Genomic DNA, 115,343 nt, shown 5'->3' with positions numbered 1-115,343 from the left:
CGTTGCTGCTGGCCGCCCGACAATGCCGCTGGGTAGTGATCGCCTTTATCGCCCAAGCCGATATCATCAAGGATCTGCTGGGCACGTTGGTTGGCCTCTTCTTTTTTCCAGCCTTTTACTGTAACTAGGCCCTCTGCGATATTTTGTTTCGCCGTCAGATGTGCAAATAGGGCATAGTTCTGAAACACAAAGCCGGTTTTGCGCCGTAAAGCCAGGATATCGCTTTTGGCTGCTTGTTCGCTGTCGACGGTGACATCGCCAATGGTGATTTTGCCTTGATTAGCGGTCTCCAGAAAGTTGATACAACGCAGCAGGGTAGATTTGCCGGTGCCGGAGGGGCCGATCACCACGACAATCTCGCCTTTTTCAATCGACAAGTCGAGGTGGGAAAAAATGGCCGCCTCCCCGAAGCGCTTGGTGAGGTTTTCTATTTTGATCATCGCGTGTATGCCTTATTCAGTTTCATTTCCGCCCAGTTCTGGATCCGGGTCAGAATAAGCACCATCACCCAGTAGACCAGGGCTACGGCGAGAAAAGCTTCAAAGAACTTGAAGCTGGATGAGGCTTCCATCTGTGCTTTGGCCATGATTTCGGCCACCCCGAGGGTAAAGGCCAATGAGGTGGATTTGATCATGTCGATGAAATAGTTCATCAGCGACGGCAGGGCCACCCGGGTTGCCTGTGGCAGGATGATCCGGCGCATGGCCTGGAGTTCAGTCATCCCGATCGACAGGCTGGCTTCGCGCTGGCTGCGGTCGATACCGATAATCGCTGCACGGATACTTTCTGCTTTGTAGGCGGCAAAGTGCAGGCTCAGGCCAATCACGGCAGCGCTGAAGGCATCCAGCCCGACGAAAACCGGAAACAGCTGCGGCAGGCCGTAGTAGAGCAAAAACAGCTGTACCAGCAGCGGAGTGCCGCGGAAGAAGCTGATATAGAGCTGGCTGAGCTGATCCAGCAGCGGTAGTTTATATACCCGGATCAGGGCCAGGCTGACTGCGATAACCAGGGCAAATAGCAGGCCCCAGAAAGCCATACCCAGGGTTGTGCCCAGGTATTTTAGCAAAATGGGCAGCAGCGATAGCATGTAGTCAAAATCAAAACCCATAGCGGCTCGGTATTCCATTGTCAGGGGGAGAGTAAGCGATAAAGACCCACCGTGCGGTGAGCCTTTATGGTTATGAACAGTTTAGAAGAGCGGTGCCGAGTGGCAGGTTACTTCGTGATGTCGGCGTCAAACCATTTCACAGAGATTTCCGCCAGGGTGCCGTCACGGCGCATGGCATTCAGGGCCTTGTTCACGTCATCACGCAGCTTCTGGCCTTTTTCACTCTTGGTAAACGGCCAGGCGTTTTCAATCTTCTCAAACGGCTGTCCTGCCAGTTGCAGCGGTAGGTTGGCTTTTTTGATCAGCTCAACCGATGACAGGCGATCCATGACAAAGGCATCGGTACGGCCCAGTGCGACGTCATGTTCGATACCGGTATCATAGGTTTTGATGTTGATCTTTCCGTCTTTGTCCAGCTCACGCAGTAGCTGCTCATAGTTGGAACCTAAGTTAACGCCGACGGTTTTGCCTTGCAGATCGTCGGTTCCTTTGATGCTGTCATTGCCTTTACGCACCACCAACTGGGCACCGTCAATAACATACGGCTGCGAGAACAGGTATTTGGCTTTGCGCTCATCGGTAATGGTGATTTGATTGGAAATCGTATCAATACGGCCGGTTTCCAGTAGGCCGAACAGGCCGGAGAAGTTTGCTGTCACGAACTCGACCTTGTAATCGTTACGCTTGGCGATTTCATTCCACAAATCGACCTCAAAGCCCTGAAGCTGATCCTGTTTTACGAAGGTAAACGGGAAATAACGTCCCGACATCCCGACTTTGACGTCTGTGGCTGCCATTGCCGTCTGGCTGGCGGTCAGGGCCAGAGCTGCGGCCGTCAATGTTGTTTTTAACCAGCTTTTCATCCTGTCTACTCCTCAGGTCGCTGTGATGCAATACGATGTGCCACATCCTATACGGTTATAAGCCTCTTTCTTAAATAACGATGAGTTATTAAAAATAACCAATCGTTCGCTTCTTGATCCTGGCTGTTGTTAATAGAATTGTGGGTAAGGGCTGGTCAATTTGTGCTGATCTTGCTGTTTGATGTGCGATCCATGTGAATAAGTCTGATCTTATTCACTGGATCTGCGATCTCTTTGCTGGCGATCCTGAGCCAGCAGGTATAAAATTGCATCCCTTTTTGTGTTTTGTTATTCAGTGTGGAGTCGAGCTTGTCATCTTCGCTTTGGTTGCAGTGCCTTCAACGCCTTCAGGAAGAACTCCCTGCAACAGAATTCAGTATGTGGGTTCGACCGCTTCAGGCCGAATTAAACGATAATACGCTGACTTTGTTTGCGCCGAACCGTTTCGTGCTTGATTGGGTACGTGATAAGTACCTTAATAATATTAACCGTTTGCTGAATGAATTTTGTGGTAACGACGTGCCAATCCTGCGTTTTGAAGTGGGAAGCCGTCCTGTGACTGCGCCACCCCCGCAACCGGTGGCGGCAGCACCTGTTCTCGGTTCTCCTTCTCCGGCGCCGGTGCGTGATGAAATACCGCCGCCGTCCCGTAACTGGGAGCCGGCACCGTCGCCGGTCCAGCCTGAATCTCAGGGTGGGTACCGTTCGAACGTCAATCCGAAACACAACTTCAATAACTTCGTCGAAGGTAAGTCGAACCAGTTGGGTTTGGCTGCCTGCCGTCAGGTGGCAGATAACCCGGGCGCAGCCTACAACCCGCTGTTTTTGTACGGGGGCACGGGTCTGGGTAAAACTCACCTGTTGCATGCCGTAGGTAACGCGATTGCTGATCGCAAGCCGAACGCCAAAGTGGTTTACATGCATTCCGAGCGTTTTGTCCAAGACATGGTCAAGGCGCTGCAGAACAATGCCATCGAAGAATTCAAACGCTATTACCGCAGTGTTGATGCGCTGCTGATCGATGACATCCAGTTCTTTGCCAATAAAGAGCGTTCGCAGGAAGAGTTTTTTCATACCTTTAATGCGCTGCTTGAAGGCAACCAGCAGATCATCCTGACCTCTGACCGCTACCCGCGAGAGATTAATGGGGTAGAGGATCGCCTTAAGTCACGTTTTGGCTGGGGGCTGACGGTGGCTATCGAGCCGCCGGAGCTGGAAACACGAGTCGCGATCCTGATGAAGAAAGCCGAGGATCACAATATCCGTCTGGCTGATGAAGTTGCGTTCTTTATTGCCAAGCGTCTGCGCTCCAATGTTCGTGAGCTGGAAGGGGCATTGAACCGTGTTATCGCCAACGCCAACTTTACCGGCCGGGCGATCACCATTGATTTTGTCCGTGAAGCCCTACGAGATTTGCTGGCGCTTCAAGAAAAGCTGGTAACTATTGATAATATTCAGAAGACGGTAGCGGAATACTATAAAATAAAGATGGCTGATATGCTGTCTAAGCGCCGTTCGCGCTCTGTGGCTCGTCCGCGCCAGATGGCGATGGCCCTGGCGAAAGAGCTGACTAACCACAGTCTGCCTGAAATCGGCGATGCCTTCGGTGGCCGCGACCATACTACGGTGCTGCACGCCTGCCGTAAGATTGAGCAGTTGCGTGAAGAAAGCCACGATATTAAAGAAGATTATTCAAACCTGATTAGAACACTGTCGTCCTGATATGAAATTTACCGTCGAACGCGAACAATTACTCAAACCGCTGCAGCAGGTCTCCGGTGCCCTGGGCGGTCGTCCTTCTTTGCCAATTCTTGGCAATATTCTGTTGCAGGTCGAAGATGGCTGTCTGTCGATGACAGGTACCGATCTGGAAGTGGAGCTGGTTGCCAAAGTGGCACTGGCCGCGGATTTCGAGCCGGGTGCAATCACTGTCCCGTCGCGTAAATTTCTCGATATCTGCCGTGGTCTGCCGGACAGCGCCAATATTGTTGTGAGCCTGGAAGGTGATCGCGTGATCATCCGCTCTGGCCGCAGCCGTTATTCCCTGTCGACACTGCCGGCGGCGGATTTCCCGAATATAGAGGACTGGCAGAGCGAAGTCGAAATGACGTTGCCTCAGGGCCAACTGCGTCACCTGATCGACAGCACTCAGTTTTCGATGGCGCATCAGGATGTGCGTTACTACCTTAATGGCATGTTGTTTGAAACCGAAGGTAAGCTACTGCGTTCGGTTTCCACAGACGGTCACCGTATGGCGGTGTGTGCCACGGATTTAGATGCTGAACTACCGGGCAAGCAGATCATCGTACCGCGTAAAGGGGTACTGGAGTTGATGCGTTTGCTGGATACGCCGGATGCGATGGTCGATATTCGCTTCGGCAATTCGAACCTGCGCGCGGTGGTGAATAACTTCGTGTTTACGACCAAGCTGGTTGACGGCCGTTTCCCTGATTACCGTCGGGTGATGCCGCAAAACAGCACTAAGTTTGTTGAAGCCAGCTGTGATGAGCTGCGCAAGGCATTTTCTCGTGCGGCGATTTTGTCTAACGAGAAGTTCCGTGGCGTTCGCCTTAACCTGTCTAACGGTGAGATGCGCATTACTGCCAACAACCCGGAGCAGGAAGAAGCGGAAGAGTTTCTGGATGTGAACTACGAAGGTGAAGATCTGGAGATTGGCTTTAACGTAAATTACGTGCTAGATGTGCTCAATACCCTGAAGTGTGAGCAGGTACGCTGGTCGTTGTCCGATGCGAATGCCAGTGCGTTGCTGGAAGACAGCGCCAGTGGTGATGCCCTGTATGTGGTTATGCCAATCAGACTCTAGGGCATGGCACTTACTCGTCTAATCGTCAAAGATTTCCGAAATATTGAAGCTTGCGACTTGTCTTTGTCGGCAAGCTTCAATTTTCTTGTCGGTGCTAACGGCAGCGGCAAGACCAGTGTCTTAGAGGCGATCTACTACCTTGGCCATGGCCGTTCCTTCCGCAGTCACCTGACCGGGAGGGTGATACGCCATGAACAGCCGGAGCTGTTTGTTCACGGCCGGCTGCAGACAAGCTCTAATATGGAGCTGCCGCTGGGGATCAATAAAAAGCGTGACGGTACAACCGAGGTGAAGGTTGCCGGCGAAGGCGGGCAGAAATTGGCGCATCTGGCGCAGGTACTGCCATTGCAGCTGATCACCCCGGAAGGTTTCGATTTGCTGATTGGCGGCCCGAAATACCGTCGCTCGTTTATCGACTGGGGCGTTTTTTACGTTGAGCCCAAGTTTTACCATGCCTGGAGCCGGGTAAAGCGGTTGACCAAACAGCGTAATGCTTTGCTCAAAACCGCCCGTAGTTATCGAGAGCTGAGCTACTGGGATCAGGAACTGGCGGTACTGGCAGAGGAAATCAGCCAGTGGCGTGATCAGTACCTGGAAGCGGTAAAGCAGAAAGCGGCGGAGATCTGCCAGGGCTTTCTGCCTGAATATGATATCCAGCTGGGGTATTACCGTGGCTGGGAAAAAGAAACACCCTATGCCGAGCTGCTTAAACGTAATTTTGAACGTGACTGCCAGCTCGGTTATACCGCAAGTGGGCCACATAAAGCCGACTTGCGGATCAAGGTTGCCGGAACACCGGTTGAGGACGTTTTGTCCCGTGGTCAGCTGAAGCTGATGGTCTGTGCTTTGCGATTAGCACAGGGACTTCACCTGACTGAAGCTACCGGCAAGCCATGTGTATATTTAATTGATGATTTTGCTTCCGAGCTGGATAGCCATAGGCGTGCGCTGTTGGCGCAACGGTTAAAGGAAACCAACGCCCAGGTTTTTGTCAGTGCGATCAGCAGTGAACAAATTGCTGAGATGCATGATGAAAATGGCAAGATGTTTCATGTGGAACACGGTAAAATAACCGCAGGATAATTAAAGCGAGAGTAACTCAATGTCCAACAACTACGATTCATCAAGCATTAAGGTGCTTAAAGGCCTCGATGCGGTACGTAAGCGCCCAGGGATGTACATTGGCGATACCGATGACGGTACTGGCTTGCACCATATGGTCTTTGAGGTCGTCGATAACTCTATCGATGAAGCTCTTGCTGGCCACTGTGAAGATATCATTGTTACCATCCATGAAGATGGTTCTGTGTCTGTCAGCGATGACGGCCGTGGTATCCCAACTGAACTCCACCCAGAAGAAGGGGTATCGGCTGCTGAAGTTATCATGACGGTACTGCACGCCGGTGGTAAGTTTGATGACAATTCCTACAAAGTATCCGGTGGTCTGCACGGGGTAGGTGTTTCGGTTGTTAACGCCCTGTCTGAAAAAGTAGAACTGACCATCCAACGTGCTGGTTCGATTCACCAACAGATTTACCGCCACGGTACACCGGAAGCACCACTTGCTGTTATCGGTGATACAGAAAAAACCGGTACCCGCATCCGTTTCTGGCCAAGTGAAGAAACCTTCACCAACATCGAATTCCAGTACGAAATCCTGGCTAAGCGCCTGCGCGAGCTGTCGTTCCTGAACTCCGGTGTTTCCATCAAACTGATTGATGAACGTGAAGAAGGAAAGAATGACCACTTCATGTATGAAGGTGGTATCCAGGCTTTCGTTGAACACCTGAACCGTAACAAGACGCCAATCCACCCGAAAGTATTCCACTTCAACTTTGAGCGTGAAGACGGTATCTCAGTAGAAGTGGCTATGCAGTGGAACGACGGTTTCCAGGAAAACATCTACTGCTTTACCAACAATATCCCGCAGCGTGATGGTGGTACTCACCTGGCTGGCTTCCGTGGTGCATTGACCCGTACCCTGAACAACTTCATGGATAAGGAAGGCTACTCGAAGAAAGCCAAAACAGCGACTTCCGGTGATGATGCCCGTGAAGGCCTGACAGCGGTTGTTTCGGTAAAAGTGCCAGATCCTAAGTTCTCAAGCCAGACAAAAGACAAGCTGGTATCGAGTGAAGTGAAGCCGGCGGTTGAATCGTCAATGGGTGAGAAGCTGAGTGAATTCCTGCTGGAAAACCCGAACGATGCCAAGACTGTTTGTACCAAGATTATTGATGCTTCCCGTGCCCGTGAAGCTGCACGTAAAGCACGTGAAATGACTCGCCGTAAAGGTGCGCTTGATCTGGCTGGCCTGCCGGGCAAGCTTGCAGACTGTCAGGAAAAAGATCCTGCGCTGTCTGAACTTTACATTGTGGAGGGTGACTCTGCGGGTGGTTCTGCCAAGCAGGGCCGTAACCGCAAGAATCAGGCGATTCTGCCGCTGAAAGGTAAGATCCTGAACGTTGAGAAGGCACGCTTTGACAAGATGCTGTCTTCACAGGAAGTGGCTACGCTGATCACAGCGATGGGTTGTGGTATCGGCCGCGATGAATACAATCCGGACAAACTGCGTTACCACAGCATCATCATCATGACCGATGCCGATGTCGACGGCTCGCACATCCGTACGCTGCTGTTGACTTTCTTCTACCGTCAGATGCCAGAGCTGATCGAACGTGGTCACATCTTTATTGCCCAGCCACCACTGTATAAAGTGAAGAAGGGTAAACAAGAGCAGTACATCAAAGATGATGAAGACATGAACCAGTACCAGGTTGCATTGGCGCTGGACAACGCTGCACTGTTTACAGCAGAGGGTGCACCGGCAATGTCTGGTATGGCTCTTGAGGATCTGGTTAAGCAGTATAATGGCGCGATGAAGCTGATTGAGCGTATGAGCCGTCGCTATCCGTCTCTGATGCTGAACGAGTTTGTATACCAGCCTCGCCTGACAACCGAAATGCTGGCAGATCAGGCTGCGGTTGCAGCTTGGGTTCAGCCTCTGATTGCTGCACTGAACGCTAAACAGTCTGGTGAAAGTCAGTACAACTTTGAGACTGTTCGTGATGAAGAAAACAATGTTTGGCTGCCGAAGATTGTCGTTCGTACTCACGGTGTTGATCACGTACACCAGCTAAGCTTCGATCTGTTCAATTCTAAAGAGTACGGCAAGCTGGCTGAGCTGTCTGAAGCACTGGATAACCTGCTGGATGAAACAGCTTATGTTCAGCGTGGCGAGCGTAAGCAGCCGGTTAGCAGCTTCAAAGAAGCGCTGGAGTGGTTGATCAAAGAGTCTCGTCGTGGCCTGAGCCTGCAGCGATACAAAGGTCTGGGTGAGATGAACCCGGAACAGCTGTGGGAAACTACGATGGATCCTGAATCTCGTCGTATGATGCAGGTAACCATTAACGATGCGGTTGCGGCAGATGAACTGTTTACCACTCTGATGGGTGATCAGGTTGAGCCTCGTCGTCACTTCATTGAAGAAAACGCACTGAACGCGAATCTGGACGTATAATCCTCTTCGTATTGCTCTGAACAAAACGCTGAAACGCCACTCTCAGGAGTGGCGTTTTTTTATGCCTGTTTTGTTCAAAAGTTTAGTGTCTCTCTTTCTTTCTGCTCTTTTGTTGTGTCTTTTATTACGCTAACTGGTTGTTGTTTTTTGAAGACGGAGAGGGGAGTCTGAGCGTGTTTTTCACCTGTTGGGAGAGAAGATAAAAATTTTGCGGTCAGGGGTTGGAAAAGTTTTGGCTCATCCCTATATCTAATTATGAAGAGGTCGGTGCCAAAAGTTGGGCCGACAAACGGTTTGTCCCTCGGCGGAAAACCACTTCAGACAATTCATTATCGTTATATGTTTATTGCTTCAAGAGAAGGATATTATTATGCGTAACCTTGATTTCACTCCTTTATACCGTTCTGCTATTGGCTTTGATCGTCTGTTCAACCAGATGGAGAAAAGTGTAACTAACGCAAATGCGGGTTACCCTCCATACAACATCGAACAGCAGGATGAGCATCATTACCGCATCACCATGGCGGTGGCCGGCTTTGCTGAAGAGCAACTGGATATCACCCAGCAGCAAAACAAACTGATTGTTCGCGGTACTCGTGAGAATACTAAAGAAGAAGCTCAGTACCTGTACCAGGGTATTGCTGAGCGCGACTTCGAGCGCAAGTTCCAGTTGGCAGATTACGTTAAAGTTGTTGGTGCCGAGATGGAAAATGGTCTGCTGCATATCGATCTTGAACGAGAGATCCCGGAAGAGCAGAAGCCACGTAAGATTGCGATTAACGGTCAGCGTTTAATTGAAACCGAATAACGCAGAGTTCGGATAAGGTGTGAAAGGTCAGCTTCGGCTGGCCTTTTTTATGTCTGAATTTTGATGAGCTAACGTTATGGTCTTTTGTCCATGAGTTGATTCACTTGCCTGTTTGTTTACCCGCTATGCTTATGTTTGATCCCAGCGCGCCTTATTATTGATTTAGCAAGAGGCGGCTGTTTCACGTGAAACAGCGTTGCTTGTCCGAATTTGGAGAGGGGAGCTATGTCGACCATTACCCGTTATGTCAGTATCGATCTAGATTTGTATTCCCGGCAGGATATATCCCCACTGGCCGCCACCCTTCAGGACCAGGTGCGGATTCTCCATTGCGGTTGGCTGGATGAGCATCTGTTTCAGCTTTCTGTTGAGCCTGCCAGTGATGAGTTTGCCTCAATAGAAGAAGAACTCGAGTCTTTGCTGGTGGCCGCAGAGGAGTTGCCTGATGATCTCAAACTACTGTGGTTCTCGTCATTTGATATTGTGTTTAACCTGACCTTTGAGGCTGGAGGCCACCATCGCCACCAAGTAAAAGTTCATGCTGATTACCTGAAGCGAATGGGAGAGCTAAATGGTGCGTTAAACGTCATGACTTATCTTGCCGCAGCCGAGTAAGTAATGGATGTTATTAGCTGACATGCAGGCCAGATTTAAATTGTGGGTATGGGTGATAACTGTGATTTGGTTTATTGGTCTTGTTTGTAGCGGTAACTAGGAGAGGGCGTTCTTAATTATTTATGGGTAGGGCAATTAGGAATGAAGAGCGGGGGCGATCATCTTGCTTAAAACAAAGCTGCCGAGTTGGCAGCTTTGTTGGTTGTAGGGGTTAAACCTGTTGGTAGGCTTTTTCAACTTCTTCAGCAATGATGGCAATACCGCGCTTCATGTCATCATCGTTCTGGACGTAGTTCATCCGCAAACATTCGTGGGCATGGCTCCAGTCGCCATCAAGACCGATAAAGAAGTATTCACCAGGAACGATAAGCACCCCACGGGCCTTGAGCCGTTGATACAGTTCCATGGTAGTGATTGGCAGGTCTTTAAACCATAACCAAAGGAACATTGCGCCTTCCGGTTTGTGGATCCTGAACCGTTCATCCTTAATGGCATCTTGTAGTAACTCGACGGCATATTGGGATTTGCGAAGATAAAATGGCTTGATGGTCTGTTCGCTGAGTTTTAGCAGATCCTGATTCTCAATCATTTTGTTTGCTATTGCCGGACCGACACTGCCAGGGGCAAGGCTGAGTACGCCGTTCATGTTAGCTATCGCAGTGGCAATTTCTTCACTGGCGATTACGATGCCGCAACGCACACCAGGCAAGCCAAGTTTGGACAGGCTCATGCAAAGAATGGTGTTGTCATTCCAGAACGGGGTGACATCTTCAAAGATGATGTCGGGGAATGGCATGCCATAGGCATTATCAATGATTAATGGGATATCGTGTTCACGAGCCAGTTCGTCAAGGTGTTTGATTTCCTCATCGGTGAGGACATTGCCGGTCGGATTAGTCGGGCGTGAAGCACAGATTGCGCCGATCCTGTCATCGACTACAAGTTGACTGAAGTCGACATGGTATTTAAACAGGCCATCATCAAGCAGGGTGATCTCAGGGCGGAAGGATACAAACATATCCGGCTCCAGGCCCGAGTCACTGTAACCGATATATTCCGGTGCCAGCGGTAGCAGAATTTTCTTTTTGCTGCCATCCGGGTAAGTGCCGGCTAGCAGGTTGAACAGGTTGAAGAAGGCACTCTGGCTACCGTTAGTCAGGACGATGTTTTTGGCGGTGATATCCCAGCCATAGGTGGTACGGAGCAGTTGGGCGAGGGCATTAAGAAATACATTCTTACCTTGCGGGCCGTCATAATTTGTCAGGGCGGCGGTCAGCTCGCCGCTGGCTGTCATTTGCTCGCAGAGCTGGTTGAAGTATTCAACCATTGCCGGGATTTGTGCCGGATTGCCGCCGCCGAGCATGATGGCATCCGGGTTGCGTAAGCCATCGTTTAAATCGTCCATTAGTTGGGTGATCCCCGAATAACGGGCGAACTTATCTCCGAATCTAGAAAACTCCATTTTTACTTCCGACCTCAGTCTATCGCTCTTATCTATTATGATACTTCTACTGTATACGTCATGTTCATCAGTCAACATACCTCATCGAGCCTGAGAGGGAAAGGATCAGAAATAAGCCGGTGTTCGTTTGATTTCAGAGGCTGATGTCTCAGGCGGGAAAGGCCCGTCAGGATAGAGGAAAGGGATGACCTGGAGCCGTCTATTTTTCGGGCTTAATTGTTTTCGCCTTATTCCCTTCATAGCTGTTTCACGTGAAACCTAGGAAGACGAATTTTTCCTTGGGGGAAAAATGAGTGAGCAATGAAACAAGCTGTTTTGCTTATATCTCTGCCTCATGTTGAAACTCATTTGTGCCGGATGAGTTGAGTCAGTTAAAGGTTGGGGGATTGAGGTTTGCGGGAAGCGAAGTGGAGTTGTGAAGACAGATATAAAAAACCCCATGCCTGTGACATGGGGTTGGATACTGAAGTTCGGTGATTATTTCTGTAGTAGAGAAATATCAGCCACTTTCAGGAACTGGTTACGTAGTAGGTTCAGCATTGCCAGACGGTTCACTTTCAGCTTCTCGTCTTCAGCCATTACCATTACGTTGTCGAAGAACGCATCGACAGTTTCACGCAGGGTAGCCAGTTCAGACAGGGCTTGCTGGTAGTTACCTTCAGCAAAAACAGGGGCCAGAGCAGCCACCATAGCTTCTACTTTTTCTGCCAGAGCTTTCTCTGCATCTTCAGCCAGCAGGTTGCTGTCGATAGACGCAGGAAGTTCACCGTCGAATTTCGCCAGGATATTACCTACACGCTTGTTCGCTGCTGCCAGTGACTCAGCTGCTTCCAGACCACGGAAGTGAGTTACTGCTTTCACTCGCTTGTCGAAGTCAGAAGGTTGAGTCGGACGACGTGCCAGTACCGCTTGGATCGCGTCAACGCTGTGGCCTTCGTCCTGGTACCATGCACGGAAACGACCCAGCATGAAATCAATCACGTCTGCATCTACGTTTTGGTTAGTCAGCTTGGCACCGAACAGTTCTTTCGCTTTGTTGATCAGAGCAACTAGATCCAGGTTGTAGCCTTTCTCTACGATGATACGCAGGGCACCCAGTGCTGCACGGCGAAGGGCAAACGGGTCGTTAGCACCTTTCGGATGCTGGCCGATTCCGAAGATACCAACCAGGGTATCAATCTTGTCAGCCAGGGCAACAGTCGCAGCAACGTCAGATGATGGCAGCTCGTCACCGGCGAAACGAGGCATGTACTGCTCGTTCAGGGCAACAGCAACATCTTCGTGTTCACCGTCCAGACGTGCGTAGTGCATGCCCATCACACCCTGGGTGTCAGTGAATTCGAATACCATTGAGGTCATCAGGTCACACTTAGAAAGCAGGCCTGCACGCTCAGCGTGCTCAACGTTGGCACCGATCAGCTCGGCAATGTAACCGGACATCGCAGTGATGCGATCTGTCTTGTCACGCAGCGTACCCAGTTGCTTCTGGAACAGAACAGTTTCTAGCTCAGGTAGGCGCTCAACCAACGGACGCTTGCGGTCGGTGTTGAAGAAGAACTCAGCATCAGCCAGACGAGGGCGAACCACTTTCTCGTTACCTTCGATGATCTGACGTGGGTCTTTAGACACGATGTTAGAAACGAAGATGAACTTAGGAACCAGGTTGCCATCAGCATCATAAACAGGGAAGTACTTCTGGTCGCCTTTCATGGTGTAAACCAGAGCTTCAGAAGGTACGTTCAGGAACTCTTCTTCGAATGATGCGGTCAGTACTACCGGCCATTCAACCAGAGACGTGACTTCTTCAACCAGCTCGTCTTCAAGATCAGCGATACCGCCAACTTCTTGAGCTGCTTTTTGAGCGTCAGCAAGAATGATTGCTTTACGAGCTTCGTAGTCAGCCATTACTTTGCCACGCTCTTCAAGAAGCGCAGGGTACTGGTCGGCATTGTCGATAGTGAACTCAGGTTCGCCCATGAAACGGTGGCCGCGGATAGTGCGTGCAGATTCCACACCCAGGATGCTACCCGGGATCAGTTCGTCACCCAGCAGCATAGTTACGGTTTTAACCGGACGGATAAACTGAGTTTCTTTGTCGCCCCAGCGCATTGGCTTAGGAATTGGCAGCTTAGCAAGTGCAGCAGCAACCAGATCACAAAGCAGTGCCTGTGCTGGCTGACCTTTCACTTCTTGCTTGTACAGCAGCCATTCACCTTTGTCAGTTTTCAGGCGGTCAGCCTGATCAACTGTGATGCCGTTACCACGAGCCCAGCCTTGAGCGGCTTTGGTCGGGTTACCGTCAGCATCAAATGCAACAGCTACAGCCGGACCACGCTTCTCAACCACTTTATCGGCCTGGCCTTCAGCCAGTGCGGATACTTTCAGGGCTAGACGGCGAGGTGCCGCAAACCACTTAACACCCTGGTGTGCCAGATCAGCGGTTTTCAGTTCAGCTTCGAAGTTTGCTGCAAAAGCTTCAGCAAGGGTACGAAGTGCTTTTGGTGGCAGCTCTTCCGTACCCAGCTCAATAAGAAAATTCTTCTCGGTCATGCGATGCCCTTACTTGTCTTTTTTGCACATAGGGAAGCCCAGGGCTTCACGAGATGCGTAGTAAGCTTCTGCAACCTGCTTAGTCAGGTTACGAATACGCAGGATGTAACGCTGACGCTCGGTAACCGAGATCGCTTTACGTGCATCAAGCAGGTTGAAGGCATGGCCGGCTTTCAGAATACGCTCGTAGGCTGGCAGTGGCAGTGGATTTTCCAGAGCCAGCAGCTCCTGGCTTTCCTTCTCGCACTGGTCGAAGAAGGTGAACAGGAAGTCTACGTCTGCGTGTTCGAAGTTGTAAGTTGACTGTTCCACTTCGTTCTGGTGGAAGATATCGCCGTAGGTTACTTTGCCTAGCGGGCCGTCAGTCCAAACCAGATCATAAACAGAGTCAACGCCCTGGATGTACATCGCCAGACGTTCAATACCGTAAGTGATTTCGCCGGTAACTGGTTTACATTCAAGACCACCAACCTGCTGGAAGTAAGTAAACTGAGTTACTTCCATGCCGTTCAGCCATACTTCCCAGCCAAGACCCCAGGCACCCAGAGTCGGGTTTTCCCAGTTGTCCTCAACAAAACGAATGTCGTGCACTTGAGTGTCGATACCCAGTGCTTCCAGTGAACCCAGGTATAGTTCCTGGATGTTGTCCGGTGAAGGCTTGATGATCACCTGGAACTGGTAGTAGTGCTGAAGACGGTTAGGGTTTTCACCGTAACGGCCATCAGTCGGGCGGCGAGATGGTTGTACATACGCTGCTGCAATTGGTTCTGGACCCAGAGCACGCAGACAGGTCATTGGGTGAGAGGTACCTGCACCAACTTCCATGTCCAATGGTTGTACAATGGTACAACCCTGCTGGCCCCAGTAATCCTGCAGCGCGAGGATCATGCCCTGAAAGGTTTTAATATCGTATTTCTGCATTGTCAGCTTCGCGAGATTAGTGGATTAAAAGAATTTTTTAGTAACAATCCAGTATACCTTGCATGGCAAGGCCCGAGTAGGGCTGTTGCATGTTTTTTGGCCATCTTTGGGCAAATTGGTTAAATTAGTTGGTCAATGGCAGGATTCACAACGGTAATGATAATTTTACACTGTTCTGATATACCTTCCTGAAGGCCCGATACAATGGCCGGGCTTTCGTTTTATAGCTCGTCAAATGCTGGCGGGGAATACAATCACATCGATAATAAATCGAGAACTAATGGACAAGACGATGGACTTCAATTCTTCATTGGTCGCTACCAAATGGGTGCGTAATGTAATTTTTGCTACGGCAACAGCTGTTGCAGCAGCAGGCTGTAGTACTGTGAATCCTTATTCCGGTGAATCTCAGACTGCCAAGGCAACCAGTGGTGCGCTGCTTGGTGCAGTGGCGGGGGCTGCAATTGGTGTGGCTTCTTCAAGTAAGAGTGACCGTGGTAAAGGCGCGCTGATTGGTGCGGCGTCCGGTGCTGCACTGGGTGGCGGAATCGGCTATTACATGGATGTACAGGAAGCTGAACTGCGTCAGCAACTGCAATCAACCGGTATCAGTGTTACCCGTGACGGTGACAACATCGTGCTGAATATGCCCAATGCGATCACTTTTGAGTTTGATAAAACCGAACTTAACCCTCGTGCAATGCAGGCGCTTCACAATGTGGCGCTGGTAGCGAAAGAGTACGATAAGACTGTTCTGAATGTGTATGGCTTTACGGATAGCTCTGGCTCAGAGTCTTACAACCTGCGCCTGTCTCAGGTTCGTGCCAGCGAGGTGAGCAATTACCTGATCCGTGAAGGTGTAACGGCGAATCGTGTTGTGGCGAAGGGGATGGGCGAATCACATCCGATTGCGACGAACAGCACTAAACAGGGCCGTGCGGAAAACCGCCGTGTTGAGATTGTTCTGTCTCCGCTGTCATAACTTTCCCGGGCTGCCGCCGGCAAGTCGGCAGCCCGTCATCATTTCTGTTTCTTCTCTCTGCTTGATCCTGTCATCGATGCTGGTTATTATCCTGTTTCCTTTGGGGAGTAGCCTCTCGATCTATCGAGACCATCGTCAACATAATTGAAGCAAAATCTTCATGGCGATTGTGACTCACACTTTCCCTACGAGTGAGTTTGGCGAGACCATAGGCAAACCAGCATGAACCGGGGTGGGGCATGTGCGTTTGTCCGTGGTTGTTAATACCAATCCTCGCCCCAAAGAGCATGTCGTGAGTATTCTAGCCGTATCTATTACTACCGTAGCCCTTGCTGAAATCGGGGATAAAACCCAACTTTTGTCTTTGTTGCTGGCCAGTCGTTATCGCAAACCTGTTCCTATCATTTTGGCTATTTTTCTGGCAACGATAGCCAACCACGCCCTCGCTGCCTGGCTGGGTGTGGTGGTGGCCGATTTCCTTTCACCTGAAGTATTGAAGTGGGTGCTGATAGTCAGTTTTGTCCTGATGGCCGGGTGGATCCTGATCCCGGACAAGATGGATGATGATGAGCAGATTTCCAATCGCGGGCCGTTTATCGCCAGCTTTATTGCTTTCTTTATTGCTGAAATCGGCGATAAGACGCAGGTTGCCACAACGGTACTGGGTGCCAAATTCCATGACGGCTTGTTGTTGGTGGTGATGGGTACAACGATCGGAATGCTGTTGGCGAATGTTCCTGTAGTACTGATCGGGAAATTATCAGCCGACAAAATGCCGCTTGGACTTATCCGTAAAGTGACTGCTGCATTGTTTGTTGCACTGGCTGTGGCGGCGGCATTTGGTCTTTAAGCCTGCGACTAACTCCCGGTTTTTATTCCCTTAATATGTCGGGATGTTTCACATGAAACATCCCGTTATTGTTTGTTCATGACAGTCCGGTAACAAGAGATTGAACTGTGATATTGGCAGCAGTGTGCAATTAAATGCCATGGTATGGTGAAGTTAAGGTGAACGGTAGTAGGAGGGAGTATGGACCGTTTTCTCGCTATTTCGCCGCGAAGCCAGTTCTGGTTGTTTAACCTTGCTCTGGCCCTCAATATTTTGGGAATGGTGTTAACCGATATGTGGGTCCCTATGGTGGTAGGGGCGATTGTGACAACCTACTTATCCGTTGATGCGCTGGTCAGGTTGCGCTATGTGCTGCCGATGAAAAAGGAAATCCGCGAATTGCGCCATGAGTTGGAAAAGGCTAACAAGGCATTGCGTGACAGTTATGAATCTCAGCAATAGGGATTGATTGCAGTTAGTTAAAAAGATAAATGATACCGAATATGTAAAAGGCAGCTCTCTGAGCTGCCTTTTTTAATTTGCGCCTTTTTGGATTAAGTACCGATATGGAAGGTTATCGGTTTCTGCGGCAAGCAGGGTGTGATCCATGAATCGGCAAAAACTCGGAATATCCCGGGTTGTTGACGGGTCATCTGCTGTGATCAAAAGCGTGTCGCCTTCGGCCATTTTTCTTACTGTTTTACGGACCATCATAACCGGCTCCGGGCAGCGCAGGCCTTCGGCTTCGAGAATATGAGTCGCGTTTTCAAATGTAGCAGTCATAGCATATACGTGTTGTTGCGAAGCTTCCGATCATACTTATGGATAAGAATTAATCAATAAGGCTTGGCAAATCACAATTAATTGTGTAACGTATTTAACAAGTCATTAACGTTGTCTTCTAAAGGATTAGGAGGGTGCATGATGTTGACTCAGATGGATCGCTTAGCTGTTTATAGTGTGTTGTGCTTTATTACCTTTTGCTCTTTGGTGATTCGAAGTCCGGATCAAACCAGTATTTTTGCTTTGGCTGCCTTGGTTGCTTCTGCACTAGGACTCTGGTTTGAACTCACCAACTCACCTGAGCTTGAAGAAGAAGAACACTAATGTGCGCATCATATCTCACTCCCGGTTTTCTTGGGCTTCCCCGCTGATAGAGCGGGATTTTTTTTATTGGTCGTTCCATAATACTCTTCCTTATTTATTGGGTTACCGAAGCAAGGTCAGAGCGAAATGGAACTAGAAGAAGTTTACCGCCGTGATTTAAACCTGCTGGTGGCACTGAAAGTGTTACTGGAAGAAGGCAGCGTCAGCCGGGCGGCTGTCAGGCTAAACCTGAGCCAGTCGGCGATGAGCCGGGTATTGGGGCGTTTGCGTGATTTGCTTGGTGATCCTTTATTTACCCGCCAGGGCCAGCGGTTGTTACCGACACAAAGAGCACTGGAGCTTAATGAAGCACTGAACGTGCCGTTGGAAGCGATGCGTATTTTACTCACGCCCGCTGATTTCGATCCGGCTCGGTGTGAACAACACTTTGTTATTGCCACTACCGACTACGCGATGCAAACCATCCTGCCGTTTGCCTTGCCGCGTATCTATGAAGAAGCGCCGAATATTTCGCTGGAGTTCCCGCCGCTTCAACATGATCACTTACTGAATCAGCTTACAACTGACGGTTGCGATATGGCGATCTGTCGGCCGACCGGGCCGATTGAGCCGTTGCGTCGTGACAAGCTCGGGCTGGTGAGTGTGTTTTGCATGTTGTCGAAGCAGCATCCGCTGGCTGATAAAGAACTTTCGTTAGAGGATTACCTGACATTTCCCCATGCGATGATAGCGATCAGTGATGGGGTGAAGTCGTTAATTGATGAAGCCTTGCGTGGGTACTCCCAGCGCAAAATGGTATTGCGGGCCTATCACCTGGAAGCGGCATTGGCAATTGTTGATAAGATGCCGCTTATTATTACCGTTCCGGCTGACTTAGCGTACCTGGTTGCGGACAAGCATGATTTGGTGGTGAAGCCGTTGCCGTTCGAGTTCAAGCCGTTTGATTATTCGTTGATCTGGCACCCGCGCTGTGAGCATTCGGCCTCGCAAATCTGGCTGCGGAATTTGATTCAGGAAGAGTGCGGTAAGCTGATCGATAAACGTATTCACGATATGGGCTTGGTGTAACTTCAAAGATGCTGATTAGTGAAGTTTGTGGTTGTCACTATGGGAGAGCGGGTAAAGTCTGTTAGAAAAAAGGCCAGCGGGGAGCTGGCCAAGGTAGTCAATATCTAACTCTGTTGTTTAGTTTTTAAACTGGTCTTTATAGCTTAATCACGACACGACCGGTGATCTGGCCGTTAGTGATAGCTTCTGCACACTCAGCAACTTCTTCCAACTGAACTTCACGGCATGCCTGCTCATAGAAGCTGGCTGGTAGTAGTTCGTTCAGACGTTTCCATGCTTGCTGACGTTTTTCAAACGGGCACATAACTGAGTCGACACCCAGCAGGCTTACGTTACGCAGGATAAATGGCATTACAGTGGTAGGCAGATCAAAACCACCGGCCAGGCCACAAGCAGCAACTGCGCCGTTGTAATCTACCTGAGCCAGTACTTTCGCCAGTACCTTGCTGCCGACTGTATCTACGGCACCCGCCCAGATTTGTTTTTCCAGCGGACGCGAAGGTTCTTCAAACTCACTGCGCTCGATAATGCGGGCCGCACCCAGTTGTTTCAGTAATTCGCCATTGGCTTCAGCACGGCCGGTAACGGCAGCTACCTGATAACCAAGCTGGGAAAGCAGGGTAACGGCAACAGAGCCAACACCACCGCTGGCACCGGTAACCAGTACTTCGCCGTGTTCTGGTTTGATACCGGCATCGACCAGCGCCTGAACACACAGCATCGCTGTCAGGCCGGCAGTACCGATCATCATTGCTTGTTTTCCGCTCAGGCCTTCCGGCTGAGGTACCAGCCAGTCTGCTTTCAGGCGTGCTTTTTCAGCCATGCCGCCCCAGTGGCCTTCACCGACACCCCAGCCGGTCAGAACCACTTTGTCACCGGCTTTGTAGCGGTCATCACTTGATTCAGTTACGGTACCGCTCAGATCGATACCTGGCACCATAGGGAACTGGCGGACAATCTTGCCCTTACCTGTGATGGCCAAACCATCCTTGAAGTTCAGCGACGAGTAGTCGACATCAATAAGCACATCACCTTCAGGAAGTTGTGATTCTTCAACTTGCTGGATAGCTGCGATGGTTTTTTTCTCTTCTTGGTTAAGAACAAGTGCCTTAAACATAAGAATGCTCCGGATTTGAATAAAAGGGGGCGTTGATGGCTATTGAGTGTAGTCCTGATATGAGTATGAATAAAATGAAACTTTATCATTTTATATATGCATCACAAGCATGGGTTAAACAGAAGCGCTGTACTGCGATCATTGGGCAGGAAAAAGAAAAGCCCGCGTGAAGCGGGCTTGTTGTTTGGCTTATCTGGTGGTTATTCGACACGCTCAAAAATGGTCGCAATACCCTGACCGAGACCGATACACATGGTTGCCAGACCAAACTGGACATCATTGTGTTCCATCAGGTTGATCAGGGTGGTGGAGATCCGTGCACCGGAACAACCCAGCGGGTGGCCAAGGGCAATGGCGCCGCCGTTCAGGTTGACCTTATCGTCAACATTGTCGAGCAGGCCTAAATCTTTGGCACATGGCAGCGACTGAGCGGCAAAGGCTTCGTTGAGTTCGACCATGCCGATATCACCCATGGATAGTCCGGCGCGCTTCAGGGCTTTCTGGGTGGCCGGTACCGGTCCATAACCCATAATTGACGGATCACAACCGGCAATGGCCATTGATTTCACCCGGGCGCGGATTGTCAGCCCCAGCTCTTTAGCTTTGGTTTCACTCATGACCAGCATGGCAGCGGCACCATCCGACAGAGCGGATGAACTGCCGGCTGTGACGGTGCCGTTGGCCGGATCAAAGACCGGACGCAATCCCGATAGTGCCTCGACCGTGGTTTCCGGGCGGATCACCTCATCGTAGTCGAACAGCTTAAGGCGACCGTCTTCGTCATGGCCCTCGGTTGGCAGGATTTCATGAGTAAAGCGACCTTCCACCGTGGCGGCATGGGCGCGCTGGTGGGAGCGGGCAGCAAACTCATCCTGCATTTCGCGGCTGATACCGTGCAGTCGGCCCAGCATCTCGGCGGTCAGCCCCATCATACCTGCGGCTTTGGCGACAGACTTCGATAAACCGGGATGGAAGTCGACACCATGGTTCATCGGCACATGCCCCATATGTTCGACACCCCCGATAAGGCAGGTGTCGGCATCGCCGACCATAATGGCGCGGGCTGCATCATGCAGCGCCTGCATGGAGGAGCCGCACAGGCGGTTAACTGTGGTTGCCCCGACGGTATGGGGAATGCCGGCAAGTAGGGCGGCATTACGGCCAACGTTAAAACCTTGCTCTAACGTTTGCTGTACACAGCCCCAGTAGATATCTTCAATGGTTGCCGGATCAACCTGCGGGTTTCGTGCCAGTAGGCCTTTCATCAGATGAGCTGACAGATCTTCTGATCGGACATGACGGTACGCACCACCTTTGGATCGACCCATCGGGGTACGGATACAATCAACAATCACAACGTTATTCATTTTTTGTTCCTCATCCTTAAGTGGTGGTTAAGCCTTGTCCGGAGTGTTTTGTGCAGGAAGCGGATAGTAAGTTTCCCCTTTTTCTGCCATTTCCCTTAGGCCGGCCGGAACTTCATAGACAGCGCTCAGTTGGGCATACTGATCTGCCATGGCTACATAGTTAGCCAGCCCCAAGGTATCTAGGTAACGGAACACGCCGCCGCGGAATGGAGGGAAGCCCAGGCCGTAAACCAGCGCCATGTCTGCTTCTGCCGGGCTGGCGATAATACCTTCTTCCAGGCAGCGAACGACTTCGTTGATCATCGGCACCATCATGCGGGCAATGATGTCATCACTGCTGTAGTCGACGGTCTCACCGGATACCGGCGCAAGCAGGTCGGTAACATCCGGATCGGCGTTCTTTTTCGGCTTACCTTTGCGGTCGACTGAATAGTTGTAGAAGCCTTTACCATTTTTCTGCCCGAAACGTTGGCTTTCGAACATCACATCGACAGCATCTTTATAGTCTTTGCTCATGCGCTCCGGGAAACCTTCGGCCATAACAGCTTGGGCGTGGTGTGCGGTATCAATGCCGACCACATCCAGCAGGTAGGCCGGGCCCATCGGCCAGCCGAACTGTTTCTCCATCACCTTGTCAATTTTGTTGAAGTCGGCACCGTCGCGCATCAGCATGCTGAAACCGGCAAAGTAAGGGAACAGTACGCGGTTAACAAAGAAGCCGGGACAGTCGTTGACCACGATAGGGGATTTACCCATTTTGGCGGCATAGGCGACAACGCGGTTGATGGTGTCGTCTGAGGTCTGTTCGCCTCGGATGATCTCAACGAGTGGCATGCGGTGTACCGGGTTGAAGAAGTGCATGCCGCAGAAGTTTTCCGGGCGCTTGAGCGATTTGGCTAACAGGTTGATAGGGATGGTCGAGGTATTGGAGGTGAGCACTGTGTCCTCACTGACCAGACCTTCTACTTCTGACAATACCGCCGCTTTGACTTTCGGATTTTCGACCACTGCCTCAACAATGACATCAGTCTGCTCGATACCGGCGTAATGCAGGCTGGGTTGAATAGCCGACAGTACCTTGGCCATCTTCAGGCCATCGATGCGCCCGCGCTCCAGTTGTTTGTTCAGCAGCTTGGCCGCTTCCCCCATACCGAGCTCCAATGATGGCTCGGCGATATCTTTCATCAGAACCGGCACCCCTTTCAGGGCTGACTGGTAGGCAATGCCTCCGCCCATGATACCGGCTCCCAGTACAGCCCCTTTGCTGGTGGCTTTGCCTGCTTTGGCCGCTTTTTTCGCTTTGCCTTTGATGTACTGATCGTTAAGGAAAATACTGACCAGCGCCTGGGCGACATCCGTTTTGGCTAGTTTAGTAAAGTGCTTGTTTTCTACCGCCAGTGCTTCATCACGGGAAAGGGTTGCAGCTTCTTCAATAGTGATGATCGAGGTGATCGGGGCCGGGTAGTGAGGGCCGGCGATCTGGCTGACCATGCCTTTGGCGGTGGTAAAGCTCATGGTCGCTTCGATTTTATTCAGTGGTAAAGGTGTTTTTTTTTGCTCTCGGCGGTGGTGCCAGTCCAGCTTGCCATCGATGGCATCTTTTAGCATCGCAATGGCGGCGTCTTTGAGCTTGTCTGGTGCAACAACGCCATCGACCAGGCCTAACTTGAGCGCATCTGCTGCTTTTTTATCTTTACCTGCCGTGATGATTTCCATCGCCGAATCGGCACCGATCAGTCGCGGCAGGCGAACGGTTCCGCCGAATCCGGGCATGATACCGAGTTTGGTTTCCGGCAGTCCGACGCGGGCTGTGTTATCGGCAAGGCGGAAGTCGGTAGCGAGTACACACTCACATCCGCCGCCAAGGGCATGGCCGTTGATGGCAGAAAGGGTTGGAACAGGGAGATCTTCTAATTTGTTGAAGATGTCGTTGGCATGGCTCAGCCAGTAAGACAGTTCTTCGGCAGGTTTGGCAAACAGGCCAAGAAACTCAGTGATATCAGCACCGACAACAAATGCGTCTTTATCTGATGTCAGCAACAGGCCTTTGAGGTCGGTTTGCTGGTAAAGCGCATTCAGGGCTTCGTTAAAGCTTTCCAGAGTCGCAAGGTCAAACTTGTTGACGGCGCCCGGGGCGTTGAGGTTGAGCTCCGCAATGCCATCTTCCAGATAGCAGACGGATAAGGTTTCTCCTTGATAAATCATGTTCTATCTCCGTGAATACCGGTTCTTTGCCGAATTTGATTTAACTGGTTAGACCTGTTGAGCAGGTTAAAGATTAGTCTGAACCTGTTATGCAACGATTACAACACTTATTTTAAACAAATGTTTAACTCTTTGTTGTGAGTTAAGGGGGCTGTACAGATGAGTAAGTCGCGTCGGTGAATTAAGGTCGCTTTTAAATTTATTGTTTATCAGTGGTTTAGGTTTTGGTTGGTGGTTTTTGTCTGTATGTTGCGAAAATGTAGTAATGCTGGTGGCGAAGAGCTGGCCATGCGTTTGCTGGTGGGGTTGCTTCGCTTTTTTACGGTGAGATTGAAGCCTCATCTGTGCGCTGTGTTATCCTGAGCTATTGTCTTTGGTTTTCTTAATAGAATCATCATTATGGAATCTGAACCGTATTTCATTCCGGCCGAGATGGCGACGTTTGAAGAAGAAATAAAGAAGAGTCGGTTTATTACTTATCTGGCTCATACACCGTCGGTCGAGGCGGCTAAGGCGTTTGTACAGCACATAAAAACCAAACACAGTGATGCCCGCCATAACTGCTGGGCATTTGTTGCCGGACGACCAACAGATTCTATGAAATGGGGATTCAGTGATGATGGCGAACCGTCGGGAACCGCGGGAAAACCGATTCTGGCCCAGCTGACTGGTTCCGGTATCGGTGAAATCACGGCTGTGGTAACCCGTTACTCCGGTGGGATCAAGTTGGGAACCGGTGGCTTGGTGAAAGCCTATGGTGGCGGTGTTCAGCAAGCATTAACTGTGTTGCAAACCAAAGAAAAAGTAATAACTTCGGAACTTACTCTGAGCTGTGCATATAATCAGGTGTCACTCGTTGAGTCGTTGCTTGCCGAGTATGCAGGGGTTCAGCTGGGTGCTGATTACGGAAACCAGGTCGAGATGACCGTGGAGATTGATAGTCGGGTCGCAGAGGAATTTATTGCTAAGCTGACCAATCGTAGTGGTGGCCGTATTGTTCCGGTATTTAACTCCCAGTAATTCTTCAAATAATCATAACAACAGGATGAGAGCCGGCTAAGGCTATGCAATTTCGTTCCATTATCAGAATTGTCGGGTTATTGCTCGCACTGTTCAGTGTCACTATGCTGGCACCGGCACTGGTGGCATTAATTTACCGCGACGGTGCGGGTTACCCGTTTGTGGTGACCTTCCTTATTCTTTTTACCGGTGGTGCTTTGCTGTGGGTGCCAAACCGGCGTTATCGCCGTGAACTCAAAGCCAGAGATGGCTTCTTGATCGTAGTCCTGTTCTGGACCGTTATCGGCAGTGCCGGGGCCGTGCCGTTTATCTTGTCTGAAACCCCGGTGATGTCGGTGACGGATTCATTTTTCGAATCGTTTTCTGCCTTGACGACAACCGGGGCGACGGTGATTGTCGGGCTGGATGATTTGCCTAAGGCGATCTTGTTCTATCGTCAGCTCCTGCAGTGGTTTGGCGGGATGGGTATCATCGTGTTGGCGGTCGCCATCCTGCCCGTATTGGGTATCGGTGGTATGCAGCTGTACCGGGCGGAAATTCCCGGACCGGTTAAAGATAGCAAGATGACACCGCGAATTGCCGAAACGGCAAAAACCTTGTGGTACATCTATCTGGCACTGACGGTAAGTTGTGCGGTGGCATTCTGGATGGCAGGAATGACAGTGTTTGATGCTATCGCCCATAGCTTCTCTACCGTGGCGATCGGCGGCTTCTCAACCCATGATGCCAGTATGGGGTATTTCGATAGTCCCACTATTAATATGATCACCGTGGTGTTCCTGTTGATTTCCGGCTGTAACTTTTCGTTGCACTTTGCGGCATTTGCCAATGGCGGGGTGCACTTGCGAACTTATTGGCGTGATCCTGAGTTCCGGGCGTTTCTAGCCACCCAGCTGATCCTGCTGCTGATTTGTTATGGCCTGCTGCTCAAGCACCATTCCTATGACTCTCTTTATGATGCTTTTGATCAGGCGTTGTTCCAGACAGTGTCGATTTCAACCACAGCTGGCTTTACGACAACCAGCTTTGCCGAATGGCCGCTGTTTTTGCCGGTACTGTTGCTGTTTTCATCCTTTGTAGGCGGTTGTGCCGGTTCGACCGGTGGCGGCATCAAGGTAATCCGTATGTTGCTGCTTTTATTACAGGGGGTGCGGGAGCTTAAGCGTCTTGTTCACCCAAGGGCGGTTTATACGATCAAAATCGGTAACAAAGCGCTGCCACAACGAGTCGTGGATGCGGTATGGGGCTTCTTTTCTGCTTATGCCTTGGTGTTTGTGATTTGTATGCTGGCGTTGATTGCGACTGGCCTAGATGAATTGACGTCATTTTCTGCTGTGGCGGCCACGTTGAATAACCTCGGTCCCGGATTGGGGGAGGTCGCGGTACACTTCGGTGAGATTAACGATCCGGCGAAATGGATATTGATTATCTCAATGCTGTTTGGTCGTCTGGAAGTATTTACATTATTGGTACTCTTTACGCCGACATTCTGGCGTAACTAAGGAGAGGACGTGGAAAAGGTTTTATTGCTTCATTCAAGCACCGATGGTCAGACGGTGAAAATCCTTCATTATATAGAGGAACAATTGGGTACCGACTGCCAGTGTGAGTTGAAAGACTTAAATACGCTGCCGGAGATTGATTTTGCTGACTACCAGCGCGTATTGATCGGAGCATCCATCCGTTACGGGCATTTAAATAAAAAACTGTACGAATTTATTCGTCTTCACAGGCCTGCGCTGGAAAAACATAAAGTGGGTTTTTTCTGCGTGAACCTGACAGCCCGTAAAGAAGGTAAGAATACGCCGGAAACCAGCGCTTATATGAAGACCTTCCTTAAAAAGTCACCTTGGCAGCCAAAATTGCAGGCGGTGTTTGCTGGTGCACTACGATATCCGAAGTATCGTTGGTTCGATCGGGTGATGATTCAGTTCATTATGCGGTTAACTGGTGGAGAAACTGATCCGACGAAAGAAGTGGAATACACAGATTGGGATAAGGTTTCCCTGTTTGCACGGCAGTTTCGGCAGTTTTAAGTGCGATTTATGATGCTTTAGTTTGTTTTTTGTTCGAAGGGCTTTTTTTTGTGATTTTTTTGCAAAAAGCCTCTTGCCAACGTGATCGAAGTCTCTATAATGCGACCCCACTGACACGGAACACGACAGCGAATGTCGCTACTGAGTCAGTATTGTTCTTTAACAATTTGACCATGCAATCTGTGTGGGCACTCGTGAAATGATTAGTCAAAAAGATTTATCAATGAACTGAGTGACCAATACAAATACTAAGTTTACTTATTATTTGGCACAGTCAATTCGTTTCAACTTCGGTTGGAACAATCAGTATTCATTGAGCCAAAACTTGAATTGAAGAGTTTGATCATGGCTCAGATTGAACGCTGGCGGCAGGCCTAACACATGCAAGTCGAGCGGCAGCGACAACATTGAACCTTCGGGGGATTTGTTGGGCGGCGAGCGGCGGACGGGTGAGTAATGCCTGGGAATATGCCCTGATGTGGGGGATAACTATTGGAAACGATAGCTAATACCGCATAATCTCTACGGAGCAAAGAGGGGGACCTTCGGGCCTCTCGCGTCAGGATTAGCCCAGGTGGGATTAGCTAGTTGGTGGGGTAACGGCTCACCAAGGCGACGATCCCTAGCTGGTCTGAGAGGATGATCAGCCACACTGGAACTGAGACACGGTCCAGACTCCTACGGGAGGCAGCAGTGGGGAATATTGCACAATGGGGGAAACCCTGATGCAGCCATGCCGCGTGTATGAAGAAGGCCTTCGGGTTGTAAAGTACTTTCAGCAGTGAGGAAGGGGTATGCGTTAATAGCGTATATCTTTGACGTTAGCTGCAGAAGAAGCACCGGCTAACTCCGTGCCAGCAGCCGCGGTAATACGGAGGGTGCGAGCGTTAATCGGAATTACTGGGCGTAAAGCGCATGCAGGCGGTCTGTTAAGCAAGATGTGAAAGCCCGGGGCTTAACCTCGGAACAGCATTTTGAACTGGCAGGCTAGAGTCTTGTAGAGGGGGGTAGAATTTCAGGTGTAGCGGTGAAATGCGTAGAGATCTGAAGGAATACCGGTGGCGAAGGCGGCCCCCTGGACAAAGACTGACGCTCAGATGCGAAAGCGTGGGGAGCAAACAGGATTAGATACCCTGGTAGTCCACGCCGTAAACGATGTCTACTTGGAGGTTGGGACCTTGAGTTCTGGCTTTCGGAGCTAACGCGTTAAGTAGACCGCCTGGGGAGTACGGTCGCAAGATTAAAACTCAAATGAATTGACGGGGGCCCGCACAAGCGGTGGAGCATGTGGTTTAATTCGATGCAACGCGAAGAACCTTACCTACTCTTGACATCCACGGAATCCTTTAGAGATAGAGGAGTGCCTTCGGGAACCGTGAGACAGGTGCTGCATGGCTGTCGTCAGCTCGTGTTGTGAAATGTTGGGTTAAGTCCCGCAACGAGCGCAACCCTTATCCTTGTTTGCCAGCACTTCGGGTGGGAACTCCAGGGAGACTGCCGGTGATAAACCGGAGGAAGGTGGGGACGACGTCAAGTCATCATGGCCCTTACGAGTAGGGCTACACACGTGCTACAATGGCATATACAGAGGGCGGCCAACCAGCGATGGTGAGCGAATCCCAGAAAGTATGTCGTAGTCCGGATTGGAGTCTGCAACTCGACTCCATGAAGTCGGAATCGCTAGTAATCGTGGATCAGAATGCCACGGTGAATACGTTCCCGGGCCTTGTACACACCGCCCGTCACACCATGGGAGTGGGCTGCACCAGAAGTAGATAGCTTAACCTTCGGGAGGGCGTTTACCACGGTGTGGTTCATGACTGGGGTGAAGTCGTAACAAGGTAGCCCTAGGGGAACCTGGGGCTGGATCACCTCCTTAACGATAGACTGCTCATTTGATGCAGTGTCCACACAGATTGCCTGGTTAAAAAGTAAAGAACATGTTCAGGTACCCAAACCTGACACACTTAGTCCCATTCGTCTAGAGGCCTAGGACACCGCCCTTTCACGGCGGTAACAGGGGTTCGACTCCCCTATGGGACGCCACGGGTCGTTAGCTCAGTTGGTAGAGCAGTTGACTTTTAATCAATTGGTCGCAGGTTCGAATCCTGCACGACCCACCATCTTCTCCTCGGAAGATGTAAAACATCGGAGGGCGATTAGCTCAGTTGGGAGAGCACCTCCCTTACAAGGAGGGGGTCACTGGTTCGAGCCCGGTATCGCCCACCACTCTTTAAGCACACTCACTGAGTGTTTTTAAAAAGTGGTTTCGAAAGAAAACACATGCTCTTTAACAATCTGGAAAGCTGACTAGTAATTCATAATTGAATTATTGTTCTTCGAAAGAAGAACGAGTTCTCAAGCAATACACATTCAAGTGTCTTGTGTAAGAGTCCGGCAAAACTATTCCATCAATACTCAGATGGAAAACCTTGGTTGTTTGCCATACGAAACCTCTTGGGGTTGTATGGTTAAGTGACTAAGCGTACACGGTGGATGCCTTGGCAGTCAGAGGCGATGAAGGACGTGCTAACCTGCGATAAGCCGAGAGGAGATGGTAAGAATCACTATACTCTCGGATTTCCGAATGGGGAAACCCACTTGCATAAGCAAGTATCACAACGTGAATACATAGCGTTGTGAGGCGAACCGGGGGAACTGAAACATCTAAGTACCCCGAGGAACAGAAATCAACCGAGATTCCGGCAGTAGCGGCGAGCGAAACCGGATTAGCCCTTAAGCTAGTCTTGCGTCAGGTGAACAAGCTGGAAAGCTTGGCGATACAGGGTGACAGCCCCGTAGCCGACGGCGCATAACGAGTGAAATCGAGTAGGACGGGACACGTGATATCCTGTCTGAACATGGGGGGACCATCCTCCAAGGCTAAATACTCCTGACTGACCGATAGTGAACCAGTACCGTGAGGGAAAGGCGAAAAGAACCCCTGTGAGGGGAGTGAAATAGAACCTGAAACCGTGTACGTACAAGCAGTAGGAGCCCTTCGGGGTGACTGCGTACCTTTTGTATAATGGGTCAGCGACTTAATTTCAGTAGCAAGGTTAACCGAATAGGGGAGCCGTAGGGAAACCGAGTCTTAACTGGGCGTGCAGTTGCTGGGATTAGACCCGAAACCAGGTGATCTAGCCATGGGCAGGTTGAAGGTGAGGTAACACTTACTGGAGGACCGAACCGACTAATGTTGAAAAATTAGCGGATGACTTGTGGCTAGGGGTGAAAGGCCAATCAAACCTGGAGATAGCTGGTTCTCCCCGAAAGCTATTTAGGTAGCGCCTCGGACGAATACTACTGGGGGTAGAGCACTGTTAAGGCTAGGGGGTCATCCCGACTTACCAACCCTTTGCAAACTCCGAATACCAGTAAGTACTATCCGGGAGACACACGGCGGGTGCTAACGTCCGTCGTGGAGAGGGAAACAACCCAGACCGCCAGCTAAGGTCCCAAAGTTATAGCTAAGTGGGAAACGATGTGGGAAGGCTCAGACAGCCAGGATGTTGGCTTAGAAGCAGCCATCATTTAAAGAAAGCGTAATAGCTCACTGGTCGAGTCGGCCTGCGCGGAAGATTTAACGGGGCTAAGCTATACACCGAAGCTGCGGCAATGCGCATTAGCGTATTGGGTAGGGGAGCGTTCTGTAAGCGGTTGAAGGTGAGTCGTAAGGCTTGCTGGACGTATCAGAAGTGCGAATGCTGACATGAGTAACGATAAAGGGGGTGAAAAACCTCCTCGCCGGAAGATCAAGGGTTCCTGTCCAACGTTAATCGGGGCAGGGTGAGTCGACCCCTAAGGCGAGGCCGAAAGGCGTAGTCGATGGGAAACGGGTTAATATTCCCGTACTTCTTACTATTGCGATGGGGGGACGGAGAAGGCTAGGTGGGCCAGGCGACGGTTGTCCTGGTTCAAGGGTGTAGGCTGTATTCTTAGGCAAATCCGGGAATACGTTAGGCTGAGACCCGATGTCGAGCTGCTACGGCAGTGAAGTCATTGATGCCATGCTTCCGGGAAAAGCCTCTAAGCTTCAGATAGTAAGGAATCGTACCCCAAACCGACACAGGTGATCAGGTAGAGAATACCAAGGCGCTTGAGAGAACTCGGGTGAAGGAACTAGGCAAAATGGTACCGTAACTTCGGGAGAAGGTACGCTGCTGGCGGTGAAGAGACTTGCTCTTGGAGCTGCCGGCAGTCGCAGATACCAGGTGGCTGCAACTGTTTATTAAAAACACAGCACTGTGCAAAATCGAAAGATGACGTATACGGTGTGACGCCTGCCCGGTGCCGGAAGGTTAATTGATGGGGTTAGACTTAGGTCGAAGCTCTTGATCGAAGCCCCGGTAAACGGCGGCCGTAACTATAACGGTCCTAAGGTAGCGAAATTCCTTGTCGGGTAAGTTCCGACCTGCACGAATGGCGTAATGATGGCCACGCTGTCTCCACCCGAGACTCAGTGAAATTGAAATCGCAGTGAAGATGCTGCGTCCCCGCGGCTAGACGGAAAGACCCCGTGAACCTTTACTACAGCTTGGCACTGAACATTGACCCTACATGTGTAGGATAGGTGGGAGGCTTCGAAGCAGGTACGCCAGTATCTGTGGAGCCGTCCTTGAAATACCACCCTTGTAGTGTTGATGTTCTAACTTGGCCCCGTTATCCGGGGTGAGGACAGTGCCTGGTGGGTAGTTTGACTGGGGCGGTCTCCTCCCAAAGCGTAACGGAGGAGCACGAAGGTGGGCTAATCACGGTCGGACATCGTGAGGTTAGTGCAATGGCATAAGCCCGCTTGACTGCGAGAATGACGGTTCGAGCAGGTGCGAAAGCAGGTCATAGTGATCCGGTGGTTCTGAATGGAAGGGCCATCGCTCAACGGATAAAAGGTACTCCGGGGATAACAGGCTGATACCGCCCAAGAGTTCATATCGACGGCGGTGTTTGGCACCTCGATGTCGGCTCATCACATCCTGGGGCTGAAGTCGGTCCCAAGGGTATGGCTGTTCGCCATTTAAAGTGGTACGCGAGCTGGGTTTAGAACGTCGTGAGACAGTTCGGTCCCTATCTGCCGTGGGCGCTGGATGATTGAGAGGGGCTGCTCCTAGTACGAGAGGACCGGAGTGGACGAACCGCTGGTGTTCGGGTTGTGTCGCCAGACGCATTGCCCGGTAGCTAAGTTCGGAATCGATAACCGCTGAAAGCATCTAAGCGGGAAGCGAGCCTCAAGATGAGTCATCCCTGATACTTTAAGTATCCTGAAGGGCTGTTCAAGACTAGAACGTTGATAGGCAGGGTGTGTAAGCGCTGTGAGGCGTTGAGCTAACCTGTACTAATTGCCCGTGAGGCTTAACCATACAACACCCAAGGGGTTTTACGGACTCCATGAGCACTTGAATGTAGTGCGAGAACCTAGACAGTTTTCAAGATTGTAAGAATTTTGCTTGGCGACCATAGCATTATGGACCCACCTGATCCCATGCCGAACTCAGTAGTGAAACGTAATAGCGCCGATGGTAGTGTGGGGCCTCCCCATGTGAGAGTAGGACATCGCCAGGCTTGCTTAAGGTTTTCATCTTTTGAAAAAGATGAAAACAAAACAAATAAAGCAGCGAGCAGTAAGACTTTATTTGTTACTCAGAATTGAGTGGAGCGGTAGTTCAGTTGGTTAGAATACCGGCCTGTCACGCCGGGGGTCGCGGGTTCGAGTCCCGTCCGCTCCGCCACTTATTAAGAAGCCTCAGCAGAAATGCTGGGGCTTTTTTACGTTTGGACCTTTTTATTCCATGTCTGTCCCACGGATGATTGAGCCCCACCGGAGTGCCGGCCCAGCCGCTCCGCCATTTATTAATTAGCCTTCAAAATACGTGTCCCCGTCGAAAGACTTTTTGTGTGAGCGGATTACCTGATACAAAAAGCCCGGCTTGAGCGCCGGGCTTTGTTAATTCTAAAAGTTGTTAATGGTAGCGATAGAAATGGCGAAGCCATTTCTCGGCAATATGCTTTTCATCATCTTCGCATAATGCTTGGATCCCCGGTTTAAATGGTTGAGAACGGGTGGCTATCTGTAATCCGGCAAGCATGTGGGCGGCTTCGAAAAGATAGAGTGTGGGGTCACCCATGCCGGTTTTGAATGGGGTGTTAGCTGATTCCCCGCCAGCTAACAGATAAAGGCTTTGGCCATTGCGAGTGCGGTATTCGCGTACCAGACGGTTACCACCAACTTCTGTCAGGGTACCGCTGGCGATTAATTGTGGTAGCTTGAGCTCGTCGTCCGCAGAGGTTACTGTTGCTATAAACAGGCTGTCACTGAGGTTGTCTAGTAGCTCGCTTGGTAGAGCTCCATTGCCGGTACAGCAGAAAATCATATTGCACTCAGTAACCATACGTTCAATCGACCCTACCTGGACCCCGTTGCGAGGGAAGTGTGTCAGCCTGCGCGGATCCATATCAGCCACCAGGATTTGGCTGATTGCCTTGCCTTTAAGGTGTTTGATTACGCCCTGACCTAAATTCCCGGCTCCAATTACGCCGATTTTCAGAAATTCATAATTGTTGAGTTTGAGGCCAAACTCTTCTCTCAGGATCTGATCCGAATAATGGACGATACACTCAGATGCTTCATAGTCTGCCGGGGCTTTGATACTTAAGTGAGAAACTGTAACCAGAGGTCTGTCTAACTGGCGGTTGAGGTACTTGTAGAGCCCATTTGCTGTCAGTTCGGTGATCCCCAGGCACTGATCCGGGAAGGTTTCACAAATATGCTCAATAGCATGGGAAAAGTAGCCGCCGTGATCCAGGATCAGAAATTGACTGTCACTATCAAGATGGCTTCGGATCAGGTGCTCGGCAGTCTCAGGATCTTTTAGCTGCTCTTTTCCGCAATTGCAGTCTTTACCGATAACATGGCAGTGAGGCAGTTGTCGGATGGTATTGGTTATGTCCTGATTGCAAAGCGCAGTGGCACTTTTAGGGATAAAAACCAGCTTATCGGCAACTTCTGCCAGCACATTGATATAAGGGAGTGAACCCTCATAGCAATGCATGACAGAGAAAATGACCAGGTTTTTCGGGACAGTGAATTGGTCGGCAATCTGTTTGAGAAAGTCGTAACCTTTAGCTGCGAAAAAATCTGAATAGTATGTATGAGTTAAGATTGGCTGAGACATTATTATTCCGTTTATCTCTGATTGAACGCGTTAGAAAAGTTGTAACAGTGCGTGAAGCAATGGCTCTTGCTGGCGGCTTTGCTTGCAGCATAAACCGAGGACAAGGGGCGGGATTTTTTCTTTATCGAGGCGTCTGACTTTATTGCCTACCGGGCTGTTATCAATAACAACATCCGGGGCAATACCGATGCCACAGCCCAGGGCAACCATGCTGACGATAGCTTCATGGCCGCCGACCTGAGCGTAAATGTTGGGTTTGATTTTTTTATGTCTGAGCCATTTGTCTGCGCGGGTCCTTGCCGTGCCGGATTCTGGCAATATGAAAGGCAGCTGTGCCCAGTCCGGAGTATCTGATAGGTATTTTTGTAATCCGGGTGGCGGCACCAGTGGCGTGATCACAGACAGGGTGACTTTATCCAGTTCCAAAAAAGTTAATTTACCGGGCAACTGATCTGGCATAGCGGCAATGGCAATATCAGCCTCATCGTGCTGTACTTTCTCTATTGCCTGCGCAGGATCGCCGGTAAGTAGCTGGATTTCTACCTGAGGATGCAGTTGGCGAAACCGGTTAAGGATCCCCGGCAGGTGACTGTAGCTGGCGGTGACCGAACAGAATAGCTTCAGTTTTCCCTGTAGTTGCTGTTCTTGTTCCTTGAGTTGCGTTTTAAGTTCCTGCCAGCTGGAAACTATCTGGGCGGCAACTGGCAGCATCGTCTGGCCCGCAGAGGTCAGCTCTACGCTACGGTTGTCGCGAATGAATAATGGTTGCCCGGTATCTTCTTCAAGACGCTGGATAATGCGGCTGAGAGCGGATGGGCTGACATGCATCGCCTGTGCGGTTTGACTGAAACTCTTTGAGTCACAGAGATGCAGGAAAAGTTGCAAGTTCTTGATGTTCATCGTCCATGTTGCACTTTTTGCAAGAAGTTATTGTGAATATATCACTTTGCGCAACCAGGTGCCTGTTCTAGTATCAAGATATTCGACAAGTTGAAGTCGACCCAAGGAACAGAATTCACGGAGTTTGCAATTATGGCTAATTATTTCAATACCCTAAATCTACGTCAGCAGCTGGATCAGCTAGGTCGCTGTCGCTTTATGAACCGTTCGGAGTTTGCAACTGAAGCGGAGTACCTCAAAGGTAAGAAAGTCGTAATTGTAGGATGTGGTGCTCAGGGTCTTAACCAGGGCCTGAACATGCGTGATTCTGGTTTGGATGTGGCTTATGCATTGCGTCAGGCTGCAATTGATGAGCAGCGCCAGTCTTATAAAAATGCAAAGGAAAACGGCTTTGAAGTCGGCAGTTACGAGCAGTTTATCCCGTATGCAGATTTGGTGGTTAACCTGACGCCGGATAAACAGCACTCCAATGTGGTGGCAAGTGTGATGCCGCTAATGAAAGAGGGCGCAGCATTGGGTTACTCCCATGGCTTCAACATTGTTGAGGAAGGCATGCAGGTTCGTGATGATCTGACAGTGGTAATGGTGGCACCTAAGTGTCCGGGTACTGAAGTGCGTGAAGAGTATAAGCGCGGTTTCGGTGTGCCGACCCTGATTGCGGTTCACCCTGAAAATGATCCTAAGGGCGAGGGGCTGGACATCGCCAAGGCTTGGGCTGCTGCAACCGGTGGTCATCGTGCAGGTGTGCTTGAATCTTCATTTGTGGCTGAAGTGAAATCGGATTTGATGGGTGAGCAGACTATCTTGTGCGGTATGCTGCAGGCCGGTTCTGTGGTGTGTTACGAGAAGATGGTAGCCGAGGGCGTTGAACCTGCCTATGCCGGTAAGCTGCTGCAATATGGTTGGGAGGCTATTACCGAGGCACTGAAGTTCGGTGGTATTACCCACATGATGGATCGCTTGTCTAACCCTGCGAAGGTTAAAGCGTTCGAACTGTCTGAAGAGTTGAAAGAACTGATGCGTCCGCTTTACTACAAGCACATGGATGACATCATTACCGGTGAGTTCTCCAGTACCATGATGGCCGATTGGGCGAATGATGATGCGAATCTACTGGGCTGGCGTGCAGAAACGGCAGCAACGGATTTTGAAAACTACCCGGATTCAGATATCAATATTGAAGAGCAGGAGTATTTTGATAACGGTATTCTGATGGTGGCTATGGTACGTGCTGGGGTTGAACTGGCTTTCGAAGCAATGACGGAAACTGGCATCATTGAAGAGTCGGCATATTATGAATCTCTGCATGAGTTGCCGTTGATTGCCAACACGATTGCCCGTAAGCGCTTGTATGAGATGAACGTTGTTATTTCTGATACAGCCGAATACGGTAACTACCTGTTTGCCAATATTGCGGTACCATTGCTGCGTGAGAAGTTTATGCCTTATGTCGGCACTGAAGTCATTGGTAAAGGACTGGCTGAAACCAGTAATCAGGTTGATAACCAGAAACTGATTGATGTGAATGAAGCCGTGCGCAACCATCCGGTTGAGTGGGTAGGCCAGGAGCTGCGTGGTTACATGACAGACATGAAGCGTATTGCTGTCGGCGGTTAATCACATCCACATTGATGTTTCACGTGGAACAGAGCCCGGCAAAAGCCGGGCTCTGTTTTATCTATCTCAATCAGCACAACGGACTGAGTGCTGCAGACGCTGAGAAAAGAAAAGGCCAGGTCATTTGACCCGGCCTTTCATTATTCCTATTTCTAACCTTGAAGCGGTTATTCTTTCTCTGCCAGCTTTTCTTCCAGCTTTGCCAGCTTCTGTTCCATTTCGGTTAGCTTCTGGCGGGTGCGTAGCAGTACCTGAGTTTGGACATCAAATTCTTCACGGCTGACGACATCCAGCTTGTTAAGCTGTGATTGGATCACCTGACGAACTTTTTGCTCGACGTCATTGCCCAGCTCTTTGACTGGCTGAGGCATAGACTCATGGATCTGCTTGGCTACCTGCTCAAGTTTCTTTGGGTCAAACATAGCTGAGTTAACTCCGTAACGGCTTAAATCTGTTGTCGTTATTTTATTCAAATCATTACTGATTGTCGTCGATAATCGCGAAATAAAAAAGGCCGCACAGGGCGGCCTTGATGTTTTTTTCGGGATTAGGCGTCGTGAGCTTTCAAAGCTGCGCGTGCTTCGTCAGCTCGTTTCAACTTTTCCAGATCTTTGTCCTCCACAAATACCGGCAGTGGTTTGTGAATGCTCGCCAGGTAGGTGTAGATCACTGGCAGTACGAACAGGGTGAAGATAGTACCGATAGCCAGGCCAGATACGATAACAATACCGATACTGAAGCGCTGGGCGGCACCTGCACCTGTTGCGTACAGCAGTGGGATAAGACCGGCAATCATCGCTGCAGTTGTCATCAGGATTGGACGCAGACGAACCTTGGCCGCTTCCATTACTGCTGCCATGCGGTCTTTCTTATGATGCAGCTGCTCTTCTTTTGCTACCTCACAGATAAGGATACCGTGCTTGGTGATAAGACCAATCAGGGTGATCAGGCCGACCTGGGAGTAGATGTTCATCGAAGCTGCACCCCATGCCAGAGCAATAAGGGCACCACAGATTGCCAGCGGTACCGATACCATGATAACCAGCGGGTCACGCAGTGATTCAAACTGAATCGCCAGAACCAGGAAGATGATAGCCAGTGCCAGTGCAAAGGTGGTGTACAGTGCATTACCTTCGGTAACAAACTGACGGGCCTCACCCATGAAGTCGTACTGGTAGCCTGATGGCAGTTTGCCTGCCGCATCGTTCTGGAACCAGGTGATAGCATCACCCATTGCTGTACCCGGTGCAGGTACCGCACCGATAGTTGCTGAGTTCAGCTGGTTGAAGTGAGGCAGGGCGCGTGGTTCTGCGATCACATCAATGGTGATCAGGCTACCCAGCGGGATAGCTTTACCGTCAGCTGCTCGTACATAGTAGCCCTTGATGGATTCCGGATTCAGGCGGTACTTACGTTCTACCTGAGGGATCACTTCGTATGAACGGCCGTTAAGGTCGATACGGTTAACGTAGCCGTCAGCCATCATGGTACTTAAGGTGATACCGATATCCTGCATGGTCACGCCGTAGGCACCTGCTTTGTCTTTATCGATATGGATCTTCATCGTTGCTGAATCGTAGTTCAGATCCAGATCCGAGTAGACAAACATCGGGTTCGTTTTCACATCAGCCAGAATATCAGTCGCAACCTGGAACAGGTTCTCGAACTGGTTCGGTGTAGTAATAACAAACTGGATTGGCAGACCTGAACCGGCACCTGGCAGTTCAGGCATCTGGAATGCAGTTACCGCCATTTCCGGTACTTCGTTAACCAGTCCGGTAACACGCTTAACTACTTCGGCCTGGCTTGCTTCACGCTCACTCCAAGGCACCATTGACGCGATACCAAATGCCTGGTTTGAATTAGGCACACCTGAGAATACCTGGGCAAAAGCAACTTCAGGCTGGTCAGACAGGATCTGGTTAACTTTGTCCATGGTGTTTTCAATGTAATCCAGGTTGGCGTTTGACGGCGCCGTACCCATCATCATCAGTACGCCTTTATCTTCTGACGGTGCCAGTTCACTCGGGATGAACTTAAACAACATCGGCAGGCTGGAGAACACGATAATCGCAAACACAATCACCACCGGACGCATCTTCATGATACCACCCAGCATTTTCTCGTAGCGGTTGGTCATGCGATCCAGGAAGTTGTGAACAGTTACTTCGAACTTGCTTGGCTCTTCATGGGCTTTCAGCATTTTCGAACACATCATTGGCGACAGTGTCAGTGCCACGATGCCCGATACAAATACCGAACCAGCCAAGGTCAGTGCAAATTCCTTGAACAGTGAGCCGGTGATCCCGCCCATCATTGCAATCGGTGCATATACCGCGCCCAGTGTCAGGGTCATGGCGATAACCGGTACTGCAATTTCACGGGTACCGATAATCGCTGCACGGAACGGCGATTCACCCAGCTTGATGTGACGGTCGACGTTTTCCAATACAACGATCGCATCGTCCACCACCAGGCCGATGGCCAGTACCATGGCCAGCAGGGTCATCAGGTTCCAGGAGAAACCAAAGCTTTGCATCACCATCGCAACACCAATTAGCGATAGCGGAATGGTAACGATAGGGATGATTACCGCACGGAATGAACCGAGGAACAGGGTGATCACCACCAGTACGATCAGCGCCGCCTCAGCGATAGTTTTAATAACTTCGTTGATGGACTCGTTGATCGCGATAGTGGAGTCATACATCACGTTCATCTTGATGTTGCTTGGCATGTTGCGCTCTAGTTGCGGCAACAGCTCCATGATATCGGCAGCAATGTTGATCGGGTTGGCGCTTGGTGCCGCGTTAATTGCAGCTACTACAGCTTCCTCGCCGTTTGCCGATGCACGGTACATGTCGTGACTTTTCTCCAGTGACACTTTGGCAATGTCACCCAGGCGGATCACCTGGCCTTCTTTGGTGGAAACAACCAGCTTTTCCAGCTCATCAGTGTTAGAAACCTGAGTATCTGCCGTACCGTTATAAAGTACGAACTCACCGGTAGCCTGGCCGGTAGCCGACTGGTAGTTGTTGGCGTTCAGAACGCCCATCACATCGGTTGCGGTCAGGTTGTACGCCGCCATCTTGGCCGGATCAAGCCAGACACGCAGGGCATACTTCATACCACCATAAAGGTCGACTTTAGAGACACCGTTAACTGTGAAGAACTGTGGGTTGATCACTCGTTCCAGGTAGTCGGTGATCTGGCTTGAAGCCAGCTCATCACTGGTAAAGCCGATGTACATTACCGCTGTTGTCGAACCTGTCGACATGGTTACCGTCGGATCTTCAGATTCTTTCGGCAGCTGGGATCGGACCGAGTTGGTCTTCGCCAGGATATCTGCCAGGGCGGCGTTTGGATCTGTGTTCAGCTTCATCGTTACCGTAATGGTAGAGCGGCCCAATACGGATGATGAGGTCATAAAGTCAATGTTGTCAGCCTGGGCAATGGCCTGTTCCAGTGGCTGGGTAATAAAGCCCTGGATCAGGTCGGCACTGGCCCCGTAATAGCTGGTAGACACCGTTACTACGGTGTTAGTCATGTCTGGATATTCACGAACCTGCATCTTGAAGATAGCCTGCAGGCCGAGCAGGGCAATCAGAAAGCTGATTGAGACCGCCAGGACAGGACGTTTAATAAAAACATCAGTAAAGCGCATTAATCCTCCGGATTACAGCATTGGGGTTTCTGCTGGCGCCTGAAGTGCATTGCTTTCGACAATGCGCACTTTAGCGTCGTTACTCAGACGAACCTGGCCTGAGGTGACTACCATGTCACCGGCTTTTACGCCGTCCAGGATATGAACAGTTTCGCCTTTGCGCTCGCCGGCTTTAATCACAGACTGGCGGACACGCAGATCGCCTTTTTCATCTTTGTTAACCAGGTAAACATTGTCACCGTAGAGGGTATAGGTGATCGCTGTCTGTGGCAGGATGATTTGGTCTTCCAGCGTCGGCAGGATGATGTGGGCACGGGCAAACATACCGCTGCGCAGCTGACCTTCGTTGTTCGGGATATCTGCCTGAACCTGTACCAGACCGCTCTGGTAGTTCACAGCCGGCTCAATAGCGCTGATTTTGCCGCTGAACGGAATTTCAGGGTAAGCATCAACAAAGATTTCTACGTCCTGACCCAGGTAGATATCAGAGATATCTGTCTGCGGTACAGTGAAGCGCAGCTTCATCAGAGTTGTATCTTCCAGGCGCACGATGTCATCGGTCGGCTGGATGTACTGACCCATGAAAACATTACGCAGGCCGACCACACCATCAAACGGTGCGCGGATAGTGCGGCGGTCAATCGTCGCTTTCAGACTTTCGATATCGGCAGACAGCGAGAAGTAGGCTGCTTGAGCATCATCAAAGGCTTCCTTGGAAATAGACCCTTTCTTGTATAGGCCCTGGTAGCGGGCATACTTGGCTTTAGCTGCCGGCAGGCGAGCCTCGGCACTCTTCAGGTTGGCTTTTTCAACGTCAGAATCCAGGCTCACCAGCAGCTGGTCTTTTTTCACAATTGAGCCGGACTCGAAATCAATCTTATTGATTACCCCGGACACTTCAGAAGTGATGGTGACACCCTGGTTCGGTTCAATGAAGCCGATAGCTTCAATAGCCGGTATCCAGTTAGCTGGCTTGGCTTCTGACGCGGTGACAGGAAACGCTGGTTCAGGCATGTTAGCCATGTATTCTGCGATACCTTTCTGCTTGACCAAGTTCCACCCTATTACAGTGCCGAATAACAGTAGTGCGAGAAATAGCATCACTATCCATTTTTTCATTTTATGGTGTGCTCCGAAATTACTAACGTTAATGCTGTGTTATGGCATCCCAGCAGGCGTCGATTGCCGCTTCGCGGCTGGTTTCGTCGACTCTGAAGACACCGTTGATGTGTTTACGAGCCAGGCATGCGCTCGGCTCAAGGCTTAATACACTTAAAATTTCATTATCGAGTTGTTTGAATAGGCCGCAGGCCTTTCCCTCATCAAACAGCTGGTTAACTTTGGCAAACAGTTTCTGCTCCATCTGACGTTGTTCCGTTCCGTTACGGCGGGGCAGGTTTTCAAACTGGCCACGGTTAATCAGCGGGGCATCTTCCTGATTTGCCATATTCCAAATGTTGAGCCACATGGTGCGGAAGCGATCTTTTAGAGGCATGTCATCTGACACATGCTGAGTCACTTTGTTCGCCACATGGTTCAAAATATGGTCATACAGCTGATGGAGGAGATCGTCTTTATCTTCGAAGTAGCGATAAATCGTCCCTGCCGCTACGCCGGCTTCTTTAGCAACCATTTGCATTGACAGGCCGTGGAAGCCGTATATCGCCAATAGCTTTTCCGTTGCTTTCAGGATGCGTGTTTTTTTGTCATTCATAGAGGCCACAAATGTAAAAAAAGATAATGAATGAATGTTCATTCATTATTCTAGGCAGCAAAAGTTGTTATGCAAGTCTTTTCTTACTGCTGACTGCTTTGTTTGCGTATCATCAGGTCTGATAGACAAGCGGCGATAACTCGCTACAATGCGCCTGCTGACCTCTAGATGATCAAATACGACACAGGATACGCTGATGAAACTGAACCCAAGGCAAACTGAAGCGGTAAAATATGTATCTGGGCCATGTTTAGTGCTGGCCGGAGCCGGTTCAGGCAAAACCAGGGTGATCACCAACAAGATTGCGTATCTGGTTCAGCAGTGTGATTACAAGGCGCGTAACATTGCGGCGCTGACCTTTACCAACAAGGCGGCCCGCGAGATGAAAGAGCGTGTCGGCCAGACATTGGGGCGCCAGGAAGCCAAGGGGCTGATGGTGTCGACTTTTCACACCCTTGGCCTGAACATTATCCGCAGGGAATATAAGGCGCTGGGTCTGAAGGCCAGTTTTTCCCTGTTTGATGACCAGGATCAGATGGCGTTGCTCAAGGAGCTGACAGAAGCGGAACTTGAAGGCGACAAAGATTTGCTCAAGCAGTTGCTGTCGACGATTTCCAACTGGAAGAACGACATGCTGTCGCCGGGTGAAGCGGCGGCGTATGCCAAATCTGAGCGTGACCAGTTATTTGCTCACTGTTACGACATGTACCAGAAGCAGATGAAAGCCTATAACGCGCTGGATTTTGATGATCTGATCCTGATGCCGGTGTTGCTGCTACGTGATAACCAGGAAGTGCGCCAGCGCTGGCAGAACCGTATTCGTTACCTGCTGGTGGATGAGTATCAGGATACCAACACCAGCCAGTACCTGTTTGTGAAGTTGCTGGTGGGTGAGCGCTCTCGCTTTACCGTGGTTGGCGATGATGATCAGTCGATTTACTCCTGGCGTGGTGCTCAGCCGGAAAACCTGGCATTGCTGAACAAAGATTTCCCGAGCCTGAAAGTGATCAAGCTGGAGCAGAACTATCGCTCGACCAGCCGTATTCTGCGTACCGCCAACATCTTGATCGCCAATAACCCGCACTTGTTTGACAAGACCCTGTTCTCGGAAATCCCGGACGGTGAGTTGCTGAAAGTGATCACCGCCAAGAATGAAGACCATGAGGCCGAGAAAGTGGTTGGTGAACTGATCGCCCACCGTTTCCTGAATAACACTGCCTATAAAGACTATGCCGTGCTGTACCGGGGTAACCACCAGTCACGCCTGATTGAAAAGGCACTGATGCAAAACCGGATCCCGTACAAGATTTCCGGCGGCACCTCTTTCTTTGCCCGGGCGGAAATCAAAGACATCATGGCTTACCTGCGCTTGCTGACCAATGTGGATGATGACAATGCTTTCCTGCGTATTGTGAATACTCCGCGCCGTGAAATCGGTCCGGTGACCCTGGAGAAGCTGGGGACTTATGCCAACATGCGTGGTAAGAGCCTGTTTGCAGCCAGCTTTGAGCTTGGACTAGAGCAGCACCTCAGTGGCCGCGGTCTGGAGTCTTTGCAGCGCTTTACTCGCTGGATAGTCGAGCTGTCGGATAATGCTGAGCGCGGTGATACCGTGGCGGCTGTGCGCCAGCTGATCCGTGATATCAACTACGAAGACTGGCTCTATGAAACCTCGGCAAGCCCGAAAGCGGCCGAGATGCGGATGAAGAACGTTTCTGATCTGTATAGTTGGATCACCGCTGACCTTGAAGGTGACAACTATGATCAGGAAGTGAAGACACTGAAAGAAGTGGTACAACGCCTGACGTTGCGCGACATGATGGAGCGTGGCGAAGATGACGATGATGCCGATCAGGTTCAGCTGATGACTCTGCATGCATCCAAAGGTCTGGAGTTCCCGTATGTGTACCTGATCGGGGCGGAAGAGGGGATCCTGCCGCATCAGACCAGTATTGATGAAGACAATGTCGAGGAAGAGCGCCGACTGGCTTATGTGGGGATCACCCGAGCCCAGAAAGAGCTGACCTTTACCTTATGTAAGGAGCGCCGTCAGTTTGGTGAACTGCTAAAGCCGGAACCAAGTCGGTTCCTGTACGAGTTGCCGCAGGATGATCTGGCGTGGGAAGCGGATAAAAAGCCGATGACCCAGCAGGAGCGAATGCAGAAAGGCCAGGCTCACATTGCCAATATCCGGGCGATGTTTAAAAAATAATGACAGAGTACCGAGAGATGCGAGGTACGAGTTTTAAATACATAAAAGGGGGGATGCGTTGGCATCACCCCTTTATTTTTTCTCGCTTACAGCCCTTCAATCATATGATCGATCGCAGCAATGATTTCATCATCGCTACAGTCCATACATGAACCTTTGGCTGGCATGGCGTTAAAGCCGTTGATGGCGTGGTCGGTCATAACATCTTTACCTTGCGCGATACGCGGTGCCCAGTCTCCGGCATTGCCAATTTTCGGTGCGCCCATCACGCCGGCACCATGGCAGGCGGAACAAAAGGTGTTATAAACGGTATCACCACTGCGAGGGCCTGTTGCTACAGCGGCTGTTGCCGGGGCATCGCCTTCGAGGTAGACCGAGCCGACAGGTTTGATTCTTTCTGCAATAGCTTCGTCTGACATATCAGCGGCCATGGCGGAGCCGGCAAACGTCATTGCTGCTACCGCGGCTACCATAAGTTGTCGAAGAGATAGTTCCATTGAGCTCACCTTACACTTCCAGATGTTAATGCGATTGCCACAGTCATCGGTTTGCGTTGTTATTAATGTAACTGTTGAGACAAGGCAGTGAATATTTACAGAATGTTTAAATTGTAAAAACAAAGTGATTATATCCGCTAAGTTAGCAGTGATAAACTAGGTGGCTGTATTTGTATGATACCAATCAACAGATATTTGCTTATATTTACAGCGAACGAGAAAAAAATTTAAAAAAAGACTTTACGAAGAGCAGTGTGATCCGTAATATTCACCTCCGCCGATAGGGCGAAGCGCCCGTAGCTCAGCTGGATAGAGCGTTGGCCTCCGGAGCCAAAGGTCGAAGGTTCGAATCCTTTCGGGCGCGCCATTCCGGAAACATGGAACAATGTCGGCAGGCAATATATTTTGGTGGCTATAGCTCAGTTGGTAGAGTCCCGGATTGTGATTCCGGTTGTCGCGAGTTCGAATCTCGTTAGCCACCCCATATTTTAGGGTATTGATTATAATATCAGTATCTCGGGGTGAAAACCTCAAAAGAATTTGTCGGTGAATAGCGCAGTTTGGTAGCGCATCTGGTTTGGGACCAGAGGGTCGGGGGTTCGAATCCCTCTTCACCGACCACTAACAATGGTGGCTATAGCTCAGTTGGTAGAGTCCCGGATTGTGATTCCGGTTGTCGCGAGTTCGAATCTCGTTAGCCACCCCATTATTTAAAGACTTCGGTACGCCGAAGCAACAAGTCGGTGAATAGCGCAGTTTGGTAGCGCATCTGGTTTGGGACCAGAGGGTCGGGGGTTCGAATCCCTCTTCACCGACCACTACATGAAACCCTAGCTTTCGAGCTGGGGTTTTTTTATGCCTGTTCTTTCCCTTCTATCTGCGGATTTTCTAACTTTATATATTTGCAGTGTTTTCGCGGCTGTTAATGTATTTTCAATGCCATTTCTATCTTCTTTCTGCTGTTTTTAATGCCAATCCGGATGCTCAGGTTTTTCCACCGAACCCCAATCAACCTGTCTCAGTGAACTGCCAATGATACCTGTTAATTTTGTCAGTGTTATTCACTGCAAGATTCACCTGACTTTAGATTTCTGTTTGGTGAATATCGCTATAGTCCAATCAATCAAACTGTATATTTAATAAATAATAGAATATTGTTTATTAAATGTTAATCCGTACTTTCTGGTGTTTTGATTGTTTATGCAGATTCATCTCTTTGGGAATAATAACTTATAACCATTTTTATAGCGTGTTGTTCCGGTCTGGCTAATACTTATAGCCAGTTTTGCATTCGAATTTCCGTTTGATGTGCTTTTGTTATGCGTTCTGCCTTATGACTGTTTATTCGAGTTTTATTCGGTTTTCTGGTTTTTTACTTTATTTTGTTGATTTTGTGTGAAATATTTGACAGATTGTGTGCTGAACATTTATTCAGCAAATTATGCTGATTATGAAAGGATTCAGTTTTCAGACAGGGCAGAACACTGCCAAGCAGTTGGGGTCTGGTAATGGCATTATTAGAAGTGAAAAATCTCCGCATCGAATACCCGTCTCGTCATGGGGTACACGCTGCGGTGAAATCGCTGTCGTTCTCGATCGAGCGCGGCGAAATAGTCGGTGTCGTCGGTGAGTCCGGCGCCGGTAAATCAACCGTCGGGAACGCGGTTATTGATCTGCTGAGTCCGCCGGGGCGGATTGCCAGCGGTGATGTGTATCTCGACGGCGAGCTAATTTCCGGCCTTTCGCCGGAGCAGATGAGAAAGGTCCGCGGATCGAAAATCGGTTTTATTTTCCAGGATCCGATGACCTCACTTAATCCGCTGTTTACTGTTGAGCAACAGTTGATTGAGACCATCATCACCAACCTCGGGGTCAGCAAAGAAGAGGCTTTTAACCGTGCCCTTAGCTTGATGGAGCAGGTCGGTATTCCTCAGCCCAAAGTACGTATCAAGCAGTATCCACACCAGTTTTCCGGTGGTATGCGCCAGCGGGTGGTGATTGCGATTGCCCTGGCCGGCGAGCCGGATCTCATCATCGCCGATGAGCCGACAACTGCACTGGATGTGTCTATTCAGGATCAAATCCTCAATCTTATCCGTGACTTGTGTGTCCAGAAAAACGTCGGCTGTATGCTGGTCACCCACGACATGGGGGTGGTTTCTAACGTCACCGATCGTGTTGCGGTGATGTACCGTGGTGATCTGGTTGAAATCGGCCCGACCCAAAAGGTACTGAGCCATCCCGATCACCCTTACACCCAGAGCCTGATTTCTGCTGTTCCCCGCTCCGATATTAAGCTCAAGCGGTTCCCGTTGGTGAGTTATATTGAGGAAGCTCAGGAAATGACTCAGCTGGATGTGAAAAATCACTGGCTGGGGCAGAGTGAAGATCAGCGCAGTTATACCGGGGCACTGTTGCAGGTCAAAGATGTCAATCTGCGCTTTGTCACGAAAGATTCGTTTTTTGAGAGCCGCCGCGAATACGTCCAGGCGTCGAATCATGTCAGCTTTGAAATTTTCGAAGGTGAAACCTTTGGCCTAGTGGGTGAGTCTGGCTCCGGTAAATCGACTATTGCCCGGGTGATCGCCGGCCTTTATCCGCCGGATTCCGGCCAAGTGGTATTTGAGGGTATCGACCTGACTGCACTCAAGAATGAGGCTGAGCGCCGACCGTTGCGCCGCCAGATGCAGATGGTGTTCCAGAACCCTTACTCATCAATGAACCCGCGAATGAAGATCGCCGACATCATTGCAGAGCCGATCCGTTTCCATAAGCTGACTGATAACGAAGCCCAGACCCGCCAAATCGTTGGAGACTTGCTGGATCACGTTGGTTTAGGCCGGGCTTCCGGGGTGAAGTATCCACATGAATTTTCCGGTGGTCAGCGCCAGCGTATTTCGATCGCTCGCGCCCTGGCGACTCGCCCCCGCTTGCTGATCTGTGATGAGCCGACATCAGCGCTTGATGTATCGGTTCAAGCGCAAATCCTGAACCTGCTGAAAGATCTGCAGGATGAGCTGAACCTGACCATGTTGTTTATCAGTCATGACCTGCCGGTGATCCGCCAGATGTGTGACCGTATCGGGGTGATGCAAATGGGGACCTTGTTGGAGGTGGCACCGACCGAGCAGCTTTTCACTGCGCCGCAGCATGAATACAGTAAACAACTGATTTCGCTGATGCCTGAATTCAAAGGCATGAGCCAGGAAGGATTGAAGTTAGCTTAATCTCCGGTTTTTTTTAGCTCAAGTAATGTGCTTTACCTGAAGAAAAAGGCCGGGAGAGGTATCCGAATAACCAAAACAAGCAAACACAACAGCAGGGAGTTATCTCCCGACGCATAAAGGAGCTATGCAATGAAAACAGTTAAGACCAAGCTGGCAGTCGCTTTAATGGCCGCGGGCCTGAGCTTTAGTGCCCTCGCGGCCGATATCAAAGTGGCTTATGATGCCGATCCGGTCTCGCTTGATCCCCATGAGCAGCTGTCTGGCGGTACGCTGCAAATGTCTCACATGGTTTTTGACCCGCTGGTTCGTTACACCCAGGAATTGGATTTTGAGCCGCGTCTGGCTGAAAGCTGGGAGCGTGTTGATGATAAGACTTTCCGTTTTAAGCTGCGCAAAGGCGTGAAGTTCCATTCCGGTAATACCATGACTGCTGACGATGTGGTCTGGACGTTCAAGCGCCTGAAAGACTCTCCGGATTTTAAGGCGATTTTCGAACCGTATACCGAGCTGAAGAAAGTTGATGATTACACGGTTGATTTGATCTCCAAAGGCCCTTATCCGCTGGTACTGCAGACCGCGACCTACATTTTCCCGATGGACAGTAAGTTCTATACCGGCAAGACAGCAGACGGCAAAGACAAGGCCGAGCTGGTTAAGCACGGTAACTCTTACGCCTCAACCCATGTTTCCGGTACCGGTCCTTTTATCGTGACGGCGCGTGAGCAGGGCGTGAAGGTGGAATTTGAGCGCTTCAAAGACTACTGGGATAAGGGCTCCAAAGGTAATGTCGATAAGCTGACGCTGGTGCCGATCAAAGAAGATGCAACCCGGGTAGCTGCACTGCTGTCTGGCGGTGTTGACATGATTGCCCCGGTAGCACCTAACGACCACAAGCGTGTGAAGCAGGCAAAAGGTATCGATCTGGTGACGTTGCCGGGTACCCGTATCATCACCTTCCAGATGAACCAGAACAGCAATGAAGCGCTGAAAGATGTCCGTGTTCGCCAGGCGATTGTTTATGCCATCAATAACGAAGGTATCGTTAAGAAGATCATGAAGGGCTTTGCTACGGCTGCCGGCCAGCAGGGACCATCGGGCTACTCTGGTTACAGTGAGGAACTGGTACCGCGTTATGATCTGAAAAAAGCCAAGCAGCTGATGAAAGAAGCCGGCTATGAGAAGGGCTTTACCCTGACCATGATGGCGCCGAATAACCGTTATGTGAACGATGCCAAAGTGGCGCAGGCTGCTGCGGCGATGCTGTCGAAGATCGGCATCAAGGTGGATCTGAAGACACTACCCAAGGCTCAGTACTGGCCGGAGTTTGATGTTTGTGCTGCCGACATGATGATGATTGGCTGGCACTCGGATACGGAAGATTCGGCGAATTTCTCTGAGTTCCTGACCATGACCCGTAACGAAGAAACCGGTAAGGGCCAGTATAACTGTGGTCATTACTCGAACCCGGAAGTCGACAAACTGGTCGAAGCGTCGAATGTCGAAACCGATCCGGCCAAGCGTGCCAAGATGCTGCAGCAAGTGGAAGCCACCCTGTATAACGAGGCTGCCTTTGTACCGCTGCACTGGCAGAACCTGGCATGGGGTGCCAGCGACAAGCTGGATATCAAGCCAATCGTCAACGCGATGAACTTCCCGTACTTCGGCGATTTGGTAGTAAAAGAGAAATAAGGAACTGAGCCTGGTTTTAGAATTGGGCTCTTCAGTGCCGGAGTCATCTCCGGCACTGATTTTCAGGAAGATAAAAGGGGCAGGGAATGTTTACGTTTCTGGTCAAGCGCCTGTTTCAGGCACTGATAGTGATGTTTGTGATCAGTCTGGTGGCGTTTGCCATTCAGGATAACCTGGGTGACCCATTGCGTGAGCTGGTGGGGCAGTCGGTATCAGAAGCAGAGCGTCAACAATTGCGTGATGAGCTGGGTCTGAACGATCCGTTTCTGACAAAATACGGCCGTTTTCTTAGCAATGCGGTACAAGGGGATCTGGGAACATCCTATTTCTTCAAGCGTCCGGCAGTCGACGTGATCCTCGACAAGCTGGTGGCGACATTAGAGCTGGTATTCGGGGCAACGCTGATCATTATTGTCGTGTCGATACCGCTCGGGGTTTATTGTGCAATTCACCCCAATAACCTGTTTACCAAAACCGTGATGGCCTTCAGTAGTGTCGGGATTTCTATTCCGGTGTTCCTGACCGCGATTATGCTGATGTATGTATTCTCGATTGAGCTCGGCTGGCTGCCTTCTTATGGCCGGGGCGAGACTTATAACCTGCTCGGTTGGGAGTCGGGCTTTTTCACCCTCGATGGTCTCAAGCATTTAGTGCTGCCTTGTATTGCACTGGCGTCGATTATGTTGCCGTTGTTTATCCGTTTGGTGCGCTCGGAAATGCTGGAAGTGCTGAGCTCGGAATACATCAAGTTTGCCAAGGCCAAGGGGTTGGCAATGAATAAGATTTATTACCGCCACGCTCTGAAAAACACCATGCTGCCGGTGCTGACGGTCGGTGGGGTGCAGATTGGGACCATGGTGGCTTATACCATTCTGACCGAGACTGTTTTCCAGTGGCCGGGAACCGGCTTTCTGTTCCTTGAAGCAATTAACCGTGTTGATACCCCGTTGATCACTGCTTACGTTATTTTTGTCGGCCTGATTTTTGTGGTGACCAATACTATTGTTGACCTGATGTATGGCCTGGTTAACCCGACTGTAAACCTGACTGGCAAAGGAGAGTAAGTCATGAGTAACACGACAGTAGCCGCTCCGAGCCGTTGGGAGCGTTTTAAGAAATCAGACTTTCTGTATTACTTCCTTAGAGACAAAGTGGCGATGGCCAGCTTCGCTGTCTTTATGGTGTTTTTGGTCTCAGCATTGCTGGCTCCGGTGATATCTCCGACTGATCCGTATGATTTGTCGACCATCGACATTATGGACTCGGAGCTGCCGCCGTCCTGGATGGAAGAGGGTGACAGCCGCTTCTTGCTGGGTACGGATGATCAGGGCCGTGACATTTTTTCGACCATTCTTTACGGTTCGCGCTTGTCATTGACAATCGGCTTGCTGGCGGTAGGGCTGCAGTTGATCCTCGGGGTGGTGATCGGCCTGAGTGCTGGTTACTTCGGTGGCCGGGTAGACAGCTTCCTGATGCGTTTTGCCGATGTGCAGTTGTCGTTCTCGACCATGATGGTGGCTATTATTGTCTCGGCGATTTTCCGCACAGCTTTGGGCTCGGAGCTTTATGCCCAGTATGCGGTGGTGATGCTGGTGGTGATCATTGGTATTGCCGAATGGCCGCAGTATGCACGAACCGTGCGGGCATCGGTGCTGGCGGAGAAGAAGAAAGAGTATGTAGAAGCGGCAAGGGTGATGGGCTTTAAGGCCCCGCGGGTAATGTTTCGCCATATCCTGCCCAACTGTTTGTCTCCGATTTTGGTGATTTCAACCGTACAGGTGGCGAACGCCATTATGTCGGAAGCGGCGTTGTCCTTCCTCGGTCTTGGTCTGCCGGTCGATCAGCCATCACTGGGTTCACTGATCAGTATCGGCTTTAACTATATCTTCTCCGGTTCCTGGTGGATCACCGCTTTCCCTGGTCTGGTGCTGGTGGCTCTGGTGCTGGTTATCAACCTGTTGGGTGACTGGCTGCGTGATGTCTTCAACCCGAAGATTTACAAGGGCTAGGGACGAGTTACCCAAACGGAAGGTAAGAGTTAGAAATGGAAAGGTGGCCGATTGGCCGCCTTTGTTTTTACTTGTGATTCTAGAATCAGGAACTGGGTTTCTATGAACAGAGTTGTGTTGATATATATGCACAAAAAAGCCAGCATAACTGCTGGCTTTTGTTTGTAATCGGTTGGCTTTGCTTTAGAAGAACAGGTGACCCATCAGGGCGATAACCGGTAGGGTAACCAGGGTACGCAGGATGAAAACCATGAACAGCTCCCACGGTTTTACCGGGATTTTGCTGCCGATCAGCAGGGCTCCGATTTCCGACATGTAGATCAGCTGGGTAACCGACATAGCAGCAATTACAAAGCGGGTCAGGTCACTTTCAATGCCCGATGCCAGAATTGATGGCAGGAACATATCTGCAAAACCAACCACAATGGTTTTCGATGCTTCTGCCGCTTCCGGTAGCTGTAGTAGTTCCAGGAATGGAATAAACGGCAGGCCAAGGATTTCAAATACCGGGGTATTCTCGGCAATTACCAGGGCAACCGTACCAATAGCCATCACCACCGGCAGCACGCCGAAAATCATATCAACCGCATTTTTAATGCCTTCGGTAACTACATTACGCAGGCTGGTTACTTCGCTGGCTTTATTCAGTGCCTGCTCCAGGCCAAAGCTGGCAACACTTTTTCCGGCCGGAACAGCTTCGCAGTCTTTACCCAGATCTGAACCATCAATGTAGATGTCTTTCTTCCACGAAAGTGGCGGCAGGCGCGGAACGATAACAGCCGCAGCCAGACCAGCTAGGCAGACGGTCAGATAGAACGGGGCAAACATGTGCTCCAGGTTAACTTGGGCGATAACTACCAGGCTGAACGTGATAGAAACTGCGGTGAAAGTGGTACCGATCACTGCCGCTTCACGCTCGGTGTAAATCTTACTTTCGTATTGTTTGCTGGTCATCAGAACGCCGACACTGCCGTCACCCAGCCAGGAAGCAATACAGTTCACCGCTGAGCGGCCAGGCAGGTTGAAGATCGGGCGCATGATGCGGGTGCATAGCGCACCGACAAACTCCAGCAGACCGAAGTTTAGTAGCAGTGGCAGCAGCAGGCCTGCAAACAGGAATACAGAAAACAGCACAGGCAGCAGGTCATTCAGTACCAGCCCGCCGGTAGCGCCGTCATAGATCATTGCCGGGCCGATCTTGAAGTAAGTCATAACCACGAATACCGCACCCAGTTGCTGGACGATAAACCATGGCAGGCTAGGGTTCAGCAGGCCGTTCAGGAAACCATTTTCAGTAATCGCGCGAGGCTTGAAAAGTTTGGTCAGGATGGATGCACCGGCAGTCAGCGAGATCACGAAAGTGACGATTGCAGTCAGCATACCGTCCAGCAGGCCTTGAACCGATTTTGCCAATACGGCAATTGGAATCGTCAGGGTGTCCTGATACTGGATCGGTGCCATAAATAGGAACACGCCCAGTAGTGAAGGAATAAGGAACATCAGCCAGTTGGCTCTGTTACCGGTTGAAATGGAAATTGCCTGTTCCTGCATAAATGACCTTTAGTTCATTACTTCAGTTGAGGAGGTAATAATGGCTTTGCTGCTCTTGTGAATAAATATTCACTACTCGTTCATAATCAGCATGTGGAAGATTACATTTTTTATGCCACGATTGGAATACTTTGTTTGATTTTTTGTGTATTTATTCATTTTGTTCTGTGTGAAGGCGCCTATGCAGTGATGTGTACTTCAAGTGCTGTCATTATAGGAGAGCCACCAAAGAGCAAGATATGATCGCCATTCCATTTATTGATTACAGTGTTATTAAATATCACTGTTGCTTATTGTTTGACCAGTTGCTCTGCCTATAAAGTGACCGCTCAATAGCGGGAATACCTTCAACGATAAGCAAGATAATTATGAAAACATCTCTTAAAGGACTATCTCTGGCAGTTGCTGCTGCACTGCCTTTTATCTCCTTTTCGTCAGTGGCTATGTTTAACGGAGCGGACGCACGTGGTGGTGCAATGGGGGGGACGGGAGTTGCCTCGGCCCAATACCTGACGGCCAGCTTCTATAACCCGGCGATGGCGACCAATTACACCAAAGGCGATGATTTTGGCATGATCCTGCCGATGGTTGCGGCAGGCGTGCATGATAGCGATGAACTGTACGACAAGATTGATGAATTCCAGAAGGTCAATGATCGTCTGAGTAATAATCCCTCTCTGGAAACACTGGAAGAGTGGAAACAGGCTTTACTGGCTTTGAATAACGGTGAAGTGGAAGTGGATGCCCGTGTCGGGGCATCAGTGGCGCTGCCGAACCGTTACGCCAGTGCCAACCTGTTTCTGAGTGCCCAAGTTGCCAGTATGGCTAAAGCCAATATTGTCGAAAGCGATCTGGTGACACCGGATCCGGACAACCTAGCATCATCAGTGCAGGGACTGGCTGGCGGTACGGTTGATATGGGTATCACCCTGGCAAGAGAATTTGCCCTGCCGTTTCAGGGTCATCGCCTGTCAATCGGCGTTTCACCTAAGTTCCAGAAAGTTATGGCATTGAATTACCTGGCGAAGGTCAGCCAGTTTGATGACAACGACTTTGATTTAGATGATCGCAATGAAGAAAATACGTTCAACGTCGATGTCGGTTTGGCTTATAAGCCAGCCAATACGGTGACATTCGCTCTGGCGGCGAAGAACCTGTTGGAGCAAGAGCTGGATACCAATGTATCTCAGGGCACCAAAGCGACTTTCCTGGTTGAGCCGAAATACACCGCAGGTATGGCATATGACAATGGCTGGTTCCTGCTGGCAGCGGATCTGGATTTGAATAAGCAGCGCTACTTTACCGGTGCTGACTACGAGACTCAGTTTGCCCGGGTGGGTGTTGAGCTGGATGCCTGGAGCTGGGTTCAGCTTCGTGCCGGTTACAGCCACAGTATGACGGATTACTCGGAAGATATGGTAACGGCAGGTCTGGGTTTGACCCCGTTTGGTTTGTTCGGACTTGAGCTGGCTGGTCAGTACGGCGAAGATGACCACTATGGCGTCGCCGCCCAACTGGCGTTTATGTTCTGATTGAGCTGAAACTCAAAAGTGATCACCTGAGACAGAAATAAAAGAAGGAGGCCAATGCCTCCTTCTTTGTATTTGCTTTCGCTAGCTTATCTCATGGTAACGAATTCTTCTGAGCCGGTCGGGTGGATAGCAACCACGCTGTCGAAATCCGCTTTGGTGGCACCCATCTTCATTGCCACACCGAAGCCCTGGATCATTTCATCCACAGTGAAGCCGATACCGTGCAGGCCGACAACCGTTTCTTCCGGTCCGGCGCAAACCAGCTTCATTTTGCATGGCTGGCGGTTGGCGGTAACAGCGGTGTACATTGCGGTAAAGCCGGACTTGTACACTTTGATGTTCTCTTCGCCATACTTGGCAATCGCTTCAGGTTCTGTCAGGCCGATAGTACCGATTGGCGGGTGGCTGAATACCACGGTTGGTACCAGGTTGTAGTCCATCTTGGCTTCTGGCTTGTTGTTAAACAGGCGCTCAGACAGTTGGCGACCGGCTTTAACAGCAACCGGGGTCAGCTCAATGCCGCCATCCATGATATCGCCGACACAGTAGATTCCTTCAACATTGGTTTGCTGGTATTCGTCGACCTTGATGTAACCGCGCTCAGTGGTTTCGACACCCGTCGCCTGAAGGTTGATTTTGTCTGTGGTCGGGTGACGGCCAATGGCCCAGATCAGGACATCTGTATTGTGGGACTCACCGTTTTCGAAGTGAAGGGTGATTGAGCCGTCAGCTTCTTTAACCACCTCCTTTGGAATCGAGTGGGTGTGCAGAGTCGGCCCTTCGGCATCCATCACTTCAACCAGGGTTTCGATGATCATCGGGTCGAAGCTGCGCAGCGGCGACTCTTTACGGACGAACAGGTGAGTATCGGTACCCAGGGCATTCAGGACACCGGCAATTTCAACTGCGATGTAACCGGCACCGACAACAGCGGTGCGTTTTGGCTGTTCGGTGAGCTCGAAGAAGCCGTTGGAATCGATACCGTACTCGGCACCCGGAATCGCTGGGATTGTTGGTTCGCCGCCGACAGCGATCAGGATGTGATCGGCGGTGTAGTGCTCACCGTCTACTTCAACCGTTTTGGCATCGACAAAGTGGGCAAAGCCATTGATAACTTCAATTTTGTTGTTGCCCAATACATTGTTGTAGGCGGTGTGGATACGACCAATATAAGCTTCGCGGCTTTCAACCAGCTTGCTCCAGTCGAACTTTTTCACATCAACGTCGAAACCGTAATCTTTGGCGTACAGGTGCATGGCTTCAGCAATCTGCGCGCCGTGCCACATCACTTTCTTAGGCACACAACCGACGTTCACACATGTACCGCCCAGCGCCTTGGCTTCAATCAGCGCAACTTTGGCACCATACATTGCAGCACGGTTTGCCGATGCAATACCGCCGCTGCCACCACCGATACAAATGTAATCAAAATGCTTAGCCATGACTTTCTCCGCTTATTTTACGATTTATTTAGCTCGACCTAGTGTAATCAAGAATGTGGCGACTTACGAGTGGGCGTGATCGAGAAACAGAAACGGATTCGGAATAACTTATTGACGTTAAAATAGCGGGAAAGAATAAGGCGGCACAGAGGCCGCCTTGGTAATGTAATCGCATTAAGCAAAGCTGTCGGTTTACTCCGGCACAACCCACTCAACAGTGTGGTGGCCGTGGTTCGGTGCAATCACCTGTTGCAGCCACGGCAGGATAGTTTTCATCTGGCTTTCCAGCTTCCATGGCGGGTTGATCACAATCATGCCTGATGCGGTCATGCCGCGCTCTTCTGTATCCGGTTCTACGCCCAGTTCGATTTGCAGGATTTTGCGGATCCCCAGATTTTCCAGTCCTTTTAGCATTTTATCGATGTTTTCGCGGTAAACCACCGGATACCAAATCGCATAAGTACCTGTTGCCCAGCGCTTGTAGCTTTCTTTGATCGCTTTGACCACGTCCATGTACTCATGCTTGAGTTCGTAAGGCGGGTCGATCAGTACCACACCGCGGCGTTCTTTCGGTGGCAGGCTGGCTTTCAGACGGGCAAACGCATCTTCTTTATAGATACGCACCTGGCGGTCTCCACGGAACTCCTGCAGCAGCAGCGGAAAGTCAGCCGGGTGCAGCTCGGTCAGAACCATACGGTCTTGCTCGCGGATTTGGGCGCGGGCCACTTTCGGCGAGCCTGGGTAATAGCGCAGCTCGTCACCGTCATTCAGGGTTTTGATTGCTTCAATGTAAGATGCAATTTCTGCCGGAATATCATCCCGGGACCACAGACGGGCAATGCCTTGCTTGAATTCGCCGGTTTTTTCGCTGCGCTCGTCCTGTAGATCGTAACGGCCTACGCCTGAGTGGGTATCGTGGTAGACAAAAGGCTTCTCTTTTTGCTTCAGGGCATCAAGGATCAGGCTTTGTACAATGTGCTTTACCACGTCGGCATGGTTGCCGGCATGGAAACTGTGGCGGTAGCTCAGCATGAATGCGGTCTCTACAGGTAGTCAATGTTGGGATAGGGGGCATATTATGGCGAATTGCTGGCGAATATCCAGAAAGCGGTATGAACTTTAATCGGAACAGACGCTTTCAACGTTTAGACTATAGGGATAAGCCTTCGCAAAATCCCCGTTAAGGGATTGAATTTACGAGCAGCAAGACACATTTAATAAAGGATAAACGAATTAAGGATTAGCACATGTCGAACCCATTACTATCAATGACGGATCTGCCTCCGTTCTCCCAGATCAAGCCTGAACATGTCAAGCCTGCGGTGGAGCAGGCGATTGAAGATTGCCGTGCACAAGTCGAAGCCGTTTTGGCTAACGAGGCAGCGCCGAGTTGGGAAACGATTTGTGCGCCGCTGGCAGAAAGCGATGATCGCCTGAGCCGTATCTGGTCGCCTATTGGTCATCTCAATGCTGTGAAAAACAGCGACGCCCTGCGTAAGGCATATGAAAGCTGCCTGCCTTTGCTGTCGGATTACGGTACCTGGGTTGGCCAGCACAAAGGCTTGTACGAAGCTTATAAGGCAATCAAAGAAGATGAGAGCTTTAGCTCACTGAGCAAGGCGGAGCAGAAAACCATTACCGATGCGCTGAAAGAGTTCGAGCTGTCCGGTATCGGCCTGCCTGCGGCTGAGCAGAAACGCTATGGCGAGATCAGCAAGCGTCTGTCTGAGCTGTCATCAACGTTCAGCAATAATGTGCTGGATGCCACGATGGGCTGGACCAAACAGATCACCGATGAAGCAGAATTGGGTGGTCTGCCTGAATCTGCACTGCAGGCTGCCAAAGCCGCCGCTGAAGCAAAATCAGTGGAAGGTTACCTGTTCAGCCTCGAAATCCCGTCATACCTGCCGGTGATGACTTACTGTGACAACCGTGAGCTTCGCCATGAAATGTATGAAGCGTTCGTGACCCGTGCTTCAGATCGCGGCCCGAATGCCGGCAAGTGGGATAACTCCGATATCATTGCCGAAAAACTGAAGTTGACCCACGAGCTTGCTCGCCTGCTGGGCTTTAACACGTATAGTGAAAAGTCGCTGGCAACCAAAATGGCAGAAACGCCGGAGCAGGTACTGGGCTTTTTGAATGACCTGGCAACCCGAGCCAAGCCGCAGGGTGAGCGCGAAGTTGCTGAGCTGCGCGAATACGCGGCCAAAGAATACGGTGCCGAGTCACTGGAGCCGTGGGATTTTGCTTACTATGCCGAGAAGCTGAAGCAGCACCGTTACAGCATTTCAGATGAACAATTGCGTCCTTACTTCCCCGAGCACAAGGTGGTATCCGGCCTGTTTGAAGTGATCAAACGTGTGTTTGGTATGGATGTGAAAGAGCGAGAAGGTGTTGATACCTGGCATGAGTCGGTGAAATTCTTCGATATCTTCGACAAAGAAGGCGAATTGCGCGGTAGCTTCTACCTGGATTTGTATGCCCGTGAAAATAAACGCGGCGGGGCCTGGATGGATGAGTGCATTGTGCGCCGTACCTGTCAGGACGGCAGCCTGCAGAAGCCGGTGGCTTACCTGACCTGTAACTTCAACAAACCGCTCGGTGACAAGCCGGCACTGTTCACCCATGATGAAGTGGTGACCCTGTTCCACGAAACCGGCCATGGTATTCACCATATGCTGACCAAAGTGGATGCACCGGCTGTATCCGGTATCAATGGTGTGCCGTGGGATGCGGTTGAGCTGCCAAGCCAGTTCCTGGAAAACTGGTGCTGGGAAGAAGAAGCGCTGGCGTTTATCTCCGGTCATTATGAAAGCGAAGAGCCGCTGCCGAAAGAAATGCTTGATAAGATGCTGGCGGCGAAAAACTTCCAGTCCGCGATGGCGATTCTGCGTCAGCTGGAGTTCGGCCTGTTCGACTTCACTCTGTACACCAACTACGATCCGGAAGCCGGAGCCCGGGTGCTGGAAACCCTGCACGACATCAAATCGCGCGTATCTGTAGTGCCAAGCCCTGAATGGGGACGCTTCCCGCACAGCTTCAGCCACATCTTTGCCGGTGGCTACAGTGCCGGTTACTACAGCTATCTGTGGGCAGAAGTACTGTCAGCCGATGCCTACTCACGTTTCGAGGAAGATGGGATCTTCAATACCGAAACCGGAGCCGACTTCCTGGATTGCATCCTCGAGCGCGGTGGCAGTGAGGAGCCGATGGATCTGTTCAAGCGTTTCCGTGGTCGAGAGCCGCAGATTGATGCGTTACTTCGTCATTCCGGCATCACTGGCTAATTGATTGATTGGGCTGGTCATTTCACCTCATTGCTGCATCGGACATGCTCATTGATACTTATCAACTCCGCGTGTCCTCTTTGCCCTGAGGTGAAATTTCTTCGCCGAATCAGTAATTACGATAATTGGGTTTTAGGTTTAGCTTGTTATCGGGCTAAACTCCGGCGTTTGAATTCCCAATTTGGTTATCGTGAAAATAAAAAAGGCTCCTTGGGGAGCCTTTTTTGATCGCATTAATTTGTTGCAAGAGGTGGTTTTGCCGGGTTAGTCGGTTTCGGCAATTACCAGTGGCCAGCCCATATCGGTCTGGCGGGTTGCCTCCTGTTGCAGCTCTGCTTTGGTTAGCGGGTTGGCATTGAGCCAGTTGGTCGACAGGCTTAGGGTCAGCGTGTTGTCATCGGCAGTGATAGCAAATGACGGCTGGTGGTTATGGTCGCGGCGATGGCACAGGATCACGGCCAGGCGAAGCAGGCGCAGCAGGCGGGTGGCGCTGTGTGCCGACAGGGCGTGTTGTTCTGGCAAGCTGGTGAGCTGTTCGCGGAAACGACGAAGCAGCTCGGCGATCAGGTGCTTTTGGGCGCGGGTGTAACCCGGCAGATCACTGTTTTGGATCAGGTAAGCCGCGTGTTCACCGCTCTTTTTGAATTCGATGGTAGTACCGATTTCATGCAGTGACGCGCTGGCATGGAGCAGATATTTTGCCTGTGGCTCCAATTGCCAGGACTGGTCACAGCTGTCGAGCAGTGACAGGGCCGTTTGGGCGACGTTATCAGCATGCTGGCTGTCGAGCAGGAAGCGGGATTGCAGGCTCATCAGGGTACGCTCACGAACATCATTGTGGCGCATCTGTGTCATCATCTCGTAGACCATGCCTTCGCGTAGGGCACCGCCAGCCAGGGTCATTGACTCAATTCCCAGGCTTTCGAAGATGGCGATCAGAATTGACAGGCCGCTCGGGAATACCAGGGCTCGCTCTAAGGTCAGCCCTTCAATATCCAGATCTTCCAGGCGCTCATACTGCATGGCCTGGCGCTGCATCCGCTTCAGTTTTTGCAGGGTAATGATTTCATCCATGCCCTGCGCCAACATAATTTCTTGCAGGGCCTGTACCGTGCCGCTGGCACCGACACAGGTTTCCCAGCCCAGTTTGAGGTAGTCTTCAACAATCGGTTCAATGGCGCTTTTGGCTGCATTGATGGCCGCATTGAAGTTTTCTTCGGTCAGGCAGCGATCTTTAAAGTAGCGCTCCAACCAGGTCACACAGCCGATCTTCAGGCTGGTCAGTGCGCTGGTATCAAATCCTTCTCCGATAATGACTTCAGTACTGGCTCCGCCGATATCCACGACCAGTCGCTTGCCGCAGCCCCCGGAGGTATGGGCTACACCCTGGGAGATGATACGGGCTTCTTCCTCGCCGGGAATGATTTCAACGTTGTGGCCGAGGATTTCCCGGGCCTTGGAAAGAAAAGTATCGGAATTAATCGCTGTACGCAGTGCTGCGGTGCCGACAATCCGGATGTTATCAGCCGGAATATCCTGTAGGCGTTCGGCAAACAGGCTCAGGCAGTCCCAGCCACGCTGCATCGCTTCCTCACTCAGCTCGTTTTGGCTGTTGAGGCCCGCGGCAAGTCGGACTTTGCGTTTGATTTTAGCCAGTGTCTGCACACTGCCGGCAATTTCCCTCACGATCCACATGTGAAAGCTGTTTGAGCCTAAATCAATCGCGGCGTACAGGGGAGATACTGTTCTTTCCATAGGCATAATTTATTGCTGTTTCTGCTTCTGTTGCGGCTTTTGTTGCTGCTGCTTCTGTTGCTGCGGACGACGGCGGCCACGCTGGCGTGACTGGCCCTGGCGCGATGAGTTGCTGCGACGGTTGCCGCCCTGGCGTGGTGCGCGTTGTACACTTACCGGTGCAGGCAGATCGTCTAGCAGAGCATCAACATCATACTTGGAATGCGGGATCGCATGCTCAATGTAGGTTTCGATCGCTGGCAGGTTAATGGCGTATTCTTCACAAGCAAAGCTGATAGAGTGACCGCTTGCGCCGGCACGACCGGTACGGCCGATACGGTGAACATAGTCCTCGGCATCATCAGGCAGATCGTAGTTGAAGACATGAGTTACTTGTGGGATGTGCAGGCCACGGGCTGCGACATCAGTTGCCACTAGGATATCCAGGTCGCCCTGAGTGAATTGTTCCAGGATACGGACGCGTTTTTTCTGCGGTACATCCCCGGTCAGCAGGCCAACACGGTGGTTGTCGGCGGCCAGGTGTGCCCAGATGTCTTCGCAGCGGTACTTGGTGTTGGCAAACACGATAGCGCGATCCGGCCATTCTTCCTCAATCAGAGTCTGAAGCAGGCGCATCTTGTCCTTGTTGGACGGGTAGAACAGCTCTTCGCGGATACGGTGACCGGTTTTTTGTTCCGGCTCGACAATCACGCTTTCCGGGTTGTTCATGTGCTCGAAAGCCAGCTCTTTCACGCGGTAGGACAGCGTGGCGGAGAACAGCATGTTCAGGCGTGCCTTTGGCGTTGGCATACGGCGGAACAGGAAGCGGATATCTTTGATAAAGCCCAGATCGAACATACGGTCAGCTTCATCAAGCACAACAGCCTGGATCGAACGCAGGTCGATAACGCGCTGTTTGTAGAAGTCGATGATACGGCCACAGGTACCGATCAGGATGTCTACACCTGCTTCCAGTGTTTTCTGCTGCTTCTCGTAGGCTTCACCACCGTAAGCCAGGCCAGCGGTCAAACCGGTGCTTTCAATCAGCGGCTTAGCATCATTGTAAATCTGGATTGCCAGTTCACGTGTAGGTGCCATAATGATGGCACGGGGATGGTTAGTTTTGCGATCCTCCGCAGGCGGAGTCAGCAGCAAATGGTTAAAAGTCGCAGTCAGGAACGCCAGGGTTTTCCCTGTACCAGTTTGGGCCTGACCTGCAATGTCTCGGCCGGTGAGCACTACCGGCAATGCCAGGGCCTGGATCGGTGTACAATTGTGGAAACCTTTGGCTTCCAGGCCTTGTAAAACCTTAGGGTGTAAACCCAGGTCGGCAAATTTCTGCTCTGTGATGTGAGTCGTCTTCATTCGTATAGAATATCAGCTTAGGGTTGCATTACGAAACGGATTCCATTCAAATAGGGCAACGATTTGCTGGTTAAAATAAAATCAGCCAAGAAAATCAACCATTGGAGTGGAAGATGAGCGACAAGATTGTGCAGCTTACAGACGCAACTTTTGATAGCGACGTAATCAATGCTGCAGGCCCTGTACTAGTAGATTTTTGGGCTGAATGGTGTGGTCCTTGCAAAATGATTGCCCCAATTCTTGACGAAATCGCGGACGAGTACGAAGGCAAGCTGACTATCGGTAAGCTGAATATCGATCAGAACTCAGCGACACCGCCTAAGTTCGGTATCCGTGGTATTCCTACACTACTGCTGTTCAAAGACGGTGGAGTGGCAGCTACTAAGGTAGGTGCATTGTCTAAGAGCCAGCTGAAAGAGTTCCTGGACGCGAACCTGTAAGCAAGCTTTTTCCCGAACCGTGCGCAATTTCTCAGTTGTGCATGGTTTTACTTCCGTCTATGCTAGACGGAAGAAATGTTTAGTGCTAACTTATTGCACGTAAATTGTATATTTGTTCATTCCTTGACCAGCCCCATTGGTCGATTCTATCTCAACCTAACATAGAACCCCGATTTTGACTGACAAGAAACCCACCACTATGAATCTTACTGAACTTAAAAACCAACCTATTTCCAAGTTGGTTGCGCTTGGCGAAAGCTTAGGATTAGAAAACCTAGCGCGCTTGAGAAAACAGGACATTATCTTTTCCATTCTCAAGCAACATGCAAAAAGTGGTGAGGACATTTTTGGCGATGGTGTTCTAGAGATCCTTCAAGATGGCTTCGGCTTCCTTCGCTCTGCAGACAGTTCTTACCTTGCCGGCCCAGACGACATCTACGTTTCTCCTAGCCAAATCCGCCGATTCAACCTTCGTACTGGTGACACCATTGCCGGTAAGATCCGTCCTCCTAAAGATGGCGAGCGCTACTTTGCCCTGCTGAAAGTTAACGAAGTTAACCACGACAAGCCAGATAACGCCCGTAACAAGATCCTGTTTGAAAACCTGACGCCGCTGCATGCTAACTCTCGCATGCGCATGGAGCGTGGTAACGGTTCAACTGAAGACATTACCGCTCGCGTACTGGATTTGGCATCACCGATTGGTAAAGGCCAGCGTGGTCTGATCGTAGCACCGCCGAAAGCGGGTAAAACCATGCTGCTGCAGAACATTGCCCAGAGCATTGCCCACAACCACCCTGAGTGTGAGCTGATGGTTCTGCTGATCGACGAACGTCCGGAAGAAGTAACAGAAATGCAGCGCCTGGTTAAAGGTGAAGTTGTTGCTTCAACGTTTGATGAGCCAGCTTCCCGTCACGTACAGGTTGCAGAAATGGTTATCGAGAAAGCTAAGCGTCTGGTTGAGCACAAGAAAGACGTTGTTATCCTGCTGGATTCCATCACTCGTCTGGCGCGTGCTTACAACACCGTGGTTCCTTCATCAGGTAAGGTACTGACTGGTGGTGTGGATGCTAACGCACTGCACCGTCCTAAGCGTTTCTTCGGTGCAGCACGTAACGTTGAAGAAGGCGGCAGCCTGACAATCATCGCAACGGCACTGGTTGATACCGGTTCGAAGATGGACGAAGTGATTTACGAAGAATTCAAGGGTACAGGTAACATGGAACTGCACCTGTCTCGTAAGATTGCTGAGAAGCGTGTCTTCCCTGCGATTGACTTCAACCGTTCAGGTACTCGCCGTGAAGAACTGCTGGCGAAAGCGGATGAACTGCAGAAGATGTGGATCCTGCGTAAGATTGTTCACCCGATGAGCGAAACTGACAGCATGGAATTCCTGATTGATAAGCTGTCGATGACCAAGACCAACAACGAGTTCTTCGATGCGATGCGTCGCCAGAAGTCGTAAAAATTTGCTGGTATAACGTCACAGTTTTTGAAAACGCCACCTTGTGTGGCGTTTTTTATTGGCGTTGGTTTCTGCATAATTGAGTTAAATGATATTTAATTAACATATCATTCGGAACACGATCACATTGTGTGTGGCCGTGACACTGAATCCGCAGTATTCAGCTAACCAGGACGGGGCGTGACTGCGGAAAGCAGGTTTTCACCATAAGGAGGTGACATGCGACAAGGATGGTGCATGCTGACATTGCTGCTGGCGATGGCCTGGAATCCGGCATCGGCGGCAGAAGTAACTGAACAACAGGTAGCTCAGGCTGTCTCTTCTCCTCAGGTTCGGTTGCGGGCCTCGGCACTTCAGACCCTTTATGACAAAAGTGACTTTCGCGCACTAGAGTTTAATCTTTCCCAATTACCTCGATTAGAGCAGGAAGCCATCCGTACCTTGCTGGTGGATCACGCGGTACAAAGCAGTGAGCTGAACCAGGCCAAAGCCGACTGGTTACAGGCGCAAGCTGAGCGTAAGCCGGAATTTACCGTGATTGAACAGGGTGATGGCTACCTGGTGACAAAATCTGCCTTCTACTATGGCGCCAAGGCCCGTGGGATGGTGTCAAAATGGCAGCAACATCTGCTGGCGGGAGAAATGCTGGTGTTGGCTGAAGGCGATCAGTTGAAACTTTCTTCCTGGCTGGCTGGCGATCTTCAAACTCAGACAACCCGTCGGGATATCTTCATCAGCCAGTTACCGAAATTGTCTGATGCGGCGGTTGAAAACCTGGTGGTGCAGTTTGTCTCTGATCCCAAACTGATGTGGCTCCCGGACAATGCCGTCATTGCTCATCTGGCGGCAGTATCCGGAGATGAGGAGCTTTATCGCCTGCTATGGCGGCGCCGTACCGATGCTTTCAGCCTGGCGGAACTGAACCGTCTGGCAGCATTGGCTCCGGCACCGGAGGCGGTTGCCCAGTTGATGGCGGCCACCCAAAACCCCTCTCTTAAGTCCCGTGCGTATAAAGCACTGATAAATCTCAAGCCGTTGCCAGTTACTGCCCGTGAGTTTTTGATCCAGAAGCTCGGAGAGGTCGATGACGGTCAGATGGTGGCACTGGAGTTGGCGCAGCAGGGGCATCTCGACTGGCTGGAGCAGCTGGCATCAGCCAGTCACAGCAAGGTTTTACAGAATAACTTCAGGGCGGTACAGGCCCTTGCTCCATAATAGAAACCTCACTGATTTTACGGTGTTCTCAGGTTAACAACTCGTTATAATGATTCTGTTTTTCTAAATTTCCCGGCAGGTTATGTGATCAGCCGGGAATTGTCGCGTTCTGCAGAGTGGATAACAACGAGCCTATGAAATTTAAGGATCTGCGAGAGTTCATTGACTACCTGGAGCAGGAAGGTCAGCTCAAACGCATAAAGCAGCCTGTCGATCCGAACCAGGAAATAACCGAGATTTGTGACCGGACACTGCGTGCGGGCGGTCCGGCCCTGTTGTTTGAAAACCCGGTGGGTTATGACATGCCGGTGTTGGCTAACCTGTACGGCACCCCTGAGCGGGTGGCGATGGGGATGGGCCGGCAGGATGTCCGTGAGCTGCGTGAAGTCGGTAAGTTACTGGCGTATCTGAAAGAACCTGAACCGCCGCGTGGCTTTCGTGACGCACTGGATAAGCTGCCGGTATTCAGGCAGGTACTGAATATGCCAGCGAAACGCCTGCGCAAGGCTTCGTGCCAGGAGGTTGTCTGGGAAGGTGATGCCGTCGACCTGGATAAGATCCCGGTGATGAGCTGCTGGCCGGGGGATGTGGCTCCGCTGCTGACCTGGGGCCTGACGATTACCAAAGGTCCGCACAAGAAGCGCCAGAACCTGGGAATCTACCGCCAGCAGAAGCTGGGCAAGAACAAGATCATTATGCGCTGGCTGGCTCACCGTGGCGGTGCGCTGGATTTGCGTGACTGGATGGAAACCCATCCGGGTGAGCCGTTCCCGGTATCTGTTGCATTCGGTGCAGATCCGGCGACTATCCTCGGCGCGGTAACGCCGGTGCCGGATACGCTGTCGGAGTATGCTTTTGCCGGCCTGTTGCGTGGCAGCAAGACCGAAGTCATCAAGAGCATCAGTAATGATCTGGAAGTGCCGGCCAGTGCCGAAATCGTACTGGAAGGTTATATCGACCCGAATGAATTTGCCGATGAAGGCCCGTATGGTGACCACACCGGTTACTACAACGAGGTCGAGCGCCACCATGTGTTTACCGTTACTCACGTTACGATGCGCAAGGAACCTATCTATCACAGTACCTATACCGGTCGTCCGCCCGATGAGCCAGCGGTGCTGGGCGTGGCGCTGAACGAGGTATTTGTTCCGATCCTGCAAAAGCAATTCCCTGAAATTGTGGATTTCTACCTGCCGCCGGAGGGGTGTTCCTACCGCATGGCTGTGGTGACGATGAAGAAACAGTATCCGGGTCATGCCAAGCGGGTGATGATGGGAGTATGGTCCTTCCTGCGCCAGTTCATGTACACCAAGTTCGTGATTGTTTGTGATGATGATGTCAACGCCAGGGATTGGAACAGCGTCATCCATGCCATGACTACTCGCATGGATCCGGTGCGCGATACGGTGATGATTGATAATACGCCGATTGACTCGCTGGACTTTGCTTCGCCGGTGGTGGGGCTGGGCTCCAAGATGGGTCTGGATGCCACCATGAAGTGGGAAGCTGAAACTGCCAATACGCCGGAGCCGGTGAGCCTGTCAGCAGGACAACCGGATCGCGAAGCGCTGACCCGTTCTGTTCTGGATGCGTTTCCGGAGATTGTAGATTGCTATTTGCCATCGCAAGCGGCAGCTGGCGGTATGGCCATTGTGACCATCAAGAAAACCGCTGCGGGCCATGCCCGGCAGGTGATGGACGGCATCTGGGCGTTGCTGGAACCGCATACCGAGACCAAGTTCATCATCGTCTGTGATGATGATATCAATGCCCGTGACTGGAATGACGTGATCTGGGCGGTGACCACCCGGATGGATCCGAGCCGGGATACCCTGATGGTTAACCCGGCCCGAGATGATTCTGGTGATGTCGCTGTGACGGAGACAAGCTCTAAGATCGGGATGGATGCGACGAACAAGTGGCCGGGTGAAACCCTGCGCGAATGGGGTACGCCGATCACTAAAGAACCGGATGTGGTCGCCAGGGTCGATGCCATCTGGGACCAGCTGCAAATTCTGGGGTAATCTACCTGAGTTAGTCCGATAAAAACCAAGCCGGGCTGCATTATCGCCCGGCATAATGAGAACCTAACATGCATCAAATACGCCTGTTGCCCCATGACATCACTTTTTCTGCCTCAGAGCAGGAAACCGTGCTGCAGGCTGCGCTCAACGCAGGCGTCGCATTTCCTAACCGGTGTCAGGTCGGGGCTTGTGCCATGTGCCTGTGCCGCAAACTGTCTGGCGAGATAAGTTATCATCTTGAGCCTATGCTTACTGAACAGGAGCAGGCTGAAGGCTGGATCTTTACCTGTCAGGCGACGGCCAGGAGTGATCTGGTGCTGGAGTTAGACTAGAGGAAGACAATGTCCATCAAATGTGAAGTAAAGTCAGTAGAACCGTTGGCATGCAATACCTACCGTATTCTGCTGCAGCCCGAGGAAAAAATTGAATTTAAAGCGGGTCAGTACCTGCTGGCGGTGATGGGAGAGAGCGACAAGCGCCCGTTCTCAATTGCCAGTAGTCCTTGCCGTGACGGCGAGCTGGAGCTCCATATCGGTGCGGCCGAGCATAACCCGTATGCGATTGAAGTGGTAGAAACCATGAAAGCCGCCATGCAGGACGGCCGTCAGTTTGAAATTGAAGCGCCGCATGGTGAGGCATGGGTGCGTGAAGACAGCGACAAGCCGTTGTTGATGATTGCCGGCGGAACCGGTTTTTCTTATGTTCGTAGCATCCTGGATAACTGTCTGAGCCGTGGCGTGACCCAGCCGATTTTTGTGTACTGGGGCGGCCGTGACTTGTGCCAGCTGTATGCCCATGAAGAGCTGCAGGCGCTGGCAGACAAACACAGTAACCTGACTTATGTGCCAGTTGTAGAAAGTGCACCGGAAGGCTGGCAGGGCAAAACTGGCAATGTGCTGGAAGCGGTGAATGAAGATTTCGTCAGCCTGTCGGCTTACGATATTTACCTGTGCGGCCGTTTTGAAATGGCCGGGGCGGCTCGTGAGAAATTCACGGCTGAAAAAGGTGCTGAGCGCGAGCGGATGTTTGCTGACGCGTTTGCGTTTATCTAATTGCTGAAATTAATGGCTTACTGTTAAGTTGTTAGATGCGAAAGGCGAGCTCATTGAGCTCGCCTTTGTTCTATCTGTAACTCGGTTCTGGCTCTTTGTCTCAGGTTTCAGAAACTAAGCTCTCGCCATCTCGACCTTCTTTTTCACCCAGGTTTCGTTAACCCATAGTGATGCCATGATGATCACCCCGCCGATGATTAGGCGCGGGTAGTCGACATCACGGTTCCAAATCACGATGTTGACGATAAGGCCGGCCGGGACCAGGGCATTATTCATAATGGCAAGGGCACCGGCGTTGACCATGGTCGCCCCTTTGTTCCAAATGAAGTAACCAAGCCCTGAGGCAATGGTGCCAAGGTAGATCAGGATCCCCCATTGGGTGTTGGTTGTCGGCAGTTTATCGACATTGCCGAACAGCAGGAACATTGGCAACGCAACGCAGATCGCCCCGAGGTAGAACAGGCCGAAAACAGTATGCTGCGGCAGTTGGGCTTTTTCCTGCTCCATGGTTCGCTTATAGCCGACCTGACCGATGGCAAAGCACAGGTTCGCGCCCTGAACAATCAGGAAGCCGATGATGAAGTCTTCATTGATGCCTTCAAATTTGATCACCGCAGCACCAATTACTGCGATAACAGCCGTCAGCAGGTACCAGGCCGAGAACTGACGATGCAGCAGATCGTAGATCAGGGTGACATAAATCGGGGTGAATATTGTAAACAGCAGCACTTCCGGGACGCTCAGGTAGAGGAACGACTGGTAGTAGAAGCAGTACATCAGCCCGAGCTGAAGGGCGCCGACTATCATCAGTTTAACTGCGAGTTTCGGGTGCAGGTGCTGCTTACGCAGGAACGGCAGGAAAACCAGAGCCGCCAGGACAACCCGGGTCAGCACGGAAAACCAGGCATCAACCTGGCCTGCCAGGTAAACCCCAATCAGGCTGAAAGAAAAGGCCCAGAGCAGGGTGACAGCAGATAAATATCCCATATCAATAACCAGTTAACATCCATTCAAAATTTGGCGTAGTTTACCGGAATTCGCTGCGGGGAAATATGGATAACGGGTGTGGGTATTGGTGGTCGGGGGGAGTCTGTCGGCGATCAGTTCTGTGATCGCCGGCCGGTCAGGAAGCGTAAGATGATTTATGGGTGTTTATTTCAGCGGGATCATCAGTAAATCGACAGGGGTCTGGTTGAGTAACTGCTTGGCTGAAGACAGGATTTTGCTCCAGAAGTCCTGATGATGGCCACAAACAACCAGTTCGACATCAATGTCATTGATCGCGTGGCAGATTTCGTCGCTGAGGTCGCCACTGCCAACCAGGGTATGGGAGACCGGATAGTTGGCTTGGTTAGCCAGGGCCTGAAGCTGTTTTTGGGCATCTTCAGCCATCCGGTGCTGGGCATCGGACAGGTTAATATCGATCAGCCCGGTGTAGAGCTCGGCGTAGTTAACGTCAATGTGGATAAGGGATAGTTTGGCATCCAGTTTGCGGGCAAGATCCGCCGCTTTTCTGACCAGGACAAAGCTGTCATCTGAGAGGTCGATAGCGACCATAATGTGTTTATATGCCATACCTTTTGCTCCTTAAATCCTTATTCTTTATAACTTTCATGCTAGCACTGAGTTTTCCCGAATAATATCGCTCAGATCCCATCCTGGCAGCGTTTCAGTATCAGGTTCAGGAGGCAGGTCAAATTCTTAACGAAAAGCGGCCAGAGTGGCGCTGATGCGCAAAATGGGAGGGTGAGCCGGATATTTTAAACCGGTGATTCCTTTAAGTTGCATTCTCAATTTTGCGCGGTGACAATGACTTATCAGCGATCTCATACCGATTTTTGAGATTGGTATAAACTAAAATAAATAGGAGTAGTGCGATGTTAGCTCAAGCAATGGTTGAAAAACTTAACGAGCAAATCAACCTGGAGTTCTTTTCTTCAAACCTTTACTTGCAAATGAGTGCCTGGTGTGAAGACAAGGGCTTCGAGGGAGCCGCAGCATTCCTGCGCGCTCATGCCGTTGAGGAAATGGAACACATGCAGCGTTTGTTTACTTATGTCAGCGAAACCGGTGCGATGCCGATTTTGGGTTCGATTGAAGCGCCGAAGCATGAGTTCGCATCACTGGGTGAAGTATTCCGCGAAACGTATGAACACGAGCAGTTTATTACCGACAAGATCAACAAGCTGGCTCATGTTGCGTTTACTACCCAGGACTACTCAACATTTAACTTCTTACAATGGTATGTGGCAGAGCAACATGAAGAAGAAAAACTATTTAAAGGCATTCTAGATAAGATTGAACTGGTGGGTGAAGACGGCAAGGCTCTGTTCTTCATCGATAAAGATCTTGCCGAGATGGCAAAAGCTGAGTCTACATCGGTTATGGATACACAGGCTGGCTAATCATGGTGAAGGGCGTGCCGGGCACGCCCCCCAATGACCCTGCCAGCAGCTTAGTTTCGGGGGTTGTTTATGATTAGTGGTGATGCACTTCTATTCGCTCTCTTTCTGGTCGCAGTCATTAATGTTTCACGTTATGTCAGTACTTTGCGTACGTTACTGGCGGTAATGCGTGAATGTGACCCACTTCTCTACCAACAGGTCGACGGTCCGGGATTTTTTACCTCTCATGGTAATGTCTCCAAGCAGATCCGCCTGTTTCACTACATCCGTGGTCAGCAGTACCAGAACCACCATGATCCGGTATTCATGCAAAAGTGCGTGAAGGTTCGGAAGTTGTTTGTTCTGGCCAGCACTTACCTGATGGTCTTTTTTGTATCGATTTTTGTCGTCGCTTATCTCGGTATTTGAGATATCCAAGCGGCTCTACTTTCCATCTGGCATTTTTCGGTGGGTTGGGTGGCATACTAAATATGTAACCTGCGATATCGGTTAGCTTGTCGCGGGATTTCGTTTGGTGTTCGGCGTCCGGGTAGGTAGAATAGCCGGGCTTAGAGGGATGCAGGCCAGTCGGTCCTGGCATCCCTTTTTCATTGCTTAGCAAAAAGCGTTTTGACATACGGTTTAGCAAAAACGGTACAGAGATGGCAGACAAGTTTGATGTGGTAATTATAGGGGCAGGTGCCGCCGGGTTGATGTGTGCGGCAGAAGCCGGCAAGCGGGGGCGCTCGGTGCTGGTGGTTGACCATGGCAAGAAACCGGGGCGTAAAATCCTGATCTCAGGTGGCGGGCGCTGTAATTTCACCAACTACGATGTGGATGCCAATAACTATGTTTGCCGTAACCCGCATTTTGTTAAATCGGCACTGTCCCAGTACACCCAGTGGGATTTCATAGCGATGATTGCCAAACATGATATCGCCTATGAAGAGCGTGAGCATGGCCAGCTGTTTTGTGAGGATTCAGCCAAAGATATCGTTAACATGCTGCTGGCTGAGTGTGACTCGCCGACAGTGGAGCAGCGTTACCGTTGCGATGTTCATGATATCCGCAAGACTGACACCGGTTTCAGCCTGACACTCAATACCGACACCGTGGAGTGTGAATCCCTGGTGGTGGCGACCGGTGGTCTGTCGATGCCTAAGCTGGGTGCGACACCGTTCGGTTATCAGGTTGCCGAGCAATTTGGCTTGAAGATGGTGCCGACCACTGCCGGTCTGGTGCCGTTTACCCTGCATAAGGAAGAGAAAGAGGCATTTGCTGAATTGTCAGGCATTGCCTTCCCTGCGGTAGTGGAAGCAGAAGACGGCACTACATTTAAAGAAAATCTGTTGTTTACCCACCGCGGCCTGTCCGGGCCGGTGATCCTGCAGATTTCTTCGTACTGGACGCCGGGTCAGAAGGTGACGATTGACCTGTTGCCTGATCTGGAACTGGCGGAAACGCTGACGACGATGCGAGAGAAGCACCCGAACCAAAGCCTGAAGAATTCACTGTCCCGTCTGCTGCCTAAACGTCTGATTGAAGTTCTGATTGCCCGTGGTGACATTCAGGACAAGCCGTTGAAGCAGTTCAACCCGAAAGAAATTACCGCTATGGCAACCTATTTCCATCAGTGGCAGATCGCGCCGAACGGCACCGAAGGTTACCGAACCGCGGAAGTGACGTTGGGCGGGGTAGATACGGATGAGCTGTCTTCCAAGACGATGGAAGCGAAGAAAGTACCGGGTCTGTTCTTTGCCGGAGAGGTGATGGACGTCAGCGGCTGGCTGGGTGGTTATAACTTCCAGTGGGCCTGGAGTTCAGGTTATGTTGCTGGTCAGAACGCCTGATAGCTGTTTCGGCATAACTAAAAAAAGCTAAAAAAGTCACAAGCGGCGCCTTAGGCGCCGTTTTTGTATCTGTTGAGTGAATGAGAGTGAGGCGGATTGATACGGTTTTCAGGATGGTGTTTACCGTGCTTTTACTATGAATGAACAGGCTGCGAACATCAGTGAAAATTCAGAAAATTTCATAGAACCCCCTTCTTTTCGGCGTGGTGGAAATCTCTATAATCCGCAGGCTTTTTTACCAATCCCATTCCTGGAGTAAGCCGGATATGAAAACAACCTCTTTGAAAATTGCCGCTGTGGCAGTACTTGTCACTTCGCTGTCTGGCTGTATTGGCCAGATGGGGACTTCTCAGCTAGTGACCAAAGCTAATCTGAGTGCGGTGGATAACCGCTACGGTCGTGCCGGTCTGTTTGTGCTGTTGAGCCCGGTGTATGGCCTGGCGGCGACCGCTGATCTGTTCATCTTCAACACCATTGAATTCTGGACAGGTAAGAACCCGATCACCGGCAAGTCCCCGGCGGTGGCCGATCAGCCGGTTGATGCCATTTTTAAGGTCAACAGTAAGCTGGATAAGTCGATGACAACCGTGCCGCTGGCCAGCGTTAAGAACAGTGACATTGAATCAGCCAGTTTTCGTCAGTTGGATGACAAGACACTTGAAATGACAGTAGCTTATCGTAACGGTGGTACTGCCGTGCTGCGAGGTGAGAAAGCCGGAGAGGTGGTGAACTTCTACCTGGATGGTGAGTTTATTTCTGCGGTTAACCTGGACGAATTGAGCCAGTATGCCGATAACCTGGCGTAAGCCAGTTAGAGCACAGTGTTATTGCTGAAGCGGGAGCAGGTCTCCCGCTTTTGGATATTTATTCTGGGAGAGTGTTTCAGGAGCCGGTTTTATATGTGCTGAACTCTGTGTCTGTTTGCGGAGACAGCCCCTGCCACAGGATTTGGAATGCACCGTCCTGATAGTCTGGTTGTTCGGCCAGCTCCGGTTGTTCGGAAAACAAACCGGCGCAGGTCAGGAAATGGCTGTGGCAGAACGACAGCACCAGCTCCAGCGGTAATGGAGCCAGCAGGTGTTGTTCCTGACCCTGTTTAATTAGATCGACCAGAAAAGCCATGGTTGCCATCATCAGCTCCCGGTGCTGATTGGCGTCAAATTGCGGATCCAGGGGGATTTGCTGTAGGAATTTCAGCTTATCCGGATTGGTTTGAGCCCACTTCAGCGCCTGTTGCCAGTAATCTTGTACCTGCCCGCGGAGGGCTTGAGGGTCGCACTGTTTCAGCTTTTGTTTCTGTTGACGCTCTTGCTTTCGTTTAATGGCTTGTTCCTGAGCATTCAATCCCGGCTGGCGCATCTGCATGGCACCGCTTAGTTCCTGTTTGATGTTACTGTAAAGGGACAGGACCAGCGCCTGCTTACTGGCAAAATGGTGAAATAGGGTACCGGTTGCAACTCCGGCCAGATTGGCGATGCTGGCGGTAGATGTGGACTGGATCCCCTGGTTTACGAACAGCTCCAGAGCACTGTCGAGGATGCGCTGTTTTTTGCTCTTTTCCATCGTGCCTGTCCGGTAAGGTTTTGTGGCCCCGGCTACCGGGGCCGACTGAATCAACGCAGGAACATCGCCAGCATCAGTTTTTGGATCCAGTTGCCGTATGGCGGGGTAACGAGCTTCCCGGTGCTGAACTTACCGCGGCGGAGCACGGTTTTTGCCTTCGAGAAGGTTTCAAACCCTTCCCGGCCATGGTAGTGACCCATGCCGGAATGACCGATACCGCCGAAGGGGGCATCATCAGCGGCAACATGGAACAGGGATTCATTGATACACATCCCGCCGGCATGGGTTGTTTCGGTGACTTTCTTTTGCAGGGCCGGATCCAGGCTCATCAGGTAGAGAGCCAGCGGACGAGGGCGTTGGCGAATATAGTCCATGGCCTGGTCGAGCTGTTTATACGGGACGATCGGAAGTAGTGGCCCGAAGATTTCTTCCTGCATCAGCGTCATATCGGTACTGGTATTTAGAACCAGGTGGGTGATCATCCGGTGCTGGCGGTCATTGCGGGCCTGCTTGTGACAGGGAATGACTTTGGCACCTTTGTTTTCTGCATCGCCGAGCCAGTCAAGCAGCCGCTGGTACTGCCGCTTATTGACGACAGAAGTAAAGTCGGAGCTGGCGACGCCGTCCGGGTACATTGCACTGAACTGTTTCTGGTATTCCGCCACAAAATCATCGACTTTCTTTTCGGGAATCAGCACATAATCCGGAGCGACACAGATCTGCCCGGCATTCATGCTCTTGCCGTAAATTATTCGCTCAACCGCCAGTTCCAGTGGTATATCCGGGGCGATTAGGGTCGGGGTTTTGCCGCCGAGCTCCAGGGTGACTGGCGTCAGGTTGTCGGCGGCGGCATGCATGACATGGCGGCCGACGGTAGTGGAGCCGGTAAACAACAGGTGGTCAAACGGTAGTTTCGTGAAGGCTGCGGCGGTATCGGCTTCACCTTCAAATACCGCGACCTCATCATGGCTGAAGGTCTCGGCCACCAGTTGGCGCAGCACCTGGTTGGTGTTCGGGGTGAATTCACTGAGCTTAATCATTGCCCGGTTACCGGCAGCAATCGCTGAGATCAGCGGTCCGATGCTCAGCATGACCGGGAAGTTCCACGGCACCACAATACCGATCACCCCTAACGGCTGGTAAATGACGTCGACTTTCGCTGGTGCCAACAGGATTCCGGCATGACGGCGTGACGGTTTCATCCACTTTTTCAGGTGCTTGAGGTTGTAGTTAATATTCATGACACAGGGCAGGACATCGGCCATCAGGCTGTCATGATAGCTGCGCTGGCCGTAATCCTGGCTGAGAGCCTCACATAGCGGCTCTTTCATTGCCAGCAGGTTGCGCTTCAGGGTGTTGAGCTTATCACGTCGCTGTTGCATTGAAGGCATAGGCTCAGCCATAAAGCTGTCCCGCTGCTCCTGCAGGGTTTTCTCCATAATGGCACTGTCGAGGCTTTCCGGGGTGAAGTTCTCTGCTGCGGTCATGGCCTTTCTCCTTCGCTGCCAGTGTTCCCGAGGTGGTTTCCTTTTCAACCGACCAGTCAGTCGGTTTTAAGTATAGTCGATAAAATCAGCGTCGGGTGTGGCCGCTCTTATCAGCATGGAAGGTGTCGATGAAAGCATCGAAATAGTGCTGAAGTGCCGCTGCTTGTTGTTGATGCCCGGTCAGCTCAAGCAGGGCTATCCCCGCTTCACAGGTGCACAGGTTGCCTTCCTGCTGGTTGCGCCTGAGCTGGTAGCCGGATTCTTTCGTTGGGGTCAGGCTCAGGCGTGGCAACTGAGCAAGCCATGGACTTTTGCGGACCATTTTCCGCGCTTCCTGCCAGGTGGCATCGAGCAGGATAAAGAGATCCTGTTTACTGCTGGCCTGATAGGGTATCGCCGGGTATTGCTCGTCACTCGGAAATAACAGCCACGGAGAATAGCGCTCACTTTTGAGTTGTGCCAGCAACTCGGCTGGTGGGTTAACCCTATCCCAGGTATAGCGCTGGCAGTCTGGCAGGGTGCGCAGCATCAGTTCGCCGGTGTTGGTGTCTTTACTGAGTTCTTTCGGGTGAGTCAGCAGGACAAAGCGGGCTTCGCAGCTCAGTTGCGGTTCTTCGGCACAGATGCAGTTGTGCTTAAAGCCACAGCGGGGACAGGACATAGTGGATTCTCGTGATTGAACAGATTGCTGCCGGGGAGTGTGACATATCCCCGGCAACAAGAGCAATGCAGTGGCTTATCCCTGTCGGGGATTTGGAATTATTGCTTCTTCAGGCTTAGACCATCGTTGCCCAGGCTGTAGGTCTGGCCGCTGACGGTTTCTTCGCGGGTCGTGAGGCGATCGCCGTCGAGGGTAAACAGTCGCTGGCTGATTAGCCTTCGGCCTTGGTGTTTGGTCATTACTACCTGGACTGTGTTATCGCTGGCCTGTTGCCAGAAGCCGGTTTCATGAGTGCTTGGATCGCCGGACGGGTAATCATAGCGGGTAGTGGCTGAGTGATCCGGGTTGAGGGTGACTGTGGTCGTCAGTGCCGGATTGCCGCTAATGTATGAGGTTCCCTGATAACGGCCGACCCAGTGCCGGGTGATATCGACTGAGCCCAAAGTGGCACAGCCGCGATAGGAATTGCTTTCCCAGCTCAGTTCGGCATGCCAGCCAAACAGGGAATCGCTCATGGTGTCATTGCATTGCTGTTTAGTCAGGTCGAGCTGGAAAGCATCGCCCTGATAATGCTGCAGGCCGGACTGGATTTGCTTTTTACTGATGATCTGTTGCTGGCGCTGGTTATCCGGGCGAAGCAGGCTGGCTTGGTTGCCGCTGATTTCGACTACCCAGCCAGGCTCATGGCCAAAGGCGCGGGTTTGATGGGCCGTTTGAGCACAGCCCTGAGTCATTTCGGCTGAGATCAGGTTGGTTTGCTTGACCTGAAAGCGGGCGTCATAGTCGGCGGCAAAGCCGTCAGCAGGAGCCGGTTCCAGGTAGCCGATAAACTCACCGTACATTGGCTCGTAGCCCGGGCGGGTGATGTCTGCCAGTGCCTGGCGTTCTGTCGGCGGAATAGTGAGCCAGTACTGTTTGGTGCTGCCGCAGGGCTGGATGCTGTAGGATTCATGGCCGAGCACGACACTGCCACGCAGCATAAAGGCCTGAACCTTGTTGCCATTGGCGTCAGCCTGCTGGCTGTCAGCCGGTGTGATATCGACCGGTTCAGAAGTAGACGGGCTGGAGCAGCCGGTCAGTAAGGTCATCAGGGCGATGGCCGGTAGTGCCTGTCGCAGGTGTGTCATTCGGATCTCCCGGTATGTTAGGCTGAGAAGCGGTAAAGTCATGACGATAACGAGAACAATTATGGCCTATTGGTTATTTAAAACAGAGCCGGATACATTTTCGATAGACACCCTTAAGCAGCAAAAAGTTTCCTGTTGGGAAGGGGTACGTAACTATCAGGCCCGAAATATGATGCGGGATGAGATAAAGGTCGGAGATCAGGTGTTTATCTACCATTCATCCTGTAAGGATGTTGGTGTAGTTGGGATCGCGACAGTGGTGCGGGAAGCGTACCCGGATCATTTTCAGTTTGATCCTGAAGGGCCGTATTATGACCCGAAATCAGACCCGGACAATCCGCGCTGGGTGATGGTGGATATTGAATACCAGCGTCACCTGCGGTTGGTTTCCCTTAAGCGGATCAAGGCCAACCCGGCTTTGGATGAGATGCCGTTGGTTAAGCGTGGTAACCGCCTCAGCATCATGTCGGTAACCGAATCCCAGTGGAATGAAATTCTGCAGATGACCGGTCAGTTCTGATCTGGTGACGTTTATAGGTTAACTGAGCTTAATCTGGGAACAGAGCTAATGAGCACAGGCGAGGCCTGTGCTCAGTCTATTTTTATCTGGCTCTTGAGCTGTTACTTCAGCAGGTTGTCAGCTAAGTAGTGCGCGACCGCCTCGTCGTGGCAGGCACCGATCACGCGGTTTTCAGGCAGGGCCAGTTTTACTTTGTCATGAGCTGTGCCCATGATCAGGCCCTTACCGGCCATGCTCAGCATTTCCACATCATTCATTCCGTCACCGAAAGCAATGCAGTCCTGCAGGCTGTAGCCTTTTTCTTTGGCCACAGCTTCCAGGGCATGGCCCTTAGATACTTTGGCATCCATCACTTCCAGGCACCACGGGGTTGAGAAAGCAATATTGGCTTTATCGCCGAAGCCGGCATTGAAGCGGTCCTCCCATTCAACCAGCTTGTCGTGGCTGCGGTCATCACGGGTGAAGAAAATCTTGGCAACGCCGTCCAGCGGCGGGTTGTCGACGTCGAACAGTTGATAAGTAAATTCTTCGTGGAAGTCGCTCAGCGTTGGATCTTCTTTATTAAGCAGCCAGTCATCGTTGCGGTAGATGTGGATTTTCAGTTCAGGATCTGCCTTTGCCATTTCAATAATGCCGCGGATCACTTCCGGCTGAACGTCCTGCTGGTAAATCACATCGCCATTGCTGTTGTGAACCCGGGCACCGTTAGAGGTGATCATGTAAGCCGGGATCCCAAGATGCTCGCGCATACCGGCAACGTCGATATGATGGCGGCCTGTGGCAAAGATGAAATCTTTTCCAGAGTGGTGAAGCTGGTTCAGCACTTGCTTGGTGAAAGGAGCGATCTTGTGGTCGGGGGTCAGTAGGGTACCATCCAGGTCGGAAGCAACAATCTTGTACATGGAAAATCTCGGCATAAGGAACGGAGCCCTTTTCCCTGACGGGAAAAGGGGAAACTGAGCTCAATTTTAAACCAGTTTATGCCGGAGAAAAGAGGTTAATTTAGCTTTCCGGCTTTTCCGCTTTATGAAAGTGGTTGATTGTAGCGGCCAGTACCGGATGGCGGTATTTATCAACTTCGAATAACAGCTCGTGTCGGGCGCCTTCAATGACGGTTAGCTGACAATTGCGGTTGGCCTGCTGCATCGCATCACAGAACTGAAGATGTGCCTGATTATCAATGATGCGGTCGGCACTGCCTTGCAGCAGTAGAACCGGGGCGGTGATTTTGGGTGCTAGATCAATACTGCGTTTGGCGGCGGCGATCCCCTGCCATACCCAGCGGGCACTCGGACCGCCGATTTTTAGTTCCGGTTTTTGTTCATACAGCTCGCGGAACCACTGGTAACGGATTTCGCACTGGCTCAGCGGGTTGTCGTGGAACGGCTTCGGGTAATAAGGCACTTGTCCCGGCGCATAGTCCGGCTGGCGCTGGAGTTGTTCAACCACGCGGGCCAGCGGAGAAGCAATCGGCTTCATCCAGTTGTTGATATTGATCCCGTGCATCGGGGCGCTGAGAACCGCACTGTCGATCAGCGACGGGTATTCGGCCAGGAACAGGCTGGCGATGGTACCGCCCATGGAGTGTCCCAGCATAAAGTGTTGTTGATAGCCTTTTGGCGCGATCACGGTATCGAAAAAGGTCTTCAGGTCGCTGATGTAGTGGTCGAACTCTTCAACATGGCCAAGTTCGCTATCTTCAGCCATCCGGTCAGAAACGCCTTGACCGCGATGGTCGATAGCGAACACATCGTAGCCCTGGCGAACCAGATCATAGAACAGCTCCTGGTATTTCCAGTAACTTTCAATTCTGCCGTTAACCACGATGATAGCTTTGTCATGATTGAAACCAGTCAGGCTGACCCAGCCGACATTGACATGGTCGACCCCTTCGAACATTCCTTCCATGCGGTGTTGCCATAAATCCGCAACAGGACCAGCCATGGTGTCGCTGTACTGGGATTCCTGGGTAAAGTTGAAATAGTGCGGTGGTTGGAATGTCATGGCGTATCTCGGAGTTCTCGAACTGTGATAGATGATTGTGTGCGGTCGGCCGCATAAGCCAATGGCAAAATCTACGTATCAGTATAACTTAAAGTGATCCCTTTCCATATGAGAGCGTTGCTTTAGTGACTGAACTACTGTTAACTTGTAGCCGTTTTGTGTCGCTATGAAGTATGTCAAATACTTTATTCGCACAGTAAATCAGGTTTTCACGGTTTCGGAGAGTAGTTGTGGGTATCGAAGTTTGGCTGGCCTATCTGGCAACGGCAATTGTGTTTAGTCTGGCACCGGGTTCCGGCACGGTGAATTCTATCAGTAATGGCATGATGTACGGCTGGCGTAAATCATTGGCTTCGATTCTGGGACTACAAGTTGGAATGGGTTTCCACATTGTTTTGGTGGGCGTTGGTCTGGGTACCATTGTCGCTAAATCTGCTCTGGCGTTTACCGTGATTAAGTGGGTTGGGGTGGTATACCTGGTATGGCTGGGTATTCAGAAATGGCGCGAGAAAGCCGCGTTGGATCTGGCTTCGATGTCTTCCAGCGTAACAGCCAGTCAGCTGTTTCGCCGGGCCGTGGTTGTTAATCTGACCAACCCTAAGACTATTGTGTTCCTGGTTGCACTGTTCCCGCAGTTTATCAATCCGGCTGAACCTCAGGGTATGCAGCTGGCTGTACTTGGAATTACGACAATTGCAGTCGATGCTACCGTGATGTTGTGTTACGTCACATTAGCATCAAGATTGAGTGGGTATATTCGTTCAGCAAAGATTATGTCAGGTCTTAACCGCTTATTCGGTTCGATGTTTATCGGCTGTGGTGCATTGCTGGCATCTGCTCGGGCCTGATATATGCGGAAAAGGTATGTGGCGGCTGGTATAATCTGGCCTTAATTTCGTATTTTTTCGTTATTTCAATCTATTAAGGATTCACCCGGGCACCATGTACTCTTATGTCGCGCGTCAGCCAATTTTTAACCGCCAACAGCGTACGGTCGGCTATGAGCTGTTGTTTCGTGACGGGGAAAGTAATGCGTTTCCGGTGATTGAAGCCAATAAGGCGACTTGTCGCCTGTTGGTGGAAAATTATATGGCTGTCGGCGATAACCTGGCGACAGCTGGTCAGCGAACCTTTATCAACTTCCCGCAAGAGAGCCTGATCCGCCTTTTACCTATGCTGCTACCTAAGCGCAAGGTGATCATTGAAGTACTTGAGACCTGTACCCCGGATGAAGAGCTGTTTCTGGCGATTAAGCACCTTTATCGTCAAGGCTATGTGATCGCCCTGGACGATTTTGAGATGGCGCCGCAATGGCAGCGTTTCCTGCCTTATATTCACATTATTAAACTGGATCTGATGAAGACGGGGGTTGAGCAGGCCTGTCAGTTTGTCAGGCAGAACCGCACCCGTAAAATTAAATTTCTGGCTGAAAAAGTCGAAACTTATGAGGATTACGCGGCAGCATTAAAGGCCGGCTTCCATTTTTTCCAGGGATACTATTTCAGTAAGCCTGAGCTGTTGAAAAACCGCCAGGTGGAACCGGAAAAGCTGACCACGGTTCGCCTGTTGCAGGAGATCTGTCGCGAGGAAGTGAACTTCACCCGCGTTGAGCAGATCATTGCCAGTGATGTGTCGTTGTCGTATCTGTTGCTGCGTTATGTGAATACCGCCGCGCAGCGGGTGGTTGAGCCGATCAGTTCCTTTAAACAGGCGCTGGTCTACCTTGGTGAAGAGAAAATCAAGATTTTCGTCAGCGCCGTAGCGACGGCCCATGCTGCGATCGACAAACCGAAAGAGTTGTATTCACTATCGCTGCAACGGGCACGGATGTGCGAGATGCTGGCTTCCAGTAGCCGCTTACCCTTTATGAAAGACAAGGCGTTCCTGACCGGCCTGTTTTCTCTGCTGGATGCACTGCTGGATAATTCACTGGAGCAACTGCTGGAGCTGTTGCCGCTGGAGCCGGAAGTACAGGCCGCATTGCTGAAGCGACAAGGTGAGCTGGGGCAGTTTCTGGCATTGCTGGATGCCTATGAGCAGGCCGACTGGGCGAAAGTGAGTGAATACTGTCAGGCCCTGAAGCTGAATGAGGAGCTGGTGGCCAAGAGCTTTCATCATGCTCTGAGCTGGTCGTCTGAGTACTTGCGAGCCTCCGAGCCGCCAGAAGAGTCGGCACCCAAAGAACAGTAATATCGAGTATTAAACAGAAGCGGTGACAGCTTGGGCGGTCACCGCTTTTTTGTTGTCTATAGAAAAATTATGGTTGGTACTGGCTCAGCACTTTAATGGTGGCGGTCAGGGCGGGGTTGAGGGTCTTATTTGACGGGTAGCAGAGTCCCAGGCGGCGGAACATCCGAGGCCCGTCGAGTGGCACAGTAACCAGCTGATTGGCGGTTTCCAGTACTCCGGTCGGCAGGAAAGAGATCCCCAACCCGGCCTGCACCAGGTGCATGACTTGAGTTTTGTGTTCGGCTTTGGCAACCAGGTTCACTGCCAGTCCGTCACAGGCCAGCAGGCCGATAGTTTGCTGGTGGGCTTCACAGGGCGGACACTCAATAAAATCATGCTGATGAAGCTGCTCCGGCAGTACTTTATCCATCTCGGCAAGCGGATGGTCCGGCTGCATGCACAGCACATAGTCCTCATCCCACAGCGGCAGGAAAATTTCGTCTTCGGCCTTGAAGATATCCAGCGTTAGCCGGGCATCGGCGGGTGCGTCATGGTCAACCAGTTCCAGCAATAAATTAGGGATATGCTGTGTCAGTTCGGCCAGTACCCGGGCTATTTGTGACTGGCTCAGATCCGGGAAATTAGCCAGTTTCAGCGGCAGGCATTCGGTACGCTGTTGAAACAGCTCCGGCAGGCGGTTGATATCGCCCAGCAGCCGGATCGCCAGCGGGTAGAGGTAATGGGCCTCATCGGTCAGATCGACCCCTTTTTTGTGCCTGACGAACAGACGGGTGTTGAGCTCCTCTTCCAACTGTTTGATGGCGTTGGAAATAGATGGTTGCGAGACAAAGCAGCGCTCTGCTGCCAGGGTAATGTTTTTTTCTTCATAGACCGCAACGAAAAAGCGCAGCAGGCGTAAATCCATAGGGTGACTCGTGAGTTATCAGACCATCGCAATGGCCACAGGATAGCGGCTAATCAGGCAGAAACCAAAACAGGTTAGGTTGATGTAAGTGGTCTGCTGGTCTTTTTATCCATAGCTAAAACTTATGATAAGCAGAAAAAATCGGTATTTTTCGCCGCCCGGCAAGCCCGATATAGTAGCGCCATCAATTTGGTGCCGGCCGTTGATACTGTTTTCTCTGTCTATTACAAAGGGTTTTACTATGTCTAAGTCTCTGATTGTTATTACTGGTGCAAGTTCGGGTATCGGTGAAGCGACGGCACGCAAGTTGTCAGCGGAAGGTCATCCGTTGTTGTTGTTGGCGCGTCGTGTGGAACGCCTTGAAGCCCTTGATCTGCCAAACACACTTTGCCGTAAAGTGGATGTGACTGATGCCAAGGCTTTCGCTGCTGCGGTTGAAGAGGCTGAAGCTCAGTTCGGTCCGGTTGACTGCTTGATCAACAATGCTGGCATGATGCTGTTGGGACTGGCACATGAGCAGGATCCGGCAGAATGGAAAACTATGTTCGATGTGAACGTGATGGGCCTGTTAAATGGCATTCACGTCGTACTGGCTGCGATGAAAGCCCGTCAGCACGGTACGGTGATTAACATCAGCTCGATTGCGGGCCGTAAGACCTTCCCGAACCATGCGGCATACTGTGGTACTAAGTTTGCAGTTCACGCTATTACGGAAAACATCCGTGAAGAAGTGGCGGATGACAATGTTCGCTTCATTACTATCGCACCGGGTGCGGTGGAAACTGAGCTACTAAGCCATACGACCAGCGATGATATCAAAGCCGGTTACGAAGAGTGGAAAGATGGTATGGGCGGTGTGATTGCCCCAACGGATATTGCCAATGCTATCAGCTTTGCTTACCAGCAGCCGCAGAACCTGTGTATCCGTGAGATTGTTCTGGCAGCAACACGCCAGCAGCCGTAATGACATCAATGTCATTCTTCTGTTAGTTATTCTTAAAAGCCAGAGTAAGTTCAGCAACTTACTCTGGTTGACTGCTATATTAGAGCAATAGGAATTGCATAGTAGTGTGGAGGCTGGCAGGTGAGGCAGAAAATTGTCTATTTTGACTTGATGCGTTGTGTCGCAGCCGTTGCGGTGGTGGTGATCCATGTGTTGGGGCCTTATCGTGAACAGCTGGGGATTATTGCTGATAGCAGCTGGTTCACCGCCATCAGCTTTAACAGCTTCAGCCGCTGGGCCGTGCCGGTTTTTATTATGATCACCGGTGCCCTGATGCTCTCGGATACCCGGGAATTTAACTTTGGCTATTATGTCCGGCGGCGGCTGGGTAAGGTGCTGGTTCCTTTTCTGGTATGGTCTGTCTTTTATGCAGCGCTGTCAGGTTTGTCGGCTTCCGGTTATACCTTTGCGATGGCATGGGAAACCCTCAGGGCGATGCCTTTCCACGAAACCTATTACCATCTGGGTTTTTTCTACTACTTCATCCCCCTTTATTTTGTTGTGCCGTTCTTGAACTATTACGTCCGCAAAACGGATCGGGGCGGGGTGATCGGCCTAACCTGTGTCTGGCTGGTGCTAACTACCTTATTCCTGTTCAAGATTGACGGTTTCTGGAGCCACGAGCTGATTTTGTATAGCGGGTATTTACTTCTTGGCTATGGCTTGTTCTGTTATCAGTGGCCGCCATTAAAATCGCTGCTGGTGCTGGGAATAGCCGGCTTATTGCTGACTGACTATATGGTTGTCAGCAACAGCTTCAGTGCCGGGGAATATACAGTCGGGCGCTGGCTGTCTTATAAAACGCTGAATACTGCACTGATTGCGGCAATGGTGTTTGCCGTGTGCCGTCATCTCGGAGAGCATCTCAGTCCGATCTGGCTGGAACGGACGGCGTTTATGAGCCGCTATAGCCTGGGAATTTATCTGCTTCACCCCATTTTCCTGTGGCCAATCCGCGAATATGACCTCTATTTTGCCCACCCGTTGATTATGATCCCGTTCTGGACATTGATCTGTACCGCATTGGCGTTACTGGCCAGCTGGATACTGGCCAAAAATACCAAAACCGCCTGGCTGGTTCCTTAACCGAGCCGGCGAAGTGCTTTTGTTAACAAGTGCTAACTGCGTTTAAGGGCAAAGTGGATGAAGTTTAAGCCCCGGTAGGTCAGGGTGCCGTGGTCGCCGCGATTTAAGGCATGGTAATAGTGGATGCCTATCCTGAACTCACGTTTCGGGCCACCGGAACAGGGTTGGACGTAAAGCCAGTACTCTTCGTTATCTTCACCGGGCTGGCTGTTGCTTAAAGGGATGCTTTGTTTATCGAGTACTTTTACATCGATTTTTTGCTCGGGGGCATTGTCGCCCAGGGTATGGCGGCGATAGGAGTAGAAAAAATACAAAACAGAAACGATAAGTAAGGTGATAAGTGCCAGCACAATCCCTATAGGCATGACGCGAACTCCCTGATGGTTTGAATACTGCCATTATTATGGAGTGGTCGTTAAGGGAATATAGCGGAGAGGAAAAAGCGTGAACCTGGCTGGAGTTTATTGGTTGCGATCATGGCAATGATGATATTGGGAAGAGATTGTGTTTTTGGTACAAATCTGCAGGAATGTAATGTAAATCAATGTTATCGGGCTGGGCATGCCTCGCAAGTCACGGTAAGGTAGAAACAAGAGAGCAGAAAGGAGGTCTGTTTATGGCCAATATTGAACTCGTCGTGACTCGTACAAGGCGCATAGAGCACTTACTTCGCGAACGCTACCATGCCGAAGGTAAAGGGTTACACCAGCTGATCACTAGCTGTGAAGAGCGTCTGCCCCACGAAATTATCCCCAAGCTGCGATTTATCGCGACTGTACGTAACAAGACAGTCCATGAAGAGGGTTACAAACTGGATGATAAAGCCGGGTTCCTGGCGGCATGTCGGGATTGTGAAGAGGAGCTAACACCACGAAGTGGCCGTTTTGTCTGGACGGTGGCAGCACTGGTTGTGCTTGGATTCACTGCTCTGGCGGTATGGTTCTATTCAGAACACTGGCATCGTATTAACCTGACTCCCTGATTTTCCCCCTCATTTGATCGCCCCTTGAGGGATGATTTCCGGTTCTTTCTACATTGTGCGTGAAAACAAAAAAAGGTGCCTTCAGGCACCTTTTTTCATGAATTTATTTTTTGCTTAGTAGATTACAGGCAGCGTCATTAAACCGACAACCACTGCGATCATCATAAGCCCTTGTTTTTGAGATGAAGTAATCATAGGTAGGCTCCTTATTAGCTGCTAATCTTAACTTGGTTTAAAGAATAGCACTATTTTTGGGGTTTAGGCAAGCCCAAATGTGATTTTGGTGGAAAAAGTAAAGTTTTGTTCTCTAATAAGGGCTGTTTTAGGGCTATTAAATTGTGTTTTTTGGGGTGTTTAAAATGTGATCTCTGTGGTTGTGCTGTGCTCTTTTCTGTTTAAGGTGTTGAATTTAAAGGTTTTGTTTCTGTGTTTTTCTGTGTTTTTTTGTTTTTCTTGAGTTTGTTGGTTTTTGGGCGATCGGTGTCGGCTGACAGGCTCAACTTGGTGATTTGAAGGATGTGTTACATAGTGACAACAGTTAACTGTGACGCTGATCTCACTGATTGCAGATAATTATTCTTGAATGAGTTTTGTCGGGATAAGTGACTGCTTGCTGAGAGCGAAACTGCCGATGATGGGAGTCAAGGCCGAGATTGTGATGCTTAAATGCGGTTTTTGGATTTAAGTTGTTGATTTAAAATGGTGTTAACGATGGCGTAAAGACGTATTTTTGACGCTTTTCTGCTTATTTGGTGACTGATTGATGGCAATAAAGTGTTATTCATTTATCTCAGGCGGTGAATGCCCGGCTTTATGTTGATTTCTACGAGCTATCAGACTCAGGTTGGTCGTTATTTATATTGTGTGCTGTGTATCGGAAAATTGTTTTTTTGTTTTCAGCCAGCTGATCCCTTATGTTTTTTTAATCGGTGTCTAGTTCTCGTCGTTCATAGCTAGACAATCACTGCGGGCTTTCTAAACTGTTCCTGCTTATAACAATAATGATATCGGTGAAGTTATGTGGGTATGGTTAGCCATCTCTTTTTCCGCTCTGTTACATATTACAGCCGCTTATAACGGACCTAAGTGGCAGTACTACCTGTTCAAACCGTTCACCATGGTATTGCTGATGGTGGTGGCCTGGCAGTCAGGGCTGGATGGTTTTTATCATCAGGCGATTTTTGTCGGCCTGATACTGTCGGTTGTCGGTGATATCTTACTGATGTTGCCCAAAGACCGCTTTGTTCCGGGGTTGGTAAGCTTTTTGCTGGCTCATATCGCCTACTCCTTGGCATTCTGGAGTCAGTTTGAAGGCAATATCATCTGGTGGCTGCCAGCCTTGTTGTTTGCCGGTGGGATCATTGTGTTTTTGCTTTTCCTGCCTTCCCTTGGTTCACTGATCTTGCCTGTTGCTCTGTATATTGCAGTGATAGTACAGATGGCTTGGGCGGCAGGTGAGTTCTGGCTGACTGTCGGCTCCACTGCCAGTGTGCTGGCTTTTGCCGGTGCATTAGTCTTTATGCTGTCAGACACCGTGCTGGCGATGAACCGCTTCCGCGGCCCCCTTACTTCAGCAACGGCAGTGGTGATGACCAGCTATTATCTGGCTCAGGCGTTGTTTGTGGCGTCACTGTTAGCATAACGGCAAGGGAACTGGGCTGATTGTGGTCTTTGTCTGTAATTCATTGTCAGAACGGCGGCTGTGCTGCAAGGAGTGCGAGATGAATGAACCATGGGTGAAGGTGTATAACGCTGCGAATAATCTTGAGGCGCACAGCCTTAAAGGCATGCTGGAGAATGAAAATATAGCGGTGCAGCTCAGTGGTGAAAGCCTGGGTTCCGCGGCCGGCGAACTGCCTGCTGATGTGGTACAGGTAGGGATTTGGGTTTGCGAAAACCAGGTTGCGGCAGCCAGAGTGCTGATCGAGCGTTATGAAAATGCGGACTATCCAGACTGGCGTTGTCCGAACTGCGGAGAGCAGAACGAAGGGCAGTTTGAAATATGCTGGCAGTGCGGACATGATAAACATACATTTTAAATGCAATAATTTGTTCTGGGTCAATCTGGCCCGTCGCTAGTGTGGTTTAATCAGCTTATCCCTTTTTGATGACTGCGAGTGAAACCATGAACCAGATCCATGCCCATAACGTTCTTAATATGCTGTTGGCTGCTGAGACGCCATATACCAAAGAGTCTTTAAAACAAGCGGTTATTGCTGAATATGGTGAAGATGTTCGTTTTCATACCTGTAGCCAGGAAGGCCTGACCTTTGATGCTTTGCTAACGTTCCTGCTGGATCGCCGCAAGGTTGTAGAGAATGGCGATACCATTGCAGCCAATAAAGAGCGCATGTGTAACCACTGATTCTCATTCCCTGAGAGAATTTGCAGGCAAGGTGGTAAAAATATCGCCACCTTGCTGTTCTTTTGATATACTTTTCCCCTCTTTGTCAGCGTCCCTGCTGATACCGTAGTTTTTCTTAACTTTCTGTCTTTAATCTCTGTCTGAGGTCTGCTCTGTGGAAATCATTTCTGCGGCGGTCATGCTATTTCTGATCATGGATCCGCTGGGTAACTTACCGGTAATGTTGTCTATTTTGCGGCATATTGAGCCGAAAAGACGACGTATTATCATGGTGCGTGAGCTTTTGATTGCGTTGTTCATCTTATTGATGTTCTTGTTTGGCGGTCAGAAGATGCTGAATTTCCTCCATGTATCGGCGGAAACAGTCAGTATTTCAGGCGGTATTATTCTGTTTTTGATTGCGATTCGGATGATTTTCCCGCAGCCGGGTGGGGTGACCGGGCTGGCTGCCGGTGAAGAGCCATTTATCGTGCCGATGGCTATCCCGATGATTGCCGGACCGTCGGTACTGGCGTCGCTGTTGCTGCTGTCAAACCAGGAACCGGGACGAACCTGGGACTGGGTGCTGGCGGTGCTGATGGCATGGGGCGCATCGTTTGTGATCCTGATGTTCTACGAAGTGTTCAATCGCCTGCTGGGTGAAAGAGGACTGAAGGCGGTCGAGCGCCTGATGGGCCTGTTGCTAATTATGATGTCGACTCAGATGTTCCTCGACGGAATCCGCAAGTTCTTTGGCCTTTAATTGTTGAAATAAAAAAGCGAGATCAGAATCTGATCTCGCTTCTCGCTTCTCGCTTCTACATCATATGCTTGCGTCGGATATCCAGCAGGGCAAAGATGCCAAAGATAAGAATTGACCACTTTTCCCAGCGGCTCATTTCGATTTTGTCACCGAAAGCACCGATGAAGATCAGCATCTGCAGGCCGTGCATCATCAGTAAAAACCCGGTCATGATATACAGTGCCATCGCGGCAACACCCGGGAACGGGTAGAAAATATTAACCAGCAAAACCAGCCAGACGAATCCAATTGCCGCCTTGGCTAATAAAATCAGCGCTTTCATGCTTCCTCTCTTTCAAATAACCGGTAACAGACCTGACCGGCTGTTTTTTCCCTGTGTAAATGCCAGTGGGATGGGGTATCCAGCTCGCCCAGCTCTTTTTCTGCTTCAATATAAATGATGGCATGCGGTGCCAGCCAGCCATTCTCTTCCAGCAGGCTGAAAACATCCTGAAGCAGGTTTTTGCGGAACGGGGGATCAATAAAGACCACGTCGTGAGGTGTGCCAGGCTGGCTCAGGAACTTCAGGCTATCCGTATTATGGATGGTGGCGTTGTCCGCACCGATCGTTGCTCGGTTTTTTTCCAGCTGATCGGCGGCTTTTTTATCCAGCTCAATCATAGTGACGCTGTCTGCGCCGCGGGACAGGGCTTCGAAGCTCAGGCTACCGCTGCCAGTGAACAGATCCAGGCATTTGGCCTCATAAAGATCCTGAGCTAACCAGTTGAAAACTGTCTCTTTTACGCGATCAGTGGTAGGTCTGAGACCTTCAACATCATGGACCGGTAGTTTACGCCCGCGCCAGCGACCACTGATGATTCTTACGAATCCTTCTCGGCGGTTATTTGGCATATTTCGCCCTGATTGTTGTCTGCGTCTCGTCATAGATTTCTTCGACCGATTAGAAAATGATAGTATACACCTGTTTTTAGGCTGCAAATTGTACCAATCAAGCTCTAGGATTTGCCAATGGCAGAAAAAAAGAAACGCGGATTATTCTCGTGGCTGGGTTTTGGTTCTGAAGAACAAACCGAGCAAACTGAACAACTGAAAGACCAGCAAGAGGTCGAAACTGAAGCGGGTGCTGAACAACAGGCGCCGGCACAAGACGAAGTAGCGCAAGCTAAAGCTGAAGAAGAGGCTGCGGCTGCCAAGGCAAAAGCGGCAGAAGAAGCGGAAGCTGTGGCGGCGGCACAGGCTGCTGAAGAGGCCGAAGCACTGGCGGCGGCCAAGGCGGCAGAAGAAGCAGAAGCTTTGGCAGCGGCGCAAGCTGCAGAAGAGGCTGAAGCCCAGGCGGCGAAAGCAGCTGAAGAAGCTAAGGTTGCCGAAGAAGCTAAAGCTGTAGAGGAAACCGAAGCGGAAGCTGAACCTGAAGTTCAGGAACACGAGGTTCATGAACAGGAAAAGCCGAAGAGTGAGGGTTTCTTTAGCCGCTTGATGCGTGGTCTGAAGAAAACCAAGACCAACTTTGGTTCCGGCTTTATGGGTTTGTTCCGTGGCAAGAAGATCGATGACGAGCTGTTTGAAGAGTTGGAAGAGCAGTTGTTGATTGCCGATGTGGGCATGGATACTACGCTGAAAATTATTGAGAACCTGACTGAAAAAGCCGATCGCAAGGAGCTGAAGGACGGTGAAGCCCTGTATGCTCTGCTAAAAGATGAACTGGGCGATATGCTGGAAAAAGTCGAGCAGCCGCTGGTGATTGATACTACCCGTAAGCCGTTCGTGATCCTGATGGTCGGTGTGAATGGTGTGGGTAAGACAACTACCATTGGTAAGCTGGCTAAGCAATTCCAGAATGAAGGCAAGTCAGTGATGCTGGCGGCGGGTGATACCTTCCGTGCCGCTGCTGTTGAACAGCTGCAGGTATGGGGTGAGCGTAATAACGTGCCAGTGGTTGCCCAGCATACTGGTGCTGACAGTGCTTCGGTTATTTTCGATGCCATTGAGTCGGCTAAAGCTAAAAATATCGACGTGGTGATTGCTGATACTGCAGGTCGTTTGCAGAACAAAGGCAACCTGATGGAAGAGCTGCGTAAGATTGTTCGCGTAATGAAGAAGGTCGATCCGCAGGCGCCGCATGAAATTATGCTGACTGTGGATGCCGGTACCGGCCAGAATGCGATCAGCCAGGCGAAACTGTTCAGTGAAGTTGCTCCGGTGACTGGTATCAACATTACCAAGCTGGATGGTACAGCAAAAGGCGGGGTAATTTTTGCCATTGCCGATCAGTTCAATATTCCAATCCGCTACATTGGTGTCGGTGAAGGTATTGAAGATTTGCGTCCGTTCGCCGCTGATGAGTTCATTGAAGCGTTATTTAGTGACGAGGAATAAATCGTGATTCGGTTTCAGCAGGTTAGTAAGGTTTACCGCGGTGGTCGTCAGGCCCTGCAAAAAGTGGATTTTCATCTGCGACAGGCAGAGATGGCGTTTTTGACCGGACATTCCGGCGCGGGCAAGAGTACCTTGCTGAAACTGATCTGTGCGATTGAACGGCCGAGTGATGGCCAGATTTTCTTTAACGGTCATGATATTACCCGTCTCGATAACAGTCAGATCCCGTTTTTGCGCCGCAATATCGGGATTATTTTCCAGGACCACAAGTTGCTGATGGATCGCAGTGTCTATGACAACGTAGCTTTGCCGCTGCGGGTGGAACTGGCATCGGAAAAAGACATCAAGCGCCGGGTTTCGGCAGCGCTGGACAAGGTTGGTCTGCTGGATAAAGCTCGTTGCCTGCCAGTTCAGCTTTCCGGTGGTGAGCAGCAGCGGGTCGGGATTGCCCGGGCGGTAGTGAACAAGCCGCGTCTGCTGGTTGCGGATGAGCCGACCGGTAACCTGGATGCCGAGTTATCGCAGCAAGTGATGCGACTGTTTGAAGAATTTAACCGGGTAGGGGTGAGTGTGCTGATGGCGACCCATGATACGTCGCTGCTGAGTACCCATGACTACCGGCGGTTGGACCTACATCAAGGACATTTGAGGGAGATAGCACGTGGCGCGTGAGCAAACCGGCTATTTTGCCGTGCATAAGCAACAATGCCTGGGGGCACTGAAAGAATTGATGCGGCGGCCGCTGGGCAATATCTTGACTCTGGCGGTGCTCTCTTTTGCCCTGACTCTACCGGCCAGTTTTTATCTGCTGGCGAAAAATGTCGCCTTGGTTGCCCAGGCTTGGCAGAACCCGACCCAACTGACCCTCTATTTAGATCAGAATATTTCTCAACCGGTAGCTAACCAGTTCAGCGATCAGCTGCGTGGCTGGCCGGAAATTGAATCGGTGGAGTATATCTCGCCGCAGCAAGGCCTGACGGATTTCCGTGATCATGCCGGCTTTGATCAGGCTCTTAGCCTGCTGGATGAAAACCCGTTGCCATCGGTAGTGGTGGTGCGTCCGGCATCGGAGTGGCAAACCAGTGAGCGTGCCACAGAATTGGCTGCCAAAATCCGCACCGAGCCAACCGTGGACGAAGTTCGCCTTGATAGCGACTGGCTGCAGAGGTTGGCGGCAATTAAGGATTTGGCTGTAACCATGGCAACTTTGATGTCCGGCCTGATGTTGTTTGCGGTCTTTCTGATTGTCGGTAATACCCTGCGCTTGCAGGTACAGAACCATAAAAACGAAATTCAGGTGATGAAGCTGGTAGGAGCGACTGATAGTTTTATTCTGCGCCCGTACCTTTATACCGGTGCCTGGTATGGTTTTATCGGGGCAGCTGTTGCCTGGGTGTTGACCGCGATTGTGACTATACTGCTTGATAACGCGGTGGCAAAACTGGCTGCGTTATATGACAGCAGTTACCGTTTGGTCGGCCTGCGTTGGGACGAAACCCTGATTTTGTTTATGGTGGCAGCGTTTCTTGGCCTGCTGGCTGCACGCCTTTCGGCGGGTCGCCATTTGAAAGAAATTGAACCTATCTGACGTTTTTGACTCTATAAATGATGTAAATTACGCGACTTGCTTGCAAAGGTGCTTGAATTCTGGGCATCATTACAGGTTCAAGTGATTTCTCATTGGTTCAAAATAGATACAAACAACACACGAGGTTGATTGAATGGCACAAGAGATGACATCAATGGCTTTAGTTTCTGCAGACAGCCTGGACGGTTATATCCAGAGCGTCAACAGCTACCCGATGCTTTCGGCGGAGCAGGAACGCGAGTTAGCTGAGCGTCTTCACTATGATGGTGATATTAACGCGGCGAAGGCGCTGGTTATGTCTCATCTGCGTTTCGTGGTGCATGTTGCCCGAGGCTATTCAGGTTATGGTTTGCCGATGGCGGATCTGGTTCAGGAAGGCAATATTGGCCTGATGAAAGCGGTTAAACGCTTCAATCCTGAAGTGGGTGTACGCTTGGTGTCGTTTGCTGTCCACTGGATCAAAGCTGAGATCCACGAGTATGTTTTGCGTAACTGGCGGATCGTTAAAGTTGCGACCACCAAGGCGCAACGTAAGTTGTTCTTCAACTTGCGTAAGGCGAAGAAACGTCTGGGCTGGTTCAATAACGAAGAAGTCGAGATGGTTGCCGAACAGTTGGGTGTGGATGCCAGCGAAGTGAGAGAGATGGAATCGCGCTTAGCCGCTCAGGATTCTACTTTTGAGATGCCGTCTGACGATGATGATCGTGATGGTGCTCCGTCGGCCCCGGTTTATTACTTGGAAGATAAGTCTTCGGATGTTGCGCTGAGCTTTGAAGAAAACAACTGGGAAAGCTATGCCAATAACCGTTTGTCATTGGCATTGGCAAGTTTGGATGATCGTAGCCAGCATATAGTCCGTTCCCGCTGGTTAGATGATGAGAAAGCCACACTGCAAGAGTTGGCGGATCATTATGGCGTTTCGGCGGAAAGGATCCGCCAGCTTGAAAAAAATGCCATGAAAAAGCTGAAAGAAGCTGTGGGTGATGTGATCTAAGGATCCTCGATTTTTTATCCACACGATTGAATTAAAGAAAGCCGGCCTAGAGCCGGCTTTTTTGTGCCTGATTTCTGGGAGATAAATCACAGATGTGAGTAGCTTTGTGGATCAAATGAAAGGTTATCCACAGCTTTTGATCGGATCCAATCTATATGTAGTGGATCCAAATCTACCAAAACACATTATCAACGCTATTCACAGTTTTTTCCACAGCTGGTGGCAAAATGATCAGTGAATAAGTTTGATGGAGTGGGAGTAACGAAAGAAACCTTGTCCTGCCTGATCTCAGTAAAGGAGGTTGCTGTTGTTGATAGCCTTACTATCTCTGTGAGGTTGTGAGTAACTTTGTGGGGTACAATGATGCGGTGGCAGTATCCCGGGCGATTTGCTCCGGCCGGGATCCTAAAACGGATGATCATCACATTTTTTCTGCCACGAAGATCACCCAATGACAATTACATACTATTTCGGCTATTGACTCAGTTAGCCAATATTGAGAAAGAATAATGAGGCAGCCCATGGATCAGTTTGAGCACATTTCGGTAGAGCAGGCTTACCTGCTGTTGCAGCAGGAAGACCTGAAGGCGGTGTTGGTGGATATCCGTGATCCTCAGTCATATGCTCAGTCACATGCTGAGTCAGCCTTTCACCTGACTAATGATACAATTGTTCAGTTTATGGAGCTGGTGGATTTTGAGCAGCCGGTCGTTGTGATGTGTTATCACGGCATCAGCAGTCAGGGAGCTGCGCAATATCTTGTTAATCAGGGCTTTGATACTGTATATAGCCTTGATGGTGGTTTTGAGGCCTGGCGCCGACAGGCCTACCCTTGTATTTCACAGGCTTGAGCCCTGTTAGTGGAGAACTGAATGTATCGTTTAGCCGGTCTGAACAATCCTCGCCAGGCGCAGGCGTTCATTGATTATATGGCGTCGCGTGGGATCACTCTGACTATGGCCCCGGAGCCGGAGGGAATGTTTGCCATTTGGCTGAATGATGCACAGCATCTGATTGAGGTGCAGGCTGAGCTGAATATGTTCCTGGCTAATCCTAGCGACAGTAAATATCTGGCGGCATCATGGCAGGTGGCTGAAACCCGGACTGCGAAGATTCATTATCGTAGCCCAAATCTGCTGGCTATCATCAAAGCCAAAGCCGGGCCTTTTTGCCTGTCGGTGATGGTGGTCGCTATTGCGATTTATGCGCTGTGGCTGTTTGGTTTGCAGCAACCGATGTTCAATTGGCTGCACTTTCCGTTTATGGATGGTGACCAATGGCAGATCTGGCGCTTCTTCTCTCACGCATTACTGCATTTTTCGACCGTGCATATTGTCTTCAATTGTCTGTGGTGGTGGTTGCTCGGCGGCCAGCTGGAGCGCCATAGCGGTAGTAGCAAGTTGATGCAGGTGTTTCTGATTTCCGCTTTGATCTCCGGCTTCGCTCAGTTCTGGTTGCATGGGCCAAATTTCGGCGGCCTGTCGGGCGTGGTTTATGCGCTGATGGGATATTTCTGGTGGATGGGCTGGCTGGCCCCGGAGCGGGGGCTGACTATTCCTAAATCTTATGTCGCCTTTATGCTGATTTGGTTGGTTTTAGGCTTTGCTCAGCCGCTGGGGGTCAATATGGCCAATATGGCTCACCTGTTTGGCCTGATTAGTGGCTGCGGGCTGGCATTGCTGGACGCCAAGGGGCGGCGCCAGAGCATTTCCTGATGACGACAGGCAAGATTGCTTGCCTGCTGTTTTCACTTTATTACCTACTGATTATGCTTGTTTTTTCCGGATATACGTCAAAGTTTTAGAGTAAAAGCACCATAGATGGAAATTAAATCTTCGTTTTTGATTCTTTTCACATTTTAAACTCACCATTCGCGCAATAATTTGCATACCTTGAGCGCAACCGATTATTTTCGCTCGCCCTACATTTGCGATTACGCAAAAACCATCGCTAAAACAACAAAATTTTAAGGAACATCTTATGTTTGGCATCTTCAAACCTGCTGCACATACGGAGCGTCTCCCTGACGGGCAGATCGATCCCGTATATAAGCGCCTGCGTTGGCAACTTTTCATTGGTATTTTCTTTGGCTATGCCGGTTACTACCTTGTTCGTAAAAACTTCAGTCTGGCAATGCCTTACTTGATTGAAGAATACGGCTACAGCCGCGGTGACCTGGGTGTGGCCCTGGCTGCGGTATCTATTGCTTACGGCCTGTCTAAATTCCTGATGGGTAGTGTGTCAGACCGATCTAACCCGCGTTATTTCCTTGCCGCCGGTTTGTCGATGTCGGCCATTGTTATGCTGTGCTTCGGTTTTATGCCTTGGGCGACCGGTAGTATTGCGGCTATGTTTATCCTTCTGTTCCTGAACGGCTGGTTCCAGGGTATGGGGTGGCCTGCCTGTGGCCGTACCATGGTTCACTGGTGGTCTCGTAAGGAGCGTGGTGAGATTGTATCGGTCTGGAACGTTGCCCATAACGTGGGTGGTGGCCTGATTGGTCCTATGTTCCTGCTGGGTCTGTGGGCATTCAATGATGACTGGCGCACTGCTTTCTACGTACCGGCTTTCTTTGCCTTGTTGGTTGCAGCATTTACCCTGCTGGTAATGCGCGATACTCCGCAGTCTTGTGGCCTGCCATCAATCGAAGAACACAAAGATGATTATCCTGACAGCTACGATGAGTCTCACGAGAAAGAGATGACAGCGAAGGAAATCTTCTTCAAGTATGTATTTAACAACAAACTGCTGTGGTTCATTGCAGTTGCAAACGCCTTTGTTTACATGATCCGCTACGGTGTATTGGACTGGGCGCCGGTATACCTGAGTGAAGCAAAACACTTTACCGTGGATAAGTCTTCATGGGCTTACTTCCTGTACGAGTGGGCTGGTATTCCAGGTACGCTATTGTGTGGTTGGATGTCGGATAAATTCTTCAAGGGCCGCCGAGCTCCGGCAGGTATCCTGTTCATGGCGCTGGTTACTGTTGCGGTACTGGTTTACTGGTTCAACCCGGCGGGCAACCCAACCATCGATATGATTGCACTGGTTGCTATCGGCTTCCTGATTTACGGTCCGGTTATGCTGATTGGTCTGTATGCACTTGAACTGGCTCCGAAGAAAGCGGCAGGTACAGCAGCAGGTCTGACTGGTCTGTTCGGTTACCTTGGTGGTGCGGTAGCGGCGAACGCTGTCTTGGGTTACACCGTTGACCACTTCGGTTGGGACGGCGGCTTCATGGTACTGACTGCTTCTTGTGGTCTGTCTATCTTCTTCCTGACCCTGGCACTAATTGGTGAAAGCAAGCTTCATAAGGAAGTTGTAGAAGCTAAAGCTGAACAACAAAATGCGTGATTGAGAGCGCCATCATTGGCATCTTTATAACGCTCTAGGTAATATGACAAGGCTTCGCAATCGCGGAGCCTTGTTGCAACTAGGAGCAGCGTCTGTAGTGAAGCAAAGTAAACGACATCAGGAAATTATCGATCTCGTTAAAACTCATGGCTATGTCAGCACTGATGATTTGGTCGAGCGTTTTAACGTGAGCCCGCAAACTATCCGTCGTGACCTCAATGAGCTGGCCGCGGATAACAAGATCCGTCGTCACCATGGTGGCGCCACCATTCCTTCAAGTTCCGTCAATACCTCATACAGCACCCGTAAAGTGATGAAACTGGCAGAGAAAGACAACATTGCCAGGGCCATGGTTAAGCACATCCCGGATGGGGCAACCTTGTTTATTGATATTGGCACGACACCAGAAGCGGTTGCCCGTGCTTTGCTCGATCACAATGACCTGCGTATCGTGACCAATAACCTCAATGTTGCCAGTATCCTGACCGGCAAAGATGACTTCCGGGTGATCCTGGCCGGTGGCGAAGTGCGTAATCGCGACGGCGGGATTGTCGGTGAAGCGACGCTGGATTTCATTTCCCAGTTCCGTCTGGATTTCGGCATTATGGGGATCAGCGGCATAGACCTTGACGGTTCGCTGCTGGATTTTGATTACCATGAAGTCCGGGTGAAACAGGCAATTATTGAGAATAGTCGCTGTGTGCTGCTAGGGGTCGACCATACTAAGTTTGGCCGTAATGCCATGGTTAACCTTGGTGATATCAGCCAGATTGATATGCTGTTTACCGATCAGGAGCCTCCGGCGGAGCTGGCCAAGCGGCTAGCGGAAAATGAAATTCATATGGAAATCATCAGCTGATCCATCGCTTGCGATAAACAGACAGATTCTTTCAAACGGGCTGCCAGTAATGGCAGCCCGTTTTTTGTTAAAACCATAATAACCTCATGGCTTTTGTAACAAATCGAAAACAAAAAATAATGATCTTAATCAATTTATGATCTATTATGCTCGATATCGAGCGTAAACGAACATTTTCGAACTTATTCCATATTGATTGAGGTGTGCTATGCGGGAAACAGCAAAGGAAGTCTTGGATCTGATTGTCGTCGGGGGCGGTATCAATGGTGCCGGCATTGCGGCGGACGCAGCTGGACGCGGGCTGCAGGTCGGTCTGTACGAAGCGGCGGACTTTGCATCAGCTACATCTTCAGCCAGCTCTAAGCTGATCCACGGCGGTCTGCGTTACCTGGAGCATTATGAATTTCGCTTAGTCGGTGAAGCGTTGGCAGAACGTGAAGTTCTGTTGCGTAAGGCCCCACACATTGCGCATCCGATGCGTTTTCGCCTGCCGCACCGTCCGCATCTGCGCCCGGCCTGGATGATCCGTGCCGGTCTGTTTCTTTATGATCACTTGGGTAAGCGAACCACACTGCCAGCCAGCCACGGGGTAAAGTTCGGTCAGGATTCTGTACTGGTGCCGGAAATTACTCAGGGGTTCGAGTATTCCGATTGTTGGGTTGATGATGCTCGTTTGGTGATCCTCAATGTCATGGAAGTGGCAGAGCGTGGCGGGGAGGTTCGTAACCGCTGTAAGGTAGAGCAGGCGGTCAGGGAAGGAGAGTTGTGGCGGGTTACCGTGCGAGACACTTTGTCCGGTGAGACGTTTGAGCGCCGGGCTCATGCTCTGGTTAATGCAGCAGGTCCTTGGGTGAAAACCTTTTTTGATCAGAGTATGGAAGAGGCATCACCGCGCAATATCCGTTTGATCAAGGGCTCACATATTGTGGTGCCGCGAGTACATGATCAGACCCAGGCTTACATTCTGCAAAATGAAGACAGTCGGATTGTGTTTGTGATCCCTTATCTGGATCGTTTCTCGATCATTGGTACCACAGATGTGGAATATCAGGGCGATCCTCGTGATGTAGCGATTGATGACAATGAAATCCGTTATCTGCTTGATGTTTATAACAACCACTTTACCCGCAAGCTGACCCGTGATGATGTGGTCTGGACTTACAGTGGAGTTCGCCCGCTGTGTGATGATGAATCTGATTCACCGCAGGCGATCACCCGCGACTATACCCTTGAGCTGGAGCAGGAAGGGAACAACCCGCCGTTGCTGTCTATTTTCGGCGGTAAGCTGACAACCTACCGCAAACTGGCTGAAGCGGCGATGGTGAAGCTGGCACCCTTCTTCCCGAAAATGGGGGCCTCCTGGACGGCGAATGCTTGCCTGCCGGGCGGTGACGCGGAATTTGATCGCCAAAGCCTGGCTGCACAGTTGCAGCACCAGTGTCCTTGGTTGTCTGACTTCACGATTGAGCGCTTGGCGACCAATTACGGTACGCGTGCTCTGAAAATGTTGGAAGGGATCAGCGGTGAAGCTGAGATGGGACGGTATTTCGGTGAGGGCCTGTATGCTTGCGAGCTTGATTACCTGATTGAGCATGAGTTTGTTCAGGCGGCAGAAGATGCGCTGTGGCGACGCAGCAAGCTGGGGCTGTATCTCGATGCCGGGCAGCAGATAGCGGTTGCTGAGTATATTGATCAGCAGCGTCAGGCCGGTTCGGTCGCTGCAGCTTAGAAGTTGCGGCTAGTAAATAGTAAAAAAGGCGCTGAGGCGCCTTTTTCATACCTGTGATCCGTTAATTCGAGCTTACTGATAAAGGTATTTGGTAAACAGCAGCTCGGTCAGCACTTTCTGTCGGGTTTCTGCAATCAACAGCTCATTGGCTTTGTTGAGACAGGCCTGGCGGATTTCTTCTCGTCCGGCCAGAGATTTGATTTTGGCCTCCGGTTGCTGGCCAATAATGGTAATGATGGCATCACGGATCAGCGGGGAGTGGTGCTCGACAATTTTGATCAAGTCCGGGTCGGCTACCATCAGGTCAATCTGAAGGCGAAGGTAGCCGATGCGTTTGCCCTGGGTGTAGTAGTTGGTTGTGATATCCGGGGACAGGGTGTAATAAGTGTATTGCGGGCCCGCGGCTTTTTCTTCTTCCGCCGAAGCATTAAACGGAGCCAGCAGGGTGGCAAAAAGCAGGGTGAAGCCTAAGATAATCTGTCTCATTATTACACTCATGGATTTATCGGGATTTCAGGTAATGATTTGCTTTCTTTCGATCGTAACGATATTCGTACCCGTTACAGCTTGCTACAATAGTGTTTCCTCATGGTAATAAATTAACCGTACTCTACCAACCCCCTGATGACAGGTTGGTATACTTTTTATTAGAAAAATGTCGAAATTCAAGCAGTTGTACAAGCCCTTGTTGGCTCGTGCCAAATGGCAGGCACCGGAAGAAACAGCCATTGAAGGGACTGAGTTTGGGCATTGGTTGCTTGAACCTGATTCATTATCGCGCCGATTTCAGCGCTATTGTGAGCATTTCAGCGTATCCCTGATAGAGCAGTTCCGGGTAGAACCGTCGCAACTGACCGATGATGAACGGTCGCTGATTGGTGATGGTGATTGCCTGGTACGCAAAGTTGTCCTGAAAGGAGACGGGGAACCTTGGGTGTTTGCCCGTACACTGATCCCGTTATCAACCCTGACTGGCCCGGAGCGCGATTTAGAGCAGCTGGGTGAAATGCCGTTAGGTTTTCGGGTATTTACCGATCGCAGTGCGCGACGTGATGCCCTGATGGTGGCCAATGTCGGCACGAAAGATGAGCCGATGTGGGCACGACGTTCGCGGTTGTGGATTAACGATAAGCCCCTGCTGGTCGCTGAGTTGTTTCTGGAAGCTGCCCCTGTTTATGCGAAGGAGACTCAAAGTTGGAAATAAGCAAAGCTAAAGCCTTTTGGCAGTTAGCGCGGTTTGATCGTCCGATTGGTAGTTTACTGCTGCTGTGGCCGACCCTGTGGGCATTGTTCCTGGCAGCGGATGGCATGCCGGACTGGCATGTCCTGACGGTTTTTGTGCTCGGGGTGATTTTTATGCGGGCGGCAGGTTGTGTGATTAATGATTATGCCGATCGCAATTTTGACGGTCATGTGAAGCGAACGGCACAGCGGCCGATGCCGTCGGGCAGGATCACTGAGCGTGAGGCATTGGGCCTGTTTGGCCTACTGGTGCTGGTGTCCTTCCTGCTGGTGCTGACCATGAATACCCTGACCATTATGTTGTCTGCGGTTGGTTTGTTGCTGGCGGCAACTTACCCGTTTATGAAGCGCTATACTCATCTGCCGCAGTTGGTGTTGGGCATCGCGTTTGGCTGGTCGATCCCGATGGCTTACGCTGCGCAGTCCGGTGAATTGCCGATTGTTGCCTGGCTGTTGTTCGCAGCCAACATTTTGTGGACGATTGCTTACGATACCCAATACGCCATGGTTGATCGCGATGATGACCTGAAAATTGGTATCAAATCAACGGCTATCCTGTTTGGTAAATTCGATAAAATCATCGTCGGATTGTTGCAGTTAGGCACCCTGGTATTCCTGATTGCCGTTGGCGCGATATTGTCACTGAGCCAGCTGTATTTCTGGTTCCTGCTACTGGCATCGGCATTGTTTGTTTACCAGCAAATGCTAATCCGCGGCCGAGAGCGCGGTCCTTGCTTCAGTGCTTTCCTGAACAACAACTATGTCGGAATGCTGATTTGGGTTGGTATTGCGGCCAGTGTTTGTATCGGCTAGTTGTTCACAAATCAGTTAGCTGTCTGTAATTAGCAGACCATGGAAAAGCGCCTTTATCCGGCGCTTTTTTTGTGCCTGTGATTATCTGTTAGAAAGTTAATGGCGGTTAAGAGAGGTTTTGACCACCGGTATACCCAAAGCTTCCTAGGCTGTACTTACGAGGTAGTGGTATAGCTGGTGAATTTGATTATGCTCTTTAAATTCAGCCTATTAAGTTGGATTTTGCTAGCCGAGTACAGCTTTGGGAGTAATTGGAACATGATAGCTCTAAAGCTGTATGGCGGAATACCGACGAAAAAAAGCAGGTCCCGGAGGACCTGCTGAATTTGGTGTAAAGAACTGAATCCTAGCCTTGTATTATCAGGCTGCGGACTCGGATTCTTCGACTTTTTCTTCCCGGTTCATTACTGCTTGGATTGTCAGTTTCACTTCTGGTGAAACCAGTGCAGCCAACAGATCGGCCAGGTTTTCTACCGGATGTGATACCGCGTGGCACTCCTCATTGAGGTAGCCTTCCGCTCGCAGGGTCTTCACCAGAGTGGCAAATACACCTTTATCGAAGAATTCCGGCGCATTGATACCGTGTAGTCGGCTCAGGCGTTGGGCCATCATCTGGCTCTGCTGTTCCAGATCGCTCTTCATCAGCTGCGGCTCAGAGCGTAGCAGGGTCAGGGCAATCGCGTAGCGCTGCAGTGTTTCAGAGATAGTACGTGCCAGTAGCTGCAGCGGACCGATACGGGCGCTGTTTAGGGCAATATCATCACCTTCTTGTAGGATCAGGCGCTGGCGAACCAGTTCGTCGATCTGGGCATTGATTACTTCAGTCAGTTCCTCTTTTTCAAAGCGAAGGAACAGCTCTGCTTTGAGGAACGGGTACAACAGCTCAACCTGCTCATGCAGTGCAGCCTTGCTCAGGCGCTGGTGCTGAACCACGATGTGGGCAATCAGCGACGGCATCGCAAACAGGTGGATAATGTTGTTGCGGTAGTATGTCATCAGGATTGACTGTTGACGGTTAAGCGAAATGATGTCGCCCAGGCTGTCACGCTCAACAATGAACTTATCCATATCAATGGCGTGGCCAACCAGTTCTGCCGCGGTGTTATCCGGCATGGTGCATTGCTCTGAGTACGGTACATTGCGCAGCAGTTGCAGGTAGCAGTCAATTTGCTGCTCCAGCTCTTCACGGCTCAGCGCACGTTGGCGTGATGCCAACAGGGCCAGGGCGCTCAGAGTCAGGGCGTTGGTGGCTGCCGCATCGTTGATGTGGGTCATCATCTTATTGGCCAGCTCATTGACCACTGGGTTCAGCCACTGCGGGCGCGGCGGTTCAATCGGATCGACATCGTTATGCCATTCAGGCACCTTGTCATTAAGGTAGTGGTTCAGCGAGATAGGCTCACCGAAGTTCACATAACCCTGGCCGAGGTTGCGCAGTTTACGCAGGGTACGCAGCACCTGGCCGACGTTTTCTTTTTCCTTGCGTTTGCCGCGTAGCTCCTTGGCATAGGTTGCTACTTCCATTACGTGTTCATAGCCGATGTAAACAGGTACCAGAGTTACTGGGCGGTTGAGGCCGCGCAGCATTGCCTGGATGGTCATCGACAGCATACCGGTTTTCGCCGGCAGCAGGCGTCCTGTACGGGAACGACCACCTTCGCTGAAGTATTCAACCGAGTAACCTTTGGCAAACAGCTCAGACAGGTATTCACGGAATACGGTTGAGTACAGGCGATTACCTTTGAAACTGCGGCGGATAAAGAAAGCTCCACCACGGCGGAAAATCGGACCGGCCGGGAAGAAGTTCAGGTTGATACCGGCAGCGATGTGCGGTGGAACCAAGCCTTCCTGGTACAGAACGTAAGACAGCAGCAGGTAGTCCATGTGACTGCGGTGACACGGAACATAAACGATTTCGTGACCGTCCTGGGCCAGTTGACGGACGCGCTGGGCGTTATGGATATTCAGACCCTGGTAGAGTTTGTTCCACAGCCAGCCAAGGAAGCGGTCACCGCGCTTGATCAGTGAATAAGAGAAGTTGGCAGCAATTTCTTCCATCATATCAATGGCTTCTTTGCGTACTTTCTCTACCGGCACGTCGCGGCTTTCGGCTTCTTCGGCAACGACTTTCTCGATTGCCTTGGATGCCAGCAGGCGTTTGAACAGGGCCTGGCGATCCGGCAGCTTAGGACCGGAAGCAGCCAGCTGCTGACGCGAAAAGTGGATCTTGGCGACACGCGCCAGTTTGTGGGCGATGGAATCGTCGGTGCCGTGGTGGTCGGCCATATAACGCAGCGATACCGCCGGGCTCAGGCGTACCATACAGTCGCGGCCGTGGGCCAAGATAGTGAAGAATTTTTCCGGTCCGTTCAGCGGGCGCAGGGTCGGTTTCTGGTTGTCTTCCTTACCAGGTTTGCGTCCCCATAGGATAGATGCCGGAACAACCTGGACATCCAGCTCGCTGTCTTGTTTGTGGTGCTCAAGCAGGGCGGTGAACAGGTCTTTGGATTCTTGCGGGAGTTCACTGTCGGAGCCGAACACGCTTGGGCCTTCGGCAATGTATACATAACGGACGTAAGACTTACCGCCAATCTCCAGTGGTTGCAGCGGATCAGGCAATCCCAGTGCCTCTGTGCTGCTGCGCAGGGTCATTAAATCTGTGTTAGAACAAAACGGCAGAATATAGATAATCGGTCGTTCTAAATCTAATTCCAGATCCGCCATTGGATCTGAAGGGATGGAATGCGTTTTAACCAGCAGAGAAAGCGGCAAATTTAATAAATTTCGATAGATTTTCTGCCAACTTGACATATCTTTTACTAGCCTCGAATTCTTAATGCGTGGCAAGAATAGCAGAAAATGCCAGCGGGTTTGCTGCTAAATGCCACATAGTTTTGGTTGAATATCAAATTTGCATCAGATTTTCTGTAACTTATTGTTCTTTTTTGTGCCATTTGCTGCTTATCACACTTTTCCGAGAAGTTATGCGGTTTTTCGCCGGACTTAACTGCAAAACCCTTGCTTTAACAGCAACCTGCCTTTTATGTCATTTGGTAAATTGCTCTTTTCGTAAACAATTGCCTTTTCAAGCCAGTGAACACTGGATATACTCACAGTGAACTGTATAAACAGACAGGGTGAGCCATGAAGCCGTTAACGCCGCGCCAACAAGAAGTCTTTGATTTGATCAAAGCAAAAATTGAAGATTCTGGAATGCCGCCAACACGTGCTGAGATAGCCCGTGAACTTGGATTCCGTTCCGCCAATGCTGCCGAAGAGCACTTGAAAGCATTGGCGCGTAAAGAAGTGATTGAGATCATTCCCGGAGCATCTCGTGGCATTCGCCTGCTGCTGGATACCCAGAGTTCTGAAGAGCAGGGCCTGCCGCTGATCGGTCAGGTTGCTGCGGGTGAGCCTATTCTGGCTCAGGAGCACGTGGAAACTCATTACGAAGTCGATCCGGCATTATTTAAACCCCGCGCTGATTTTCTGCTTCGGGTTAATGGTATGAGTATGAAAGACATCGGTATTATGGACGGCGATTTGCTGGCTGTGCATAAAACCCAGGACGTTCACAACGGTCAGGTTGTGGTGGCCAGGGTGGAAGACGATGTCACCGTTAAGCGTCTGGAGAAGAAGGGTTCCCAGGTGCTGCTGCATGCTGAAAACGAAGAGTTCGAGCCGATTGTTGTCGATCTGAATTACCAGCAGCTGACCATCGAAGGTATTGCTGTCGGGGTGATCCGCAACGGCGACTGGATGTAACTCTCTGCCAACAAAAAGCTTTTGCTGACAGGCTTTGTTTTTATGCCGTCTGAGGTGTAAAAAATAGCCATTTTTTGAACAGAATGTTTTGCAAAAGTTAATGATAGTCATTATCATCTTCTTGCTTTCATACGGAGATGATAATGACCAATTCTTCCCGCTACAATATTCCCACTGCCTTGCTTCAACCGCTCTGGCTACGTAGCCGCGAGAGTTTGGTTGATGACGGGCTAATCTATGACCCGGTTGCTGCTGCGGCCTGTAGCCAATGCCACCTCAAACCTGATTGCCTCGTTGGTAATGTTACTGAACGCCAGTTGCTGCATGCCACCCTTACTCTGCAGTGTGACCGTTTGGTCCAACAGTTTCTCAGGCGTCATCCCAATGGCTGGATCATTAATGTCGGGGCGGGATTGGATACCCGTTTCTACCGTCTTGATAACGGGCGTTGCCGCTGGTTCGAGCTGGATACCGATGAAAACCTGTTGTGGCGACAGCGTCTGTTTCACCGTAGTGAGCGCTATACCATGCGTCAGGGTTCGGTAACCGACTTATCCTGGCTTAAGGCGCTGCCGGCGACGGGGAATGCCCCGGTATTGCTGCTGTGCGATCAGGCTTTGCTGCAATGTAATGATAATGAACTGGCGAATTTTATTCAGCGTATCGGCTGCCACTTCAGTCAGATAGAAGCTTGTTTTGTTATCGCCGGGGATCGTTGTGAGTCCGCAATGGCGCAGAAGATGGGTGCTGATATTTATCGGCATGGCTACAAGGATCCGGTACGCCAGATATTGAACTGGCTTCCCTGGGCTGAACTGGTCAGCAGCCACAGCCCGCTGGATCATTCATGCTCCCGCTGGCGTCCATGGCAGCGCTGGATTGCGAAAATCCCTAACCTGAAATACCGCCTTACCCCGGTACTGGTGCATATCCGGCTGTAACATCAGACTGGACAATAATTGGAGTTGCCAGTTCAGACTATTTTATTCTGGCTATTGTTCAGTTTGATATAACCTTCCTGCTGTTACCTGGCATTTTATTCTGCATTTTTCTGTTTTGAGTAGTCTGGCCTGCCTCGGGCTATACTGCTTTGCTGCATACTTTTTCCCGCCAATTTATTGCTGGTTTCTTCGATCCTGTCCTAAGTTAATTGTAAATAAAGTGTTAATCAAAAATAGTCTGGATTAACTCATAGATAGTATGGGTATTTTCTATTTCCCGGCAGGCTGCCGGGTGATTGTGGAAGGACAAAAGGGAGGGATCCTGGTGACGATTCGCCAATTGTTCAGCGGATTGCCGGCGGCATTGATGGCACTGCCTGTCGCGGCTGAAACCGAAATTATGCGCCTTAATATGACCCCCGGTGTCACCGAAGTCAGCCAGCGCGTTTACGATCTTCACATGACCATTCTTTATATCTGCATTGCCATCGGTATTGCAGTTTTCGGGGTGATGTTCTGGGCCATTATTCATCACCGTAAGTCGAAAGGGGCTGTGGCAGCATCATTCCATGAGAGCACTAAAGTCGAAATCATCTGGACGGTGATCCCTTTCATCATTCTTATTCTGATGGCGATTCCGGCCACCAGTACCTTGCTGGCAATGGAAGATTCATCAGAGTCAGACATCACTATCCAGGTCACCGGTTCGCAATGGAAATGGCATTACCGCTATTTCGATGAAGATGTTGAATTTTATTCACTTTTGGCGACCACAACAGCCCAGATCGAGAATAAACGCGACAAGCGCGATAACTATCTGCTGGAAGTTGATCGCCCGCTGGTGCTGCCGGTGGGTCAGAAAGTTCGTTTCCTGATCACTTCCCAGGATGTCATTCACTCCTGGTGGGTGCCGGATTTTGCAGTGAAGAAAGACGCCAACCCCGGTTTTATTAATGAAGCCTGGACCCGGATTGATAAGCCCGGCATTTACCGTGGTCAGTGCGCCGAGTTGTGCGGTAAAGACCATGGCTTTATGCCCATCGTGGTGATCGCTAAGGAGCAGGATGACTACAACCAGTGGTTGCAGGCGACCAAAGTGGCCCAGCAGCAGGCCCGTGAGGAAGAGCAGCGCCTGCTGGCTATGGAGATGTCGATGGATGAGCTGATGAGCTTGGGTGAACAGGTTTACGGCACCCGCTGCGCCATGTGTCACCAGTTAAATGGCGAAGGGCTGCCCGGCGCATTCCCGGCTTTGGCCGGACAGGGGGTGTCGGTTGATCCGGCCAAGAAGCTGGAACATATCAGCATTGTGGTACATGGCCAGAGCGGTACGGCAATGCAGGCATTCGGCCCGCAGCTTAGCCTCAAAGAGTTGGCGGCGGTCGTGACGTATGAGCGAAATGCCTGGGGTAACAATACTGGCGATACAGTGCAGGCGGCCGATGTTCAGGCTGTTCTTGATGGTCAGGAGCTTTAGGGAGAGAGGGACGATGACGGATATGTTGCGCGAACAGACCGAGATCGATGAAAACGCGACTGAGCATGAGCAGCATGATCACCACCATCAGTCAGGCCTGAAACGCTGGCTGTTTACGACTAATCACAAGGATATCGGCTCGCTGTACCTGATGTTCAGCTTCGCCATGTTCCTGACCGGCGGGGCGATGGCTCTGGTGATCCGTGCCGAGCTGTTCCAGCCGGGATTGCAGCTGGTCGACCCGAATTTCTTCAACCAGATGACCACTGTTCACGGCCTGATCATGGTTTTTGGTGCTGTTATGCCAGCCTTTACCGGGCTGGCCAACTGGATGATTCCGATGATGATCGGGGCTCCTGATATGGCACTGCCGCGGATGAATAACTGGAGTTTCTGGATCCTGCCGTTTGCTTTTTCCCTGTTGCTGGCATCACTGTTTATGGAAGGGGGCGGTCCGAATTTTGGCTGGACTTTCTATGCGCCGCTGTCGACGACATACAGCCCTGCAAGTACCGGCCTGTTTGTGTTCGCAGTTCATATCATGGGAATCAGCTCCATCATGGGGGCGATTAATGTCATCGTCACCATCATGAACCTGCGGGCACCGGGCATGACGTATATGAAGATGCCGCTGTTCGTCTGGACTTGGTTGATCACCGCCTTCCTGCTGATTGCTGTGATGCCGGTGCTGGCCGGTGCTGTGACCATGGTGCTGACCGATAAATACTTCGGCACCAGCTTTTTTGATGCAGCCGGTGGCGGCGATCCTGTGATGTTTCAGCATATCTTCTGGTTCTTCGGCCACCCTGAAGTCTATATCATGATTTTACCGAGTTTTGGTGTGGTTTCGGCGATTATCCCTGCGTTTTCCCGAAAAAAGCTGTTTGGTTATAGCTCGATGGTTTATGCCACCGCCTCAATTGCCGGTTTGAGCTTCCTGGTCTGGGCTCACCATATGTTTACTACTGGGATGCCAGTGGCCGCCGAGCTGTTCTTTATGTACTGCACCATGCTGATATCGGTGCCGACCGGAGTGAAGGTGTTCAACTGGGTGGCGACTATGTGGCGCGGCTCGCTGACCTTTGAGGTACCGATGCTGTTTTCCATCGCTTTTATCGTGCTCTTTACTATCGGCGGCTTTTCCGGGCTGATGCTGGCGATTACTCCGGCAGACTTCCAGTATCACGATACCTATTTTGTGGTGGCACATTTCCATTATGTGCTGGTATCGGGGGCCATCTTCTCCATTATGGCGGCGGCGTATTACTGGCTGCCGAAATGGACCGGACATATGTTCGATGAAAAGCTGGCGAAGTGGCATTTCTGGTGCTCGGTGGTGTCGGTCAACATCCTGTTCTTCCCGATGCATTTCCTTGGCCTTGCCGGCATGCCGCGTCGGATCCCAGATTACGCCCTGCAGTTTGCGGATATCAATGCGGTGGTCAGTATTGGCGGCTTCCTGTTTGGTTTCTCGCAGCTGATTTTCCTGGCGGTGGTGATCAAATGTGTTCGCGGCGGAGAGCCGGCATCGGCCAAACCGTGGGACGGCGCGGAAGGGCTGGAGTGGACGGTGGCATCACCGGCGCCACACCATACTTTCTCTACGCCGCCGAAGATTGACTAGGAGGCGGGAATGGCAAGGCACCCTGAATCATCACAGGCCGCTCGCGGCAAGCGGCGCTCAACCTGGTCTCTGGTTGCTATGGCAGTCGCGATGTTCGGTTTCGCTTTTGCCCTTGTTCCGCTGTATGACGTTTTTTGCGATATCACCGGGATCAACGGCAAGACGGCTGATGGTCCGACGGCGGAAAGTGGCAGAGTTGATATACAGCGCGAGGTAACGGTCGAGTTTGTGGCTTATATCAGCCCAGGGATGGAGTGGACTTTTGAGCCGGAAGTGCGGCGTTTGGTTGTCCATCCCGGTGAGACCCGAACTATCAATTATTCGGCCCGTAACCTGACCTCGGAAGCAACCGTAGGCCAGGCGGTGCCTTCCGTTACCCCAGGAACCGGTGCCCGTTACTTTAACAAGATTGAATGTTTCTGTTTCAACCGTCAGCCGCTGGCAGCAGGGGCTTCGGCACAGTTACCGCTGGTGTTCTATGTCGATCCTGAGCTGCCCGATGACATCCATACCCTGACATTGGCTTATACCCTGTTTAACGCCCCGCCGACGGAAACGGCACAGACGCAGTGAGGTTGAAAGATGGCTAATCCATACACTGAGCATGACCAATCCTTATCGACTCCTGAGCACGAGCCATATTATGTGCCGGAATCGAGTGCCTGGCCGATTGTCGGGGCGATTGGGCTGTTTTTGATTGCCCTCGGAGCCGGGGCGACTGTCGGGGATTTGTTCAACGGTCAGGGGCCGTGGATCCTGTTGTCCGGTGTCGGGATCCTGCTGCTGATGCTGGTGGGCTGGTTCCGGGATGTGATCCATGAATCCATGGGCGGCCTTTACAGCCATCAGATGGACCGCTCGTTCCGCCAGGGGATGAGCTGGTTTATTTTCTCTGAAGTTATGTTCTTTGCCGCGTTTTTCGGTGCTCTGTTTTATGTCCGGATGATTGCTGTGCCCTGGCTGGGTGGGGCCGGAAACAATGAAATGACCCATGCCGTGCTGTGGCCGGAATTTATCGCTCAGTGGCCGCTGGTGATGACCCCCGGCGGGACGGAAACCCAGGCCATGGGGCCGATGGGGCTGCCGCTTTATAACACCCTGATACTGCTGACTTCTTCAGTTACGATACATATCGCCCATACTGCTCTGGAGCAGGGCAACCGCGCCCGGCTGACATTGTTCCTGCTGCTGACCGTCCTGCTCGGCAGCCTGTTTATCTATCTGCAGGGGGTGGAATATATCCACGCTTACCAAGATATGGGGCTGACTTTAGATGCCGGGATTTACGGTAATACCTTTTTCATGCTGACAGGATTTCACGGTCTTCATGTCACGCTGGGTACTGTGATTTTGTTTATTGTCTGGCTGCGGGTGCTGTGCGGGCATTTCACGCCTGAGAATCATTTCGCCTTCCAGGCCGGAGCTTGGTACTGGCACTTTGTGGATGTGGTGTGGCTCGGGCTGTTCGTGTTTGTATATATCCTCTGAGAGACGGCCTGAATCTCTGGCCCTCATCTAATAAGGGCGAGGATTCGGGGTGATGTAACCGGTGCCGATGGCAACCAGCAGCACGACGAACAGGAGAACGGAGAACATGATCCGGCGGCCGAGATAGCGTGACATGGGCTGGCCGCGCTGGCCTTTGAGCATCACCGGCAGCGCCCGGAACAGGTTAAAGATAATAAACACCAGCAGGCAGACAAGAATCGCTTTCAGCAACATAGGCACTCCAACGGAATATGGGGTATGCGAAGGATTGGTTTCATACTTTTTACTGTGGTTGTCCTGGCAACATTGGTCAAGCTGGGGCTGTGGCAAATGTCGCGGGCGCAGGAAAAGCAGGCGTTGAGCTCGGCGCTCAAATATCGCAGCGAGCAGATGTATTACAGCCTCGACAGTCTGCCGTCAGATCCGCGCTGGTACGGTCTGACTCTGCGCGGTGCCTTTGATCACAGTCGGGCCGTGCTGTTGGATAACCAGACTTATCAGGGCCGTGTCGGCTACCACGTGTTGTATCCGTTTGCTGCCGATGGTGCCTGGGTACTGGTGAACCTTGGCTGGATCGCAGCTCCGGCTTACCGGGAGCAGATCCCGGTTCTGCCGGAATATCATGGCGAACTGAGGCTGGCCGGGGTTATCGCTCCGCCATCCGGGCTGATAGAGCTCAAACAGGCACCGCTTGTTGCGGAATGGCCGCTGCGGGTGCAGAACCTGAATATTCAGAAACTGAGCGAGAAAATGGAACTGGCCCTGTTGCCCTGGGTGTTGCAGATCGACCCGGAACATCCGGTTGCTCTGCAGCAGACCTGGACGCCGGTAGTGACAGGCCCGCATAAGCATTATGCCTATGCTCTACAGTGGTTTCTGATGGCGGCGGCAATATTTGCTTTGGCTGGCTGGTGGCTGAAACGGAGTAAGGTATGAAAAAACACGGAACGTTATTGCTATTACTGGCGGTGTTTCTGCTGCCGTTAGGACTGGCTAAATTGGTTCTGGATTTGAACTGGTATCAGGGCGGGGTGACAAATCGCGGTCAGCTGCTGGCTTCACCTTTGGCATCGGAATGGCTGGGGCAGAGCGGGAAATGGCAACTGGTGTATCTGATGCCAGATGAATGTGATGAAGGTTGCGCCGGGGCGCTGTTTAATCTGCGCCAGATCCCGCAGGCTGTCGGTGCCGGTCAGGAACGGGTTGATGCGCTGGTGTTGGTAGCAGAGTCGAAACTATCGGAGCTGCAAGCTGAATTCTTGCAGGGGCTGGAGCCGAAGCGGGTGCCCGAGTATGTCATCACTCAGCTTCACACCCTGGAATACGGGTCACATGCGATTTATATCGCTGACCCTTTGGGTAACGTCATGATGGCTTATCCCCTGGTGAAGGGGAAAGATGCTGTGCTGGCACAGGGCAAGGATTTGCTGCGTGATCTCAAGCGGTTGTTGAAGGTATCTAAAATTGGCTAAGGAGAGCCTATGCGGTTGTTCAGCTTTAAGTCTCTTGTCTGTCTGACCTTTTTGTTTTCCCTTTGCGTGATCGCGCTGGGCGCCTATACCCGGCTGACGGAAGCCGGGCTGGGATGTCCTGACTGGCCCGGTTGTTACGGCTTTGCCGGTGTGCCGCAGGCCCAGTCTCAATTACAGCAGGCTGAGGCCGCATTTCCCGATCATCCCGTCGAACCAGAAAAAGCCTGGAATGAAATGGTTCACCGCTATTTTGCCGGTACCCTCGGCCTGTTGATCCTCGCCATCAATGTGATTGCCTGGCGCCGCCGGAATACACCGCGACTGCTGCCGGCTTTGTTGCTCGGTACTGTCATTTTTCAGGCTGTACTCGGTATGTGGACTGTCACCATGGCACTGATGCCAGTGGTGGTGATGGGGCATTTGCTCGGGGGCTTCACCACTGCGGCATTGCTGTTGCTGCTGGCACTCCGGATCCATCGACGGGAGGCGTCAGTTACCTCGTCTGTAAGGCCTTCATTTGCGACGGGAGGCAAATGGCTTTCTGTGCTGGCAGCTGTTGCTTTGCTGGTGACTGTCGGGCAGGTGGCACTCGGTGGGTGGACGGCAGCCAACTATGCAGCGGTCGTCTGTACCCAGTTGCCGGTGTGTGAGGTGGACTGGGTAGGGCAGTTTGATGCGACTGCATTTAACCTGATCCAGCCGGAACATGACAGCTATCAATATGGTGTGCTTGATTATTCGCAGCGGGTTTCGATTCATGTAACCCACCGCCTGGGTGCTGCGGTGACCACGCTGGTATTGCTGGTGCTGATCTGGCAGCTATGGCAATCCGGTATGCGGCGCTCTGGTATAGCTGTGGGCAGCGTGTTGCTGTTCCAGCTGGGATTGGGGATCACCAATGTGGTCGCCAGTCTGCCACTGATGGTGGCTGTCGGACATAATCTGGGTGGCGTGTTGCTGTTACTGACACTGGTGGCGACCAACTATCACCTCTATTGCCGTCGGACGACAGTTCGCAGTGACTGGTATGTAGCGCATGTAGCCAAAGCAAAGGAGGGCTGACATTATGGCCAAACTACAGGTTGCCGGTGACGCCGGTATCAAAGCGGTCCGCCGTCAGCGGATCTGGCAGGATTACCTGACAATGACCAAGCCCAAGGTGGTGGCGATGTTGCTGCTGACTGCGCTGGTCGGGATGTGCCTGGCTGTGCCCGGTATTCCGCCGGTGGAGGCTGTGGTGCTCGGTCTTGCCGGTATAGGTTTGCAGTCTGCGGCGGCTGCGGCTTTTAACCATGTATTGGATCGTCGGTTTGATGCCCAGATGGCGCGAACCTATCATCGCCCGCTGGCTAAAGGGCGAATTGAAACCCACAAGGCGGTGGTTTTCGCATCCGTACTGATGGTCGCAGGTTTCGGTCTGCTCTGGATGCTCAATGCCCTGACTGCCTGGCTGACTTTTGCCAGCTTGATTGGCTATGCTGTGGTTTATACGGTGTGGCTGAAACATGCCACACCACAGAATATCGTGATTGGCGGTCTGGCTGGCGCGGCACCGCCGTTGCTCGGCTGGACAGCCGTCACCGGTCAGTTTGAACCCCATGCTTTGCTGCTGGTGATGCTGGTGTTTACCTGGACACCGCCGCACTTCTGGGCATTGGCAATCCATCGTCGTGATGATTATGCCAAAGCCGGGATCCCCATGTTGCCTGTAACCCATGGCATCGAATTTACCAAAACCATGGTATTGCTCTATACCGTGATGCTGGCGCTGGTCGGTTTATTGCCCTGGCTTACCGGTATGAGCGGCGGATTGTATCTGGCAGGCAGCACTGTGCTTAATCTCGGTTTTATCGGGTATGCCCTGAAGCTGAAGTTTGCCGATGAGACGGGGCATGCCTGGGCGACGTTCAAATACTCAATCTGGCACCTGCTGGCGTTGTTTGTGGTGCTGCTGGCCGATCATTGGTTGATGGTATGGGTCTGATGGCGCTGAATGACGAGCTGAACAGCTGACATTATTATCGATTCCCCCTTCCAGTCGGCTTTTGTCACTGCCGGCAACCCGCTACACTGTGGGCCGGTATGAATTGATACCGGTCCCGGTTCAGCACCGGCACCGGTTTGGTCGAGGTCTGTTGTGTTCAAAGCGTTAAGGGATGTGTCCTTACATCGCCAGGTATTTGCCCTGGCGCTTCCAATGGTGTTGTCCAATATCACTGTGCCTTTACTGGGGCTGGTGGATGCGGCGGTGATCGGGCATCTGGATCAAGCCTGGTATCTCGGCGGCGTTGCGGTCGGCGGCACCATGATTAACGTGACCTTCTGGTTGCTGGGATTTTTGCGCATGGCGACCACCGGGCTGAGCGCGCAGGCATACGGGGCAGGTAACAAAGATGCCCAGGCCAGTGTATTTGTTCAGGGGATTGCGCTTGCGTGGTTGCTGGCTTTGCTGCTGATTGTTTTCCATCAGCCGGTTGCCGAGACCATCTTCCATTTCAGCAGTGCCAGCGAAGAGGTGAAAACCTACGCCGGGCAATATTTCTCGA

Annotated in this window: 101 protein-coding genes, 9 tRNA genes, 3 rRNA genes and 1 riboswitch (2 of these 114 cut by a window edge); of the genes, 76 read left to right on the top strand and 37 right to left on the bottom strand. The window is 51.0% G+C overall.

The window, feature by feature from the left end:
- From AACQ93_RS16880 to AACQ93_RS16870, 3 genes are all read right to left on the bottom strand, one after another.
- Positions 1–440, bottom strand: the 5' portion of a protein-coding gene (locus AACQ93_RS16880) for an amino acid ABC transporter ATP-binding protein (RefSeq protein WP_064606414.1). Its footprint begins 331 nt before the window's first position; only the first 440 of its 771 coding nucleotides appear in the window; the start codon lies at positions 438–440; the stop codon falls past the left edge of the window.
- The gene (locus AACQ93_RS16875; RefSeq protein WP_064606412.1) at positions 437–1,108 is read right to left on the bottom strand and encodes an amino acid ABC transporter permease; all 672 of its coding nucleotides are present in this window, start codon (positions 1,106–1,108) and stop codon (positions 437–439) included. Before AACQ93_RS16875 ends, AACQ93_RS16880 begins: the two co-directional genes overlap by 4 nt.
- A 107-nt stretch (positions 1,109–1,215) precedes the next feature.
- The gene (locus AACQ93_RS16870; RefSeq protein ID WP_007468693.1) at positions 1,216–1,971 is read right to left on the bottom strand and encodes an amino acid ABC transporter substrate-binding protein; all 756 of its coding nucleotides are present in this window, start codon (positions 1,969–1,971) and stop codon (positions 1,216–1,218) included.
- Between the two features lie 309 nt (positions 1,972–2,280).
- Here AACQ93_RS16870 and dnaA point away from each other — a divergent pair, with 309 nt between their 5' ends.
- From dnaA to AACQ93_RS16840, 6 genes are all read left to right on the top strand, one after another.
- Positions 2,281–3,693: a chromosomal replication initiator protein DnaA gene (gene dnaA, locus AACQ93_RS16865; protein ID WP_007468691.1), complete on the top strand. Its 1,413-nt coding sequence runs from the start codon at positions 2,281–2,283 to the stop codon at positions 3,691–3,693.
- Between the two features lies 1 nt (position 3,694).
- The gene (dnaN, locus tag AACQ93_RS16860; protein ID WP_007468689.1) at positions 3,695–4,795 is read left to right on the top strand and encodes a DNA polymerase III subunit beta; all 1,101 of its coding nucleotides are present in this window, start codon (positions 3,695–3,697) and stop codon (positions 4,793–4,795) included.
- Positions 4,796–4,798: 3 nt separating this feature from the next.
- Entirely contained in the window at positions 4,799–5,878 is a 1,080-nt protein-coding gene (gene recF, locus AACQ93_RS16855) for a DNA replication/repair protein RecF (RefSeq protein ID WP_007468687.1), read from the top strand.
- 19 nt (positions 5,879–5,897) lie between these two features.
- On the top strand, positions 5,898–8,312 hold the full coding sequence (gyrB, locus tag AACQ93_RS16850; protein WP_007468685.1) for a DNA topoisomerase (ATP-hydrolyzing) subunit B: 2,415 nt from the start codon (positions 5,898–5,900) through the stop codon (positions 8,310–8,312).
- 370 nt (positions 8,313–8,682) lie between these two features.
- On the top strand, positions 8,683–9,120 hold the full coding sequence (gene ibpA / locus AACQ93_RS16845; RefSeq protein ID WP_007468683.1) for a small heat shock chaperone IbpA: 438 nt from the start codon (positions 8,683–8,685) through the stop codon (positions 9,118–9,120).
- A gap of 225 nt (positions 9,121–9,345) precedes the next feature.
- The gene (locus AACQ93_RS16840) at positions 9,346–9,735 is read left to right on the top strand and encodes a hypothetical protein (RefSeq protein ID WP_007468681.1); all 390 of its coding nucleotides are present in this window, start codon (positions 9,346–9,348) and stop codon (positions 9,733–9,735) included.
- Positions 9,736–9,946: 211 nt separating this feature from the next.
- Here the strand turns inward: AACQ93_RS16840 and AACQ93_RS16835 are convergent, their stop codons facing one another.
- From AACQ93_RS16835 to glyQ, 3 genes are all read right to left on the bottom strand, one after another.
- A complete protein-coding gene (locus tag AACQ93_RS16835; protein ID WP_064606410.1) occupies positions 9,947–11,197 on the bottom strand; it encodes a valine--pyruvate transaminase in 1,251 nt (416 codons plus the stop codon).
- Between the two features lie 477 nt (positions 11,198–11,674).
- The gene (glyS, locus tag AACQ93_RS16830) at positions 11,675–13,747 is read right to left on the bottom strand and encodes a glycine--tRNA ligase subunit beta (RefSeq protein ID WP_064606408.1); all 2,073 of its coding nucleotides are present in this window, start codon (positions 13,745–13,747) and stop codon (positions 11,675–11,677) included.
- A gap of 9 nt (positions 13,748–13,756) precedes the next feature.
- Entirely contained in the window at positions 13,757–14,668 is a 912-nt protein-coding gene (gene glyQ / locus AACQ93_RS16825) for a glycine--tRNA ligase subunit alpha (protein WP_007468675.1), read from the bottom strand.
- 280 nt (positions 14,669–14,948) lie between these two features.
- On the opposite strand from glyQ, the gene AACQ93_RS16820 reads away from it, so the two are divergent.
- The 3 genes from AACQ93_RS16820 (at position 14,949) to AACQ93_RS16810 (ending at position 16,941) form a co-directional block, all read left to right on the top strand.
- On the top strand, positions 14,949–15,650 hold the full coding sequence (locus AACQ93_RS16820; RefSeq protein WP_157097582.1) for an OmpA family protein: 702 nt from the start codon (positions 14,949–14,951) through the stop codon (positions 15,648–15,650).
- A gap of 90 nt (positions 15,651–15,740) precedes the next feature.
- Positions 15,741–15,849, top strand: a riboswitch (yybP-ykoY riboswitch).
- 93 nt (positions 15,850–15,942) lie between these two features.
- Positions 15,943–16,500, top strand: a complete 558-nt coding sequence (locus tag AACQ93_RS16815) for a TMEM165/GDT1 family protein (RefSeq protein ID WP_007468671.1) — start codon at positions 15,943–15,945, stop codon at positions 16,498–16,500.
- Positions 16,501–16,680: 180 nt separating this feature from the next.
- Positions 16,681–16,941: a hypothetical protein gene (locus AACQ93_RS16810; RefSeq protein ID WP_007468669.1), complete on the top strand. Its 261-nt coding sequence runs from the start codon at positions 16,681–16,683 to the stop codon at positions 16,939–16,941.
- Between the two features lie 72 nt (positions 16,942–17,013).
- Here the strand turns inward: AACQ93_RS16810 and tusA are convergent, their stop codons facing one another.
- Complete coding sequence (gene tusA, locus AACQ93_RS16805; RefSeq protein WP_036801125.1) at positions 17,014–17,262, bottom strand: sulfurtransferase TusA; 249 nt, start codon at positions 17,260–17,262, stop codon at positions 17,014–17,016.
- 141 nt (positions 17,263–17,403) lie between these two features.
- Between tusA and AACQ93_RS16800 the strand changes: the two genes are divergently transcribed.
- The gene (locus AACQ93_RS16800; protein ID WP_036801139.1) at positions 17,404–17,586 is read left to right on the top strand and encodes a hypothetical protein; all 183 of its coding nucleotides are present in this window, start codon (positions 17,404–17,406) and stop codon (positions 17,584–17,586) included.
- A gap of 126 nt (positions 17,587–17,712) precedes the next feature.
- The gene (locus tag AACQ93_RS16795; RefSeq protein WP_007468663.1) at positions 17,713–18,654 is read left to right on the top strand and encodes a LysR family transcriptional regulator; all 942 of its coding nucleotides are present in this window, start codon (positions 17,713–17,715) and stop codon (positions 18,652–18,654) included.
- Positions 18,655–18,790: 136 nt separating this feature from the next.
- On the opposite strand, the gene acuI is transcribed toward AACQ93_RS16795, so the two are convergent.
- From acuI to fadB, 3 genes are all read right to left on the bottom strand, one after another.
- Positions 18,791–19,771 (bottom strand): acrylyl-CoA reductase (NADPH), encoded by a 981-nt coding sequence (acuI, locus tag AACQ93_RS16790; RefSeq protein ID WP_007468661.1) that lies wholly within the window; start codon positions 19,769–19,771, stop codon positions 18,791–18,793.
- A 200-nt stretch (positions 19,772–19,971) separates the two neighbouring features.
- A complete protein-coding gene (fadA, locus tag AACQ93_RS16785) occupies positions 19,972–21,138 on the bottom strand; it encodes an acetyl-CoA C-acyltransferase FadA (RefSeq protein ID WP_064606406.1) in 1,167 nt (388 codons plus the stop codon).
- Positions 21,139–21,165: 27 nt separating this feature from the next.
- The gene (gene fadB / locus AACQ93_RS16780; protein ID WP_064606405.1) at positions 21,166–23,343 is read right to left on the bottom strand and encodes a fatty acid oxidation complex subunit alpha FadB; all 2,178 of its coding nucleotides are present in this window, start codon (positions 23,341–23,343) and stop codon (positions 21,166–21,168) included.
- A 399-nt stretch (positions 23,344–23,742) separates the two neighbouring features.
- Between fadB and AACQ93_RS16775 the strand changes: the two genes are divergently transcribed.
- The 10 genes from AACQ93_RS16775 to AACQ93_RS16730 all read left to right on the top strand — a co-directional run bounded on the left by AACQ93_RS16775 (position 23,743) and on the right by AACQ93_RS16730 (position 32,125).
- Complete coding sequence (locus tag AACQ93_RS16775) at positions 23,743–24,363, top strand: YigZ family protein (RefSeq protein WP_007468652.1); 621 nt, start codon at positions 23,743–23,745, stop codon at positions 24,361–24,363.
- Between the two features lie 44 nt (positions 24,364–24,407).
- Entirely contained in the window at positions 24,408–25,865 is a 1,458-nt protein-coding gene (locus tag AACQ93_RS16770) for a TrkH family potassium uptake protein (protein ID WP_064606403.1), read from the top strand.
- A gap of 9 nt (positions 25,866–25,874) precedes the next feature.
- On the top strand, positions 25,875–26,399 hold the full coding sequence (gene hemG, locus AACQ93_RS16765; protein ID WP_064606400.1) for a menaquinone-dependent protoporphyrinogen IX dehydrogenase: 525 nt from the start codon (positions 25,875–25,877) through the stop codon (positions 26,397–26,399).
- Between the two features lie 327 nt (positions 26,400–26,726).
- Positions 26,727–28,278: ribosomal RNA gene (locus tag AACQ93_RS16760) — 16S ribosomal RNA — on the top strand.
- A gap of 91 nt (positions 28,279–28,369) precedes the next feature.
- Positions 28,370–28,445: transfer RNA gene (locus AACQ93_RS16755), tRNA-Glu, on the top strand.
- A 1-nt stretch (position 28,446) separates the two neighbouring features.
- Positions 28,447–28,522, top strand: a tRNA-Lys gene (locus AACQ93_RS16750).
- Between the two features lie 30 nt (positions 28,523–28,552).
- Positions 28,553–28,628 (top strand) — tRNA-Val (locus AACQ93_RS16745).
- Between the two features lie 240 nt (positions 28,629–28,868).
- Positions 28,869–31,756 (top strand): 23S ribosomal RNA (locus AACQ93_RS16740).
- Positions 31,757–31,842: 86 nt separating this feature from the next.
- Positions 31,843–31,958: ribosomal RNA gene (gene rrf / locus AACQ93_RS16735) — 5S ribosomal RNA — on the top strand.
- Together the 16S, 23S and 5S rRNA genes with 4 tRNA genes alongside form the textbook arrangement of a ribosomal RNA operon.
- A gap of 90 nt (positions 31,959–32,048) precedes the next feature.
- Positions 32,049–32,125 (top strand) — tRNA-Asp (locus tag AACQ93_RS16730).
- Positions 32,126–32,356: 231 nt separating this feature from the next.
- Here the strand turns inward: AACQ93_RS16730 and AACQ93_RS16725 are convergent.
- Positions 32,357–33,568 (bottom strand): NAD(P)-binding domain-containing protein, encoded by a 1,212-nt coding sequence (locus AACQ93_RS16725; protein WP_064606398.1) that lies wholly within the window; start codon positions 33,566–33,568, stop codon positions 32,357–32,359.
- A 30-nt stretch (positions 33,569–33,598) separates the two neighbouring features.
- Positions 33,599–34,468, bottom strand: a complete 870-nt coding sequence (ilvY, locus tag AACQ93_RS16720; protein WP_064606396.1) for an HTH-type transcriptional activator IlvY — start codon at positions 34,466–34,468, stop codon at positions 33,599–33,601.
- Between the two features lie 132 nt (positions 34,469–34,600).
- Between ilvY and ilvC the strand changes: the two genes are divergently transcribed.
- Positions 34,601–36,085 carry a ketol-acid reductoisomerase gene (ilvC, locus tag AACQ93_RS16715; RefSeq protein ID WP_064606394.1) on the top strand — a complete coding sequence of 495 codons (1,485 nt, stop codon included), beginning with the start codon at positions 34,601–34,603 and terminating at the stop codon, positions 36,083–36,085.
- A gap of 167 nt (positions 36,086–36,252) precedes the next feature.
- On the opposite strand, the gene ubiK is transcribed toward ilvC, so the two are convergent.
- From ubiK to AACQ93_RS16695, 4 genes are all read right to left on the bottom strand, one after another.
- A complete protein-coding gene (ubiK, locus tag AACQ93_RS16710; protein ID WP_007469648.1) occupies positions 36,253–36,507 on the bottom strand; it encodes a ubiquinone biosynthesis accessory factor UbiK in 255 nt (84 codons plus the stop codon).
- 125 nt (positions 36,508–36,632) lie between these two features.
- A complete protein-coding gene (locus AACQ93_RS16705; RefSeq protein ID WP_064606392.1) occupies positions 36,633–39,749 on the bottom strand; it encodes a multidrug efflux RND transporter permease subunit in 3,117 nt (1,038 codons plus the stop codon).
- 12 nt (positions 39,750–39,761) lie between these two features.
- Entirely contained in the window at positions 39,762–40,868 is a 1,107-nt protein-coding gene (locus AACQ93_RS16700) for an efflux RND transporter periplasmic adaptor subunit (protein WP_064606389.1), read from the bottom strand.
- Positions 40,869–40,896: 28 nt separating this feature from the next.
- A complete protein-coding gene (locus AACQ93_RS16695; RefSeq protein WP_084419250.1) occupies positions 40,897–41,463 on the bottom strand; it encodes a TetR/AcrR family transcriptional regulator in 567 nt (188 codons plus the stop codon).
- A 196-nt stretch (positions 41,464–41,659) separates the two neighbouring features.
- Here AACQ93_RS16695 and rep point away from each other — a divergent pair, with 196 nt between their 5' ends.
- Positions 41,660–43,675: a DNA helicase Rep gene (rep, locus tag AACQ93_RS16690; protein WP_064606385.1), complete on the top strand. Its 2,016-nt coding sequence runs from the start codon at positions 41,660–41,662 to the stop codon at positions 43,673–43,675.
- 86 nt (positions 43,676–43,761) lie between these two features.
- Here rep and AACQ93_RS16685 read toward each other — a convergent pair whose 3' ends face one another.
- A complete protein-coding gene (locus tag AACQ93_RS16685) occupies positions 43,762–44,172 on the bottom strand; it encodes a c-type cytochrome (RefSeq protein ID WP_064606383.1) in 411 nt (136 codons plus the stop codon).
- Positions 44,173–44,462: 290 nt separating this feature from the next.
- Between AACQ93_RS16685 and AACQ93_RS16680 the strand changes: the two genes are divergently transcribed.
- From AACQ93_RS16680 to AACQ93_RS16640, 9 genes are all read left to right on the top strand, one after another.
- A tRNA-Arg gene (locus tag AACQ93_RS16680) sits at positions 44,463–44,539 on the top strand.
- A 41-nt stretch (positions 44,540–44,580) separates the two neighbouring features.
- A tRNA-His gene (locus tag AACQ93_RS16675) sits at positions 44,581–44,656 on the top strand.
- Between the two features lie 60 nt (positions 44,657–44,716).
- Positions 44,717–44,793, top strand: a tRNA-Pro gene (locus tag AACQ93_RS16670).
- Positions 44,794–44,802: 9 nt separating this feature from the next.
- Positions 44,803–44,878: transfer RNA gene (locus tag AACQ93_RS16665), tRNA-His, on the top strand.
- Positions 44,879–44,913: 35 nt separating this feature from the next.
- A tRNA-Pro gene (locus AACQ93_RS16660) sits at positions 44,914–44,990 on the top strand.
- Between the two features lie 690 nt (positions 44,991–45,680).
- Positions 45,681–47,399, top strand: coding sequence for a dipeptide ABC transporter ATP-binding protein (locus AACQ93_RS16655; protein WP_064606381.1), 1,719 nt, complete (start codon positions 45,681–45,683; stop codon positions 47,397–47,399).
- A gap of 129 nt (positions 47,400–47,528) precedes the next feature.
- Positions 47,529–49,088: an ABC transporter substrate-binding protein gene (locus AACQ93_RS16650; protein ID WP_064606379.1), complete on the top strand. Its 1,560-nt coding sequence runs from the start codon at positions 47,529–47,531 to the stop codon at positions 49,086–49,088.
- Between the two features lie 86 nt (positions 49,089–49,174).
- The gene (locus AACQ93_RS16645) at positions 49,175–50,152 is read left to right on the top strand and encodes an ABC transporter permease (RefSeq protein ID WP_007469631.1); all 978 of its coding nucleotides are present in this window, start codon (positions 49,175–49,177) and stop codon (positions 50,150–50,152) included.
- 3 nt (positions 50,153–50,155) lie between these two features.
- Positions 50,156–51,097 carry an ABC transporter permease gene (locus AACQ93_RS16640; protein WP_007469628.1) on the top strand — a complete coding sequence of 314 codons (942 nt, stop codon included), beginning with the start codon at positions 50,156–50,158 and terminating at the stop codon, positions 51,095–51,097.
- Positions 51,098–51,280: 183 nt separating this feature from the next.
- Here the strand turns inward: AACQ93_RS16640 and AACQ93_RS16635 are convergent, their stop codons facing one another.
- Entirely contained in the window at positions 51,281–52,648 is a 1,368-nt protein-coding gene (locus AACQ93_RS16635) for a YjiH family protein (protein ID WP_007469624.1), read from the bottom strand.
- A gap of 368 nt (positions 52,649–53,016) precedes the next feature.
- On the opposite strand from AACQ93_RS16635, the gene traF reads away from it, so the two are divergent.
- Complete coding sequence (gene traF / locus AACQ93_RS16630; protein ID WP_064606376.1) at positions 53,017–54,180, top strand: conjugal transfer protein TraF; 1,164 nt, start codon at positions 53,017–53,019, stop codon at positions 54,178–54,180.
- Positions 54,181–54,266: 86 nt separating this feature from the next.
- Here traF and gorA read toward each other — a convergent pair whose 3' ends face one another.
- A complete protein-coding gene (gorA, locus tag AACQ93_RS16625) occupies positions 54,267–55,622 on the bottom strand; it encodes a glutathione-disulfide reductase (protein ID WP_064606374.1) in 1,356 nt (451 codons plus the stop codon).
- A gap of 192 nt (positions 55,623–55,814) precedes the next feature.
- Positions 55,815–56,654, bottom strand: a complete 840-nt coding sequence (locus tag AACQ93_RS16620; RefSeq protein ID WP_064606372.1) for a 23S rRNA (adenine(2030)-N(6))-methyltransferase RlmJ — start codon at positions 56,652–56,654, stop codon at positions 55,815–55,817.
- Between the two features lie 215 nt (positions 56,655–56,869).
- On the opposite strand from AACQ93_RS16620, the gene prlC reads away from it, so the two are divergent.
- Positions 56,870–58,912 carry an oligopeptidase A gene (gene prlC / locus AACQ93_RS16615; RefSeq protein WP_064606371.1) on the top strand — a complete coding sequence of 681 codons (2,043 nt, stop codon included), beginning with the start codon at positions 56,870–56,872 and terminating at the stop codon, positions 58,910–58,912.
- 264 nt (positions 58,913–59,176) lie between these two features.
- Here the strand turns inward: prlC and gppA are convergent, their stop codons facing one another.
- Positions 59,177–60,667, bottom strand: a complete 1,491-nt coding sequence (gene gppA, locus AACQ93_RS16610) for a guanosine-5'-triphosphate,3'-diphosphate diphosphatase (protein ID WP_064606782.1) — start codon at positions 60,665–60,667, stop codon at positions 59,177–59,179.
- A gap of 9 nt (positions 60,668–60,676) precedes the next feature.
- Positions 60,677–62,011, bottom strand: a complete 1,335-nt coding sequence (gene rhlB, locus AACQ93_RS16605) for an ATP-dependent RNA helicase RhlB (protein ID WP_064606370.1) — start codon at positions 62,009–62,011, stop codon at positions 60,677–60,679.
- A 113-nt stretch (positions 62,012–62,124) separates the two neighbouring features.
- Between rhlB and trxA the strand changes: the two genes are divergently transcribed.
- From trxA to fre, 6 genes are all read left to right on the top strand, one after another.
- Positions 62,125–62,451 (top strand): thioredoxin TrxA, encoded by a 327-nt coding sequence (gene trxA, locus AACQ93_RS16600; protein WP_007469611.1) that lies wholly within the window; start codon positions 62,125–62,127, stop codon positions 62,449–62,451.
- Between the two features lie 199 nt (positions 62,452–62,650).
- Entirely contained in the window at positions 62,651–63,916 is a 1,266-nt protein-coding gene (gene rho, locus AACQ93_RS16595; RefSeq protein WP_007469609.1) for a transcription termination factor Rho, read from the top strand.
- A gap of 219 nt (positions 63,917–64,135) precedes the next feature.
- The gene (locus AACQ93_RS16590; RefSeq protein ID WP_232323324.1) at positions 64,136–65,131 is read left to right on the top strand and encodes a hypothetical protein; all 996 of its coding nucleotides are present in this window, start codon (positions 64,136–64,138) and stop codon (positions 65,129–65,131) included.
- Between the two features lie 134 nt (positions 65,132–65,265).
- The gene (gene ubiD / locus AACQ93_RS16585; RefSeq protein WP_064606368.1) at positions 65,266–67,155 is read left to right on the top strand and encodes a 4-hydroxy-3-polyprenylbenzoate decarboxylase; all 1,890 of its coding nucleotides are present in this window, start codon (positions 65,266–65,268) and stop codon (positions 67,153–67,155) included.
- A gap of 68 nt (positions 67,156–67,223) precedes the next feature.
- Positions 67,224–67,487 carry a 2Fe-2S iron-sulfur cluster-binding protein gene (locus tag AACQ93_RS16580; protein WP_007469603.1) on the top strand — a complete coding sequence of 88 codons (264 nt, stop codon included), beginning with the start codon at positions 67,224–67,226 and terminating at the stop codon, positions 67,485–67,487.
- 9 nt (positions 67,488–67,496) lie between these two features.
- Positions 67,497–68,207, top strand: a complete 711-nt coding sequence (fre, locus tag AACQ93_RS16575; RefSeq protein ID WP_064606367.1) for an NAD(P)H-flavin reductase — start codon at positions 67,497–67,499, stop codon at positions 68,205–68,207.
- Positions 68,208–68,321: 114 nt separating this feature from the next.
- On the opposite strand, the gene AACQ93_RS16570 is transcribed toward fre, so the two are convergent.
- Together AACQ93_RS16570 and AACQ93_RS16565 are read right to left on the bottom strand one after the other, a co-directional pair.
- Positions 68,322–69,194, bottom strand: a complete 873-nt coding sequence (locus AACQ93_RS16570; RefSeq protein WP_064606366.1) for a carboxylate/amino acid/amine transporter — start codon at positions 69,192–69,194, stop codon at positions 68,322–68,324.
- 165 nt (positions 69,195–69,359) lie between these two features.
- The gene (locus AACQ93_RS16565; protein ID WP_007469597.1) at positions 69,360–69,782 is read right to left on the bottom strand and encodes a universal stress protein; all 423 of its coding nucleotides are present in this window, start codon (positions 69,780–69,782) and stop codon (positions 69,360–69,362) included.
- A gap of 302 nt (positions 69,783–70,084) precedes the next feature.
- Between AACQ93_RS16565 and ftnA the strand changes: the two genes are divergently transcribed.
- The 4 genes from ftnA (at position 70,085) to AACQ93_RS16545 (ending at position 73,247) form a co-directional block, all read left to right on the top strand.
- Positions 70,085–70,612 carry a non-heme ferritin gene (gene ftnA / locus AACQ93_RS16560; protein WP_007469595.1) on the top strand — a complete coding sequence of 176 codons (528 nt, stop codon included), beginning with the start codon at positions 70,085–70,087 and terminating at the stop codon, positions 70,610–70,612.
- Between the two features lie 69 nt (positions 70,613–70,681).
- On the top strand, positions 70,682–71,020 hold the full coding sequence (uspB, locus tag AACQ93_RS16555; RefSeq protein ID WP_007469593.1) for a universal stress protein UspB: 339 nt from the start codon (positions 70,682–70,684) through the stop codon (positions 71,018–71,020).
- A gap of 233 nt (positions 71,021–71,253) precedes the next feature.
- Positions 71,254–72,441 carry a BaiN/RdsA family NAD(P)/FAD-dependent oxidoreductase gene (locus AACQ93_RS16550; protein WP_064606365.1) on the top strand — a complete coding sequence of 396 codons (1,188 nt, stop codon included), beginning with the start codon at positions 71,254–71,256 and terminating at the stop codon, positions 72,439–72,441.
- 266 nt (positions 72,442–72,707) lie between these two features.
- Positions 72,708–73,247 (top strand): DUF3332 domain-containing protein, encoded by a 540-nt coding sequence (locus tag AACQ93_RS16545; protein ID WP_007469589.1) that lies wholly within the window; start codon positions 72,708–72,710, stop codon positions 73,245–73,247.
- 76 nt (positions 73,248–73,323) lie between these two features.
- Here the strand turns inward: AACQ93_RS16545 and AACQ93_RS16540 are convergent, their stop codons facing one another.
- The 4 genes from AACQ93_RS16540 to AACQ93_RS16525 form a co-directional block, all read right to left on the bottom strand.
- Complete coding sequence (locus AACQ93_RS16540; protein ID WP_064606358.1) at positions 73,324–74,004, bottom strand: TetR/AcrR family transcriptional regulator; 681 nt, start codon at positions 74,002–74,004, stop codon at positions 73,324–73,326.
- A 50-nt stretch (positions 74,005–74,054) separates the two neighbouring features.
- On the bottom strand, positions 74,055–75,491 hold the full coding sequence (locus AACQ93_RS16535; protein WP_064606355.1) for a coniferyl aldehyde dehydrogenase: 1,437 nt from the start codon (positions 75,489–75,491) through the stop codon (positions 74,055–74,057).
- A gap of 85 nt (positions 75,492–75,576) precedes the next feature.
- Positions 75,577–76,152, bottom strand: a complete 576-nt coding sequence (locus tag AACQ93_RS16530; protein ID WP_064606353.1) for a tRNA-uridine aminocarboxypropyltransferase — start codon at positions 76,150–76,152, stop codon at positions 75,577–75,579.
- Between the two features lie 98 nt (positions 76,153–76,250).
- Entirely contained in the window at positions 76,251–77,279 is a 1,029-nt protein-coding gene (locus AACQ93_RS16525; protein WP_084419192.1) for a hypothetical protein, read from the bottom strand.
- Between the two features lie 61 nt (positions 77,280–77,340).
- Here AACQ93_RS16525 and AACQ93_RS16520 point away from each other — a divergent pair, with 61 nt between their 5' ends.
- A complete protein-coding gene (locus AACQ93_RS16520; RefSeq protein ID WP_064606351.1) occupies positions 77,341–77,799 on the top strand; it encodes an EVE domain-containing protein in 459 nt (152 codons plus the stop codon).
- A 101-nt stretch (positions 77,800–77,900) separates the two neighbouring features.
- Here the strand turns inward: AACQ93_RS16520 and AACQ93_RS16515 are convergent, their stop codons facing one another.
- Both AACQ93_RS16515 and AACQ93_RS16510 read right to left on the bottom strand, forming a co-directional pair.
- On the bottom strand, positions 77,901–78,701 hold the full coding sequence (locus tag AACQ93_RS16515) for a Cof-type HAD-IIB family hydrolase (RefSeq protein ID WP_084419190.1): 801 nt from the start codon (positions 78,699–78,701) through the stop codon (positions 77,901–77,903).
- Between the two features lie 100 nt (positions 78,702–78,801).
- Entirely contained in the window at positions 78,802–79,803 is a 1,002-nt protein-coding gene (locus AACQ93_RS16510; protein WP_064606348.1) for an alpha/beta fold hydrolase, read from the bottom strand.
- Positions 79,804–80,033: 230 nt separating this feature from the next.
- Here AACQ93_RS16510 and rhtB point away from each other — a divergent pair, with 230 nt between their 5' ends.
- Together rhtB and AACQ93_RS16500 are read left to right on the top strand one after the other, a co-directional pair.
- The gene (rhtB, locus tag AACQ93_RS16505) at positions 80,034–80,651 is read left to right on the top strand and encodes a homoserine/homoserine lactone efflux protein (protein ID WP_007469572.1); all 618 of its coding nucleotides are present in this window, start codon (positions 80,034–80,036) and stop codon (positions 80,649–80,651) included.
- Positions 80,652–80,745: 94 nt separating this feature from the next.
- Complete coding sequence (locus AACQ93_RS16500) at positions 80,746–81,993, top strand: EAL and HDOD domain-containing protein (RefSeq protein WP_064606345.1); 1,248 nt, start codon at positions 80,746–80,748, stop codon at positions 81,991–81,993.
- A gap of 67 nt (positions 81,994–82,060) precedes the next feature.
- Here AACQ93_RS16500 and AACQ93_RS16495 read toward each other — a convergent pair whose 3' ends face one another.
- A complete protein-coding gene (locus tag AACQ93_RS16495) occupies positions 82,061–82,897 on the bottom strand; it encodes a LysR family transcriptional regulator (RefSeq protein WP_064606343.1) in 837 nt (278 codons plus the stop codon).
- A gap of 241 nt (positions 82,898–83,138) precedes the next feature.
- Here AACQ93_RS16495 and AACQ93_RS16490 point away from each other — a divergent pair, with 241 nt between their 5' ends.
- Both AACQ93_RS16490 and AACQ93_RS16485 read left to right on the top strand, forming a co-directional pair.
- On the top strand, positions 83,139–83,861 hold the full coding sequence (locus tag AACQ93_RS16490) for an SDR family oxidoreductase (RefSeq protein WP_007469566.1): 723 nt from the start codon (positions 83,139–83,141) through the stop codon (positions 83,859–83,861).
- A 120-nt stretch (positions 83,862–83,981) separates the two neighbouring features.
- On the top strand, positions 83,982–84,986 hold the full coding sequence (locus AACQ93_RS16485; RefSeq protein ID WP_064606341.1) for an acyltransferase: 1,005 nt from the start codon (positions 83,982–83,984) through the stop codon (positions 84,984–84,986).
- 32 nt (positions 84,987–85,018) lie between these two features.
- On the opposite strand, the gene AACQ93_RS16480 is transcribed toward AACQ93_RS16485, so the two are convergent.
- Positions 85,019–85,351: a DUF2500 domain-containing protein gene (locus AACQ93_RS16480; RefSeq protein WP_064606339.1), complete on the bottom strand. Its 333-nt coding sequence runs from the start codon at positions 85,349–85,351 to the stop codon at positions 85,019–85,021.
- Between the two features lie 251 nt (positions 85,352–85,602).
- Between AACQ93_RS16480 and AACQ93_RS16475 the strand changes: the two genes are divergently transcribed.
- The 5 genes from AACQ93_RS16475 (at position 85,603) to AACQ93_RS16455 (ending at position 89,075) form a co-directional block, all read left to right on the top strand.
- A complete protein-coding gene (locus tag AACQ93_RS16475; protein ID WP_007469560.1) occupies positions 85,603–85,968 on the top strand; it encodes a hypothetical protein in 366 nt (121 codons plus the stop codon).
- A 1,018-nt stretch (positions 85,969–86,986) separates the two neighbouring features.
- Positions 86,987–87,610, top strand: coding sequence for a lysoplasmalogenase (locus AACQ93_RS16470; RefSeq protein WP_064606337.1), 624 nt, complete (start codon positions 86,987–86,989; stop codon positions 87,608–87,610).
- A 79-nt stretch (positions 87,611–87,689) separates the two neighbouring features.
- Positions 87,690–88,007 (top strand): putative signal transducing protein, encoded by a 318-nt coding sequence (locus AACQ93_RS16465; RefSeq protein ID WP_064606335.1) that lies wholly within the window; start codon positions 87,690–87,692, stop codon positions 88,005–88,007.
- 86 nt (positions 88,008–88,093) lie between these two features.
- Entirely contained in the window at positions 88,094–88,333 is a 240-nt protein-coding gene (locus tag AACQ93_RS16460) for a YecH family metal-binding protein (protein ID WP_064606776.1), read from the top strand.
- A gap of 154 nt (positions 88,334–88,487) precedes the next feature.
- Complete coding sequence (locus AACQ93_RS16455) at positions 88,488–89,075, top strand: YhgN family NAAT transporter (RefSeq protein WP_064606333.1); 588 nt, start codon at positions 88,488–88,490, stop codon at positions 89,073–89,075.
- Positions 89,076–89,130: 55 nt separating this feature from the next.
- Here the strand turns inward: AACQ93_RS16455 and AACQ93_RS16450 are convergent, their stop codons facing one another.
- Positions 89,131–89,397, bottom strand: a complete 267-nt coding sequence (locus tag AACQ93_RS16450; RefSeq protein ID WP_007469550.1) for a DUF1145 domain-containing protein — start codon at positions 89,395–89,397, stop codon at positions 89,131–89,133.
- Entirely contained in the window at positions 89,394–89,999 is a 606-nt protein-coding gene (gene rsmD, locus AACQ93_RS16445; RefSeq protein ID WP_036801253.1) for a 16S rRNA (guanine(966)-N(2))-methyltransferase RsmD, read from the bottom strand. Before rsmD ends, AACQ93_RS16450 begins: the two co-directional genes overlap by 4 nt.
- An 84-nt stretch (positions 90,000–90,083) precedes the next feature.
- Between rsmD and ftsY the strand changes: the two genes are divergently transcribed.
- The 9 genes from ftsY to glpD all read left to right on the top strand — a co-directional run bounded on the left by ftsY (position 90,084) and on the right by glpD (position 99,975).
- Positions 90,084–91,451 carry a signal recognition particle-docking protein FtsY gene (gene ftsY / locus AACQ93_RS16440; protein ID WP_064606331.1) on the top strand — a complete coding sequence of 456 codons (1,368 nt, stop codon included), beginning with the start codon at positions 90,084–90,086 and terminating at the stop codon, positions 91,449–91,451.
- 3 nt (positions 91,452–91,454) lie between these two features.
- The gene (ftsE, locus tag AACQ93_RS16435; protein ID WP_007469544.1) at positions 91,455–92,123 is read left to right on the top strand and encodes a cell division ATP-binding protein FtsE; all 669 of its coding nucleotides are present in this window, start codon (positions 91,455–91,457) and stop codon (positions 92,121–92,123) included.
- Positions 92,113–93,039 (top strand): permease-like cell division protein FtsX, encoded by a 927-nt coding sequence (ftsX, locus tag AACQ93_RS16430; RefSeq protein ID WP_064606329.1) that lies wholly within the window; start codon positions 92,113–92,115, stop codon positions 93,037–93,039. Before ftsE ends, ftsX begins: the two co-directional genes overlap by 11 nt.
- Positions 93,040–93,172: 133 nt before the next feature.
- The gene (gene rpoH / locus AACQ93_RS16425; RefSeq protein ID WP_064606327.1) at positions 93,173–94,033 is read left to right on the top strand and encodes an RNA polymerase sigma factor RpoH; all 861 of its coding nucleotides are present in this window, start codon (positions 93,173–93,175) and stop codon (positions 94,031–94,033) included.
- Positions 94,034–94,554: 521 nt separating this feature from the next.
- Complete coding sequence (gene glpE / locus AACQ93_RS16420) at positions 94,555–94,884, top strand: thiosulfate sulfurtransferase GlpE (protein WP_007469536.1); 330 nt, start codon at positions 94,555–94,557, stop codon at positions 94,882–94,884.
- A 21-nt stretch (positions 94,885–94,905) separates the two neighbouring features.
- A complete protein-coding gene (gene glpG, locus AACQ93_RS16415) occupies positions 94,906–95,748 on the top strand; it encodes a rhomboid family intramembrane serine protease GlpG (protein ID WP_064606325.1) in 843 nt (280 codons plus the stop codon).
- 265 nt (positions 95,749–96,013) lie between these two features.
- On the top strand, positions 96,014–97,387 hold the full coding sequence (gene glpT / locus AACQ93_RS16410) for a glycerol-3-phosphate transporter (RefSeq protein WP_064606322.1): 1,374 nt from the start codon (positions 96,014–96,016) through the stop codon (positions 97,385–97,387).
- Between the two features lie 97 nt (positions 97,388–97,484).
- Entirely contained in the window at positions 97,485–98,246 is a 762-nt protein-coding gene (locus AACQ93_RS16405) for a DeoR/GlpR family transcriptional regulator (RefSeq protein WP_064606319.1), read from the top strand.
- A gap of 208 nt (positions 98,247–98,454) precedes the next feature.
- The gene (gene glpD / locus AACQ93_RS16400) at positions 98,455–99,975 is read left to right on the top strand and encodes a glycerol-3-phosphate dehydrogenase (RefSeq protein WP_064606316.1); all 1,521 of its coding nucleotides are present in this window, start codon (positions 98,455–98,457) and stop codon (positions 99,973–99,975) included.
- A 72-nt stretch (positions 99,976–100,047) separates the two neighbouring features.
- Here the strand turns inward: glpD and AACQ93_RS16395 are convergent, their stop codons facing one another.
- Positions 100,048–100,461, bottom strand: a complete 414-nt coding sequence (locus AACQ93_RS16395) for a flagellar basal body-associated protein FliL (RefSeq protein WP_064606312.1) — start codon at positions 100,459–100,461, stop codon at positions 100,048–100,050.
- Positions 100,462–100,630: 169 nt separating this feature from the next.
- Between AACQ93_RS16395 and AACQ93_RS16390 the strand changes: the two genes are divergently transcribed.
- Both AACQ93_RS16390 and ubiA read left to right on the top strand, forming a co-directional pair.
- Positions 100,631–101,179, top strand: a complete 549-nt coding sequence (locus AACQ93_RS16390; protein ID WP_064606310.1) for a chorismate--pyruvate lyase family protein — start codon at positions 100,631–100,633, stop codon at positions 101,177–101,179.
- On the top strand, positions 101,170–102,030 hold the full coding sequence (ubiA, locus tag AACQ93_RS16385) for a 4-hydroxybenzoate octaprenyltransferase (protein WP_064606307.1): 861 nt from the start codon (positions 101,170–101,172) through the stop codon (positions 102,028–102,030). Before AACQ93_RS16390 ends, ubiA begins: the two co-directional genes overlap by 10 nt.
- 360 nt (positions 102,031–102,390) lie before the next feature.
- Here the strand turns inward: ubiA and plsB are convergent, their stop codons facing one another.
- A complete protein-coding gene (gene plsB, locus AACQ93_RS16380; RefSeq protein ID WP_064606305.1) occupies positions 102,391–104,841 on the bottom strand; it encodes a glycerol-3-phosphate 1-O-acyltransferase PlsB in 2,451 nt (816 codons plus the stop codon).
- Positions 104,842–105,174: 333 nt separating this feature from the next.
- Between plsB and lexA the strand changes: the two genes are divergently transcribed.
- From lexA to AACQ93_RS16350, 6 genes are all read left to right on the top strand, one after another.
- Entirely contained in the window at positions 105,175–105,795 is a 621-nt protein-coding gene (lexA, locus tag AACQ93_RS16375) for a transcriptional repressor LexA (protein WP_007469518.1), read from the top strand.
- Between the two features lie 143 nt (positions 105,796–105,938).
- Positions 105,939–106,736, top strand: coding sequence for a class I SAM-dependent methyltransferase (locus tag AACQ93_RS16370; RefSeq protein ID WP_064606303.1), 798 nt, complete (start codon positions 105,939–105,941; stop codon positions 106,734–106,736).
- Between the two features lie 367 nt (positions 106,737–107,103).
- Positions 107,104–108,213 (top strand): cytochrome c oxidase subunit II, encoded by a 1,110-nt coding sequence (gene coxB / locus AACQ93_RS16365; RefSeq protein ID WP_064606773.1) that lies wholly within the window; start codon positions 107,104–107,106, stop codon positions 108,211–108,213.
- Positions 108,214–108,226: 13 nt separating this feature from the next.
- Positions 108,227–109,837, top strand: a complete 1,611-nt coding sequence (ctaD, locus tag AACQ93_RS16360; RefSeq protein ID WP_007469512.1) for a cytochrome c oxidase subunit I — start codon at positions 108,227–108,229, stop codon at positions 109,835–109,837.
- 9 nt (positions 109,838–109,846) lie between these two features.
- Positions 109,847–110,410 (top strand): cytochrome c oxidase assembly protein, encoded by a 564-nt coding sequence (locus AACQ93_RS16355; protein ID WP_064606301.1) that lies wholly within the window; start codon positions 109,847–109,849, stop codon positions 110,408–110,410.
- 9 nt (positions 110,411–110,419) lie between these two features.
- Positions 110,420–111,325, top strand: a complete 906-nt coding sequence (locus tag AACQ93_RS16350; RefSeq protein WP_064606299.1) for a cytochrome c oxidase subunit 3 — start codon at positions 110,420–110,422, stop codon at positions 111,323–111,325.
- A gap of 27 nt (positions 111,326–111,352) precedes the next feature.
- Here the strand turns inward: AACQ93_RS16350 and AACQ93_RS16345 are convergent, their stop codons facing one another.
- On the bottom strand, positions 111,353–111,559 hold the full coding sequence (locus AACQ93_RS16345; RefSeq protein ID WP_007469507.1) for a DUF2909 domain-containing protein: 207 nt from the start codon (positions 111,557–111,559) through the stop codon (positions 111,353–111,355).
- Positions 111,560–111,583: 24 nt separating this feature from the next.
- On the opposite strand from AACQ93_RS16345, the gene AACQ93_RS16340 reads away from it, so the two are divergent.
- From AACQ93_RS16340 to dinF, 5 genes are all read left to right on the top strand, one after another.
- Complete coding sequence (locus AACQ93_RS16340) at positions 111,584–112,261, top strand: SURF1 family protein (protein ID WP_084419188.1); 678 nt, start codon at positions 111,584–111,586, stop codon at positions 112,259–112,261.
- Positions 112,258–112,797 (top strand): hypothetical protein, encoded by a 540-nt coding sequence (locus AACQ93_RS16335; RefSeq protein ID WP_064606295.1) that lies wholly within the window; start codon positions 112,258–112,260, stop codon positions 112,795–112,797. Before AACQ93_RS16340 ends, AACQ93_RS16335 begins: the two co-directional genes overlap by 4 nt.
- A 9-nt stretch (positions 112,798–112,806) precedes the next feature.
- Positions 112,807–113,859 carry a COX15/CtaA family protein gene (locus AACQ93_RS16330; RefSeq protein ID WP_064606293.1) on the top strand — a complete coding sequence of 351 codons (1,053 nt, stop codon included), beginning with the start codon at positions 112,807–112,809 and terminating at the stop codon, positions 113,857–113,859.
- Between the two features lie 4 nt (positions 113,860–113,863).
- Positions 113,864–114,781 carry a heme o synthase gene (gene cyoE / locus AACQ93_RS16325; RefSeq protein WP_064606291.1) on the top strand — a complete coding sequence of 306 codons (918 nt, stop codon included), beginning with the start codon at positions 113,864–113,866 and terminating at the stop codon, positions 114,779–114,781.
- A gap of 153 nt (positions 114,782–114,934) precedes the next feature.
- Positions 114,935–115,343, top strand: the 5' end (the start) of a protein-coding gene (dinF, locus tag AACQ93_RS16320) for an MATE family efflux transporter DinF (protein WP_064606289.1). The gene runs 941 nt beyond the window's last position; only the first 409 of its 1,350 coding nucleotides appear in the window; it begins with the start codon at positions 114,935–114,937; the stop codon falls past the right edge of the window.

The organism is Photobacterium sp. J15 (genome assembly GCF_963870815.1).
In the GTDB taxonomy this organism is placed as follows: domain Bacteria; phylum Pseudomonadota; class Gammaproteobacteria; order Enterobacterales; family Vibrionaceae; genus Photobacterium; species Photobacterium marinum.
The sequence above is the reverse complement of the archived record's forward strand: the minus strand, read 5'-3'. Positions and strand labels throughout refer to the sequence as shown.

Bases quoted from the DNA above. Each gene is read 5' to 3' on its own strand.
- AACQ93_RS16875 (WP_064606412.1), bottom strand. From the start codon at position 1,108: ATGGGTTTTGATTTTGACTACATGCTATCGCTGCTGCCCATTTTGCTA.
- AACQ93_RS16870 (WP_007468693.1), bottom strand. From the start codon at position 1,971: ATGAAAAGCTGGTTAAAAACAACATTGACGGCCGCAGCTCTGGCCCTG.
- dnaN (WP_007468689.1), top strand. From the start codon at position 3,695: ATGAAATTTACCGTCGAACGCGAACAATTACTCAAACCGCTGCAGCAG.
- recF (WP_007468687.1), top strand. From the start codon at position 4,799: ATGGCACTTACTCGTCTAATCGTCAAAGATTTCCGAAATATTGAAGCT.
- gyrB (WP_007468685.1), top strand. From the start codon at position 5,898: ATGTCCAACAACTACGATTCATCAAGCATTAAGGTGCTTAAAGGCCTC.
- ibpA (WP_007468683.1), top strand. From the start codon at position 8,683: ATGCGTAACCTTGATTTCACTCCTTTATACCGTTCTGCTATTGGCTTT.
- AACQ93_RS16840 (WP_007468681.1), top strand. From the start codon at position 9,346: ATGTCGACCATTACCCGTTATGTCAGTATCGATCTAGATTTGTATTCC.
- AACQ93_RS16835 (WP_064606410.1), bottom strand. From the start codon at position 11,197: ATGGAGTTTTCTAGATTCGGAGATAAGTTCGCCCGTTATTCGGGGATC.
- glyS (WP_064606408.1), bottom strand. From the start codon at position 13,747: ATGACCGAGAAGAATTTTCTTATTGAGCTGGGTACGGAAGAGCTGCCA.
- glyQ (WP_007468675.1), bottom strand. From the start codon at position 14,668: ATGCAGAAATACGATATTAAAACCTTTCAGGGCATGATCCTCGCGCTG.
- AACQ93_RS16820 (WP_157097582.1), top strand. From the start codon at position 14,949: ATGGACAAGACGATGGACTTCAATTCTTCATTGGTCGCTACCAAATGG.
- AACQ93_RS16810 (WP_007468669.1), top strand. From the start codon at position 16,681: ATGGACCGTTTTCTCGCTATTTCGCCGCGAAGCCAGTTCTGGTTGTTT.
- tusA (WP_036801125.1), bottom strand. From the start codon at position 17,262: ATGACTGCTACATTTGAAAACGCGACTCATATTCTCGAAGCCGAAGGC.
- AACQ93_RS16800 (WP_036801139.1), top strand. From the start codon at position 17,404: ATGTTGACTCAGATGGATCGCTTAGCTGTTTATAGTGTGTTGTGCTTT.
- AACQ93_RS16795 (WP_007468663.1), top strand. From the start codon at position 17,713: ATGGAACTAGAAGAAGTTTACCGCCGTGATTTAAACCTGCTGGTGGCA.
- acuI (WP_007468661.1), bottom strand. From the start codon at position 19,771: ATGTTTAAGGCACTTGTTCTTAACCAAGAAGAGAAAAAAACCATCGCA.
- fadA (WP_064606406.1), bottom strand. From the start codon at position 21,138: ATGAATAACGTTGTGATTGTTGATTGTATCCGTACCCCGATGGGTCGA.
- fadB (WP_064606405.1), bottom strand. From the start codon at position 23,343: ATGATTTATCAAGGAGAAACCTTATCCGTCTGCTATCTGGAAGATGGC.
- AACQ93_RS16775 (WP_007468652.1), top strand. From the start codon at position 23,743: ATGGAATCTGAACCGTATTTCATTCCGGCCGAGATGGCGACGTTTGAA.
- AACQ93_RS16770 (WP_064606403.1), top strand. From the start codon at position 24,408: ATGCAATTTCGTTCCATTATCAGAATTGTCGGGTTATTGCTCGCACTG.
- AACQ93_RS16725 (WP_064606398.1), bottom strand. From the start codon at position 33,568: ATGTCTCAGCCAATCTTAACTCATACATACTATTCAGATTTTTTCGCA.
- ilvY (WP_064606396.1), bottom strand. From the start codon at position 34,468: ATGAACATCAAGAACTTGCAACTTTTCCTGCATCTCTGTGACTCAAAG.
- ilvC (WP_064606394.1), top strand. From the start codon at position 34,601: ATGGCTAATTATTTCAATACCCTAAATCTACGTCAGCAGCTGGATCAG.
- ubiK (WP_007469648.1), bottom strand. From the start codon at position 36,507: ATGTTTGACCCAAAGAAACTTGAGCAGGTAGCCAAGCAGATCCATGAG.
- AACQ93_RS16705 (WP_064606392.1), bottom strand. From the start codon at position 39,749: ATGCGCTTTACTGATGTTTTTATTAAACGTCCTGTCCTGGCGGTCTCA.
- AACQ93_RS16700 (WP_064606389.1), bottom strand. From the start codon at position 40,868: ATGAAAAAATGGATAGTGATGCTATTTCTCGCACTACTGTTATTCGGC.
- AACQ93_RS16695 (WP_084419250.1), bottom strand. From the start codon at position 41,463: ATGAATGACAAAAAAACACGCATCCTGAAAGCAACGGAAAAGCTATTG.
- rep (WP_064606385.1), top strand. From the start codon at position 41,660: ATGAAACTGAACCCAAGGCAAACTGAAGCGGTAAAATATGTATCTGGG.
- AACQ93_RS16685 (WP_064606383.1), bottom strand. From the start codon at position 44,172: ATGGAACTATCTCTTCGACAACTTATGGTAGCCGCGGTAGCAGCAATG.
- AACQ93_RS16655 (WP_064606381.1), top strand. From the start codon at position 45,681: ATGGCATTATTAGAAGTGAAAAATCTCCGCATCGAATACCCGTCTCGT.
- AACQ93_RS16650 (WP_064606379.1), top strand. From the start codon at position 47,529: ATGAAAACAGTTAAGACCAAGCTGGCAGTCGCTTTAATGGCCGCGGGC.
- AACQ93_RS16645 (WP_007469631.1), top strand. From the start codon at position 49,175: ATGTTTACGTTTCTGGTCAAGCGCCTGTTTCAGGCACTGATAGTGATG.
- AACQ93_RS16640 (WP_007469628.1), top strand. From the start codon at position 50,156: ATGAGTAACACGACAGTAGCCGCTCCGAGCCGTTGGGAGCGTTTTAAG.
- AACQ93_RS16635 (WP_007469624.1), bottom strand. From the start codon at position 52,648: ATGCAGGAACAGGCAATTTCCATTTCAACCGGTAACAGAGCCAACTGG.
- traF (WP_064606376.1), top strand. From the start codon at position 53,017: ATGAAAACATCTCTTAAAGGACTATCTCTGGCAGTTGCTGCTGCACTG.
- gorA (WP_064606374.1), bottom strand. From the start codon at position 55,622: ATGGCTAAGCATTTTGATTACATTTGTATCGGTGGTGGCAGCGGCGGT.
- AACQ93_RS16620 (WP_064606372.1), bottom strand. From the start codon at position 56,654: ATGCTGAGCTACCGCCACAGTTTCCATGCCGGCAACCATGCCGACGTG.
- prlC (WP_064606371.1), top strand. From the start codon at position 56,870: ATGTCGAACCCATTACTATCAATGACGGATCTGCCTCCGTTCTCCCAG.
- gppA (WP_064606782.1), bottom strand. From the start codon at position 60,667: ATGGAAAGAACAGTATCTCCCCTGTACGCCGCGATTGATTTAGGCTCA.
- rhlB (WP_064606370.1), bottom strand. From the start codon at position 62,011: ATGAAGACGACTCACATCACAGAGCAGAAATTTGCCGACCTGGGTTTA.
- trxA (WP_007469611.1), top strand. From the start codon at position 62,125: ATGAGCGACAAGATTGTGCAGCTTACAGACGCAACTTTTGATAGCGAC.
- rho (WP_007469609.1), top strand. From the start codon at position 62,651: ATGAATCTTACTGAACTTAAAAACCAACCTATTTCCAAGTTGGTTGCG.
- AACQ93_RS16590 (WP_232323324.1), top strand. From the start codon at position 64,136: ATGCGACAAGGATGGTGCATGCTGACATTGCTGCTGGCGATGGCCTGG.
- ubiD (WP_064606368.1), top strand. From the start codon at position 65,266: ATGAAATTTAAGGATCTGCGAGAGTTCATTGACTACCTGGAGCAGGAA.
- AACQ93_RS16580 (WP_007469603.1), top strand. From the start codon at position 67,224: ATGCATCAAATACGCCTGTTGCCCCATGACATCACTTTTTCTGCCTCA.
- fre (WP_064606367.1), top strand. From the start codon at position 67,497: ATGTCCATCAAATGTGAAGTAAAGTCAGTAGAACCGTTGGCATGCAAT.
- AACQ93_RS16570 (WP_064606366.1), bottom strand. From the start codon at position 69,194: ATGGGATATTTATCTGCTGTCACCCTGCTCTGGGCCTTTTCTTTCAGC.
- AACQ93_RS16565 (WP_007469597.1), bottom strand. From the start codon at position 69,782: ATGGCATATAAACACATTATGGTCGCTATCGACCTCTCAGATGACAGC.
- ftnA (WP_007469595.1), top strand. From the start codon at position 70,085: ATGTTAGCTCAAGCAATGGTTGAAAAACTTAACGAGCAAATCAACCTG.
- uspB (WP_007469593.1), top strand. From the start codon at position 70,682: ATGATTAGTGGTGATGCACTTCTATTCGCTCTCTTTCTGGTCGCAGTC.
- AACQ93_RS16550 (WP_064606365.1), top strand. From the start codon at position 71,254: ATGGCAGACAAGTTTGATGTGGTAATTATAGGGGCAGGTGCCGCCGGG.
- AACQ93_RS16545 (WP_007469589.1), top strand. From the start codon at position 72,708: ATGAAAACAACCTCTTTGAAAATTGCCGCTGTGGCAGTACTTGTCACT.
- AACQ93_RS16540 (WP_064606358.1), bottom strand. From the start codon at position 74,004: ATGGAAAAGAGCAAAAAACAGCGCATCCTCGACAGTGCTCTGGAGCTG.
- AACQ93_RS16535 (WP_064606355.1), bottom strand. From the start codon at position 75,491: ATGACCGCAGCAGAGAACTTCACCCCGGAAAGCCTCGACAGTGCCATT.
- AACQ93_RS16530 (WP_064606353.1), bottom strand. From the start codon at position 76,152: ATGTCCTGTCCCCGCTGTGGCTTTAAGCACAACTGCATCTGTGCCGAA.
- AACQ93_RS16525 (WP_084419192.1), bottom strand. From the start codon at position 77,279: ATGACACACCTGCGACAGGCACTACCGGCCATCGCCCTGATGACCTTA.
- AACQ93_RS16520 (WP_064606351.1), top strand. From the start codon at position 77,341: ATGGCCTATTGGTTATTTAAAACAGAGCCGGATACATTTTCGATAGAC.
- AACQ93_RS16515 (WP_084419190.1), bottom strand. From the start codon at position 78,701: ATGTACAAGATTGTTGCTTCCGACCTGGATGGTACCCTACTGACCCCC.
- AACQ93_RS16510 (WP_064606348.1), bottom strand. From the start codon at position 79,803: ATGACATTCCAACCACCGCACTATTTCAACTTTACCCAGGAATCCCAG.
- AACQ93_RS16500 (WP_064606345.1), top strand. From the start codon at position 80,746: ATGTACTCTTATGTCGCGCGTCAGCCAATTTTTAACCGCCAACAGCGT.
- AACQ93_RS16495 (WP_064606343.1), bottom strand. From the start codon at position 82,897: ATGGATTTACGCCTGCTGCGCTTTTTCGTTGCGGTCTATGAAGAAAAA.
- AACQ93_RS16490 (WP_007469566.1), top strand. From the start codon at position 83,139: ATGTCTAAGTCTCTGATTGTTATTACTGGTGCAAGTTCGGGTATCGGT.
- AACQ93_RS16480 (WP_064606339.1), bottom strand. From the start codon at position 85,351: ATGCCTATAGGGATTGTGCTGGCACTTATCACCTTACTTATCGTTTCT.
- AACQ93_RS16475 (WP_007469560.1), top strand. From the start codon at position 85,603: ATGGCCAATATTGAACTCGTCGTGACTCGTACAAGGCGCATAGAGCAC.
- AACQ93_RS16470 (WP_064606337.1), top strand. From the start codon at position 86,987: ATGTGGGTATGGTTAGCCATCTCTTTTTCCGCTCTGTTACATATTACA.
- AACQ93_RS16465 (WP_064606335.1), top strand. From the start codon at position 87,690: ATGAATGAACCATGGGTGAAGGTGTATAACGCTGCGAATAATCTTGAG.
- AACQ93_RS16460 (WP_064606776.1), top strand. From the start codon at position 88,094: ATGAACCAGATCCATGCCCATAACGTTCTTAATATGCTGTTGGCTGCT.
- AACQ93_RS16450 (WP_007469550.1), bottom strand. From the start codon at position 89,397: ATGAAAGCGCTGATTTTATTAGCCAAGGCGGCAATTGGATTCGTCTGG.
- rsmD (WP_036801253.1), bottom strand. From the start codon at position 89,999: ATGACGAGACGCAGACAACAATCAGGGCGAAATATGCCAAATAACCGC.
- ftsY (WP_064606331.1), top strand. From the start codon at position 90,084: ATGGCAGAAAAAAAGAAACGCGGATTATTCTCGTGGCTGGGTTTTGGT.
- rpoH (WP_064606327.1), top strand. From the start codon at position 93,173: ATGGCACAAGAGATGACATCAATGGCTTTAGTTTCTGCAGACAGCCTG.
- glpE (WP_007469536.1), top strand. From the start codon at position 94,555: ATGGATCAGTTTGAGCACATTTCGGTAGAGCAGGCTTACCTGCTGTTG.
- glpG (WP_064606325.1), top strand. From the start codon at position 94,906: ATGTATCGTTTAGCCGGTCTGAACAATCCTCGCCAGGCGCAGGCGTTC.
- glpT (WP_064606322.1), top strand. From the start codon at position 96,014: ATGTTTGGCATCTTCAAACCTGCTGCACATACGGAGCGTCTCCCTGAC.
- glpD (WP_064606316.1), top strand. From the start codon at position 98,455: ATGCGGGAAACAGCAAAGGAAGTCTTGGATCTGATTGTCGTCGGGGGC.
- AACQ93_RS16395 (WP_064606312.1), bottom strand. From the start codon at position 100,461: ATGAGACAGATTATCTTAGGCTTCACCCTGCTTTTTGCCACCCTGCTG.
- AACQ93_RS16390 (WP_064606310.1), top strand. From the start codon at position 100,631: ATGTCGAAATTCAAGCAGTTGTACAAGCCCTTGTTGGCTCGTGCCAAA.
- plsB (WP_064606305.1), bottom strand. From the start codon at position 104,841: ATGTCAAGTTGGCAGAAAATCTATCGAAATTTATTAAATTTGCCGCTT.
- lexA (WP_007469518.1), top strand. From the start codon at position 105,175: ATGAAGCCGTTAACGCCGCGCCAACAAGAAGTCTTTGATTTGATCAAA.
- AACQ93_RS16370 (WP_064606303.1), top strand. From the start codon at position 105,939: ATGACCAATTCTTCCCGCTACAATATTCCCACTGCCTTGCTTCAACCG.
- coxB (WP_064606773.1), top strand. From the start codon at position 107,104: ATGGCACTGCCTGTCGCGGCTGAAACCGAAATTATGCGCCTTAATATG.
- ctaD (WP_007469512.1), top strand. From the start codon at position 108,227: ATGACGGATATGTTGCGCGAACAGACCGAGATCGATGAAAACGCGACT.
- AACQ93_RS16355 (WP_064606301.1), top strand. From the start codon at position 109,847: ATGGCAAGGCACCCTGAATCATCACAGGCCGCTCGCGGCAAGCGGCGC.
- AACQ93_RS16350 (WP_064606299.1), top strand. From the start codon at position 110,420: ATGGCTAATCCATACACTGAGCATGACCAATCCTTATCGACTCCTGAG.
- AACQ93_RS16345 (WP_007469507.1), bottom strand. From the start codon at position 111,559: ATGTTGCTGAAAGCGATTCTTGTCTGCCTGCTGGTGTTTATTATCTTT.
- AACQ93_RS16340 (WP_084419188.1), top strand. From the start codon at position 111,584: ATGCGAAGGATTGGTTTCATACTTTTTACTGTGGTTGTCCTGGCAACA.
- AACQ93_RS16335 (WP_064606295.1), top strand. From the start codon at position 112,258: ATGAAAAAACACGGAACGTTATTGCTATTACTGGCGGTGTTTCTGCTG.
- AACQ93_RS16330 (WP_064606293.1), top strand. From the start codon at position 112,807: ATGCGGTTGTTCAGCTTTAAGTCTCTTGTCTGTCTGACCTTTTTGTTT.
- cyoE (WP_064606291.1), top strand. From the start codon at position 113,864: ATGGCCAAACTACAGGTTGCCGGTGACGCCGGTATCAAAGCGGTCCGC.